This is a genomic window from Polyangium sp. y55x31 (assembly GCF_029946505.1).
Classification (GTDB): domain Bacteria; phylum Myxococcota_A; class Polyangia; order Polyangiales; family Polyangiaceae; genus Polyangium.
Window position 1 is genome coordinate 749729 of record NZ_JARZHG010000002.1, and the last position, 104550, is coordinate 854278.

Annotated in this window: 79 protein-coding genes (1 of these 79 running past the window's edge); 37 read left to right on the forward strand and 42 right to left on the reverse strand. The window is 68.9% G+C overall.

All coding sequences use genetic code 11. The features are described 5' to 3' along the window. The 6 genes from tssM to QHF84_RS06145 form a co-directional block, all read right to left on the reverse strand. A protein-coding gene (gene tssM, locus QHF84_RS06120) for a type VI secretion system membrane subunit TssM (protein WP_281312228.1) crosses the window boundary here: on the reverse strand, window positions 1-3507 show its 5' portion. The gene continues 252 nt to the left of window position 1, outside the view; 3507 of the gene's 3759 nt are visible here — the first part of the coding sequence; it begins with the start codon at window positions 3505-3507; the stop codon falls past the left edge of the window. A gap of 39 nt (window positions 3508-3546) precedes the next feature. Further along, window positions 3547-4224 carry a DotU family type IV/VI secretion system protein gene (locus QHF84_RS06125; protein WP_153818124.1) on the reverse strand — a complete coding sequence of 226 codons (678 nt, stop codon included), beginning with the start codon at window positions 4222-4224 and terminating at the stop codon, window positions 3547-3549. 35 nt (window positions 4225-4259) lie between these two features. Further along, window positions 4260-5618 carry a type VI secretion system baseplate subunit TssK gene (gene tssK, locus QHF84_RS06130; RefSeq protein WP_281312229.1) on the reverse strand — a complete coding sequence of 453 codons (1359 nt, stop codon included), beginning with the start codon at window positions 5616-5618 and terminating at the stop codon, window positions 4260-4262. A gap of 38 nt (window positions 5619-5656) precedes the next feature. Continuing rightward, window positions 5657-6349: a type VI secretion system lipoprotein TssJ gene (gene tssJ / locus QHF84_RS06135; protein WP_281312230.1), complete on the reverse strand. Its 693-nt coding sequence runs from the start codon at window positions 6347-6349 to the stop codon at window positions 5657-5659. Between the two features lie 127 nt (window positions 6350-6476). Then, the gene (gene tssH / locus QHF84_RS06140; RefSeq protein WP_281312231.1) at window positions 6477-9146 is read right to left on the reverse strand and encodes a type VI secretion system ATPase TssH; all 2670 of its coding nucleotides are present in this window, start codon (window positions 9144-9146) and stop codon (window positions 6477-6479) included. 35 nt (window positions 9147-9181) lie between these two features. Continuing rightward, window positions 9182-11023 carry a lytic transglycosylase domain-containing protein gene (locus tag QHF84_RS06145; RefSeq protein WP_281312232.1) on the reverse strand — a complete coding sequence of 614 codons (1842 nt, stop codon included), beginning with the start codon at window positions 11021-11023 and terminating at the stop codon, window positions 9182-9184. A 179-nt stretch (window positions 11024-11202) separates the two neighbouring features. Between QHF84_RS06145 and QHF84_RS06150 the strand changes: the two genes are divergently transcribed. Together QHF84_RS06150 and QHF84_RS06155 are read left to right on the forward strand one after the other, a co-directional pair. Further along, entirely contained in the window at window positions 11203-12513 is a 1311-nt protein-coding gene (locus QHF84_RS06150; protein WP_281312233.1) for a type VI secretion system-associated FHA domain protein, read from the forward strand. Window positions 12514-12557: 44 nt separating this feature from the next. Next, window positions 12558-13283 (forward strand): hypothetical protein, encoded by a 726-nt coding sequence (locus tag QHF84_RS06155; protein ID WP_281312234.1) that lies wholly within the window; start codon window positions 12558-12560, stop codon window positions 13281-13283. A gap of 196 nt (window positions 13284-13479) precedes the next feature. Here the strand turns inward: QHF84_RS06155 and QHF84_RS06160 are convergent, their stop codons facing one another. Continuing rightward, the gene (locus tag QHF84_RS06160) at window positions 13480-14427 is read right to left on the reverse strand and encodes a hypothetical protein (RefSeq protein WP_281312235.1); all 948 of its coding nucleotides are present in this window, start codon (window positions 14425-14427) and stop codon (window positions 13480-13482) included. A gap of 206 nt (window positions 14428-14633) precedes the next feature. Between QHF84_RS06160 and tssE the strand changes: the two genes are divergently transcribed. The 3 genes from tssE (at window position 14634) to tssG (ending at window position 18033) form a co-directional block, all read left to right on the forward strand. Next, complete coding sequence (gene tssE / locus QHF84_RS06165) at window positions 14634-15050, forward strand: type VI secretion system baseplate subunit TssE (protein WP_281312236.1); 417 nt, start codon at window positions 14634-14636, stop codon at window positions 15048-15050. 80 nt (window positions 15051-15130) lie between these two features. Continuing rightward, entirely contained in the window at window positions 15131-16900 is a 1770-nt protein-coding gene (tssF, locus tag QHF84_RS06170) for a type VI secretion system baseplate subunit TssF (RefSeq protein WP_281312237.1), read from the forward strand. Then, complete coding sequence (tssG, locus tag QHF84_RS06175) at window positions 16864-18033, forward strand: type VI secretion system baseplate subunit TssG (protein ID WP_281312238.1); 1170 nt, start codon at window positions 16864-16866, stop codon at window positions 18031-18033. The genes tssF and tssG overlap by 37 nt, the downstream gene beginning before the upstream one ends. Before the next feature lie 212 nt (window positions 18034-18245). Here the strand turns inward: tssG and QHF84_RS06180 are convergent, their stop codons facing one another. Then, window positions 18246-18917: a hypothetical protein gene (locus QHF84_RS06180; RefSeq protein WP_281312239.1), complete on the reverse strand. Its 672-nt coding sequence runs from the start codon at window positions 18915-18917 to the stop codon at window positions 18246-18248. A gap of 150 nt (window positions 18918-19067) precedes the next feature. On the opposite strand from QHF84_RS06180, the gene QHF84_RS06185 reads away from it, so the two are divergent. Both QHF84_RS06185 and QHF84_RS06190 read left to right on the forward strand, forming a co-directional pair. Further along, a complete protein-coding gene (locus tag QHF84_RS06185) occupies window positions 19068-19676 on the forward strand; it encodes a hypothetical protein (RefSeq protein WP_281312240.1) in 609 nt (202 codons plus the stop codon). 92 nt (window positions 19677-19768) lie between these two features. Then, window positions 19769-20800 carry a hypothetical protein gene (locus tag QHF84_RS06190; protein WP_281312241.1) on the forward strand — a complete coding sequence of 344 codons (1032 nt, stop codon included), beginning with the start codon at window positions 19769-19771 and terminating at the stop codon, window positions 20798-20800. A gap of 59 nt (window positions 20801-20859) precedes the next feature. Here QHF84_RS06190 and QHF84_RS06195 read toward each other — a convergent pair whose 3' ends face one another. Together QHF84_RS06195 and lon are read right to left on the reverse strand one after the other, a co-directional pair. Beyond that, entirely contained in the window at window positions 20860-22131 is a 1272-nt protein-coding gene (locus QHF84_RS06195; protein ID WP_281312242.1) for an FHA domain-containing protein, read from the reverse strand. Window positions 22132-22272: 141 nt separating this feature from the next. Beyond that, window positions 22273-24723, reverse strand: a complete 2451-nt coding sequence (gene lon / locus QHF84_RS06200; protein WP_281312243.1) for an endopeptidase La — start codon at window positions 24721-24723, stop codon at window positions 22273-22275. A 313-nt stretch (window positions 24724-25036) separates the two neighbouring features. Between lon and QHF84_RS06205 the strand changes: the two genes are divergently transcribed. Further along, window positions 25037-25924 carry an SUMF1/EgtB/PvdO family nonheme iron enzyme gene (locus QHF84_RS06205; protein WP_281312244.1) on the forward strand — a complete coding sequence of 296 codons (888 nt, stop codon included), beginning with the start codon at window positions 25037-25039 and terminating at the stop codon, window positions 25922-25924. On the opposite strand, the gene fmt is transcribed toward QHF84_RS06205, so the two are convergent. The 4 genes from fmt to deoC are packed head-to-tail and all read right to left on the reverse strand — an operon-like array spanning window position 25921 to window position 30235. Beyond that, window positions 25921-26853, reverse strand: a complete 933-nt coding sequence (fmt, locus tag QHF84_RS06210) for a methionyl-tRNA formyltransferase (protein WP_281312245.1) — start codon at window positions 26851-26853, stop codon at window positions 25921-25923. The genes QHF84_RS06205 and fmt overlap by 4 nt on opposite strands. 41 nt (window positions 26854-26894) lie before the next feature. Further along, on the reverse strand, window positions 26895-27845 hold the full coding sequence (locus QHF84_RS06215; protein ID WP_281312246.1) for an aldehyde dehydrogenase family protein: 951 nt from the start codon (window positions 27843-27845) through the stop codon (window positions 26895-26897). Continuing rightward, window positions 27845-29374, reverse strand: a complete 1530-nt coding sequence (locus tag QHF84_RS06220) for an aldehyde dehydrogenase family protein (RefSeq protein WP_281312247.1) — start codon at window positions 29372-29374, stop codon at window positions 27845-27847. The genes QHF84_RS06215 and QHF84_RS06220 overlap by 1 nt, the downstream gene beginning before the upstream one ends. A 9-nt stretch (window positions 29375-29383) precedes the next feature. Beyond that, entirely contained in the window at window positions 29384-30235 is an 852-nt protein-coding gene (deoC, locus tag QHF84_RS06225) for a deoxyribose-phosphate aldolase (protein ID WP_348652841.1), read from the reverse strand. Between the two features lie 162 nt (window positions 30236-30397). On the opposite strand from deoC, the gene QHF84_RS06230 reads away from it, so the two are divergent. Then, entirely contained in the window at window positions 30398-31291 is an 894-nt protein-coding gene (locus QHF84_RS06230) for an alpha/beta hydrolase (protein WP_281312249.1), read from the forward strand. 59 nt (window positions 31292-31350) lie between these two features. Beyond that, window positions 31351-32013, forward strand: a complete 663-nt coding sequence (locus tag QHF84_RS06235) for a hypothetical protein (protein WP_281312250.1) — start codon at window positions 31351-31353, stop codon at window positions 32011-32013. Window positions 32014-32233: 220 nt separating this feature from the next. On the opposite strand, the gene QHF84_RS06240 is transcribed toward QHF84_RS06235, so the two are convergent. After that, the gene (locus QHF84_RS06240) at window positions 32234-33754 is read right to left on the reverse strand and encodes a serine/threonine-protein kinase (protein WP_281312251.1); all 1521 of its coding nucleotides are present in this window, start codon (window positions 33752-33754) and stop codon (window positions 32234-32236) included. A 194-nt stretch (window positions 33755-33948) separates the two neighbouring features. Between QHF84_RS06240 and QHF84_RS06245 the strand changes: the two genes are divergently transcribed. Beyond that, window positions 33949-34851: a 2-hydroxyacid dehydrogenase gene (locus QHF84_RS06245; protein ID WP_281312252.1), complete on the forward strand. Its 903-nt coding sequence runs from the start codon at window positions 33949-33951 to the stop codon at window positions 34849-34851. A 10-nt stretch (window positions 34852-34861) separates the two neighbouring features. Here the strand turns inward: QHF84_RS06245 and QHF84_RS06250 are convergent, their stop codons facing one another. Further along, window positions 34862-35545: a glutathione S-transferase family protein gene (locus QHF84_RS06250; protein ID WP_281312253.1), complete on the reverse strand. Its 684-nt coding sequence runs from the start codon at window positions 35543-35545 to the stop codon at window positions 34862-34864. 498 nt (window positions 35546-36043) lie between these two features. Here QHF84_RS06250 and QHF84_RS06255 point away from each other — a divergent pair, with 498 nt between their 5' ends. Genes QHF84_RS06255 through QHF84_RS06265 form a run of 3 tightly spaced genes read left to right on the forward strand, consistent with a single transcriptional unit; the run spans window position 36044 to window position 41551 of the window. After that, on the forward strand, window positions 36044-37177 hold the full coding sequence (locus tag QHF84_RS06255; protein WP_281312254.1) for a TolC family protein: 1134 nt from the start codon (window positions 36044-36046) through the stop codon (window positions 37175-37177). Further along, entirely contained in the window at window positions 37174-38424 is a 1251-nt protein-coding gene (locus tag QHF84_RS06260) for an efflux RND transporter periplasmic adaptor subunit (RefSeq protein WP_281312255.1), read from the forward strand. The genes QHF84_RS06255 and QHF84_RS06260 overlap by 4 nt, the downstream gene beginning before the upstream one ends. A 4-nt stretch (window positions 38425-38428) precedes the next feature. Then, on the forward strand, window positions 38429-41551 hold the full coding sequence (locus tag QHF84_RS06265) for a CusA/CzcA family heavy metal efflux RND transporter (protein ID WP_281312256.1): 3123 nt from the start codon (window positions 38429-38431) through the stop codon (window positions 41549-41551). Between the two features lie 65 nt (window positions 41552-41616). Here the strand turns inward: QHF84_RS06265 and QHF84_RS06270 are convergent, their stop codons facing one another. Then, entirely contained in the window at window positions 41617-42270 is a 654-nt protein-coding gene (locus QHF84_RS06270; RefSeq protein ID WP_281312257.1) for a TetR/AcrR family transcriptional regulator, read from the reverse strand. A gap of 124 nt (window positions 42271-42394) precedes the next feature. Here QHF84_RS06270 and QHF84_RS06275 point away from each other — a divergent pair, with 124 nt between their 5' ends. The 5 genes from QHF84_RS06275 (at window position 42395) to QHF84_RS06295 (ending at window position 46499) form a co-directional block, all read left to right on the forward strand. Continuing rightward, window positions 42395-42628 carry a hypothetical protein gene (locus QHF84_RS06275; RefSeq protein ID WP_281312258.1) on the forward strand — a complete coding sequence of 78 codons (234 nt, stop codon included), beginning with the start codon at window positions 42395-42397 and terminating at the stop codon, window positions 42626-42628. A gap of 151 nt (window positions 42629-42779) precedes the next feature. After that, complete coding sequence (locus tag QHF84_RS06280; RefSeq protein ID WP_281312259.1) at window positions 42780-44024, forward strand: FAD-dependent oxidoreductase; 1245 nt, start codon at window positions 42780-42782, stop codon at window positions 44022-44024. 37 nt (window positions 44025-44061) lie between these two features. Next, on the forward strand, window positions 44062-44388 hold the full coding sequence (locus QHF84_RS06285) for a 2Fe-2S iron-sulfur cluster-binding protein (RefSeq protein ID WP_348652842.1): 327 nt from the start codon (window positions 44062-44064) through the stop codon (window positions 44386-44388). Between the two features lie 53 nt (window positions 44389-44441). Further along, window positions 44442-45677, forward strand: coding sequence for a cytochrome P450 (locus tag QHF84_RS06290; RefSeq protein WP_281312261.1), 1236 nt, complete (start codon window positions 44442-44444; stop codon window positions 45675-45677). Between the two features lie 129 nt (window positions 45678-45806). Beyond that, window positions 45807-46499: a DNA-binding protein gene (locus tag QHF84_RS06295; RefSeq protein WP_281312262.1), complete on the forward strand. Its 693-nt coding sequence runs from the start codon at window positions 45807-45809 to the stop codon at window positions 46497-46499. A 3-nt stretch (window positions 46500-46502) separates the two neighbouring features. On the opposite strand, the gene QHF84_RS06300 is transcribed toward QHF84_RS06295, so the two are convergent. Beyond that, a complete protein-coding gene (locus QHF84_RS06300; RefSeq protein WP_281312263.1) occupies window positions 46503-46865 on the reverse strand; it encodes a cupin domain-containing protein in 363 nt (120 codons plus the stop codon). Between the two features lie 238 nt (window positions 46866-47103). Between QHF84_RS06300 and QHF84_RS06305 the strand changes: the two genes are divergently transcribed. Then, a complete protein-coding gene (locus QHF84_RS06305; protein ID WP_281312264.1) occupies window positions 47104-48576 on the forward strand; it encodes an NAD(P)/FAD-dependent oxidoreductase in 1473 nt (490 codons plus the stop codon). A gap of 78 nt (window positions 48577-48654) precedes the next feature. On the opposite strand, the gene QHF84_RS06310 is transcribed toward QHF84_RS06305, so the two are convergent. After that, window positions 48655-48999, reverse strand: a complete 345-nt coding sequence (locus QHF84_RS06310) for a BPSL0067 family protein (protein WP_281312265.1) — start codon at window positions 48997-48999, stop codon at window positions 48655-48657. Window positions 49000-49215: 216 nt separating this feature from the next. On the opposite strand from QHF84_RS06310, the gene QHF84_RS06315 reads away from it, so the two are divergent. Further along, a complete protein-coding gene (locus QHF84_RS06315; RefSeq protein ID WP_281312266.1) occupies window positions 49216-50187 on the forward strand; it encodes a hypothetical protein in 972 nt (323 codons plus the stop codon). After that, entirely contained in the window at window positions 50187-51287 is a 1101-nt protein-coding gene (locus QHF84_RS06320) for an acyltransferase family protein (protein ID WP_281312267.1), read from the forward strand. Before QHF84_RS06315 ends, QHF84_RS06320 begins: the two co-directional genes overlap by 1 nt. Here QHF84_RS06320 and QHF84_RS06325 read toward each other — a convergent pair. From QHF84_RS06325 to QHF84_RS06335, 3 genes are read right to left on the reverse strand one after another with little or no spacing between them, the layout of a single operon-like run. Next, window positions 51220-51873 (reverse strand): ABC transporter ATP-binding protein, encoded by a 654-nt coding sequence (locus QHF84_RS06325; protein ID WP_281312268.1) that lies wholly within the window; start codon window positions 51871-51873, stop codon window positions 51220-51222. The genes QHF84_RS06320 and QHF84_RS06325 overlap by 68 nt on opposite strands. Then, window positions 51873-53093, reverse strand: a complete 1221-nt coding sequence (locus QHF84_RS06330) for an FtsX-like permease family protein (RefSeq protein ID WP_281312269.1) — start codon at window positions 53091-53093, stop codon at window positions 51873-51875. The genes QHF84_RS06325 and QHF84_RS06330 overlap by 1 nt, the downstream gene beginning before the upstream one ends. After that, window positions 53094-54782, reverse strand: a complete 1689-nt coding sequence (locus tag QHF84_RS06335) for an amidase (protein WP_281312270.1) — start codon at window positions 54780-54782, stop codon at window positions 53094-53096. It abuts the gene before it with no gap. Between the two features lie 258 nt (window positions 54783-55040). Here QHF84_RS06335 and QHF84_RS06340 point away from each other — a divergent pair, with 258 nt between their 5' ends. Further along, entirely contained in the window at window positions 55041-55691 is a 651-nt protein-coding gene (locus tag QHF84_RS06340; protein WP_281312271.1) for a hypothetical protein, read from the forward strand. Between the two features lie 5 nt (window positions 55692-55696). Beyond that, window positions 55697-56383: a hypothetical protein gene (locus QHF84_RS06345; protein ID WP_281312272.1), complete on the forward strand. Its 687-nt coding sequence runs from the start codon at window positions 55697-55699 to the stop codon at window positions 56381-56383. 16 nt (window positions 56384-56399) lie between these two features. Here the strand turns inward: QHF84_RS06345 and QHF84_RS06350 are convergent, their stop codons facing one another. The 4 genes from QHF84_RS06350 to QHF84_RS06365 all read right to left on the reverse strand — a co-directional run bounded on the left by QHF84_RS06350 (window position 56400) and on the right by QHF84_RS06365 (window position 64800). Continuing rightward, window positions 56400-57578 carry a hypothetical protein gene (locus QHF84_RS06350; protein WP_281312273.1) on the reverse strand — a complete coding sequence of 393 codons (1179 nt, stop codon included), beginning with the start codon at window positions 57576-57578 and terminating at the stop codon, window positions 56400-56402. A gap of 62 nt (window positions 57579-57640) precedes the next feature. Continuing rightward, window positions 57641-59497, reverse strand: coding sequence for an asparagine synthase (glutamine-hydrolyzing) (asnB, locus tag QHF84_RS06355; RefSeq protein WP_281312274.1), 1857 nt, complete (start codon window positions 59495-59497; stop codon window positions 57641-57643). A gap of 272 nt (window positions 59498-59769) precedes the next feature. Further along, window positions 59770-60558: a hypothetical protein gene (locus tag QHF84_RS06360; protein WP_281312275.1), complete on the reverse strand. Its 789-nt coding sequence runs from the start codon at window positions 60556-60558 to the stop codon at window positions 59770-59772. Between the two features lie 402 nt (window positions 60559-60960). Continuing rightward, window positions 60961-64800 (reverse strand): serine/threonine-protein kinase, encoded by a 3840-nt coding sequence (locus tag QHF84_RS06365; RefSeq protein WP_281312276.1) that lies wholly within the window; start codon window positions 64798-64800, stop codon window positions 60961-60963. A 69-nt stretch (window positions 64801-64869) separates the two neighbouring features. Between QHF84_RS06365 and pip the strand changes: the two genes are divergently transcribed. Further along, window positions 64870-65829, forward strand: coding sequence for a prolyl aminopeptidase (gene pip, locus QHF84_RS06370; RefSeq protein WP_281312277.1), 960 nt, complete (start codon window positions 64870-64872; stop codon window positions 65827-65829). 14 nt (window positions 65830-65843) lie between these two features. On the opposite strand, the gene QHF84_RS06375 is transcribed toward pip, so the two are convergent. Continuing rightward, entirely contained in the window at window positions 65844-66671 is an 828-nt protein-coding gene (locus QHF84_RS06375; RefSeq protein WP_281312278.1) for a GDSL-type esterase/lipase family protein, read from the reverse strand. A gap of 194 nt (window positions 66672-66865) precedes the next feature. Between QHF84_RS06375 and QHF84_RS06380 the strand changes: the two genes are divergently transcribed. Together QHF84_RS06380 and QHF84_RS06385 are read left to right on the forward strand one after the other, a co-directional pair. Next, window positions 66866-67411 (forward strand): hypothetical protein, encoded by a 546-nt coding sequence (locus tag QHF84_RS06380; protein ID WP_281312279.1) that lies wholly within the window; start codon window positions 66866-66868, stop codon window positions 67409-67411. A gap of 128 nt (window positions 67412-67539) precedes the next feature. Then, window positions 67540-68706: an acyl-CoA dehydrogenase gene (locus QHF84_RS06385; protein WP_281312280.1), complete on the forward strand. Its 1167-nt coding sequence runs from the start codon at window positions 67540-67542 to the stop codon at window positions 68704-68706. A 535-nt stretch (window positions 68707-69241) separates the two neighbouring features. On the opposite strand, the gene QHF84_RS06390 is transcribed toward QHF84_RS06385, so the two are convergent. From QHF84_RS06390 to QHF84_RS06405, 4 genes are read right to left on the reverse strand one after another with little or no spacing between them, the layout of a single operon-like run. Continuing rightward, window positions 69242-70009 (reverse strand): SDR family NAD(P)-dependent oxidoreductase, encoded by a 768-nt coding sequence (locus QHF84_RS06390; protein WP_281312281.1) that lies wholly within the window; start codon window positions 70007-70009, stop codon window positions 69242-69244. A 39-nt stretch (window positions 70010-70048) separates the two neighbouring features. Further along, the gene (locus tag QHF84_RS06395; protein ID WP_281312282.1) at window positions 70049-70882 is read right to left on the reverse strand and encodes a maleylpyruvate isomerase N-terminal domain-containing protein; all 834 of its coding nucleotides are present in this window, start codon (window positions 70880-70882) and stop codon (window positions 70049-70051) included. 32 nt (window positions 70883-70914) lie between these two features. Beyond that, window positions 70915-72360 carry a MopE-related protein gene (locus tag QHF84_RS06400; RefSeq protein ID WP_281312283.1) on the reverse strand — a complete coding sequence of 482 codons (1446 nt, stop codon included), beginning with the start codon at window positions 72358-72360 and terminating at the stop codon, window positions 70915-70917. Further along, window positions 72357-75935, reverse strand: coding sequence for a vWA domain-containing protein (locus QHF84_RS06405; RefSeq protein ID WP_281312284.1), 3579 nt, complete (start codon window positions 75933-75935; stop codon window positions 72357-72359). The genes QHF84_RS06400 and QHF84_RS06405 overlap by 4 nt, the downstream gene beginning before the upstream one ends. 131 nt (window positions 75936-76066) lie before the next feature. Between QHF84_RS06405 and QHF84_RS06410 the strand changes: the two genes are divergently transcribed. Next, entirely contained in the window at window positions 76067-76705 is a 639-nt protein-coding gene (locus tag QHF84_RS06410) for a hypothetical protein (RefSeq protein WP_281312285.1), read from the forward strand. Between the two features lie 3 nt (window positions 76706-76708). Here QHF84_RS06410 and QHF84_RS06415 read toward each other — a convergent pair whose 3' ends face one another. Then, window positions 76709-80605: a protein kinase gene (locus tag QHF84_RS06415; RefSeq protein ID WP_281312286.1), complete on the reverse strand. Its 3897-nt coding sequence runs from the start codon at window positions 80603-80605 to the stop codon at window positions 76709-76711. 133 nt (window positions 80606-80738) lie between these two features. Here QHF84_RS06415 and QHF84_RS06420 point away from each other — a divergent pair, with 133 nt between their 5' ends. Then, on the forward strand, window positions 80739-81134 hold the full coding sequence (locus QHF84_RS06420) for a hypothetical protein (protein ID WP_281312287.1): 396 nt from the start codon (window positions 80739-80741) through the stop codon (window positions 81132-81134). A gap of 1 nt (window position 81135) precedes the next feature. Here the strand turns inward: QHF84_RS06420 and QHF84_RS06425 are convergent, their stop codons facing one another. The 7 genes from QHF84_RS06425 to QHF84_RS06455 form a co-directional block, all read right to left on the reverse strand. After that, on the reverse strand, window positions 81136-81780 hold the full coding sequence (locus tag QHF84_RS06425; protein WP_281312288.1) for a hypothetical protein: 645 nt from the start codon (window positions 81778-81780) through the stop codon (window positions 81136-81138). A 134-nt stretch (window positions 81781-81914) separates the two neighbouring features. Next, complete coding sequence (locus QHF84_RS06430) at window positions 81915-83033, reverse strand: arginase family protein (RefSeq protein ID WP_281312289.1); 1119 nt, start codon at window positions 83031-83033, stop codon at window positions 81915-81917. Between the two features lie 426 nt (window positions 83034-83459). Beyond that, entirely contained in the window at window positions 83460-84455 is a 996-nt protein-coding gene (locus QHF84_RS06435; RefSeq protein ID WP_281312290.1) for an NADPH:quinone oxidoreductase family protein, read from the reverse strand. Window positions 84456-84479: 24 nt separating this feature from the next. Continuing rightward, entirely contained in the window at window positions 84480-86093 is a 1614-nt protein-coding gene (locus tag QHF84_RS06440; RefSeq protein WP_281312291.1) for a hypothetical protein, read from the reverse strand. Between the two features lie 104 nt (window positions 86094-86197). Next, window positions 86198-86722: a single-stranded DNA-binding protein gene (gene ssb, locus QHF84_RS06445; RefSeq protein ID WP_281312292.1), complete on the reverse strand. Its 525-nt coding sequence runs from the start codon at window positions 86720-86722 to the stop codon at window positions 86198-86200. 54 nt (window positions 86723-86776) lie between these two features. Beyond that, window positions 86777-87802 carry a recombinase RecA gene (recA, locus tag QHF84_RS06450; RefSeq protein ID WP_348652843.1) on the reverse strand — a complete coding sequence of 342 codons (1026 nt, stop codon included), beginning with the start codon at window positions 87800-87802 and terminating at the stop codon, window positions 86777-86779. 80 nt (window positions 87803-87882) lie between these two features. After that, a complete protein-coding gene (locus QHF84_RS06455; RefSeq protein ID WP_281312294.1) occupies window positions 87883-89430 on the reverse strand; it encodes a YifB family Mg chelatase-like AAA ATPase in 1548 nt (515 codons plus the stop codon). 147 nt (window positions 89431-89577) lie between these two features. Here QHF84_RS06455 and QHF84_RS06460 point away from each other — a divergent pair, with 147 nt between their 5' ends. The 5 genes from QHF84_RS06460 (at window position 89578) to QHF84_RS06480 (ending at window position 93032) form a co-directional block, all read left to right on the forward strand. Further along, a complete protein-coding gene (locus tag QHF84_RS06460; RefSeq protein ID WP_281312295.1) occupies window positions 89578-90201 on the forward strand; it encodes a hypothetical protein in 624 nt (207 codons plus the stop codon). Between the two features lie 31 nt (window positions 90202-90232). Further along, window positions 90233-91300, forward strand: a complete 1068-nt coding sequence (locus QHF84_RS06465; protein WP_281312296.1) for a hypothetical protein — start codon at window positions 90233-90235, stop codon at window positions 91298-91300. Window positions 91301-91387: 87 nt separating this feature from the next. After that, window positions 91388-92008, forward strand: coding sequence for a sigma-70 family RNA polymerase sigma factor (locus QHF84_RS06470; RefSeq protein ID WP_281312297.1), 621 nt, complete (start codon window positions 91388-91390; stop codon window positions 92006-92008). Continuing rightward, entirely contained in the window at window positions 92005-92556 is a 552-nt protein-coding gene (locus tag QHF84_RS06475; protein ID WP_281312298.1) for a hypothetical protein, read from the forward strand. The genes QHF84_RS06470 and QHF84_RS06475 overlap by 4 nt, the downstream gene beginning before the upstream one ends. Before the next feature lie 26 nt (window positions 92557-92582). Beyond that, window positions 92583-93032, forward strand: coding sequence for a hypothetical protein (locus QHF84_RS06480; RefSeq protein ID WP_281312299.1), 450 nt, complete (start codon window positions 92583-92585; stop codon window positions 93030-93032). Here the strand turns inward: QHF84_RS06480 and QHF84_RS06485 are convergent, their stop codons facing one another. After that, window positions 93033-95195: a hypothetical protein gene (locus QHF84_RS06485; RefSeq protein ID WP_281312300.1), complete on the reverse strand. Its 2163-nt coding sequence runs from the start codon at window positions 95193-95195 to the stop codon at window positions 93033-93035. 140 nt (window positions 95196-95335) lie between these two features. On the opposite strand from QHF84_RS06485, the gene QHF84_RS06490 reads away from it, so the two are divergent. Further along, complete coding sequence (locus QHF84_RS06490; RefSeq protein WP_281312301.1) at window positions 95336-95983, forward strand: HAD-IA family hydrolase; 648 nt, start codon at window positions 95336-95338, stop codon at window positions 95981-95983. 317 nt (window positions 95984-96300) lie between these two features. Continuing rightward, window positions 96301-99630, forward strand: a complete 3330-nt coding sequence (locus tag QHF84_RS06495) for an ATP-binding protein (protein WP_281312302.1) — start codon at window positions 96301-96303, stop codon at window positions 99628-99630. Here the strand turns inward: QHF84_RS06495 and QHF84_RS06500 are convergent. Then, on the reverse strand, window positions 99627-100703 hold the full coding sequence (locus QHF84_RS06500) for a hypothetical protein (RefSeq protein ID WP_281312303.1): 1077 nt from the start codon (window positions 100701-100703) through the stop codon (window positions 99627-99629). The genes QHF84_RS06495 and QHF84_RS06500 overlap by 4 nt on opposite strands. A gap of 111 nt (window positions 100704-100814) precedes the next feature. Further along, window positions 100815-102347 carry a ferritin-like domain-containing protein gene (locus tag QHF84_RS06505; protein ID WP_281312304.1) on the reverse strand — a complete coding sequence of 511 codons (1533 nt, stop codon included), beginning with the start codon at window positions 102345-102347 and terminating at the stop codon, window positions 100815-100817. A 147-nt stretch (window positions 102348-102494) separates the two neighbouring features. Here QHF84_RS06505 and QHF84_RS06510 point away from each other — a divergent pair, with 147 nt between their 5' ends. Then, the gene (locus QHF84_RS06510) at window positions 102495-104048 is read left to right on the forward strand and encodes a protein kinase (RefSeq protein WP_348652836.1); all 1554 of its coding nucleotides are present in this window, start codon (window positions 102495-102497) and stop codon (window positions 104046-104048) included. Window positions 104049-104550 lie beyond the last annotated feature (502 nt).

Sequence of the window (104550 nt, forward strand, 5' to 3'; positions counted from 1 at the left end):
ACCCGCACCACGCACGCGCAGGCGCGCGCCGGTCTGCTTCTCGCCCGGCCAGGTGAACGTGTGCCAGAACTCCTTCTCGTTCCGATACAGGCGCTTCTGGCCGTCGATCTCGAAGAGCACCTCACTGACGATCGGGCTCACCGTCTTCAGGTTGACGTTGAACGTCACCTGCGGTTTTTCCCCGCCGCCGCTCGGCCACAGGGCCTCGGTGATCTCGTGCGCCCGGTGCAGGCACGGATACAGCATCGCGTTGAAGGGCGTGAACGGCTTCGCCGGCTTCGGACGACCTTCGAGGCCGCCTTTCGGGATGAAGTCGTGGCCCACGCGGATGTGGAAATCGTCGAGGTGCTGCTCGTAGAAGCCCCAGAGGATGCCCTCCTTCGGCTTCAAGAAGGCGACCACGTCCTCGAACGAAGCGTCACGCGACGCCGCGAGATCGAAGGGATACCGATCCTTGATGTTCTCGCGGAAGGGCGGCCAGACGACGACCTCCCAGAGCCCGCTCGCAGACCCACCGGCGCTGCGCATGACGGCCTTGTAGGCCTGGCGGAGCGGGTTCATGAGCAGCGGCGTCATGAGCTCCTGGCCCGTCTCGTCCATCTTGAGCAGGAGCTTCTCGGTCTCGCGCACGGCCTCGCCGAATTTTTCGCGCGCGGCCTGCGTGCTGGCGCCGGGCGGGGCGTCCTCGATGCCGCCCATCTCGGCCGCGAGCTGCTCGAGGTGACCGATGTACTTCGAGAGCTCGGCCGGCGTCATGGGCGGCGGGGGCTGGCCCTCGGCCGCGGGCTTCTGCTGCTCGGGCACGCCGAAGCGCACCATCGAGCGGAACTTGTCCGGGATCGGATCGTACGTGCCCGGCGCGCCGCCGCCGCCGAACTTCACGAGGTCCGACAGACGGCCCGTCGTTCCGGTGCGCGTGCTGAACGACGAGTCGATGCGGCGCTTCACGCGCTCCTTGACCTGATCGAGCACGCCGCCGTCGTTCATGACCTGCTGCTCGGCCTGGTTCTCCACCAGATCGAACTGCGTGTTGTCCTCGAGCGCGCGGAGCAGGCGCTGGTAGGGCCAGTCCGGCGTGGAAAGGACGCGGAACTCCTCGATCGCCTCTTTGTTGTTCGGCGGGATCTCGACGGAGATGTCCCGGAAGAACTCGAGCCACTCGCGGATGTACTGCGCGTCGTAGTCCTGGCGTACGCGGGCGAGGGCCTGCGCGATCTTGTCGCCCTGGCGCTCTTCCTCCTGCGTCAGCGGCACGACCCAGCGCTCGCGATCGAGGACCTTGATGCCCTCTTCGAGGCTCGCCACGACCTGCGCGTGGCCCTTCGACGTGTACGGGCCACGCACGACGAACCACTTGCTCGTGCGCTCCTTCTGGGCGCTGCGGACCTTGCTCAGGACCTCGGGGCGATCCGAGAAGAGCTCGTCGAGCGAGATCGGCGGATACTTCAGGTTCTCGCGCGTGTTCGGGCCGTTCTCGTCGTACTTCTCGTACTCGAGCACGGTGACGAAGCGGTCGTAGTACCGCTGCGTGGGGCCGACGCGGGCGAGGATGTCGCGCGTGCGCTCCACGGTGCGCTTGTCGAGCTCCTCGCCACGGATCGCGCCGCGGCGGAGCAGGTCGACGTAGTACTTCACGTGCGGCGCGAGCTTCGCCTTGAGGTCCGCCTCGGGGATGTCCGTCGTCGGGCGGAGGATGTCGGTCCAGAGCTGCAGGAGCTTGCCCGTCTCCCACGCCGTCTCGGACTCGGGGAGCAGGTGGACTTTGTGCTCGTCGGCGAGCAGCAGGTACGTCTTGAGGTCGTTGTACTCCTCGAGGTACTTGCCGCCGGTCGCCGCGTTCAGGCGCTCTTCGAGGCGCGCACGCACGGGCTTGACGAAGCCCTCGCGCAAGGACGCGATGTACTGGTCCTTCGTCGGCTCGAAGAGTTTGTCGCCCTGATACATACCCCAGCGGTAGCTCACGGGCGCGCCCTCCTCGCGGTACTGATCGAGGAGCTGGGCGTGCGCGCGGAGGTTGTCGAGCTTCTCGACCTTCTCCAGCGGAGAGCTGCCGTCGGTCCACTTCACGCCCGCCGCCTCGCCCGAGATCCGGGAGGTCTCGGCGACGAGCGCGCGGTTGTTCACGAACGACATGATCGCCGGGATGAGCAGGACGACCGCGAGCGCCGCCGCCGCGAACGCCGCCGCGAACCGCTGGATCCGCTGCTTCCGGACCTCGGCCGCGGTGCGCGCCGCGATGTCCTTGTCCGGGAAGATGACGTTCATGAAGACGTCGCGGAGGAAGTAGCTCTTCGCCTCCGTGCTGCCCGCCGTCGACGACTCGTCCGCGATCGCGGGGCGCAGGCCGAACGCGCTCATCATCGTGCCGAGGACGCGGTCGAGGGGTTTGCCCTCTTGCACGCCGCTCGTCATGTAGAAGCCACGCATGATCGGCGTCGCCAAACCCGCCGTCTTCGAGGGTTGGAACGCGACGTTCAGGAAGTGCGAGAGGTTCTGCTTGATCGCCGCGAACTCGAGCGGGAACTGGAAGACCTTCTCCTTGGTCCCGCGGCTGCGCTCGGTGACCATGCGGCGGAGCGCGCGGTCGTGCATGCGCTCGACGAGCGTGTCGAATTCGGCGTCGAAGATCTTGCCGGGCTCGCTCTTGTTCGCGTCGAGCTTGACCGTGGCGCCGAAGCCCTGGCCACGCTCGCTCTTCTTGAGATCGCCGAAGAACTCGACGAACCCGGAGACGAGGTCCACCTTCGTGAACATCACGTAGACGGGCAGGACCATCTTCAGCGTCGACTGCATCTCGTCGATGCGCGCGCGGACCTTCTTCGCGATCGACTCGACCTGCTCCTCCGTCGCGTCGACGAGCTCCGAGATGCTCACCGCGCAGACGACGCCGTTCACGGGCTTGTCGGGGCGGTACTTGAGGAGCTGCTCGAGGAAGGCCATCCACTCGTCGTGGTCGTCGGCCTCGGTCGTGTAACGGCCGGCGGTGTCGAGGAGGATCGCCTCGTTCGTGAACCACCAGTCGCAGTTGCGCGTGCCGCCGACGCCGCGGACGCCGCCGCCCGCGGGATCGAGGTACGGGAACACGAGGCCCGAGTGGCGCAGCGCGGTCGTCTTACCCGCGCCGGGCGGGCCGACCATCACGTACCAGGGCAGCGAATACAGCGCGTTCGTGCCGCCCCCGAGCTTCGAGGACTTGAGCGCGTTGATGCCCTCCTGGAGCTGGCGATGCAGCTCCTGGATCTCGGCGCGCCGCTCGGGCTTCGCGTTGAGCGCTTGCTCCTGGGCCTGCTGCGCGATCGCCTTCTCCAGCGCGCGCGCCGCACGCGCCGCGCGGATCCGTCGATACACGACGAGACCAATCAACCCGAGGACCACGACGGCCGTGATGGCGATCGGGATCCACGTCGGGAACACCTCGGCGCTCGGCCCTGGCCCCGTGGGTCTCAGGATGAACCATACGCCCCAGACCAGGGCGAGGAACAAGGCGCTCAGGATCCACAGCCACATGGAACGTCTCCCTCGGTCCGGCGGAACTTCCCCGGGACGCTACTTGCCGCCGCCCAGAAGCTTCTTGATGGCTTCGGCAGTCGAGTCGGCGTTCGAGCCGATGATGAGCCAAAGGATGAAGATCACGATCAGCGCCAGGATGAGGAACCCGATCGCGATGAAGAGATACGGCAGCTCGCGACGAACAGCGCCGCCGCCGCCGTCCTTGCGCTCCGCGTTCGGCGCGAGCTGATCTCCCCCGCCCTCCGCCAGCGCGACGTAGTTGCCGAGCCCTTCCACCACCGCCTGGAGCCCCTCCTGGTGCCTGAGACGATATTTCCCCTGAAAGCCGAGGGCCAAACAGAGGAAGTAAATTTGTGCGACGTGCGCGCGGTTGCGCTGGCCGTGCAGGTTGTCCAGGTTCACGAAGAACTGGTCACCGGCGGTGTTGAGCTGGAAGAACTGAAGCTGCAGCGGGTTACTGAGCCACTGCGTCTTGCCCGGCCAGCTCGAGTGGTAGATGACCTCGTCGGCGAAGGCGGCGAGCGCGAACTTCGCGTCGATCATGTCTTGCTCGGGGATCCGAGCCTCGCGGCCGTTCTGCATCATCGTGTCGAAGAGCTGCAGGACGCGGCGCTGAAGGATGTCCGGCGCAGGCAGATCCCGCGAGTTCCTGAGCTGCAAGATCAGCGACAGGACATCCGAGCAGACCCAATACATCGACTGCGACAGGCTCATGCGCTCCCCATGATCTCAAAAGCCGCGCGCTTCATTCACTTGCCGCCCTGGACCGCGATCAGCCGCAGATCGACCTTCTGCGGGTCGATCGGCTGGTAGATCGCGATCGTGCCAGAGCCGAGGATGTCGTTCCAGTAATCGCCAGCCTGGTCGACGCGGAGGTAGATGACGCCCGGCTTGACCGGGATCGCGCCCGGGGGCCGGTACTCGACCGCGACACGAACGCCAGGCATGGCTGCGTTCAGGATGTAACCGATCTGCGTCCACGACCCCATCTTGAGGAGCCGCGGCAAACGCTCGCGCAACGTCGCCTCGTCGGCGCCCTTCGCTTCGAGGAAGAGCTCGTGCGTGCGCGGGAGCTTCGGATCCTCGAACTTGCCGAGGTACATGCCGTCCTCGCGCTTCTCGAGCGGCACGACGGTGTAGTTCTCCGCGAGCACGCTGGCGACGAGCGTGAGCGCACGATCGAAGAGCGGTTCGAACACGCCCTCGAGATCGAGGTAGTTGAACTTCGGGATCGACGTCGGATCACCGTCCGCCGCGAACGTGCAGAGCTCGCCGATGAGCGACGCGATGAGGACGTAGCAATCCTCGGGGTGCGCGTTGCCGTGATCGACCATGTGCGAGACGGCGGGGATGAACGCGTTCAGCGTGTGGAGCATCCAGAACTTCGCCGTGTCGGAGAACTGGAAGTCGACCGACGCCGCCGTGCGCAACCTGCGCCCCTCGGCGAGGGACTTCTGCTTGCCCACCATCGCCGAGAGAATGCGCCGCATCCCCGACATGATGTGGTCGGAGCTGCCGATGTGCGGGATCGGCGGGATGAAGCTCTTCTTGAGGACGATCGCGCCGGTCCGATCCCGCACGAGCTGTCCGATCCGCACGGTCTGGTACGCGTCGCGCGGCTCGGTGCCGAAGAGGATGCGGAGGTTGTAACGAGCCCAAACGACCGAGGTGTCGTTGCGGCCCGTCGTCATGTCCGGGACCGTCGTGGTGGCCGCGACGAACCGGATCGCCGGGTTCGCCTTCGCCGGATCGAGCGCGACGTTCGGATGCGTCTCGCGCACGTTCGGGATCGCCACGAAGACGTCGAGCGCCTCGAGCGCCGCCGGGAACACGCCCTCGAGCGGCCGCGCCTCGACCACGTCCTCGCCGCGATCACCGACGAAGAACGGCGTGCCATCGGGGAAGAAGCCGTGACACTTGACGAGCTTGAGTTGTCCCGCGGCGAGGGCGCGCTCGTCGAACTGCACGCCCGTCACGCCCCACGGATAACTCAAGAGCGCGTTGGTACGCGCTTGGAGCAGCGACTCGTGGTACTGGTCCCCTTGCTGAAGATGCTGAGGGGTCATGAAGAGCCCCTCGGTCCAGACGGGCTTGCGCGGGTGGATCATATCGCCCGGTCAGTCTTATCAGAACTCGCCGCGCGGCCCTAGGGGGCCGGGGCAGCGGCCTTCGGCGGAGCGTTGCCGCCCGACGCCTTGGGGAGGTTGACCCTGCGGACCGATGTCGCGTTCGGGAACATCGATTCGTCGAATTCGCTGCCGTTGTCGATCTTCGTGGACTCGACGAAGAAGGCAGTCTTGGGGTCGGCCTGCGCACCGGCGTCGCTCTCACGGCCGCCGCACTGGGCCTCGCCCGGCATCAGAGGAAATGCGTAGAACGTCTTCCAGCTCTGCCCCTTCGGGCTGTGGAAGAGCGCGACGCCTCCGAGCGTGCTCGCCTCCTTCGCGCGCTCGAACTTCACCTCCACGAGATCGTTCGGGAAAACGCTGACCTCGTCCATCTTGACGATGTCGTCGGCGAGGACCTCCTTGTCGGAGAGGAGGACCTCGTCGTACGTCGCGTTCTGCATCCGCATCTCGTCCTTGAGCTGATACAGCCGGATGACGACGGGGCGCGGGTTCTGGTTCTCGTTCGGGTTGATGTTGTCCGCGGCGTAGATGCGGAGCGTGACGATCTGAACGTCGCACGGCTTCGCCGCGGCGGGCGGCGGGGCCCCGGAGCCGCAGCCGATCGCAAACGAGGAGAGCGCGCCGAGCCCGAGCCCGAGAAAAGAGAGAGAGGCAAGGGCCAGGGCCGCGCGCTTGCGTTTCCAGGAGGTGGTGGACGCTGAGGCCGCCATGGCCCTCCTTTTTATCGGAAGGCGTGGCGAGTGGCCTAGCTTTTTGCCGAAAGCGTCGGCGCAAAAACCAAAAGGCCCCCCTCGCCAACCGCGAGAGGGGCCTTGACCCCGAGCGGGTATTACGCGGTCACTCCGGGAACGTCGCCGTGAAGTTCTTCTGATCGTCGATGTCGATGAAGAGCTTCTTCGGCATCACGCCCTCGGCCATCTTCGTGAGGATCTCCTGCGACAGCATCGGCAGGAGCGACGCGCGCAGGATGTGGTCGATGTTGCGGGCGCCCGTATCGACCTCGGTGCACCGGCTCGCGATGAGATCGACCATGCGATCCGAGTACGTCGCGTCGATCTTCTGGCTCTTCTTCAGGCGATCGACGAGGCCGTTCAGCTTGAGGCGCGTGATCTCGCCGAGCGCGGCGGGCGAGATCGGGATGTACGGGACCACGGTCATACGCGCGAGGAGCGCGGGCTTGAAGTGCGCGGAGAGCGTCGGCTTGATCTCCTCGTAGATCTCGCGGATGACCGGCTCGCGGTTCTCCTCCCAGGCCGAGACCACGTGGTTCGTGATCTTATCGGTCGCGAGGTTCGAGGTCATGATGATGACCGTGTTCTTGAAGTCGACGAGCAGGCCCGTGCCGTCCGTGAGCATGCCCTTGTCGAACACCTGGTAGAACAGGTTCATCACGTCCGGATCCGCCTTCTCGCACTCGTCGAGGAGGACGACCGTGTAGGGCCGCTGGCGCACGCCTTCGGTCAGCATGCCGCCCTCGCCATACCCGACGTAGCCGGGCGGCGAGCCGATGAGCCGGGAGGTCGTGTGCTTCTCCTGGAACTCGGACATGTTGATCGTGACCATCATGCGCTCGCCGCCGAAGAGCATGTCCGCGAGCGCGAGCGCCGTCTCCGTCTTGCCGACGCCGGACGGGCCGACGAAGAGGAAAACGCCCATCGGCGTGTTCTGCGGTTTCAGGCCCGCGCGCGCTGCACGGAGCTCCTTGGCGACCGTCTCGAGGGCGTACTTCTGGCCCTTGATGCGGGTGTTCAGGCGCGACTCCATCTCGACGAGCGCCTTGACGCTGTCGGCCACCATCTTGCCGACGGGGATGCCCGTCCAGGCGCTGACGACGGCCGCGACCATGGCCTCGTCGACGTCGGGCCGGAGCAGCGGCACCTCGCCCTGGCTCTTGTGGAGCTCGCTGATCGCCGCCACGACCTCACGGCGGATCGCGTCCTTCTCCTCGGTCGACTTCGCCTCGTCCATGCGCTTGCGCGCCTCGAGCACCTTCTTCGCGCCCTCGGACTCGCGGTCGTAGGCGACGCGCGTGTTCTCGAGCTCGACCTTCGACTTCGCGATGCGGTCCTCGAGCGTCTGAACGCGCTCCTCCTCGATCGTGAGGCCGGCGTCGCGGTCGCGCTTCAGGGCTTCGAGCTCACGCGTGAGCGTGTCGATGCGGACCTCGATGTCCTCGACCTGCGCGGGCTTCTGCTGGAGCGCGATCTTCACGCGCGCCGAACAGGTGTCGAGGAGATCGACCGCCTTGTCCGGCAGGAGGCGGCCCGAGATGTAGCGGGCCGAGAGCTTGACGGCCGCGACGACGGCCTCGTCCGAGACGATGACGTTGTGGGCCTCCTCGAACTTCGGGCGGAGGCCGCGGATCATGGTGATCGCGACCGCCTCGCTCGGCTCGTCGACCTTCACGGGCTGGAAGCGCCGCGCGAGCGCCGCGTCCTTCTCGAAGTACTTCTTGTATTCGGCCCAGGTCGTGGCCGCGATCGTGCGCAGCTCGCCGCGCGCGAGGGCGGGCTTGAGCAGGTTCGCCGCGTCGCCCGCGCCCTGCTGATTGCCGGCGCCGATGATCGTGTGCGCCTCGTCGATGAACAGGATGATCGGCTTCGGCGAGCCTTTGATCTCCGAGATGACCTGCTTCATGCGGTTCTCGAACTCGCCCTTCACGCCCGCGCCGGCCTGGAGGAGGCCGAGATCGAGGCCCAGGATCTCCACGCCCTGCATGATCGGCGGGACCTGGTTGTTCACGATCATGAGCGCCATGCCCTCGACGAGGGCCGTCTTGCCGACGCCGCTGTCGCCGACGATGATCGGGTTGTTCTTCCGGCGACGGCCGAGGATGTCGATCATCTGCCGGATCTCGCCCTCACGGCCGAAGATCGGGTCGATCTGGCCGGCCCGCGCGCGGCCCGTGTAGTCCACGCAGTACTTCGCCAAAGCCGAATCCGCCGACGCGCTCGCCGCGCCCTGCGGCAGCCCGCCCGGGCCCGCCGCGCCGCCCGCCGCCGCGCCCGGCGCGACCGGGGCCGTCTCCGCGTCCTCCTTCGATCCCGAAATGATCTTGGGGAGGTTGTTCTTGACGTCCTCGCGCGAGATGCCCTCGAGCAGCGCGCCGATGCCGCTCATCGAGTACCGCGTCGGCTGGTTGACGAGCCGCGCGAAGAGGGCGCCGCTGCGCACCTTCGTGTAGCCGTACTCCATCGACCCGACGACGAACGCGTCCTGCATCCACTCGAGCATCGTCGGGGAGAAGACGGGCTTGCCGGCGTTGCCCGTGCGCAAATCCGAGAGGCTCCTCTGCAGGGCCTGCCGCAGGCGCGCGGGATCCAGGTCGTAGTGCATCACGATGAACGCGATGTCGGAGTTCGCGTCGTCGAGGAGCGCGAGCAGCAAGTGCTCGACCGTCACCTCGTAATGCCGAGCATTGACGCATTGGACGACCGCCGCCTCGAGCGCAGCAGTGCAGACTTTGGTGAGCCGCTTGATGATGGATTTGGCTTCGACGAGCATCATGGCCCGGGCATCCTACAAGGACCCGGGGCCCGACGTCACCCGCGGGATCGGCCCCGCGAGCCTTTCCTTCCTTCGCCGCGACCCTTTTGCGTTTCCGTCTTCTCGGTACCGCGCGCTGCGTCGGAAGGACCCTTGTCCTTATCTTTGCTCGCGCTCGCGTTCGCGCTCGTACCTGGATCGATGATGCGACGCTGCGCTTCCTCGGCTTTGGCGCCCGCCTCACCTCCCTCGGCCGCGCCGAGATCGAGCGCACCGAGCACGCCGGGCTTGACGCGGAGCCTCAAAATGGATCCTGCGCGGAGTTTGTCCTCTTCGCCGAGCCGGTTTTCCCGCGCCACGTCTTCCACATCCATCGCGAATTGACGCGCGATTCCGATGAGCGTGTCGCCCGGACCAACCTTGTAAAGAAGCGTCTTGCGCCCCGCGCGCTTCTTGCTCGGCCGGAACGGCTCCTCGTCGCCCTCGTCGTCGTCCGGGCTCACGCCCGCCTGCGCCGCGAGCTCCTCGACCGGATCCCGGAGCGCGCGCCGCTTCTTGTACGAAGGCAGGAGCGAGAGCAGGCTGTCATTGTCCCGCGTCGCCGCGCGACGCCGCACGAAATCGCGCCCGCCGATGAGATCGACCGGATCGAGCACGGTCGCGTCCTCGGTCACGATCGGCTCGGTCTGGAGCAGCACGGGCAGCATCGTATGCGCCCGCGAGAGCGACTCGGCCGGCACGTTCACGAGGAAGTCGCCCCGCCCCGGCGGCAGCCTATCGCCGAGCAGATCCGGGTTGAGCTGCTTCACGGTCTTCAGCGGCACGCCGGCCGCCTTGGCCAGCGTTTTGAGCGACAAACCGGGCGGCGCCGCGATCTCGGCGGCGTCGACGGGACGCACGAGCTCGACCTGATCGAACCCGAAACGCTCCAGGTTGTTCGCGATGAGCGCCGCCGCCGCGATCTTCGGGACGTACGTCGCCGTCTCCGTGGGCAGCGCCTCCTGCCGCGCGAGCTCGTTGAAGTCGGCCGTGCCGTATCGATCGATCCGATCGAGGAGCTGCTCGTAGCCCATGTTGTAGGCCGCGAGCGCGAGATCCCAGTTGCCGAAGCGCATGTAGAGATCACGCAGGTGGTGCGCGGCCGCGCGCGAGGCGAGCTTCGGGTTTTTCCTCTGGTCGACGTGCTTGTTCTGCACGAGCCCGTACACCGCGCCCGTCGCCGGCATGAACTGCCAGAGCCCGACGGCCCCCGCCGGCGACTTCGCCCGCGCGTCGAACCCGCTCTCGATCATCGAGACCCAGATCAGATCCTCGGGCAAACGCCATTCGCGAAGCTCGCCCTGGATGAGGTCCTGATACCGGCCGCTGCGCTTGAGCCAGGTCTCGAACATCCCGCGGCCCCGATCGGTCCGCGTGAAGAAGCGGACGTACTTCAACGTGCGCCGCGTGATCGACACCTTCAGATCCGGGAGCTGCAGCCGCGAGAGCGCCTCCGCGCCGGCCACGTCGAGATCGTCGACCTCGGCCCCCTCCCCTTCCGCCGTGTCGGAGTTGAGCCGCGGCGGACGCGAGTACATCGGCCGATCGAGCGAAGACTGCTCGCCGCGCATCGCCTCGCGCATCTCGACCTCGCGCAGCCTGCCGAGCTGCTGCGACTCCGGCCCGCCCATCCGCGCCGCCGTGACCCCGCCCCGCGCAGGCTCGGTCCGGAGCGGCGCCCGCGAAGGATCCACGACGAGCGGCACCTGCCCGGCCTCGGGACGCGCCCCCGGCGTCGGCGCGACCGCCACCACGGCGGCCTGGACCGGCGCTAGAGCCGCGTCCGGCGCGCTCATCCCCACGCCGTACCCAAACGCGAGGGCCGAAACGAGGGGCGGAATCCTGTGCAGGAGGCTCATGTCGGTCAGGGTCGCATGATGTAGGTAAAGGTGTCAAAAAACAGGGGCGGCCCACCCCGAGGCCCGTCAACGGGGCGACGCACCGCGCTGCGGCGACGCTGGCGGGATCGTCACGAGGCTTCGCGCGATCGTCGCCCGCTACTTCTGGTCCCGGGACACTGTCTGCTAGTCTCGCCCGCATGCCGCTGGCGCTCGTGGCCCGGGTCATCGATACCCAGGCCAATCAAAGCTTCGACGTCACATTCGAGCGCTTCCCCATCCGCATCGGCAGAAACCAGCTCAACGACCTGCACATCGATCGGCCGTACGTCTCGCAGTTCCACCTGGCCATCGACGTCCGCGACCGGCAGATCATCGTCAAGGATCTCGGCTCGACGAACGGCACCGTGTTCGCGGGCCGGCGCCTCACGCGCGACACGCCGACGGACGTCACGAGCACGCCGGAGCTGACCATCGGCCCGATCGTGATGCGGATGCAGCTCATCGACGCGGCGCCGAAGAAACGCGAGGCCCCGAAAGACGGGACGGTCCTCGACTTCGCGCAGGAGCAATCGGGCAACGCCGCCGCCTCGTGGAGGCAGCAGCAGAAGCCGATCACGCCCGGCGCCGAGGACGCCTACGTGCGGCAGCTCCACCCCTACGTCGAGGCCTACCGCGCGGCCTGGGGCGGCGTCTACCGCGTGATCTACGATCACCTGCCGCGTCTTTCGCCCGAGGTGCGGCAGAACTACCTGAAGCGCGTCGCGATGGAGCAGCCGACCATCGCGGCCGAGCAGGACTTCCAGAAGCTCTCGCAGTACTACGGCGTCGATCCGCGCATGCTCGGCGAGCCGAGCCCCGCGCAGGCCGCGCACGCGGCGATGATCGAGCTCGCGCGCACGCTCGCGCCGGGCTCGAAGCCGATCGAAGACGTCGAGAGCGTCCTGACGTTCGGCCGCAAGCTGCGCGACGCGATGGAGGTCTTCCTCAAGTGCTTCGTGAGCCTGCGGAACGGCTACCAGGAGTTCGAGGCCGAGATGCTGGCGCGCGAGGTGACGCCGGACGAAAACGATCGCGTCGCCTCGGCGAAGGACGAGAAGGAGCTCGGCAACGTGCTGCTCGGCCCGCAAGGCGGACCGGACGCGCCGCGGCAGCTCCAGGACATCTTCGTCGACGTGATGAGCCACCAGGTCGCGCTCATCAACGGCGTGATGGAAGGCGTGCGCTCGCTGCTCACGAAGCTCTCGCCGAAGACGATCGAGGAGGAGCTCGAGCGTCGCGGCAAGAGGGGCGGCCTATTCTCGAACAAATTCGAGGCTCTCTGGAAGCTCTACGAGGTCGTCCACGGCGACTACGCGGGAGAACAGAAAGAGACCTTCCTGATTATTTTTGGCCCGCAGTTCTCGCGCGCGTACGCTGCGACTGCCGGGGATGACGAGAAATCCACCGGCGATGCGGGTGCGAAGAACCGCGGCCGCTTCACCCTCTCGCCGAACCAGCTCAAACGATGAGCCGCGCCCGCATCGCGGGGCGCGGATACGGAAGGCTCATCCGAATGCGTATCAGGGAGATCGTTCTGGCCACGTTGGGCCTCGTCTCAGCCTCCTTCGCCTACTCCACGGAGGCATCTGCCCAGACCACCGGCGTCCCGGCCATCGCACCGCGCGACGAGACGTGGGGCACGGTGAGCCACGTCATGCTCGGCGTCGGCGCCGGCACGGTCTTTCTCATGCCGCGCGTGTACTACAGCGACCCCGAGTCGACGGTCGGCTGGAAGGGCCGCTGGCACTTCTCGATGTTCGCCCCGGCGATGACGATGGCCGCCGCGACGTTCCTCGTCGACGGCCCCATCCGCAACGCGCTCCAGTATCCGCGCCCCGGCTGCACCGTGGATCAGACGCTCGTCGCGAACACGGACTCGGGCTGCGAGACGTTCGGCGGGCCCTCGACGCACGCCTTCGCGTCGTGGGGCGCGACGGGCGTCGGCACGGGCATCTTCCTCGTCGACACGATCAAGTACTCGAAGGGCCGCTTCAACGCGGGCTCGTTCATCGGCAACATCGGCGTGCCGCTCGTGGCCTCGATCCTGACGTCGGTCGGCCGCGGCGTGGAGTCGCCCGCGGTGGACGAGTTCGGCACGGCGACCCTGCCCTACGAGACCTCGAACCAGATCATCGCCGGCACGTTCGCGGGCTTCTTCAGCGGCCTGCTCGTCGGCGGCGCCTACGCGCTCCTCCAACGCCCCTCCTGCGGCTACGGCAACGCGATCTTCTGCTGGTAAAACAGGAAGACGTTGGTGCTCCAATCTTCGGAGCACCAACGTTCTCCCAGCTTACCGCGGCCCGACCAGCGAACCAGCGGCACCTACGCCGGGTAGTCCCGAACGAAGTGAAACGGAGTGAGGGACGTAGGGTGCGGCCCATCGAGGCCGCACCCTCTTGATCAATGTGCGGCCCATCGAGGCCGCACCCTCTTGATCAATCCTGGCCGACGACGCGCTCCCAGAGCGGGTCGTTCGACGAGAACAACGCGTCGCGCTCCACCTTGAGGAAACGCGAGAACTCGACCTTGCGCAGCGCGCGGTCGCTGTCCCGGTTCGGATCCTCGTAGTGGATGATGCTCACCTTCACCTGCTCGAGGAGCTGGATCCCGTTCGGCTTGTAGCTGACGTCCGTTCGAAGCTGATACCGCGCGTAGAGCCCACGCTCGGTGACCGACGGCAGCACCTGCACGCGCTCGATGTCGACCTTCGCCGCCTCGATCAAGCGCCCGCGACGCGCGAGGAACATGTGCGCCTGTTTGCGACAGTCATCGGGATCGGGGCAGCGCTTCGCCTCCGCCACGACGAGGTTGTCGTCGCCGAGACGAACCGGCGTGATCTGCGACTTCGCGGGCCCGCGGAAGCTTCCGATCGCGTAGATCTCGGCGCGATCGTCGACCGCGCGCGCGAGGATGATCGGGCCGCCCTCGTCGCCGTTCTCAAACTTGAGCACGCGGTACCAGAGCGTGCGCAGGCCGTTCGGGCCCGAGCGGACGTCGACCTCTTCGACGTCGAGCTTGCGCGGCCAGCCCTTCTCCGAGATGCCGCCGCGGAGCGACTCGTTCGCGAACGCGTAGTGCCCCGTGCAGTCGACGTCGGTCGGGTTCAACCCCTTGTCCGCGTTGAACCCGGGGAACGCGACCTCGGCCCACTGATCCGGCTCGAGCGTGCGCACCACGGCCTTGCCGCGGCCCCCGCCGAGCGGCGAGAGCTTCTGCGTGCACACCGCGATCGGCGTCTGCTCGCGCGTCTTGGCTTCGAGGTGCGGCTGCTCGGGCGCGGCGCCGCAGCCCATCGTGGAGGCGATCCCCAGCGCCAGCGCGGCGAGGCTCCCGCGGCGCGCCGTTTTCGCTTGGTTCGGGCGGTCTTGAAGAGACGGCTTCACGCCTCATTTCGTATCACGCAAGGCGCCTGCCACGAAAATTCCCTGTGGCCCCCCCGCGCACGACGTGCGGCGCGAACCCCGACAACGCACCCCGGCGCGAAGGCAGGTGACCTTTGATACAATGCCGGCGAGCCCTTTCGAGGGAGGAGACGCGGCGCGGGCATTGGGGGCTTCTGGTCGAGCGGGGCGGGGGGTAGAATGGTCCCATGGCAGCCTCGCTGCTCACGCGCATCGCCCACGCGGCCAACCCGCACTCGCTGGAGAGGCACACGTGGAAGGATCAGGACCTCGAGCAGGCGGTGATCACGCACCTCGCGCGGATGCTGAACACGCGGCAGGGCAGCTCGCTCACCTGCCCGGATTATGGGCTGATCGAGGTGTCGGAGATGCTGCACGACTTTCCCGACGCGGTCGGCATCGTGCAGCGCGCCATCAAGAACAGCATTCAGCAATACGAGCCGCGGCTGAAGAACGTGCAGGTGCGGCACATCAAGAACGAGGTCATGGGGACCATGTACCTCGAGTTCGAGATCACGGGGCAGCTTCACTACCCGGACGGACGGCGTACGGGGCTCCGGTTCAGCACCTCGGTGGATCAGAGCGGCAACGTCAAGGTCGGCTGATCGGTTCGCGGAGGCGCGAACCTCTTCACGATCGTTGACACTGCCTCTCCGGAACGGTCGACTGTTCGGCGTCGGGCCCCATGTTCAACAAGTACTACCAGGACGAGCTATCCTACCTGCGCGAGCTCGGGCGCGAGTTCGCGCAGGCGTACCCCGCGATCGCGCCGATGCTCGCGGAGCGCGGGGCAGATCCGGACGTCGAGCGATTGCTCGAGGGCGTCGCGTTCCTCACGGGGAAGATCCGGCAGAAGCTCGATGACGAGCTGCCCGAGGTCATCCACTCGGTCGCGTCGCTGCTCTTCCCGCACTACCTGCGGCAGATCCCGGCGACGTCGATCGTGGAGTTCACGCCGCTGCCGAACGTGGTCCGCGAAAAACTCATCGTCGCGCGGCACGCCGAGGTCGGCTCGGTGCCCGTCGACGGTGTTTCGTGTCGATTCCGCACGACGCAGGACGTGGAGCTCTTGCCGCTCACCGTGGAGGACGTCCGCGTCGAGACGGGCGCGCAGCTCGCGCAGTCGCTGCGCATCGAGGTGAAGGTGACGGGCGGCGCGGCGCTCGCGGCGCTCGCGCTCTCGCGGATCCGCTTCTACATCCACGGCGAGCGCAGGCTCCAGGACGACGTCCGCGTCTGGCTCGGCGCGCACGTCGACTCCGTCGCGCTCTGCGCGGTCGACGCCGCGGGCCGCGACACCACGCTCGCGACCTTGCCTGCGCGCAACGTAAAACTCGTCGGGTTCGACGAGGACGAGGCGCTGATCCCCTACCCGCCCACGGTCTACGCGGGCTTCCGGCTGCTCCAGGAGTACTTCACGCTCCCGCAGAAGTTCGCGTTCTTCGAGATCCAGGGCCTCGAAGCGATGCCCGCGGACAAACTCAGCGACCGGTTCGCGATCCTGATCCAGTTCAAGGACGGGCTGCCCGCGGGGACGCGTCTGTCGAAGGAGAACTTCCGGCTCTTCTGCTCGCCGGTCGTGAACCTGTTCGAGCACTCGAGTGATCCGATCAAGCCCGATCCGAGCAAGTACGAGTACCTCGCGCGGCCCGCGGGCTCGACGCCGGTCGCGTACGAGCTCTACAGCATCGAGAACGTGATCGGCATCGCGCGGCGCACGAGCCAGCGCGTGAAGATCCCGCCGTTCTTCTCGTTCGAGCACGAGCTCGATCCCGAGGCCTCGTCACGCGGCGTCTTTTACCAGACGCACATCAAGCCCGCGGCGATCGGCGACGGCGTGGACATCTACGTCTCGTTCGGCTCGGCGCAGGACGGCGCGGCGATCCCGGAGTTCGACGTCATCAGCATCGAGGCGACGTGCACGAACCGGCGCCTCCCGGCGCAGCTCAAGGTCGGCGATCTGCGCGTGCCGACGGCGACGTCGCCCGCGGTCGCGAGCTTCACGAACGTCACGGGCGTGACCGCGCCTTTGCCTCCGCCGATGGGCCGCGAGCTTCAGTGGCGCGTGCTCTCGCACATGGCGATGAGTTATCGCTCGATCACGGAGCTCGACGTGCTCCGGTCCGTCCTCGAGATCTACAACTTCCCCGCGCTCATCGATCGTCAGGCGGCGCGGGCGAACCAGCTCCGCATGCAGGCGATCAAGTCGATCCGCGTCCGCCCCACGGATCGGCTCTACCGCGGCGCGCCCGTGCGCGGCGTGGCGACGGAGGTCGAGCTCGACGAAGGGGGCTTCGCGGGTGAAGGCGAGATGTATCTCTTCGCGAGCATTCTCAACGAGATGCTCGCGGCGTACGTCTCGCTCAACTCCTTCACGCAGCTCAGCGTCACCGGCACCAATACGCGCGTGGTTTATCGATGGGAGCCGAAGAGCGGCAGCCTGAACCTGATCTGAGCGGCGGGGGCAAACCCGACGCGGCGTTCGCGCCGTCGCCCGATCCGGAGCGGCAGGCGAAGGCCATGATCGCGGCCAAGATGGCCGAGCTCGAGCACAGCGCGCGTCGCTACTCGTTCTTCCGGCTCGTCTACATCCTCGAGCGCCTCTTCCCGGGCAGCGCGCCCGTGGGCCAGCTCGGGCCCGTCGCGACCGAGCGCATCCGCCTGCGCGCGGACACGAGCTTGATCTTCGCGTCGACGGACGTGAGCGAGCTCAAGTCGACGAAGTACCCCGACGAGGTCGAGCGCGCGCGCATCACGGCGGGCTTCCTCGGGCTCTACGGCTCGGTCTCGCCGCTGCCGACGTACTACGTCGAGGATCTCGCGCAGGAGGACTACCAGGGTGGTCCGCAGCCGAAGCGCGAGTTCCTCGACGTCTTCAACCATCGCCTGCTGTCGCTGTTTTACCGGGCGTTCACGAAGTACCGGCACTCGGTCGGCTACCGGAAGAAGGGCGACGACCCGTTCACGCGGCGCCTGCTCTGCGCGGCGGGCGTCGATGGATTCCGCGAGCACAAGAGCCCGCTGCACCGGTTCCTCTACCTTCGTTACGCGCCGCTGCTCGCGACGAAGTCCCGGAGCGCGCGTGGTCTCGAGGTGGTGCTGAAGGACATCTTCGGCAGCATGGGCGTGGACATCGAGCAGTTCGTCGGGCACTGGACGCTGCTGGAGAAACCGCTGCGCAACAAGATGGGCGTGGCGAACCATCAGCTCGGCGAGAGCCTGACGATCGGCCGATGGGTCTACGACGGGACGGGCCGGTTCAAGATCAAGCTCGGGCCGCTGAAGTACGACGAATACATCTCGTTTTTGCCGGGCGGCTCGAACCGATCGGTCCTCAAGGCCGCGGTCGACACGCTGACGCGCGGCGCATGCGACGCGATGCTGGAGCTGCACGTGGCGACCGAAGACGCGCCGCGCTTCCAGCTCGCATCCCCGCGCGCGTCCACGCTCGCGCGAACCACGTGGCTCGGCGGGCCCGTCGGGCAAAACTTCGTGATCGAAGTACCGCTGAACGACAAACCTCAGAAAACCGGCCAGGGAGACGACGAAGAAGAAGAGCGTCTCGACCCGCCGCCGCTGCCCTACTAGGGGGGCTCCGGTCGGCCCTGAAGCGATTCTCGCTGCGCGAAAATCGCCGGGCCTTCCTCTGCCCCCCTAACCCCCCGCGCGCTCGTTTCAGCTTCACTTCGCTCCGCTGCCCCGAGCGCTTCGTTCCGAGGCCTCTTTCAGAGGTTTCTCAGGAACGACGCTTCTTACCCCCTCTCCCGCGAGGGAGAGGGGGTTGGGGGTGAGGGCGTCCGTCAGTAGACGAGCATGCTTCGCAGCGCCGTCGCCATCTCGTCGGCGACCGACTCGATGTTCTCGCCGTGAACGACCTGCACGAGCAGGAGGCGATTGTCGCTGCGGATCAAAATTTCGTGCGCGTACGAATGGTACGCCGGCTTCGCCGGGACACGCGTCTTCACGATGTAGCTTCGTGCTTGCGCGTTCGCCGTCGCCACGGGCATCCGGCCCGCGAGGATCTGCGCGCCTTGCTCCTCGCAGTCGCGCTCGTAGCGCTTCATCACGTCGGGCCACGTGTCCTCGGGGTGATCGATCCGCTCGTAGATCGAGAAGAGGAACTGGCGCGGCGACTGGTACGAGATGAAGCGCTGACCGGGGGAGTAGTCCGCGTCGCGCACGTACCAGTCGATCGGGCGTGCGAGGCGCACGTCACCCTCGAGCACGCCGACGCCGACGCGGCGCGGGAGGCGCTCGTTTTCGTCGGCGTTGAGCTTCGGGAAATAGACTTCGTAGCTCTGGTTCTTGTCGATGACCCCGCTGCCGTGCAGGTAGAACACGTCGTCGCGCTGGGGCGCAGTGGGCGAACCACCGCAGCCGAGCGAGACGAGGGGCAAGGTCAGCGCGCCCAGCACGACGGCCAGGCGGCGAAGAGAGTTACGCTTGGGGGCAGCGAGGTCGACGGGCCTCATCACGGTTAACTTAGGATACCCTGGTCGCGGGGCCAAATGATCGCTCATGAGTTTGGCCATCTCGCCGAGACCGTTGAATGATCGGGGCGGCTGTGGACAATGCTGATGCCAGGATCCGGCGTCGCTCGCGCGGCGCGTGGGGAGTGCACCGTGACGTATCTCGCAGAACGTAGCGTCCTTCTATCCCTCGCCCTCGCGCTCGGCGGCTTCGGCTGCGTCGGGCTCGAGGCTGGCATCGACTATCCGAGCGATTTGCCCTCGCCGGACGAGCACCTGACGACGCCGGAGGGCGAGGCGGACCCCAGCGTTTCGCTGAACGGCTTCGTCATCAAGGACGACGTCTGCAAGGGGATGGACATCCACCCGGTCACGCAGCGGCTCGGGCCGGAGGATCTCGCGCGTTTCCTGGAGACCCAGGGGCTCAAGATCGAGCCCAAGAAGGCGCGCGACAACCTCTACTGGTTCGACTTCCCCACGGGCGAAAAGAAGGAGGGGGAGCCGCAGCAGTTCGTGCGCCTCCGCCTCGCGGTCCTCGACGACCACTTCGCGGCCACGCGTGATCTGCAGGAGTCGCTGCTCGATCACGGCCCGGGCTGGTGGGGCGTACGCCGGTCGAACCTCGCGGTCCTGGCGCCGAAGACGAGCCTCTCCGAGTCGGTCGCCTTCGCGCTCAAGCACAAGCTCGTTTGCTGGGGCATGTTCGCGTACACGGGCACCGACGACGTGTACGGCGTCCCGGGCCCGTACACCGAGCTCTGAGCGCCTCCGCCCTCCCCGCGTAAGGAAACGCGAGACGGGAAGAGCGCGCGCGGATGTAGTCCGGATGTGCGTCGTTCACGTAGACTCGATGCATGCGCTTCCGGCTCGCCTTTGCCCTCACCGCCATCACGACCGCCATCGGCACGTACCTCGCCGCCTGCAGCTCCGAAGACAAGATCGAGGATCTCTGCGGGTGGCTGGGAGACGAGGAAAACTGCTACCGCCAGTTCTACGCCGACATCACGACCACCTGCGGCACCAAGGGTCTCGGCAGCGCGCGGGATGGCTCGTTCCTCAAGCGAGACAAACTCGACACGTGTGTGCTCGACGGCCCCGAGGGCGGGCAGGTCATCTTTGATCCGCCGCTCGACATCGCCGACTTCCCCATCACGACCGCGTCCTTCGGGATGATCCGCGGCGACGGCACCGTGTGCGGCGCGGGCGCGTTCGGCGCGGACGGCGCCATGGCTGTCTCGGTCGAGCCCGTGAGCATCGCGGAGAACGGCGTCGTCACACCCCTCGGTGACGGCGGTCTGCCGGATAGCGGCACGAGCTGCATCGACAGCACCGATCCCATCTGCGGCGGCAGCTTCGCGGTCAAACCCGTCACCGAGCGCGAGCTCGTCGACGTCACGTGCTCGACGGCCACGCGGAAAGAGAGCCATCGCTTCAACCGGCTTCAGCTCGCCAAATGCGACGGCACGAAGGACAACGCGCCGGACGAGGCGAATGTGGCGGGGCTCTTTCCGCGCGCGGAGTTCGAGTCGAAGCCGGGCGGCGTGGGCATCGAAGGGTACGTGCTCTTCCGCGTCTTCTTCCCGCCGGCCACGGGCGAGCTCGAAGGCGCGGCGCCCGACGTCGTCGAGTACTTCAAGTGCCGCATCCCGAGCGCGCCGAACACCTGCGCCAACGGCGTCCAGGACGAGGGCGAGCCCGCGATCGACTGCGGCGTGCTCTGCGGCAAGGGCTGCTGCAACGGCGACCCCTGCTACATCAACTCCGACTGCGAATCGAACAACTGCGCCGCGCTCGACGGCGGCATGGGGATCCGCCGGTGCGTCGGCGATGGCCCGATCTGCACGCCTCCCGATGCGGGTGCCGGCGGCGCGGGCGGCATGCCCTGAAACGCAAAACCGCGCGCGTGGTGCACGTTCGCCCCACGCGCGCGGTTCGTTCGATTCCTTCAGGACACGAGCAGTTTGACCACGAACGTCGTGCTGCCGAGGCGCAGCCGATCGTTGTCGCGGAGCTGGCGGCGATCGCCGGGCACGAGCTTCTGCTCGTTCAGGAAGGTACCGTTGCGCGAGTTGTCGTCCTCGACGAACGCCTGACCCGTCGCGGGATCGGCGTGGATCGTGGCGTGGCGCGACGACGTGCTGCCGTCCGAAACCGCGATGTCCACGCCGCTGTCCCCGCCGCTCCGGCCGAGCTGCGTGCGGCCGCTGTGGATCGGCCAGAAGCTGCCGCCCGGATCGTTCTGGAACGTCACGAGGAAGCCGACGAGCACGCGTTGCCCCGACGGCGTCACCACGGGCGGCGGCGCGGCCGCAGGACCCGACAATGAGCCCGGCGAGACCATCGGCGGCGCGACCATCGGCGGCTGCCCCATCCCGCCTCCCCCGAGCCCGCCCGGCGACACCATCGGCGGCGGCGCGACCATCGGCGGCGGCGCAGGCCCGCCGAGCTGACCTGGGCCCGTCAGGCGCGGCGGCGCCGCGGGCATCGCGCCCACGCCGCCCGGCGGCACCATCTGCGGCACGCCCATCTGCGGCACGCCCATCGGAGGCGCCATCGGAGGCGCGGCCATCTGCGGCACCGCCATCTGCGGCGCCATCTGCGGCGCCATCTGCGGCACTGCCATCGGAGGCGCGCCGCCGAGGCCCGGGTTGCCGAACGTCGGCGCGGGCTGCCCCATCGGCGGAGGTTGTCCGAACGAAGGCGCGCCGGGCACCTGCGGCGGTGGACCCATCGGCGGCGCGCCGAGCGGCGCTCCTCCGAACGGCATCCCGCCGGGCTGCATCCCGCCGGGCTGCATCCCGCCGGGCGCGGGCGGCGCTCCGAACTGCGGAGCCGCGGGCATCCCGGGCGGCGCGCCCATCGGCTGCTGCGGCGCGGGCTTCGGCGCCTCGCGCGCCCAGGGCGAGCGCATGGGGCTGTCGTCCGCGTCGGCCGACGAGAACGCGCTCGCGGCTGGCATGCCGCCTCCGGCCATCGGCGGCGGCGGATAGGCCCCGGGCGTGACGGGCGGCGGAGGCGCCATCCCGCCGGGGTTGATCTTCGGCGGAGGCGCGGGGTAGCCGCCCATGCCCGGGGGCCCCGGAGGCGCATAGGCCCCCGCTCCACCCATCGGGGGCGGCGCCGGCGCGCCTGCTCCACCTCCCACGGACGCTCCGCACATGTTGCAGACCGAGTCCGTGTCCTTGAGCATCCACTGACAGCTAGGACAGGGCTTCATCCGCCCGCCACATTAACATTTTTGTCCGCCGCGGGTCTCCCGCTCCGCGAACGTCGGGCGAGCCTGGGATCGACGCCACAAAAGACATCGGGGGCGATGCGCGGAGCACCGCCCCCGATGTTCATTCCGGACAAACCCGCGTCAGTTGCTGCTGGCCGTGGGTTGCTTCTCGGCGTCCTTCTTTTCGCCGTCGCGCGCCTCTTCGGTCCCCTCGGGCGCCGGCTGCGGCATCGACTCGAGCGCCGCTTCGAGCACCTGCTCCATGCGGCTCACGAAGAAGAACTGCAGCTCGTCGACGACCTCCTTCGGCACCTCCTCGAGGTCCGCGCGGTTCCGCTCGGGGACGATGATGCGCTTGATCCCCGCGCGGTGCGCCGCGAGCACCTTCTCCTTGAGGCCGCCGATCGGCAGCACGCGACCACGCAGCGTGATCTCGCCCGTCATCGCGACGTCGTGCCGGACCTTGAGGCCCGTCAGGAGCGAGACGAGAGCGGTGAACATCGTCACGCCCGCGCTCGGACCGTCCTTCGGCATCGCGCCCGCGGGGATGTGGATGTGCAGATCGCTCTTGTCGAGGAAGTCCTTCGGGATGCCGTACTTCAAGGCATTCGTCCGGACGAACGACAGCGCCGCCTGCGCGCTCTCCTTCATGACGTCGCCGAGCTGCCCCGTGAGCTGCAGCTTGCCGGTGCCGTACATGCGCGTCGCCTCGATGAAGAGGATCTCGCCGCCCACGCTCGTCCACGCGAGGCCCGTGGCCACGCCCGTGTCCGCCGTGCGCTCGGCGACCTCGCTCGTGTACTTCGGCGCGCCGAGGAACTCGTGCAGGTCGTCCTCGTTGTCGACGCGACGCTTCTGCGTCTCGCCCTCGGCCACCTTCACCGCCACGCCGCGGATGACGCTCGCGATCTGCCGCTCGAGCGAGCGGACGCCCGCCTCGCGCGTGTACCGATCGATGATCTCTTCGAGCGCACGATCGGTGATCTCGAGCTGCTCCTGCGTGAGGCCGTGATCCGAGAGCTGCTTCGGCAGGAGGTGCTGCCGCGCGATCGCGAGTTTCTCGCGACGCGTGTAGCCGGGGATCTCGAGGATCTCCATACGATCACGCAGCGGAGGCGGGATCGGGTCGGCCGTGTTCGCCGTGGCCACGAACATCACGTGCGACAGGTCGTACGGGATCTCGAGGTAGTGATCGGCGAACGTGTTGTTCTGCTCCGGGTCGAGCACCTCGAGCAGCGCCGCGGACGGGTCGCCGCGGAAGTCGTGCCCGATCTTGTCGACCTCATCCATCATGAAGACCGGGTTCACGGTCCCCGCCTTCTTCATGCCCTGGATGATCTGGCCGGGCAGCGCGCCGACGTAGGTGCGCCGGTGGCCGCGGATCGCCGCCTCGTCGTGCACGCCGCCGAGCGAGACGCGGTGGAACTTCCGACCGAGCGCGCGCGCGATGGAGCGCCCGAGCGAGGTCTTGCCGACGCCGGGAGGCCCCAGCAGGCAGAGGATCGGTCCCTTCTTGTCCTGCTTCAGCTTGCGCACCGCGAGGTACTCGAGGATGCGCTTCTTCACCTTCTCGAGGCCGTAGTGATCCTCGTCGAGGACCTTGCGCACCGCCGAGATGTCGAGGTTGTCCGTCGTCGACTGCGTCCACGGGATGTCGAGGATCCAGTCGAGGTACGTCCGGACCACGGTGTACTCGGCCGAGCCCACCTGCATCGTGCGCAGGCGCTTGAGCTGCTTCTTCGCGACGGTCTCCGCCTCCGTCGGCAGGTTCGCCTTCGCGATGCGATCCTCGAGGCCGTCGAGATCGCCCTGATCGCCGTCGTCCTCGCCGAGCTCCTCCTTGATCGCCTTGAGCTGCTGGCGGAGCACGTACTCGCGCTGGTTCTTGCCCATCTCCTCCTTGATCTGGGAGTTGATGCGCTCGCGCATCTTGAGGATCTCGAGCTGGCGCGTGAGCAGGCGCAGGACCTTCCGGATGCGCTCCTTCACGTCCACGGTCTCGATGAGCTGCGCCTTCTCCTCGACGGGCGCGTCGAGGTTCGCCGCCACGAGATCCGCGAGCGCGCCCGGCGCCTGGATCGAGTCGATCAGCGAGCCCGCCTCGCGCGGAAGCTCGGGCATCAGCTGGATGACCTGCTTGGCGATGTCACGCAGGCTCATCGCGAGCGCTTCGGCCTCGACGTCCTCCGTCGCGGGCTCGTCGATGCGACGGATCTTCGCCTTCATGTACGGCGACATCGTGACCACGCCTTCGAGACGGATCCGCGTCAGGCCCTGGAGGATGAGCGAGTAGTTGCCGGAGCTGTGCTTGAGCGCCTTGAGGACGCGGGCCGCACAACCGACCGGGTAAAGATCCTCGGCCGCGGGATCGTCCGTCGACGGATCCCTCTGCGCGAAGATCGCGATCACCGGCCCGGGAAGGTTGTCGACGTCTTCGACGAGGGCGACGCTCTTCTCACGGCCCACGTCGAACGGCGCGACCGCTCCCGGAAACAGCACGGCGTTGCGGATGGGGAGGACCGGGAGCTCGTCGCCGAAGACCACCTCCTCCTCGGAACGCGGCTGACTCGGCGGGTTTTTCTTTTCCGACATGAGACGATCTCCTCTGCGAAGCTACCCGGGACGGGAGCAGCTCCGACCGGCATCGGCGGCAATTGCTGGACCCTACAGAGGCCAGCTCACGAATAGCGTCAATCGGTTTGATGTGTCCTCCCGAGGCCCGCGGAGCAAGCAGCGCCCGAGCGGGGTCTCGGAGGCGGCGGTCAACGTAGACACGACGCACGCCCCATGCCAGGCCTCTGCGGGAGATTTCATCCGCCCTCGGGGGCCACGGGGGTCCCGTAGGGCGTTCTCCGAGCTTTTGAAGAGCCCGCCACGGCTAGCGCCCCCGTCCGGGGCGGGTACCATGCGCCCGGGAGTCCGCCGCTTGCTCGATCCGGTCGTCGCGACGTTGTCCTTCGCTGCCTTCCTGCTCTACGTCCCCGCAGCGCCTTCGCTCGATCCAGGCCCGACGCCCGAGTGCCCGAGCGACATGCGCCTCGTCACGGGCACGCACGCGGACGAGATCCAGCACCTCTGCGTGGATCCTCGCAAGGACGCGAAAACTACGCATTGCTTCGCTTATTTCGAGGGCCTGACGGGGGAGGAAGGGCCCCGGACGGACGTCCGCGTCTGCATGGACCAGTTCGAGGCGCCGAACCGGCGCGGCGCACGTCCGCTCGTGATGCAGTCGTTCCGGATGGCCGAGCGCTGGTGCGGCGAGCGCGGAAAACGCGTCTGCACCGAGCAGGAGTGGGAGCTCGCCTGTGAGGGCGGCGAGCGCAGGCCGCTCGCGTACGGCTGGCAGGTGAACCGGACGCAATGCAACAGCGACAAGGCGTGGCGCCCCTTCGACGCGCGGGCGCTCGCGGCCGGAGGCGAGGACGAAAAGAAGGAGCTCGAAAAGCTCTGGCAAGGGTCGACGAGCGGCTCGTACCTCAGCTGCGTCTCGCCGTTCGGCATCTACGACATGATGGGCAACGTCGAGGAGTGGGTGGCGACGCGGCCCGGGCGCAAGTTCCCGGGCGCGCTGATGGGCGGGTTCTGGGCGAAGCCGTGGACGGGCTGTCGCGGGACGAATGACGCGCACGAGCCGTCATTCACGTTTTACGAGACCGGCTTCCGCTGCTGCGCCGATCCCGGGAAGCTCTCGGATGCGACGAAGGCGCCGAGCGGCGCCGACGGAACGAAGGACGAAGCCGGCGAGCCCAAGCCGAAGCCGGCGAAGAAGAAGCGGAAGAAGCGCGCTGGCTAAGCCCCGAGGATCATGCCCTTCGCGAGGGCGCGACCCGCGACGAGCTCCTGCGCGGACAGAGGCTTCCGTCCTTCGAGTTGCCCGCGCACGAGCGTGATCGTGCCCGCGCCGCAAGCAATCTCAGCGCCCCATTTGTCCGCGGCGATGATCTCGCCGGGCGCGCCGCGCACACCTTGCTCGGTGGCCACCTTCGTGGCGAGCACCTTCAGCCCTTTGCCCGCGCACGTCGTGAACGCGCCGGGCCACGAGGTCATGCCGCGGACGTGATCGTGCACCACGCGGGCAGGCTTCGACCAATCGATGCGGCCGTGCTCCTTCTCGAGCATCGGCGCCATCGTCGCCGCCGCGTGATCCTGCGGCGCCGCGACGAGGTCCCCGGATACCGCGCGCAAAAGATCTTCACGCACGACACGCGCCGCGAGCTCGCCGAGCTGCACGTAAAGCTCGTCGGCGGTCATGTCCTCGCCAATCGGGATCCGGTGCGTGGAGAAAACCGGGCCCGTATCCATGCCCTCGTCCATCTGCATGAGACAGACGCCCGTCTCGCGCTCGCCGTTCACGATCGCCCACGTGATCGGAGCAGCGCCGCGGTACTTGGGCAGGATCGAGGCGTGGAGGTTCATGCAGCCGCGGCGCGGCGCTTCGAGCACGGCCTTCGGCAAGATGCGGCCATAGGCGATGACGAGCGCGACGTCGGCGTTCGTCTCCGCGATGAGGCGGGCGAAGTCCGGTGTTTTGACCTTCAACGGTTGCTCGACGCGAAGACCCAGCTCGAGGGCGCGTTGCTTCACGGGCGGCGCGCGGAGTTCGAGGCCACGACCGGCAGGTCGATCCGGCTGGCAAACGACGAGCGGGATCTCGGCGATCGCGTGGAGCGCGTCGAGCGCGGGGACGGAGATGGCGGGGGTGCCGAAGAAGAGAGCTCGCACGGGCGGGGTCTACCGCCGCGCGAGCCCGTTGTCATGCGCGCTCACGCGCCCGAGGGGTGCCAGATCGTCTTCATCTCGACGAACCGCTCGATCCAGCGCGGGCTCGTCGCGCCGTCCGCGTCGAACCAGGCCGCCTCGTCGATCGATCGCGTCCGCACGCGCTTCACGTTGACGATGGCCGCCTCCTCCGCCTTGCGCGCGAGCTCCGGCGTCACGCCGTGCAGATCGAGCGCGGCCACCTCCATGTGCTTCGCGAGGTGCGGGAGCAGCTCGGCCGCGCGGCCCGTGAGCACGTTGATCACGCCGCCCGGCAGATCACTCGTCGCGAGCGCCTCGCCGAGCACGAGCGCCGTGCGCGGATCCTCCTCGCTCGCGAGCACGATGACCGTGTTGCCCGCCGTGATGATCGGCAGGACCGCGCCGAGGAGCCCGAGCAGCGCCGGACGCGCCGGCGCCACGACGCCGACCACGCCCATCGACTCGGGCACCGTGAAATTGAAGTGCGGCCCGGCGACCGGATTCAGGCTCGAAAACAAGCTCTGGTACTTGTCTGCCCAGCCCGCGTACGACACCACGCGATCGATCGCGGCCGCCGTCTCGGTCGCCGCGCGTGATGCATCGAGCCCGCCGCGCTCGAGCGCGCGCGAAAGCTCGCCTTGCCGCGCTTCGAGCATCTCCGCGAGCCGATAGAGGATCTGCCCGCGGTTGTACGCGGTTCGGCCGGACCAACCCTCCCACGCGCCGCGCGCCACGACGACCGCGTCGCGCACGTCCTTGCGGGACGCCCACGGCACGTTCTCTTTCGTCCCACCGAGGCTCATCGGATCCGCCACCTGGATGTACCTGCCCGACTCCGATCGAACGAACTGCCCGCCGACCAGCATTTTGTAGGCTTTGCGTACCGACAAACGTGCGGGCGGGACGAACCCATTCTCGCGCTCGTCCGCGCGGGCGGACGCCCCTGCCGTCTCCTTGTCCTTCGCGCGTGCCATCAGTCCACCTCGAGATACGGCAAGAGCCCTTGCCGGCCGCCCTCGCGGCCGAACCCGCTCTCCTTGTAACCGCCGAACGGAGAGCTCGGATCGAACTTGTTGTACGTGTTCGCCCAGACGACCCCGGCGCGCAGGCGCTGCGAGACCCAGAAGCTCTTCGAGCCCTTGTCCGTCCAGACGCCCGCGCTGAGGCCGTACATCGTGTTGTTCGCCTTCTCGATCGCCTCGTCGGGCGTGCGGAAGGTCATCACGGCGAGCACCGGCCCGAAGATCTCCTCGCGCGCGATGCGGTGCGACTGCGACACGCCCGTGAAGAGCGTCGGCGCGAACCAGTAGCCGCGCGTCGGCAACTCGCACGGCGCCGAGAACCGCTCGGCGCCCTCGCGTTCACCCGCGTCGACGAGCTCGCGGATCTTGTCGAGCTGCATCTTCGAGTTGATCGCGCCGACGTCGGTGTTCTTGTCGAGCGGATCCCCCACGCGCAGCGTCTGCATGCGATCGCGGAGCTTCTGCAAGAGCGGCTCGAACGCGCCCTCCTCCACGAGCAGGCGTGATCCCGCGCAGCAGACGTGCCCCTGGTTGAAGTAGATGCCCGAGATGATCCCCTCGACCGCCTGATCGAGCGGCGCGTCCGCGAACACGATGTTCGCCGCTTTGCCGCCGAGCTCGAGCGTGAGCTTCTTCTTCGTGCCGGACAGGGCCTTCTGGATCCGCTTGCCCACGTCCGTCGATCCCGTGAACGCGACCTTGTCCACGTCGGGATGCGCGACGACCGCCGCGCCCGTCGCGCCCGCGCCCGTCACGATGTTCACCACGCCCGGCGGCAGATCACACTCCTCGATGATCTTCGCGAGCAAGAGCGCCGTGAGCGGCGTCGTCTCCGCGGGCTTGAGCACGCACGTGTTGCCCGCCGCGAGCGCGGGCGCGAGCTTCCAAGCGGCCATGAGGAGCGGGAAGTTCCAGGGGATCACCTGCCCCGCCACCCCGAGCGGCCGCGGCGAGCGACCCGGGAACGCATACGCGAGCTTGTCGGCCCAGCCCGCGTAGTAGAAGAAGTGCGCCGCCACGAGCGGCAGATCGACGTCGCGCGACTCCTTGATGGGCTTGCCGCCGTCCATCGTCTCCACGATGGCGAGCTCGCGCGCCTTCTCCTGGATGACGCGCGCGATGCGGTAGACGTACTTGCCGCGCTCGATCCCGGAGAGCTTCGACCAGTATTTTTCGTACGCATTCCGCGCAGCCTTCACCGCGAGATCGACGTCGCGCTCATTGGCCTCGGCGACCTCGGAGAGCTTCTGCTCCGTCGAAGGGCTCACCGTGTCGAAGTACTTGCCCGACGACGGCGCGACCCACTTGCCGCCGATGAAGAGCTCGTAACGCGGATCGATCCGCACGTGATCGGCGGCCTCGGGCGCGGGCGCGTAGGTCCACGCCTTGCCGAACTCGAGCGCCGCACGCTGAGCAGGCGACGACGGGGCCGCGTGGGTCTCGCCGTTCGTCGCAGAGACGATCGTTTCCTTGGCGGTCATCGTGTCTCCTCAGTCCTTGCTGAAGTAATCGCCTGATTGGTACGCGCCCGTGCGCTCCTTCTCGAGCTGCATGAGCACGTCGTTGAGCAACGTGGACGCGCCGAGGCGGAAGAGATCCGGCGTGAGCCAGGCATCCCCGAGCGTCTCCTTCACGAGCACCAGGTAATGGAGCGCCTGCTTCGCCGTGCGGATCCCGCCGGCCGGCTTCATGCCGATGCGCTTGCCCGTCGCATAGAAGAAGTCGCGGATCGCCTCCAGCATCACGAGCGTCACCGCAGGCGTCGCGGCCGGCGTGACCTTGCCCGTCGACGTCTTGATGAAGTCCGCGCCCGCGAGCATCGCGATCTGGCTCGCCTCGCGCACGAGGTCGTACGTGCCGAGCTCCCCGGTCTCCAGAATCACCTTGAGGTGCGCCTGTCCGCACGCCTCTTTCGTCGCCGCGATCTCGTCGAAGATGCGCGTCTTCTCGCCCGCGAGCAGCGCGCCGCGATCGATCACCATGTCGATCTCGTCCGCGCCCCAAGCGACCGCGCGCCGCACGTCGTCGAGCTTCACGTCGAGCGCCGAGAGGCCGCTCGGGAACGCCGTCGCCACGCTCGCGACCTTCACGCTCGATCCGGCGAGCGCGCGCTTCGCCACGGGCACGAGCTTCGGGTACACGCAGATCGCGGCGCACGGCGGCACCTCGGGCGAGGCGTGGGGACGCATCGCCTTCTGGCAGAGCTGCGTCACCTTGCCCGGCGAGTCCTTCCCTTCGAGGGTCGTGAGATCCATCATCGCGATGGAAAGCAAGAGCCCCGCGACCTTCGCCTCCTTCTTGATGCTGCGCTTGCCGAGGGACGCCGCGCGCTCCTCGACCATCACCTTGTCCACGGTGGGCGCCGAGAAATCGGGGTACGTCCGCACCCCGCTCGGCCCTACCGCGCCCTTGCCATTGCCGCCTTCTGCAGCCATCGACCGGCCTCCGGGCCCGGACGCTAGCAGAACTATCCGCGCCGCGGCATCCCTGCTAAGGGTGGCAAGGTGCAGAGCGGGTCGGGCCTCGTCTTCGTCAATGGAATCCGCCTCTACATCCACCGTTTTCAGCCCGCCAGCGCTCGTCCGAGCGGACTGACGGTCCTGCTTCTCCACGGATACCTGGACTCGGGCGCCACCTGGGATCTCGTGGCCGAGCCCCTCGCGCGCGCCGGTCACGACGTCCTCGCCCCCGATCTGCGCGGGTTTGGCGAGAGCGACTCCGTCGGCGCAGGCGGCTACTACCACTTCCCCGACTACGTCAGTGACCTCTCGTCGCTGCTCGACATCCTCGCCCCGAAGCGCCTCGCGCTCGTCGGCCACTCGATGGGCGGCACGATCGCCGCGCTCTTCGCCGGCGCGCGCCCCCAGCGCGTCGATCAGCTCGTCCTGCTCGAAGGCCTCGGCGCCCCCGCCTCCGAGCCGAGCGTAGCCGTCGATCGCATGCGCACATGGCTCGACGACATGCGCTCGCTCGATCGCACCCCGCGCCCCGTCGGCTCCTTCGACGAGGCCCTCGATCGCCTCGCCCGCAGGCACCCGCAGGTACCTCGCGCGATCCTCGAGAGCCGCGCGCGCCTGCTCACGCGCACCCACTCGGGCCGTTTGTCGTGGGCCTACGATTCCATGCACCGCACGACGGCGCCGGTCCCGTTCCACCTCGAGTCCTTCAAGTGCTTCCTCCGCCGCATCACGGCGCCCACGCTCTACGTGAGCGGCGGCATGACCGGCCTGCGTTTGCCCGACGAAGCCGAGCGCCTCGCGTGCATCCCGAGCACACTGCACGTCGATCTCCCGGACGCCGGTCACATGATGCACTGGACCGCCCCCGAGGCGCTCGCCGAGCGTCTGCTGCGCTTCTTCGCCTCGCTGCCCGAAAGCCGGCCCGCCCCGCCGCGCTGACCTCCCACGAGCGAGCGCCTCCGATTGAATTTTCGAGCGCGAAGCGCCACGCTGAAGACATGCGACACCCGCGCTTCTTTTCTTTCTCTTCGCTACCGCTTCCCGTCCTCTCGCTCGCACTCGCGACCGGCTTGCTCCTCACCGTGTCGAGCTCCGGATGCGGGACCGATCGCGCCTGCTTCTACTGGACCGAGCTCGAAGGCGCCTGCCCCTCGCAAGGCGAAGCCCTCGACTTCTTCCAGGGCGATTTCTGCTCGAGCACCATCACCTCGGTCGACAGCGAGGCCTCGTTCGAAGGCGACACCTGCTGTTACGACGTGACCGAGGACAGCTCAGCCTTCTCGACCTGCGTCCCCAGCCCCGGGCCCCTCCCGCCCGGCACCTCGGTCGCCGTAGGCGTCGGCGGCTTCGGCGGCGTCGGCGGCGGCAGCGCCGGCGGCGCAGCCGGCGCCGGCGGCGGCATGGGAGGATCCGGCGGCGGATCGACGTGCTCCTCGTGCAAGCAGTTCCTGCTCGAAGACAACCCGCCCGAGCTCTGCCCCGACTCCGTCCCGCTCTACGAAGCCTTCACCGACTGCAAGTGCTTCGGCGCCTGCGCATCCGTGTGCGGCGAGGCCTGCATGTCGAGCCAGGTCCCCGCATCCGACTGCGAGAACTGCCTGCTCGACAACTCGTCGAACGGCTGCGGCATGCAGTTCTTGGCGTGCTCGAACGACCAGTAGCTGAGGACAAACCGAGGGCGTAGCGCCGGGGTTTCACCCCAGGCCCGACCAGGGGCTGTCCGCCCCTGGACCCGGACCAGGGCAAGCCCTGGACGGGTGGGCGACGACTGCGCTTCGCGCAGTCGTCGCGGGGAAACTTTTTGTAGCTATCCGCCCCCCCTTTGCAGGGCAAACCCTGGGCGTTTGGTGCATCAACCGCGGTGCGGTCGATGCACAGGCGTCAGAAGTTGATTTTGCCGACGTTCGGCGCAGGGCCCGTCGCCGCAGGTTTCGTGGTGCCTGTGCCCAGCGTGCCGAACGGCTTCGCGGAGGACGCGCCGCTCCCGAGCGCCGCAGGTTTCTGGCTCGGCGCCGGTTGCGGCGCAGTCGCAGCAGGCTCGACGTCGAGGCCGTCGCCTTCCGCAGGATTCGGCGCGGCCGCAGACGGCGCAGGCGCAGGTGCCGGCGTCGGCGTGGGCGCCGCGCTCGGCACGGGCGCTTGCGGCGTCGAAGCCGCGGTGGTGGCAGGAAGCTCGGGCGGCCGCGCGTTCAGGAAAAACGCAGCCGCTCCGCCCACGCCCGCCGCGAGCGCAAGGAACACGAGTCCCACGACAGCCGCCGGTGACATGCCGCGTCGCTGCCCGGCCACAGGAACGGAGATCGGCGCAGCCGCGCTCGCGCTCGGCCGCGAGGTCGGCCCGCCCGGCAGCGACGGCCGATCCTGCGCCGGCATCATCGCTTGTTGCGCCTGCACCGGCTGTTGCTGCTGCGCATACGGGAGCGGCGTCTGCGTCGCGGGATACCCCGGATACGACGCCTGCGACTGCCGCGGGTTCACCGCGCTCGCAGGCCCGAGCAGATGCCGCGCCGCGCTGCTCTCGAAGGCCGCCGCGCGCACCGCGTCTTGCAGCGCGCGCAGCTCGTTCAGCATGTCCTCGGCCTTCTGGTAACGCATCTGCGGCCGACGCTGCACCGCGCGCATCACGACGTTGACGAACCCTTGCGAGATCCGATCGTTTCGCCCCGTCTGCAGCGGCGACGCATCCGTCATCAGCTTGGCGCGCGCGAGCTCCGCGTCCTGCGCGTCGCCGAAGATGTGACGCCCCGCGATCGCGCGGTAGAGCATCGCTCCGACCGCGTAGAGATCCGACGCCGCCGTCACGTCACGCGAGTTCAGGATCTGCTCGGGCGCCATGTACTCGAGGGTCCCGAGCGCCATGTCCGCGCGCGTCAGGTTCGTCTGCTCGAGATCCTCACCTGCGCCGGACTCGATGCGGCCCATGCCGAAGTCGACGATGATCGCGCGCGTCCTGCCGTTCGGCTGCGGCTCCATCATGATGTTGCCGGGCTTCATGTCGCGGTGGATGACGTGCGCGCGGTGCAGATCGCCGAGCGCGTCGACCACGTCGCAGCCCACGTCGATCGCCTCCTCGACGGAGAGCCTTCGCTGGTGCAGCACTTTCGAGAGCGGCTGGCCCTCGATGTACTCCATGACGAGCACGAGTCCGACGCTCGGATCCTCGACGAAGTCGACCACGCGCGCGACGTGATCGCTCCGGATGCGGCCGAGCAGGTTCGCCTCGCGCCGGAAACGCGCGACCACCTCGCGATCGTAGGCAGCGGCGGCGAGCAGCGTCTTGATCGCCACTTTCATGCCGATCGCGAGGTGCTCACCGGCCCACACCTCGCCCATGCCGCCCGCGCCGACACGCGCGTCGACCCGGTACCGTCCCGCGATGATTGAGCCCGGAGCCAGATCCATACGATCGACCATGCTAACGGAAACAGTCGGCGAAACGGCAAAAGGTTGCGCAAGAAGCCCACGAACCCGGTCAGCCGACGTACGGAAAAGCCTGTATCTTTTTCCACACACGGCAGGAGCACGACACCCGCCCCCCGCGACAGGGCCGACCTGGACACGTGCGCCCGCGCCTCGACGGCGGTAACGGTCCGTCCGTGCAAATCGTCTTCTGCGGCACGGGCTGGTTCCCCATCGTCGACGCCATCCGCGCGCGGCTGCCCCGCGGCGTCGCGCTGCGCGTGTGGGACCCGGCCCTGCCCCTCGTGAGCCAGGTCGAGGACGCCGACGTCCTCTTGCCCTCGAACGCCCGCCTCGACGCCGAGGTCATCGCCAAGCCGCAGAACCTCCGCCTCATCCAGCAGCCGGCTGTCGGCACCGAGGGCATCGACCTCACGGCCGCGCGCGCCCGGGGCGTCCCCGTGTGCAACGCGCCCGGCACGAACGGACAATCCGTCGCCGAGGCCGCGCTCTTCCTGATCCTCGCCCTCGCGCGCCGCTTCCCCCGCGCGAGCCGCGCCTTCGCCGAGCGCTCCATCGGCGCGCCGCTCGGCATCGAGCTCGCGGGCCGCACGCTCGGCATCCTCGGCCTCGGCCGCTCCGGCACGGCCCTCGCCCGCATCGCCGAGGCCCTCGGCATGCGTATCCTCGCCGCCCGCAGCACGACGTCGCCCGAGGACCTCCTCGATCTCGCGTCCCGCGCCGACGTGATCAGCATCCATTGCCCCCTCACGCCGAAGACGCGGGGCCTCGTGGGAGAAGCGTTTTTCGCGCGCATGAAGCCCGGGGCCTTGCTGGTCAACGTCGGGCGGGGCCCGATCGTCGATCGAGAGGCCCTGCTGCACGCGCTTCAGACGGGTAGGCTCGGCGGCGTCGGGCTGGATGTGTTCTGGGAGGAGCCGTGGGATCCGGCCGATCCGCTTTACCGCCGGGACGACGTCGTCGTCCTACCGCACGTCGCGGGTTCGACGGAGGAGTCGTTCGCGCGGATCGCGGACATCGTCGCGGGCAACGTCCACCGCCTCCTTCGCGACGAGCCGCTGCTGCATCGGATCGCGTGACGTGCCCCGCTCAGCTCGCTCGGAAATCCGCGGTCCACGCGCCGGCGGCGCGGCACTCCTCGTCGTGCGACGGATCGCGAAACGTCTCGGCGATCCCTTCTTCGTACCACCTTCGCATCGACGGGCGCCCGAGCATCCGCGTCGCGTAGGCCGCGGCCGCCTCGCCGAGGCGCAATCCATACGTCTGCCACCGGAAAACCACCGGCGCGAAGAAGGCGTCGACCGCCGTGAACGTGTCCCCGGCGAGGAACGGCCCGCCGAAGCGCCCGAGCCCCTCGGTCCATAACGCCGAGATCCGCGCCACGTCGCGCTCCAGCGCGGGCGGCGTCTCGTGCAAGCGCACGCGAATGCCAATGTTCATGCTGCATTTCTCGCGCAGCACCCCGAACCCCGCGTGCATCTCGGCGGCCGCGGAGCGGGCCCACGCGCGGGCGTCCTCGTCGCGCGGCCACACGCCGGGGTGCCTTTCGGCGAGGTATTCCGCGATGGCGAGCGAATCCCATACCACGCGACCGCCGTCGAGCAGCGTCGGCACTTTCCCGGCCGGCGAAACCGCGCGGAACGGCGCCCACGCGGCCTCGTCGCCGAACCGGAGCAACCGCTCCTCGAAGGGAATGCCTGCTTCGACCATGAGGATCCACGGCCGAAGCGACCAGGACGAGTAGTTCTTGTTGGCGATGTAAAGGGTGTACACGGGCGGCAGTTTACCCGGAGCCCCCCGCCGAGGTCACCCCCGCGACGCGGCCATGACCTTTTCCCATTTCACACGTGGCAGCTCGGGGCCGGTCTGGTTTGTCCCACGCGGGGCACGGGGCAAGCGGGAATAAATCGAGAAGGCCAGGACTCGACAACACGGGACGGAACCGGACGGAACGGGTCATGCGTCGTACCGCGCAAACATCGTTTGCAGTCAAACATGTTTGGCCCCGATAAAAAAATGCCTTGACCCTGCCTGCGCCGGACCTACATCACGTGGGTGAACTCGTTTGTCCTCAAACGTGTTTGGGACACCACGATGCCTGTCCTTCGCGCGTGTCGTCGACGTATGCCCGGCCATTTCGTGGCGCTTTTGGTGACGCTCGTCGCCAGCGCCGCAATCGCGGAAGAACGCCGAGTCGAAGCTTCATCCCAAGCGGACCAAGCCGAGGCCGATCTGCCCGCCGCCGACCCCTTCCCTTCCCTCGAACGCGCCATGCAGCTCGCGCGCGAGCGCGCCCCGGGCGTGGTGAGCGCGCGGGGCGCCGTGGGCGTCGCGAAATCCTCGTACGCAGGCGCGCGGCTCGCCCCACTCGATAATCCTTATTTGGAGGTTTTCGTCGACCGAGGCCTCCAGGGCGTGACGAAGGACGCGACGGTCCAGGCGAATTTGTGGCTCCCCCTCGAGGTCTCCGGGCAGCGAGCCCGCAGGATCGACGAGGCGGACGCGCTCGTCGCCTGGCAAAAAACGCTCTTCGAGGCGACGCAGCTCTCGGCCGAGGGGGAAGCCGTGCGCGTTTACGGGGCCGCGCTCGTCGCAGCCGCGCGCGTGCGTACGATCGAAGGGCTCGTCAGTGACGCAGGCGCGGAGGCGGAGGTCTACAGGCAAAGGCTCGCCGCCGGCGACGCGACGCTGCAGGAGGAGAAGCTCGCGAGCATGGAACACGCGCGATACGTGGTGATGCTCGAGGAGAGCCGCGCCGATCTCACACGCGCGCTCGTCGAGCTCGCCCGCGCGACGGGCCGCATGTTCTCGCCGCCCGACGGCACGTCCGCCCTGCCCCCCATGCTCGACGAGACGTACGGCCAAACCGGCGCCGCGCGCGCTGCGGAAACGTCTCCCCACGTGGCCGCCTCGACACGCGAAGCGAGCTTTTACGCGCGGGCACGCGAGCGCGCGGCGATCGAGGCGCATCCGCCGGTGAACCTCATCGTCACCGCCGGCCGCGGCGATCTGGGCGAGCCGCGCTTCGGCGGCGGCCTCTCGTGGACCTTCCCGGTCGCGCGGCGCAAGCAAGCCGAAGTGGCCCGCGCCGACGCCGAACGAACACGCGCGCTCGCCGAGGCCGCGGTGAAGCAGCGCCTCGTCGCGCAGGGCCTCTCGGGCCTCGAAATCGAGCGCGCCAAGGTGCGCCGCGCCCGCGAAATCATCGACGCGACGGCCTTGCCCGCAGCGCAAGCTTCGGCCGACGCGGCGGTCGCCATGAAAACCGCCGGCAAGGGGGACATGCTGCTCGTGCTCACCGCGCGCCGAGATCTCGCGCTCTTGCGTTTGCGGCGCCTCGAGCTGCTCGCGCGCGAGTGGTCGATCGTCGGCGACATCGTTGCATTGACCGGAGATTTGCCGTGACAAACGAGACGAACCCGATCGACGAGGGCTCCGAAGCCCCGCAGACCCCGGACGAGGGCCTTTCCGGAGACGAGGCCGAGCATCGAGCGCCGCCAGAGGAGCGAAAGCCGCGATGGGCGCGCTGGGGCATCGCCGCGGCACTGTCCGCCCTCGCCGTCGCGGGCCTGTTCGTCCTGGTACGCGGGGGTGATGGGGAAACGGACGTGCCCGTGACCAAGGCCGACGTCCCGCACGTCGAGGGCAAGGCCATCGTATTCTCGAAGTCCTTTCGTGATCGCGCAGGCATCACGACCGAGCCCGTGCGCCTCGCGCCGCTCGTGCCGCGCCTCAAGGTCGTCGGCACCGTCGATTTCGATCCGGCGCACGTCGCCGCGGTGGGGACGCGAATCCCCGGGCTCGTCCGTTCCCTCGCGAAGGTCGAGGGCGACAGCGTGAAAAAGGGCGACGTGCTCGCCGAGATCGAAAGCGCCGAGCTCGGGGAAGCGCAGGCCAGCGTGGCCGTCGCCGGCGCGCACCGCAAGGCGGCCTCGATCAACGAAAAACGCGAGCGCGATCTCGCCGAGCGAGGTTTGACGACGGCGCGCGAGCACGAGGTCGCGACCGCGACGCACGAGGAGCAACGCGCCCTCCTCGAAGCCGCGCGGCAACGCGTGGTGGCGATGAGCGGCTCGCCCGGCAGCCCTTTCGGCGTGTACATGCTACGCGCGCCGCTCGAAGGGACCGTGGTGGAGCGGCACATCTTCGCAGGGCAATCCGTCGACGCCCACCTCGTCGCCTTCCGCGTCGCCAACCTCGATCACCTCTGGGTGGATCTCTCGGTCTTCGAAAGCAACGTCGACGCGATCCACAAGGACGATCCGGTCGAAATCACGCGCGTCGGAGGTGAGCCGATCCCCGGCCGCGTCGCCCACGTCGGCGAGGTCGTCGATCCCGTGACCCGCACGGCGGAGGTGCGTGTCGCGGTTTCGAACAAAGAACGCAAGCTCCGGCCGGGGCAATCCGTGACCGCGATCATCCAGGCCTCCGGTCCTTCGCGCACCATGCTCACCGTGCCCATGACGGCCGTCACGTACATCGACGGACGGCCCACGGTGTTCCTCGCCGAGAGCCCCGAGCGTGTCGTGCCCACGACGATCGAGATCGGCCCGAACGACGGCACGAACCAGGGCGTCGTCGCGGGTTTGTCCGAGGGGCAGCTCGTGGTGAGCCGCGGCGTGTTTGCCCTGAAGAGCGAGCTTTACCGGTAAAACCATGCTGTCACGTATCGTCCTTGCCTCGATTCGCCTTCGAGCGCTGATGCTCGTCCTCTTCGCGCTGCTCCTCGGCGCCGGCGCCGTGGCCGTGCGCGCGCTCCCCATCGACGCGATGCCGGACGTCTCGACGATCCAGGTCTCCGTCTTGACGAGCGCCTCCGGCCTCTCCGCCGTCGAAGTCGAGCGGACCGTGACCGTTCCGATCGAGAATGCGCTCAACGGCGTCCCGGGCGGCGCCGAGCTGCGCAGCGTCTCGCGGAATGGTTTGTCGGCCGTGACCGTGGTCTTCGCGGACGGCACGGACGTGTGGTTCGCGCGCCAGCTCGTGCTGGAGCGCCTGCGCGCCGTGGAGCGCGAGCTCCCGGCCTCGGCGGGCACGCCCGAGCTCGCGCCGGTCTCCTCGGGCCTCGGCGAAATCTTTCAATTCGTGGTCCGGAGCTCGCAGCATTCACCGATGCAGCTCCGGACGCTGCTCGACTGGGAGATCGTGCCGAAGCTCCGCAGCGTGCCCGGCGTGATCGAGGTCAACACGATGGGCGGGGAGCTCAAACAGTTCCAGGTCGTCGTGGATCGCGCGCGCCTCCAGGCCCAGCACATGACGGTGGAGGACGTGATCGACGCCCTCCGCACCGCGAACGTGAACGTGGGCGGCGGCTACGTCGAGCGGCGCGAGGAATCGTTCACCGTGCGTGGGCAGGGCATGCTGCGCGACGAGCAGGACATCGCCCATGTGGTCCTGCGGGCGGACGCCGACGGCGCGCCGGTGCTCGTCAAACACGTGGCCGACGTGCAGATCGGCGCGGCGCTGCGTTATGGCGTGATCACGCACGGCGGCGAACGCGAGGCGGTCACCGGCATCGTGATGATGCTCTTCGGCGGGAACAGCCGCGAGGTCGTGGCTGCCGTCGGCGAGCGGGTGAAGGAAATCGAGGCGGAGCTGCCGCCCGGCGCCACCATTGAAGTGGTCTACGATCGCGCCGATTTCGTGGGCCGCACCATCGGCACCGTGCTGAAGAACCTGGCCGAGGGCGTGATTGTCGTGACGATCGTGCTCGCGCTCTTCCTCGGCACGCTCCGCGGCGCGCTGGCGGTCGTCCTCGGAATCCCTGCGGCGATGACGGTGGCGGTTCTCGGCATGCACCTCTTCGGGGTGACGGGTGATCTCATGTCGCTCGGCGCCATCGATTTCGGTTTTTTGGTGGACGGGCCGATCGTGATGCTCGAAGCGGTCATCGCGGCCGTGGCGGGCCGAAAGCTCGCAGGTGATGCGAAGGCGCGGGCCTATGCAGAGGCCGCGCAAGGCGTGGCGCGCCCGGTCGCCTTCGCCGTGGCGATCATCATGCTCGTCTACGTGCCGCTTTTGTTCCTCGAAGGCATCGAGGGCAAAATGTTCCGGCCGATGGCGCTGACCATGGCGTGTGCCCTCTTCGGCGCCCTTTTGTATTCGGTCCTCTTTTTTCCCGCGTTGCTCGTCACGCTCGTGCCGCCCGCCGAGGGCCACGGGCCGCGGTGGATGGAGTGGATCACCTCGCGGTACGAACGAATCGTGGGCCGGGCCGTCGCGCTCCGGTGGCCGCTCCTCGGCGCCTCGGCGGTTGCGTTCGTCGTGACGACCTTCCTGTTTTCCCGCGCCGGCGCGGAGTTCGTCCCCCGCATCTTCGAGGGGGACGCGGTCGTGACCATTCGCCGCGCGCCGAGCATCTCCCTCGAAGAGGCGCGGCGGCTCGATTTCGAGACCGAGAAGGTGCTGCACGGCTTCCCCGAGGTGGTGAGCACGCTCGGAATGACCGGGCGCGCCGAGGTCGCCATCGATCCCGTCGGCAACGACAACACGGACCTCCTCGTGCGCCTGCGCTCGCCCGAGGAATGGAAGATGGCGCGTGATTTCGACGGCCTCTCCGAGGCCTTCAAGAATGCGATCGAGGCGCGCGTGCCGGGGACGTTCGTCTCGGTCTCGCAGCCCATCGAGGACCGCACCAACGAGCTCATCAGCGGCTCGCGCGCCGACGTCTCGATCAAGGTGGTCGGCAACGACATCCACGAGCTCGCCGCGCTCGCCGACCGGATCGGCGAACGCGTGAAGGCAATCCGAGGCGCCGGTGACGTGCGCGTCGAGCGGCTCCTCGGCCAGCCCGTCATCAGCGCCGTCGCGGATCGCGCGAAAATGGCGCGGCACGGGGTGAAGGTCGAGGACGCATTCACCGTGATCGCCGCGGCACGCGAAGGCGTGCGCGTCGGCGACATCTACGAGGATCAGCGCAAGTTCGATCTTCGCGTGCTGAATCCTCCGGCCGAGCCTTCGGCGGCGGCGCTCGGTGAGCTTTTCGTCGAGACCTCGAGCGGCCGCAGTGTCCCGCTGCGCGAAGTGGTCACGCTCGCCGAGGGTGATGGACCGAGCTCGATTCGAAGGCAGGATCGGGAACGCACGGTACGCGTCGACGTGAATTTGCGGGGGCGCGACCTCGTCTCCTGGGTCGCCGAGGCCAAGGCGGTCGTCGAGCGCGACGTCCCGCTCGCGAGCGGCTACCAGATCGCGTGGGGCGGGCAATTCGAGAACTTCGAGCGGGCGCAGAAGCGGCTCGCGCTGCTCGTGCCGGCCGTCGTGGTGATCATCTTCGGCATGTTGCTCTGGATGTTCCAGAACGTGCGGCTCGCCCTGGCCGTCTTCATGATGGTGCCGCTCTCGCTCGTGGGCGGCATGTTGGGCCTGCTCGCGCGAGGCCTGCCGTTCAGCTTGTCGGCGGCGGTCGGGTTCATTGCGCTCGGCGGCGTGGCGGTGCTGAACGGGGTGGTGATCGCCAGCGAGGTGCGGAGGCGCCTCACCGCGCGCGAGCCGCTCGACGAGGCGATCACGCGTGGGGCGGCGGCCGTCGTGCGCGCGGTGCTCACGACCGCGGCCGTCGCGGCGCTCGGCTTCTTGCCGATGGCGCTCGCGGACAGCGCCGGCGCCGAGGTGCAGCGCCCTCTCGCGACGGTCGTCATCTTCGGAATGTTTTTCGGGACGATCACCACGCTCGCAGTCCTGCCCGGCGCGCTGCGGGCGACGCTCGCGGGAAAGCGATTCGAGCCGCCCGCCGTGGAGGAGGCGTCGATCGATGCGTGCTCGCCGGCCATCACTTGAAAGGAGCGGCCTGCTCTACCTGCATCCCCCATGGACGGGCGACCGGCGACGCCCCTCCTCGTGGGTCATTTCTCCTGCTGTGACCCGTTCGGCAATCGCGCCGCACCTGCGCATGCGCCCGCGAGCACAGTGTCGATGGCCGCGGCGGCGTAGTCCTCGCTGACGGCCTCGCCGCGGTGGATGAGGCGTGCGTAGAGTCCCCCGAAGATCAGGTCGAGGATGATCTCCCCATTCACGTCCGCGGGCAATTCGCCACGCGCGATACCGCGCTCGAGCAAGGCCGTCATGCGCTGCCAGCGTCGATCTCTCAGGACCCTCGAAAGGGCCTCGACCTCCGGATCCGCGCGCTCCGTCTGAAGCATCCGCACGATGCCCCGGCCCGTGGGCGTTTGGGACGTCCGCACGGTCCTCATGACCACGGCCAGGAGATCCCCGCGCAGCGTGCCCGTATCGATCGCCTCCTCCTCGTCGGCGGCCACGCGCATCGACGCCGTGACGAGCTCCGCCTTCGTCGGCCAGCGCCGGTAGATCGTCGTCTTGTTCACCCCCGAGCGCGCCGCAACGTCCTCGATGCGTAACGCGCCGTAGCCCACGCGCCCGAGCTCCTCGTGCGTCGCGGTGAGCACGGCCGACACCACGCGCTCGGCGCGCCCACGGACGCGCGTGCCCTCGGTGCGGCGGGTTCGATGAGCGGGCGGGGGGGTGCTGTCGTGACGCATGGGCCGAGTCTACCGAACGGATCCTCCTGAGTTTTCGCGCAGATCCTCCACAAAGGCAACTTGTTGTTGCCAATGTCCCAGCGGCCTGTACTATGGCAACAACGAGTTGCCTTGAGGGTCACGCATGAGCACTGCGACATCACCTTCCGACGTCGTTCCCCAAGCCCCCGCCGTGGGGAGCGCCGCCGCGGGCGCCTCCGCGAAGCCGAAAAACAAGGGGCGCGCGCTCCTGTTCGTCCTGGCGCTCGCCGCCGTCGGCGGCGGCGGGGGGTACTGGTGGACGCACCGCACCCTGGAGAGCACGGACAACGCGCAAGTGGACGGCGAGGTGATCGTGGTCCCGGCGCGGTGCGCGTGAAGCTGCGCGACGTGCCGCAAGGACTCGTGCTCAGGCCCGGCATGAGCTTCGAGCTGTCCATCGATACCCGCGGATGACGTTCGAAGGTTATCGAAGCATTCGAGCTGAATCCCCGGGATCCCGGGCGCACGGAGAGAGGAGCGTCACCGCAATGGAAGAGCGCATCGTGATCGTGGGAGCCGGCCAGGCCGGTGGCGAGCTAGCGGCCGGATTACGAAAACAGGGCTATCAGGGGCGTATCCTTTTGCTGGGCGACGAGCCGCATCCGCCTTACCAGCGGCCTCCGCTCTCGAAAGGATTTTTGCTTGGAAAGGTGGCCCTGACCGACCTCTACCTGAAACCACGCTCGACCTATGAGCGCTTCGACATCGAGCTCAGGCTCGGCACGCGCGTCGAGAGCATCGACCGCTCCACGCGGGAGATCTCCCTGCAGGATGGGAGCCGGCTGCCGTATGACAAACTCGTTCTGGCCACGGGAGGCCGAGCGCGTCGCTTGAGCCTACCCGGATTGGACAGTGCGACGCTCGAGAACCTGTTCTCGGTGCGATCGATCTCCGATATCGAGGCGATGCGCGCGAAGTTCGTCTCGGGCAACCGGCTCATCATCATCGGCGGCGGCTACGTCGGGCTCGAGGTCGCGGCCGTGGCCGTGCAGCTCGGGCTACGCGTCATGGTGCTGGAGGCGGCGCCTCGCCTGCTCTCCCGCGTGACGGGTCCGGAGGTGTCGTCGTTCATCGAGCAACTTCACCGCGGCCGGGGCGTGGAATTCCGCCTCTCCTGCGAGGTGCAGGGTCTTGCGCTCGACGAGGCGCGGCAAAAGGTGCGCGGCGTGAACGTCGTTTGTCATGGCGTGCCCGAGCGACTCGATGCGGATCTCGTGCTCGTCGGAATCGGCCTCGTCCCGAACACGGAGCTGGCCTCCGGGGTGGGCCTCGCCGTCGACGACGGCATTGTCGTCGACGAATACGCCTGTACGGCGGATCCGGCCATCCTCGCCATCGGAGATTGCGCGAATCAGCCGAGCGCCTACACGGGCGGACGCATCCGGCTCGAATCCGTGCCCAATGCGATCGAGCATGCGCGCGTCGCCGCCGCCACCCTGATGGGCAAGCGCGAGCCTTATGCCGCCATTCCCTGGTTCTGGTCGGACCAGTACGGATTGAAGCTGCAGATGGTCGGGCTCTCCAGCGGCTACGAGCAATGCATCACGCGAGGATCCGCCGGGGGCAAGGAATTCTCGGCCTTCTATCTCGACGACAAACGGGTCATCGCCGCGGATGTCATCGGCCGCCCCGCGGATTTCATGGCCGCGAAACGGCTGGTTTCGAGCCGGGTCGAGGTGGACGTCGCCCGCCTGGGCGACGCGGCCGTCCCGCTCGCCAGTTTTACCGCTTGAAGACAATCGATACCTGCAAGGAATTCAGGAGGACATGATGCCGAAGATCAAATTCATCGAGGCGGATGGGAAGGAGCACGAGGTCGAGGCACAGGAGGGGCAGTCCGTCATGCAGGCGGCGATGGACAACCTCGTGCCAGGAATCGTCGCCGAGTGCGGAGGTTTCGCCAGTTGCGCGACCTGCCACGGCTACGTCGACGAGGCTTGGCTGACGAAGGTCCCCCCGCCCGACGCAGCGGAAGAGGGAATGATCGCGTGCGCCTATCACGTGCGGCCGAACAGCCGTTTGACCTGTCAGCTCCAGGTGACGCCCGCGCTGGAAGGCCTCGTGATTCGCCTTCCCCTCTCGCAGACGAGCGAGTGAGGACCGGACAGCCTGCCGCGCTTTTTCTCCCAGTACCCGAGAGAGGTTCGAACATGAGTGCATTCAGCGGACAGAAATTGAACGAGATCCCCGCGCACGTCCCGCCGGAGCTGGTTTACGAATACGACAGCAGCAGAGATCCACGGATGCTCGAGGATCCGCACGTCCGGATGCGCTCCCTCATCCTCGAGGCCCCGCCCATCTTCTTCTCCCCGTACAATGGGGGGCATTGGTTCGTGACCCGGAAGAAGGCCATCATGGACATCACGATGAACCCGGAGGTCTACAGCAACAGCCTCTTCGGCGCGCCGGGGGCACACGCAGGGGAACACGAGGCCCCGCAGCCGGGCTTCATGATGCTGCCCATTTCAGTGGATCCGCCGCAGCACACGGCGTACCGGACGCCGCTGAACCAACCGCTGGCGGCCAAAACCGTCGCCGCGCTCGAGGCGTCGATCCGGACCATGACGAACGAGCTCATCGATTCCGTGCTCGGCGCGGGACGCTGCGATTTCCTCTCGAGCATCGCCGAGCCGCTGCCCGTCACGCTGTTCATGAAGCTTGCGGGCATGCCGACCAACCGCCTGGCCGAGTTCCGCGAGCTCGCCACGCAAGCCACGTCCGCCACGGTGGATCACGCGACCCGCGAGCAGATCTTCAAACGAATCGCGGGGATCCTGGCGGAATCCATCAAATCCCGGCAGGAGAAGCGCGAGGACGATCTGATCAGCCGGCTGCTCGACGCGAACATCCAGGGCCGCAATCCCACGTTCCATGAAATGCTGGGCTATAGCATCACCCTGTTCCTCGGGGGGCTGGAGACCGTGGTGAATGCCCTGAGCTTCGGCATTCGGCACCTGGCACGTGATCAGGAATTGCAGGCGAAGCTCCGGGCCGACCCGAGCCTGCTCCCCGGAGCCATCGAGGAGCTCTTGCGGCTTTATGGCATCGCGTGCCCGCCCCGGCGCGTGACGCGCGACGTGGTTTGCCACGGCGTCGAGCTCAAGCAGGGCGACGTATTGTTGTTGCTCCTGCCAGCGGCCAATTACGACGACGCGGCGTTCCCGAACCCCGAGCAGTTCATCATGGGCCGGACGGAGCAGCACATGACGTTCAATGCCGGCCCGCACCGGTGCGTCGGTCTGCATCTCGCCCGCCTGGAGATGAAGGTATTCTACCAGGAGTGGTTGAAACGCGTGCCGCCATTTCGGCTGGATTCCCAGGCGCCGCCGCGTTTCACGGGTGGCTTCAACCTGGCGGTCACGACCCTCCCGCTCGTCTGGGATTGACGCGCTCCGCCTGCGCGCTCCCGGGCCCGCGGAGGGAGCCTGGCGCCGTGCGCCGGATTCCGCGATGACCGGATATCCCGCCCTGCCTCCGCCTTGCGCGGCACGACCCCGGCGCGGTAGAGGAAGCGGATGCATCACCGCGCACTCCTCCTCGTGGTTCCCTTCGCCGCGCTCCTCACCGGCTGCTCCGACGAGCTCCCGCAACCCGAGGTTCTCCCGCCTCCGGACGTCGTCAGCATTGCCGAAGCGCGCGCCTTGCCCGCCAACGAATACACGCAGGTCGAGGGCTTCGTCTCCGTCCCGCCGGGCACCTTCGTGACCGCTACCGGCGATTTTGGATTCGCGATCCAGGACGACACCGGCGGCATTTATGTCAGCCTCTACGACGAGCTCAAGATCCTCATCGGGGCCAAGGTCCGCGTCATCGGGCAGATCCAGCAGGTCTCCAAGCAGACCGTGCTCGTCACGAACGCGACCGGCCCCGACATCCTGCAAGGCGTCGAGGCGGTCATGCCGAAGGACGTCGCGACCGGGGACGTCGGCGAGTCGACCGAGGGCCAGCTCGTCCGCGTCAAGGGCACCGTTTCGAAAGCCATCGTCGAGGACAAACCTTATGGCATCAAAGCGTATGTCGACGACGGCTCCGGCGAGGTGGAGGTTTACGTGTGCTTTGCAGGCGACAAGCCCCTCATCGACACCACGAAGCTCACGAAGGGCACCGCCGTCGAGATCACGGGGTTTTCGCAGCAATACCTCGATCGATACGAGATTGCCCCGCGCGGGGCGGCGGATCTCGTGCTTCCTTCGCCGCCCTCCCCTTGAGCGTCAGGCGTCGCGGTTCACCGTCGCGGGCGAGAACGCCGGCAGGCAGACCGCGATGTACTCCGCGCCGTCCTCGCCGGGCGTGCTGTAGCGGACCCATTCTCCCTTGTGCGCGATGATCGCCTGACCTGCGCGCACGTCGACCGCTCCGCCCTCGTATTCGACGCGCAGCGTCCCGCGCAGCACGACCGTGTACTCGTCGAACGCCGGGCGCTGCCCCGGCTCGATCCAGCCCCCGGGGCTCCGCATGTGCGCCACGCTCGGGCTCTCGGTGCCCGTGTTGACGCGACCCACGTACTCGTCGATGAGCTTCGGCTTGTTCCCGGCCGCCTCGATGCGGGTCGGCTTCTCGATGAACGTCGGCATACGAGGGGCGTAAGCCGAGACGCACGTCCGCGTCAATCTTTTCGCAACGACGTGAGTGGGGGAACCATTCTCACGTCATTCGTTTGGCGTAGTACAATAATCTAGTAAAATTGAACACATAGGGTCGGAAGGGGACGCGCTGATACCGTGCATGCCCGATTGCCGCAGGGACGGGATTGGGGCATGGGGGGGGAGCGCTGCTCCCGGCGCGGATGAGGCGCAGCGCAAAGAGGTCCTCATGAAAAGCAAGACCAGGTTCGATCGCCGTCGCTTCCTCGAGCTCCTATCTGCCGCCGGCGTCGCCGTGTACCTGCCGGGCTGCGGGCCGGACGAGGGGAACACGCAGACGAATCCGCCTGCATCGACGAAAAAGGCGCTCGTTCTCGGCGGAGGTCTCGCCGGGCTCACGGCGGCTTACGAGCTCATGAAGAAGGGGTGGGACGTCACCGTGCTCGAGGCGCAGACGCGCGCCGGCGGCCGGGTCCACACCCAGCGCGAGGGCTTCGAGAGCGGCCAGTATGCCGAGCTCGGGGCGACGCGTATTCCCGACGTGCACGACCAGACGATCGGCTACGTCGAGGAGCTCGGCCTGAAGCTCGAGGAGTTCCCGAGCGGGACGCCGCTGTATTACCTGGGGGGCAATCGCTTCGTCCACACGGAGGGTACGCCCTGGCCGATCGCCGGCCTCTCGCCCGAGGAGGCCATGGAAGGCCTCGGCATGTGGTCGACGTACATCGCGGCCAATTTCGCCGAATTCGGCAGTCCTCGGGAGGGGACCTTCCCGCTCGCGGGCATCGTCGAGAAATACGACGGAATGGTCTGGACCGATTACCTGAAGAGCAAGGGCGCGACCGACGCGTGGCTGCCGCTTTATGCGTCGGACAACGGCACGGAGGTCTACAAGATCGGCGTGCTCGCGTGGATGGCGCTCGAGGTCGCGGACCAGGACTGGGACCTCACCTACCACGTCCAGGGCGGTAACGATCTCATCGCGCAAAAGCTCGCGGAGAAGCTCGACGGCAAGATCCTGTTCGAGCGGGTCGTGAAATCGATCACGCAGGACGACACGAAGGTCACGGTCACCGTCGATAAGACGGGCACGTCGGAGACCTACGAGGCCGATTACCTCGTCTGCACGATCCCGCTCAGGCCGCTGCGCGACGTCGCGTTCTCGCCCGCGCTGCCGGACGACAAGCAGAAGGCGATGGACGAGGTCCACATGATGACCTCGTCGCGCGCCATGTTCCAGACGAAGACGCGATTCTGGAAGAACGATCCGCTCGGCGAGCTCGGCGGGCTCAAGCTCGCGAAGACGGACACGAAGGCCGAGCGCGTCTGGGATCTGACGGCGACGCAGACCGGCGACACGGGCATCCTGCTCGCGTACCTGCAAGACAAGAATGCCGACGACTTCGCGGCCATCGCCGGGCCCGAGCGCGAGGCCTACATCCAGGCCGAGCTGGCGAAGTTCTTCCCGGACATCGAGGCCGAGAAGCTCTCGTTCCAGACGAAGGTCTGGGCCGAGGATCCGTGGGTGCAGGGCGCGTGGACGGAGATCCTGCCGAATCAGTGGTGGATGATGGCCGTCCTGCCGCGCCCCGAGGGCCGGATCCATTTCGCCGGCGAGCACACCTCGATCTGGGCCGGCTGGATGCAGGGCGCGATCGAGAGCGGCAAGCGCGTCGTGGACGAGATCGTGCAGAAGGGCTGATCGTTCGTCCCTGAAAACGCGAAGCCCGCTCGTGCCGGGGGGCACGGGCGGGCTTCCGCGTCCGAGAGCACTCGGGGATCAGCCTTCGATGACGTGGTACGGCTTCTCGGGCTTGTGCGTCTTGTAGCGACGGCCGGCCGGCGTACCCGACCACTGATCCACCACCTCGATCTGATTGCCGAACTGGCCGAGGTAGATCGCCGCGTGGTTGCCGCGCGCGCGGCTCATGTACCGGTCGCCCTCCCAGCCGCACGCGATGGCCGTGCCTGCGGTGATCGCCGCGTTGCCGATCACTTGGGCGCCCTTCTTCCACGCCGACGTATGCGGCGCGCCGCAGGCGTACTTGACGAGCGCGACGCACTGCTCGCTCTCGCCGTAATGCCTGCCTTCGTAAAGCTCCGGGGTGTTCGTGCGATACGCCATGAAGGGCTCCTCTCTCGAGTTTGTGGTGGCGCTACGTGGCGCCACGGAACCGGAAAAGGGTACAAGCGATCAGAGCCGGCCCACAAGCCGCTCACGCACGTCTTCACCGATTTCTTCGTTGGTTTACTTACACGACGCAGCTTCGACGAGGTGCGTTATGCTTTTCGGACCGCTCCCGAACCACGCTCGCGACATGATTCCAGCCGGAGCATCGTGATGTTTCCTGACATCGAGACCCATCGGAAACGCGGCGTACGATATTTTCCAGGCCGCATCGTTTGCCCGCTCGCCGGCGTCGGCCGCCGCGGCGCGAACGAGAGCAACCGGCTCGCGCTGGAGAACGACGACACCGAGGTGACGATCGATCGGCGCGCGCAGCGGATCACCGTGACGAACACGCAAAGGTACGCGGAAAAGACGCTGATCGCCGATCTCGAGTTCCTCGCCGACGGGACGACCACGACGGGCGCGAAGACGCCGCTCGCGATCCATCTCGAGATCTTCAAGAAAGGCGATGCGTTGTCGCTCGACCTGCACCGGCATCTGCGCACGCAGGAGCCGCTCGCCGACGCCGATTTCGAGCCGTTCGACGTGGTCGTCGAGGGTTGTCCGCGGCCCGAGACGGTCTACACGAAAGAACGCGCGCTCGCGCTCGTGCGAGAGCCGTCGTTCATGCACCGCGTGGTGAAGGCGCTCATGGCCATGCGCGACAACACGCGCGGCTCGTTTCAGGATCCGGCGCGGAAAGGATATCGCGTGGCGGATCTCTCGCTCGGCTTCGGCGCGCTCGGGCTCGCGTGGATGCTCGTGCGCGCGGAGCTGCGATCCCTCGACGTGGCGAACGCCGAGCTCATCCGTCAAGGTTCCGTCGCTGCGATGCTGCGCGAGGGCGCGTGGGAGCTCTCGCTCACGGCGCTCTCGGACAAACTGTCGTCGATCGTGCAGCGGGATCTGTTCCTGTTCGGGCTCGATCGGGAGCCTTTGCTCGAACCCGTGATGACGCGCGGGCTCGGCGCGGGCGAGACACTCGCGTTCCGGTTCCAGAAGGGCGAGGGCGAGATCGGGCTCGGCGGCAAGAGCGCGCGGATGGATGGCGCGATCGACGTCGCGCGCGCCTACCTCGAGTTTCACCTGCTCGGAGGGCTGCTCTGCGAGCACGCCGAGCGGCCCGCGGGGACACGCGGCTGATGGAGCGCGAAGAGGCGCGCATCCACGCGCTCGACGGCGCGCGGGCCTTCGCCACGGCGCTCGTCCTCCTCGTGCACGGCTTGCTTTCGTTCCTGGAGACGCCGATCGGCTGGGCCATCAAGGATCGCTCGACGCACCTCGCCGCGGACTTCGTGGTGTGGGTGAGCCGCGCGTTCCTGATGCCGGTGTTTTTCCTGCTGTCGGGGATGGTCTCGCGCGGCATCGTCCTGCGCCGCGGCCTCGGGGGGTTTGCGCGCGAGCGGGCCACGCGTGTGCTCGCGCCGCTGCTCGTCGCGCTCGTGCCGGTCTCCGCGGCGATGAACGCGCTCTGGGACCACGGGCGAACGCTCGAAGGTCGCGCCGCCGTGGGCAGCCAGGTGCCGGCGCTGCGTGCATCGGAGCTGCCCGTCACGCTCGCGCATCTCTGGTTCCTTTACTACCTGCTCGTGCTCTCGACGCTCGCCGCCGTCCTGCCAGGGCGACCTTCTCGTTCGCCCCTCGCCTTGCCCGCGATCGCGATCGCCCCCGTGTCCGCCGTGCTCCTCGTCGCGGGAAAACTCCAGCTCGACACGCCGCTCTCGTTCCTCGTCGAACCCCTGATCGCAGCCTATTTCGCGGTGTTTTTCGCGTGGGGGTGGCTGCTCGATCCCGCGGGGCTCGCGGCGTATGCGCGGAGGCTCCCGTGGCTCGCGGCCCTCGCGGGCGTGCTGCTCGCCGCGCTCGTCCCGGCCCTGCTCGCGAGCACGGCAACGGGCGCACCGGCGCGCGCGCCCGCGTGGGCGCTCGTGACGAGCGCGGCGTTCTCGTGCCTCGCCGTCGCGGTTTTTCTGGGCACGTGCGGGCGGCTCGTGACCCGCGCGCGGCCGCTCGTCCGCTTGCTCGCCGACGCTTCGTACTTCGTGTACGTCACGCACCTGCCGATCGTGGTCTTCCTCCAGATCGCGGCGTCACGCCTCGCATGGCCGGGGCCCTTGAAGTACGCGGGCGTCGTCTCGATCGCGGGGAGCGTTTGTCTCGGCGCGTTCCTGCTCCTCAGAGCCGCCCGTCGCGCATCTCCACGATCCTCCCCGCTCGCGCCGCGATCCGCAGATCGTGCGTGACCACGAGCAGCGCCGCGCCGAGCGCCGAAGCCGCCGTCAGCGCCTCCATCACGACGTCCGCCGACGTGCTGTCGAGGCTGCCCGTCGGCTCGTCCGCGAGCACGAGGCGCGGGCGGTTCACGAGCGCGCGGGCGATGGCCACGCGTTGCGCCTCGCCCACGGACAGCTCGGAAGCCCGTGCGTCGCGGCGCGCGGCGAGGCCGAACCGGTCGAGCAGCGCATCGGCCGCGCGCTCGGCCTCCCCGCGTGAGGCCCCGAGCCGCCACGCGGGCAGCGCCACGTTCTCCCGCGCGCTCAGCGTCTCGACGAGGTTGTTCTGCTGAAACACGAAGCCAATCCAGGCGAGGCGCAGCTCGGCGCGCACGCTGTCCGCGAGGGACCAGGCGTCGTGGCCGGCGAGGACGACGCGGCCCGCGGTGGGTCGGTCGAGCAGGCCGATCATCTGGAGCAGCGTGGTCTTGCCGCAGCCGCTCGGGCCCACGAGCGCGACGGACTCGGTTTCGTCGAGGTCGAGCGAGGCGCCGCGGACGACGTCACGCTCGCCGAGGCGACGCACGAGGCTCTCGCAGCGGAGGACCTTCGGCATCAATCGATCCTGCGAAGGACCCGCGAAGGGTCGGTGCGGGCCGCGCGCCAGGCAGGGACGCTGCCGGCGAGCAGGGTGGTGGCGAGGACCGCGAGGCAAGGCCCGGCGAGGACCGCGGCCGTGATGACGGGACGAACCACGAGCGCCTCCCACGAAAAGATGGGGTGTGCCTGGAAGTAGAGCAGCATCCCGTAACCGAGCGCCGCGCCGAGGGCGAGCCCGATGAACGCGACGACGAGGGCCTGGAGCAAGAAGAGGCCGAAGATCTCGCGGCGCGAGAAGCCGAGCGCGGCGAGGATGCCGATCTCGCGGCGGCGGCCGAGGACGTGGATGTGGAAGAGGGCCCAGACCGGGATGCTGATCGCCGCCACGACCATGGCGTAGGAGACGGCGTTCACGGTGCGATTCGCGGCGAGGTAGTTCGTGACGTACGGGTCGTCCTCGCGCCAGCCGACGGCGCGGGCGTCGGGGAGGCCGGCTTCGAGGCGCGTGGCGAGGTCCGAGGCGGCGAAGTGGTCGTCGAGGTGGACGTTGACGGCGGAGGCGGCGGCCGGGGCGCCGGTCTTCTCGGCGAGGGCGGCGCGGTCGAGGAAGACGCTGCGGTAGGCGCCGGCGCTGCCTGCGACGAGGCCACGTACGGTCATGACGGACGCGCCCACGGGCTCGCCGGCGGCCCCGGGCGGCCCGCCGAGGATGACACGAAGGTCGACGGCGTCGCCGACCTTCACGCCGATTCGATTCGCGAGCGAGGTGCCGATGAGGACGCCGTTCGAATCGCCGCGGCCGGGGAGCGCGCCGTCCGTGAGGTGAAAGGGGCGGAGCGCGGGATCGCCGGGGAAATCGTAGCCGTAGGCGAGCGCATTCTGGAATCGCCCGCCTTTGCCGACGGCGCCGGGCAGGACGAGGACGGGGACGGCGGCGCGGACGGGCGCGCCCGCGGCGTCGATGATACGCGCGGCGGCGGCGGCGCCGTCGTCGAAGTGGCGTTTGTCGCGCGGCTCGACGCGCACGTCGCCGGCCCCGTGGCGGAGCTCCTCTTCGAGCAGGGCCTCGGAGAAGCCGGCGAGGTTCGACGTATTGGGGATCTGGAACCCCGCGCCCGCGGCGACCGAAAGGACGAGCAAGGCGAACGTGAAGCGGCTCCCGAGCAGGCTCTTTCGGGCGAGCAAGAGGAGCGGCGCGAGGCGGGGGCGCGAGCGCGGGAGCGGGGCTGGCTCCATTCAGACTCCGTCGAGCAGGCGCACGTGAATCGCCGGCGCCTTCCGCGGGACGTTTTGCTCCAGCACCGCGCCCATGCGCAAAAGGAGGTGCTCTTCCCAGGGACGCCCGAGGATCTGAATGCCGATCGGATGCCCGCTCGCGCCATATCCGCCGGGCACGGAGAGCGCGGGGTTGCCCGTGAAGTTCGCCGGATAAACGAACCGCATGAGCCCGCTCGTGACCTCCAGGTTGCTCTCGCCGCGCGGAAAAACGTCCTCCGCGATGCGCGGCGCCGTGAGCGCGGTCGTCGGCGTGACGATGACGTCGACCGACTGGAAGACCCGGGCGAGGTGCTCGGAAAAACGCGTGCGCACCTTCTGGGCCTGCACGTAATCGATGCCGGCGAGCGCCCGCCCCATCGCCAGGTTGATCCGCACGCCGAGCCCGAACGATCGGCGGTGCTCGGCGTCATACCGCGCCATGCACGAGGCCATTTCGCAGAGAATGGTGACGCCCTGCGCGACGCGCGCGCGCTCGAGCTCGGGAATCTCGATCTCGACGATCCGCGCGCCCTGGGCGCGGAAGATGTCGAGCGCCCCCTCCGCGGCGCGGACGATCTCGGGCGTGGCGTGCATGAACCAGGGCCGATACACGCCGATCCGCACGCCTTCGAGGTCCTCCCGGCCGAGGCCGTCGAGGTGGTGCGGCGGCTGGGAGAGCGAATTCGGGTCTTTCGCATCGGGGCCGGCCATGAGGGCATACGCGAGGGCGACGTCCCGGACCGTGGCGCCGAGCGGGCCGACGTGGCCGACGCTCGCGCAAAGCGGAAACGCGCCGTGCTCGCTGATGCGGCTCCACGTGGCCTTGAGCCCGACGATGCCGCAAAGCGCGGCGGGAATGCGGATCGAGCCGCCGCCGTCGGCGCCGATCGAGATCGGGCAGAACCCGGCCGCGACGCTGGCGGCCGATCCGCTCGACGATCCGCCCGTGTAATGCCCCGGCGCATACGGGTTCGTCGGCGTGCCGTGGTGGGCATTGAACCCCGAGGTATCGATGCCGATTTCGTGCATGTTGACCTTGCCGAGGAGGAGCGCGCCGGCCTCGCGCAGGCGGCGGACCGTGGTGGCATCCTCGGAGGGCCGGAGCTTCAAAAAACGCGTGCCGACGGTCGTGTGATACCCTTCCACGTCGAGCTCGTCCTTGACCGACACGGGCACGCCGTCGAGCGGGCCGAGGGGCGCGCCTTTGCGATATCGCTCGCGGCTCTCGCGGGCCGCAGCGAGCAGGCGGTCGGAGTTTCGCTCGATGAACACCCGGAGCGCGCGCTCGCCCGTATCGAGGCGCTGCGCGGCTTCGAGGAATCGCTCGGCGACCGTCACCGGATCGGAGCGTCCGTCGCGATACGCAGCGACGAAGTCCGCGGCCGACTCGAACGCGAACCCCGGGTTTTTTCGCACCGAACGCGCGAGCTCGCCGAGATCAAAAGGCGGCGCGTCCGAGGCCGTGAAGCTCGCGGGGCGCGGCAGGCTCGGGGCCACGGAGGGCGCGTCGCGGAGGTCCGCGTACCGGAGATCCAGGATCCCGAGATCCTTCAGCAACTTCTGCCCGATGATCTGCCCCGTGGCCGGATTTTCGAGGGCGAGCGCAGCGGCCTCGAGCGCGAGGCCAGTCATGCGGGGGGCATGGGCGGTCTTGAGATCGTACGTCATGGGAAACGCTCCGGGGCGAGGAGGGCGAATCCTAGGCCATGGGGCCCGGGTTTGCAGCAAGGAACCCGTCCGCCGTGCCGGGGCGCTGCCCCGGACCCCGGAAGGGGGCTGTCCGCCCCCTTCACCCCGGACCAGGGCAAGCCCTGGACTCGGGGGGGAAAAACTGCGCTGCGCGCAGTTTATCCCACAGGTCGTATCTCCGGATCGTCGGCGCAGTCGAAAGGATCCGCGCTAATTTATCCCCCGGAGGAGGCTTCCATGACGAGAAGACACGCGGGATCCACCGGGGCGATGTGGTTGCTTTTGTTCGTGGGCAGCGCCGCGAACCTCATGGCATGTGGGTCAGGCGAACCGCCCGCGGCTGCGACTTCCGGGACGACCGGGTCCACGGGCGGCACGGGCGGCGCGGGCGGCGCCGGAGGCCTGGGGGGCGGCGGGTTCGACCCCGGCAATCCCGGCGGACAGCAATGCGGGCCGAATGCGCCTTGCGCGGAGGGATATTATTGCGCGTACGACAGCTCCGGAGCCTGCGGCACCGAGGGCGAGAAGAGTGAATGCAAGGTCGTGCCCGCATGCACGCCGGACGGCAAGGCTGTGTGCGGGTGCGACGGGAAGGTGTATCCCGACGCGTGCGCTGCGCTGGCTGCCGGCGTGGATCTCGGTGCGATGGGCGTATGCACGCCGCCCGCGGGGACATTCACGTGCGGGCCGTTCTTCTGCGCCGTCGGGCAACAGGCCTGCGCGCACGATCCGATCTATGGGGCCTACGAGTGCGTGTCCTTGCCAGCCGAATGCCTGCCGCAAGGAATGCCCAAGGACTGCACCTGCTGGAAGGACCTGGCGACGTGCTCCGGCTGCATGCAGGACGCAGACGGGAACTTCTACTTCTCGTGCCCCAGCCCGGATTGATGCGTATGCCGAGCCGATACTTCGCTTCTTTCATCTTGCCGGCGATGCTCACGGGTTGCACCGCGAACCAGTACGCAACGCCGCGCACGATCCCGCGAGGGCAGGTCTCGCACACGGTCGCCCTCGAAGGGCTCCTCGATTTTCGCTTCAATGGCGAGCCGGGCGATCTGCACCCGCGTTATCAGCTCCGCGTCGGGCTCGCGGATCGGGTGGACCTCGGCGTCATGGCCGGGCCGTATTTCGGGGCGGACGTGAAGTGGAACTTCGTGCGCACGAAGTACGTGGACGTGGCCGTTACGCCGGGCGTCTACTACAGCCTGTTCCCATCGTTCTCCGACGGCTTCGACGCCCCGACCCACGCCGTCCGCTTCGCCGCGCCCATCTCCTTGGGCCTCAACCCGACGAAGGCCGTGACCCTGTTCCTGCACGGCAACGCAGCCGTCAACTGGAACCTCAAGAGCTACGACGAACATTGTTATCCGCCCGATTGCGAACGGTCGTCCTGGTTCGTGGCGCCCGAGGTCGGTCTCGGTGTGCAGATCCGCGTGACGCCGAACATCGCCCTCACGCCCGAGGTGACCATCGTCGGCAAGACCCCGCACACCGCCATGGCCGGCCTCCACGGCGGCCTCGCCCTCACCTTCGGCGCCCAGCCGAGCTACGACGAATTCAACGAGAAGCCGCCGGACTGAGGGTCGACCCGCCCGCTCAGAAAATCTGCCACCATTTCTTCACCCCGAGCCGTCGGAACGATTTCACCACGGCCTCCGCGTCGTCCGCGAGCTCGTCCACGGGCACGCACATCGCCGCGCCGAGCGCGACCATCACGACCTCGCCGTCCGGCTCGGTGAACCAGCGAAACAGCGATTGCTGCCGCGACGCGCCCTTCACATAGGCGTGATACGTCTCCGCATGCGAGCGCCCGCGTTCGTCCGGGAGCGCGACGGCGCTCACGCGCACGCCCTCGGCGCCCGCAGGCACGGACGCGCGGGTGAGGTCCTCCGCGATCCGCGCGAGCTTTCGACCCTTGCGATCGGCGAGGCGTGTCCCCGTCCGCGAGACCGTGAGGAGCTGGATTCCATCGGTCCCCGAAAACGAAACCCGGCTCCACGACGCGAGCTTCGGCGAAGGCGGATCCTTTTCCACGAGCCGATACCGAGGCGGCGCCGTGACGGCAAACCCCGCGGCCGTGATCTCGACCTCGCCGGGGCGCGTTTCGGCGTCGGGATCGAGGATCTCGATTGCAGCTTCTTCGAGCAGGAATTGAAGCCCCTTCCGCGCCACGCTGAGCGGATGCCGCGGGAACGAGGCGTCGAGCGCGGGATCGTCGGAAGCGCGTTGATCGATGCCCCGCAAAAAGGCCGCGGGATCCGTGCCCGCGAGCGCCGCGGTCGCCCGATCGGCCACGGCCGCCTCGCGCACGCCGGTGAGCCGCGACGTGGGCGGAACGATGCGCACTTCGAAGAGGCCATGCGCGAGCGGCACGAGGAGATGGCCCATCAGCGTCTCGCGGCCAGGCTCGTACCACAGGCGATGCACCACGCGGAGCACACGCGCCGCGCCCAGTTTGACCGGCGTGACCTCCACGACCGGCGACCAAGCCTTGTCGTCCGTGCGCGGGCGCGCCTTCGAATCCGCGGGCGCGGTCGACCGGAAACACGTCTCGAAGAGGTCACGCGCGTGCCGCTCGACGTCGCGCCGGAGGAGCGCGTCGTGCGCGGGCAGGAGGTCGAGCCGATGCGTGAAAGCCCCGAGCGAGAGGGAAAAACCGCGGGCCTTGTCGACGAGCGTGGCCGAACGATCGGTCTCCTCCGAAACCTCGAACCCTCGCGGGACGGCGAACCGAACGCCGCGCCGCCCCTGCCCGAGCTCCTCGACGAACCCCATGCCGTCAGTGTACGGGATCCGGCGCGCGTGCGCCTCACGCGGCGGCGCTCGCCTGGCTCCTTTCAGAGCACGACGCGTACCTCGTACCGCGCGAGCCACGCATCCATCATGAGCGCCTGCTCCATTTGAGCGCGATCGACTTCGACACTCCCCGTGCCTTCGCCCGCCGCGAAGGCGCGGGCGCGCTCGACGTCGAGCAGCGGCAGGATCGGCGCGTCCTTTCCTTCGAGCAGGCGGCCGATCTGGCCGCGCAGCGCCTGATTGTAGGCGGGATCCTGCGTCGAGGGATACGGGCTCTTGCGCCGCTCCAGCACCGATCGCGGCACGAGATCCGCGCTCGCCGCCCGCAGCAGGCTCTTCTCGTGCCCGTCGAAGGTCTTCATCGACCAGGGCGTGTTGAAGACGTACTCGACGAGCCGGTGATCACAGAACGGGACGCGGACCTCGAGGCCGGAGGCCATGCTCATGCGATCCTTGCGATCGAGCAGCGTGGGCAAAAAGCGCGTCAGGTGCAGGTGACAGAACTCCCGCATGCGCCGCTCGTGGCCGGTCTCCCCCGGCAGGCGCGGCACCTCGGAGATCGCCTCCCGGTAATGCTGGCGGACGTGGTCGCCGAGCTCGAGCTTCTGGAGCATCCCGGAATCGAGCAACGTCGGCAAGGAACGAGATGACGCGCCAGACCGCTTCCGGCGAAACGCGATCCAGGGGAACGTCTCGGCGGCCACCGCCTCCGCATCGTGGAACCACAAATAACCGCCGAAGACCTCGTCCGCGGACTCGCCCGAGAGCGCCACCGTGGAGTGATTTCGGATCGCCCGGAAGAGGAGATACAGCGAAGCGTCCAGGTCCCCGAAGGAGAGCGGCAAATCACGGGCGGCGAGCACGGCTTCGCGCACGGCGGGATCGGCGAGCTCGTCCGCGGAGAGCACGATGTCCGAATGGGCCGAGGCCACGTGCCGCGCGACGTCGGCGACGAACGGCGCATCCGGTGAGGCGCGGAAGTCGTCGGGCTGGAAGTTCTGGGTCTGGCCGACGAAATCGACGGAAAACGAGCGAACCGGCCCTGCACCCTCGGCGACGAGCGCCCTCTGCGCGAGCGCTGTCACGACACTGGAGTCGAGCCCGCCGGAGAGCAGCGTGCAGAGGGGCACGTCGGAGATGAGCTGGCGAGCGACGATGTCCTCGAGCAGCTCACGGACCGTGCGGATCGTCGTGGCGAGGTCATCGGTATGGGGCCGGGCTTCGAGGGCCCAGTAACGGCGCTCGGTGATCCCCTCCTTGCGCACGTGCAGGACATGGCCGGGCCTGACCTCGCGCATGTCACGAAATACCGCGCGCCCGGGTGTCTTGGCGACGACGAGCAGGTCGCGCAGGCCGTCGGCGTCGACCACGGGCGGCGCCAGCGGATTCGCGAGGATGGCCTTGGGCTCGGAGCCGAAGAGCACGCCCGTGGCCGTCGGCCGATAATAGAGGGGCTTGATGCCCAGCCGATCACGGACGAGCAAAAGCTCCTGCGCGCGCTCGTCCCAGAGGGCAAACGCGAACATGCCATTGAGGCGCTCCGGGAAAGACGCGCCCCACTGGAGATAGGCGTGCAGGACGACCTCGGTGTCGCTCCGTGTCTCGAAGCGGTGGCCGAGCGCCTCGAGCTCGGCGCGCAGCTCGCGGAAATTGTACACCTCGCCCGTATAAATGAGGACCGCCACCGGCGCGCCGTTCTCTGCGGCGATCATCGGCTGCCGTCCGCCCTCGAGATCGATGATGGAAAGCCTTCGGTGCCCGAGCGCTGCGCGCGGCGACAGCCAGAGCCCCTCGGCGTCCGGCCCACGCTTGGCCATCGTCGCCGTCATCCGTTGCGCGACGTCACGCTCCTGCGTCAAATCGCGCTCATAATCTACCCAACCAGCAATACCACACATGGCGCAGTCGTCTCCCCTCGAGTTTGTCGGAGGCGCTGCGGCGGAACGGGCCCCCCCCGCGGCGAACCGCGCGCATTGCCGAGGCCATCCGATCGTCCCCGTCGTGGAGCGTCTCTCGACGAGCATCCTAATGCGATGGTTGCCGTGTCGGCGAGGTCGCGCGGTGCGTCTTCGCGACCTGGTCGGCGGAGGCCGACGAGCCCGACGCCGCGCCCGCTCGCGCGGACGACACGGGCCATCCGTGAACCGTTTGCGCAGGAGCGCGTCGCCCTTCAGCCCTGCGAGGGTCCGCCGCCCGACGGGTCCTCGCTGGTCGTCGTCTCGGCGGGCGGCGTGATCTCCTCGCCGGCGAGCGCGCGGGTCGTCGGGCGCACCCGCTCGGAGAGGTCCTTGCGACCGGCCACGCGGAAGAGACCGACGAGGGTATCGGTGATGCCCTGGTGGTCCTCGATCCATGCGAGAACCTGGCTGTCGCGACGGCCGAGCTGATCGGCGAGCTCCTGCTCCTCGCGCTGCATGGTCGCAAGGGCTTGATCGAGGACGTGGGCCTTGGTGTCCAGCGTCGCGGCCATGGCGGCGCTGTCGAAGGTGACGCCCTCGACGGTGACCAGGAAGGGCTTGTTCGTCATCAGGTCCATCACGCTCCGCGCGTGGCTCGCGAGCTCGCGGGGCACGCGGGGCGTCTCTCCCGCGAGACCATAGGTCTGGAGCCCGCCGGGGCCGAGCGCGTCCGATACCATCGATTTGACGCGCACGGCGGCGCGGAGGAGGTCGGCGGCGGCCGCATCGCGCGCCTCGCGCACGCCGACGTCGTCGGCGCGCTCCGCGAGGACACGAAGCTCGGCCTCATCGAGCGATCGGGCCGAGGCGCCGAGGGTGTCCGTCAAGAACGCGAGGAGGACCTGAAACACCTCCTTCGTCGCTTTCGTGTTCGCCCCTTGCACGGAGATCGCGCGCGCCGCGAGCTTCTCGGCGACCTGCTCGGCGTGCGTCTTCGCCGCGTTGATGACGTGCCCGCTCGATTGAATGCGGTTATCGACCTGCCTCGACTTCTTCGCCACGAACGACCTCCCTCACGGAATGCGCCCGAGCGTCCTGAGCCGGGCGTCGAGGGGGGCAGCTTACGAGTCCAGGTCCCAAACTGTCCAGCTCGGACGCCTCGCGAAGGTGTTCCGCGGGACAGGAGGCACGATCCCGACGCTCGCGGAGGCGTTCCGTCAACGGGGAGTCGGCTCCGCGGGGGTCGATCCGGCGTTCCGTTGGCGGAACGGCGGCTCCGCGGGGGTCGATTTGTGGTTCCGTAAACGAAACGGCGGGGGCGCGGGGGTCGATCGGGCGTTCCGTTCCGGCGAAGGCGGCGGCGCGGGGGTCGGGAGGCGGACTTTTTGGCGCGGGACGGCTTCGCGGGGGTCGCGGAGGGGAGATTTGGTGATGCGGATCGCCGGATGTCTTCCGCGGACGAGCTAGGCGGCGTCTTGCTCCCAGGCGGCAGCGAGGGCGAGGATGCGCGCGTTCTCGGGGACGTTTTCGAGGAAGCTCCGGCAGAGCTCCGGGTCCTGGATCTTCGCCGCGCGTGAGAGCAAAAGGTCGCGGGTCTCGAACAGCACGGTCCGCGCGCGGGCGTGGTTGCCCGTCGCGTGCAGCGCCTCGACGTGGACGAGGCGCAGGTACATGTCATGAGGTCCGATCCCGCCGCTCGCGTCGCGCCGCGCGGCTGCGTCCTCGGTGAGACGGAGCGCCTCGTCCGCGCGCTGCTGCCGAAGGAGGATGGCCGCGAGCCTCGCCTCCGCCGCCGCGCGCCAGGGCGTCGTGCCCGAGAGGGCCTTGGCCGCGTGCGCCTCGCGCTCCGCCGCGTCGAGGTCATCGGCGCGCAGGAGGATGGAAGCAAGGTTCTCTCGGACGATGCTTTCGTAATAGGGGCTGCCCAGCGTGACCGTGAAGTCTCGGACGCTTTCCGCCAACACGCGCGCCTCCTCCAGGGCCCCGCGTTCCGCGAGCGCAGACGCGAGAAGGCTCCTCCACCCGACGGAATACAACCCAGACGCCTCGTCGCCTCGAGGTAAAGCGCGCACGTCCTCCTCCACGCGCGCGTACGCCCCGAGGAACATGTAGAGCGCATCGATGGTCAAGCGGCTCGAGGCCGCATGCAACCGATCGCCGGCTTGCTCATAACTCGCCAGGGATGCCTTGGCGGCCGTGAGGCTTGCCCAGAAATTCCCATCGTAAAGGAGCGCCAAGCTCCGCTGTTCCTGCAGCTTGCCCCGGACCCAGGGATCGTCCTCCGCGATCCGGCTGCCCACCTGCTCCATCCGCGTCATGTAGGGCCAGGCGAGGTCATGCCTGCCGAGCAATATCAGGGCTTTGAAGAGGAGCCCGAGACCATAAACGAAGTGTCTTGCGCATGCGGGGCTCGGCTCCGCATCGAACGGGGCCAGAACGTCGCTCGAGAACACGCTGGGCTCATCGGACAGCGCGGCGCTCAGGACCCTGTATGCCATTGCGGTGTACCAGAGCGGCTGGCGCGGCGTCAGCCCCTGCAGGGCCTCGACCATGTCCGGTCCGACCAGCGCCCAGTCCCCGTGCCACGCGTGGGCTTCGCCGCGGACGAACAAGAGCTCCGCGCGCAGCTCCCCCGCCGCGCCACAGCCGAGGCCGCGCTCGGCGCAGGCGATGGCCCCTCGTACATCATCGGCCCGGAGCATCTGCCGGGCCGCCGCGAGATACCACTCCGCCGCGCGCTCCGGGCTCTTTCCCCGCTCGAAATGCTCGGCCAGGCGCAATGCGTCGCCCTCGCCCCATTGCAAGAGCCACTCTCCCGCGAGCCGATGCCCGAGCGTGCGGTCGGGCTCCGTCAGCATCGCATACGCGCCCTCCCGTAGAAGCGAATGCCGGAACGAATACTGCTCCTCGCCTGGAAACCGGCTCGTCTCGCTCCGCTGCAGGACCTCGCGCGTGGTCATCATTTCGAGCCACTCTTGCGCACGCAGCGCGTCGTCCCCCCCGCCGAGCAGGTGCTCCACGCCGCCGCACCAGAAGACATCCCCGAACACGCTGGCCGCGCGCAGCACGCGCCGCGCGTCGGCAGGGAGAGCGGCGAGGCGCGCCTCGACCATCGCCAGCACGGTCTCCGGCAATTGCTCCCCACGCCCCTCGGCCACCGCCCGGATGAGCTCCTCCAGGAAAAACGGATGGCCCGCGGCGCGCTGCACGATTTGCGCAATCGTCCGAGGCTCCGTCGTCTCTCCGAGCGCGCTCCGAGCGAGCTCCTCGGCGGCGCGTGGGGTCAGCTCGCCCAGGCGAATCTCGGACAACCCCCGCTCGGCCCATACCTTCGGGAAAACGTCGTGCACCTCGGGACGGCCGAAGGCTGCCACGAGCAGCGGCTTGCCCGCGAGATCCCGCAGCGCCGCGTCGACGAGCTTCACGGAGGGAAGATCGCCCCAATGCAAATCCTCGAGGACGAGCAAGACCGGATGCGCGCCACACGCGGCGGCCATGAACTGCCGAAAGGAGGTTTGAAGCTGATCGGCCATGAGCCGTGCATCGAGGCGCGCGGCGCGAAGCTTCGCGCTCTCCTCGTCGGGGAACGGCGTGCCGATCATTTCGCCGAGAAACCCGGCCACGTGGCGCACCTCTGGCTCGGCCACGTGGCGCGCGACCCGCTCGGTGAGCTTGCGCCTTCGCTCCTCGATCGGCTCGTGGCCCACGACCGCGAATGCATGACGCAGCGCCGAGCCAGCGAGGGAAAACGCGGATCCTTTGCTCATCGCATCGCCGCGCCCGATCCACACGTCGACCTCTGGATGGCGCGGGAGGGCCGCGCGGACGAACTCCTGGCGAAGGCGGGATTTTCCGATTCCGGGCGGCCCGGTCACGAGCACGGCACGCGCGATGCCCTCGCCGACGGACTCGTCGAGCAGATCGAGCAGAATGCGCTCTTCCCGTCCGCGCCCCACGAAGGGGCTCCATTTTCCGAGCAGCGTGCGCGCCGTCGCGCTGAGTTCCTCCTCGCGGTGAAGCTCGAGCCCGCCCGGCCCACGCACCACCACGAGGCGCGCTTCGAAGAGCCCCGCGGTCACCTCGTCCACGAGCACCCAGCGCCCCGCCGCGCGCAGGAGCGCGGCGGCCCGATCGAGGACCTGCCCGACCGGCAAAACCTCCGCGACCTCGCCGAGGCCGGTGGCAATGGCGATGGGCGCGTCCGGGGCGCGCACGCGCAGCCGGAGGGCGCATCGCGCGGCTCGCGCCGCAGCATCCGACGCACTCGCCGCATTCATGAAAACCGCCAGCATCGAGCCGTCCGCCAGCCATTCGACACGCGCGCCGAACGTCTCCGCAACCGATTCCAGCGCCTCTCGGCTGGTGCGCGTGGATGCGACGTCCTCCTCGGCCAGCGCGCCGACGGCGACGATGCTCAGCAATCGCTGCTCGCTTCGCGTCAGCGCCTCCGCGGGCGGCACCTCGGAGAGCCACGACCAAGCGTCCCGTGCATCGAGACAGGCAAGCGCCTCCGCGACCTCGCCCGCGTCGGCGAGCCGATCCGCCGGATCTTTCGCGAGCATACACGCGACCAGCGCTTCCAGCCGCACCGACACCTCGGGCCGGATCTTTCGCAAGGGCGGTGGATCTTCGAGCAAGACCTTCGCCAAGATGGCCATCACGTGCTCGCCCTGGAATGCAGGCTGCCCGGTCAAGCACTCGAAGAGCACGCAGCCGAGCGCAAAGACATCCGCGCGCGCGTCGAGCGACGGCGAGCCACGCGCCTGCTCGGGCGCCATGTAACTCGGCGTCCCCAGCACCACGCCCGTCCGCGTGAACCGTGGCGAAAGCGGCATACGCGCGAGACCAAAATCGAGCAATTTCACCCGATCGAGCGCGCCATCCACGAGAAAGAGGTTGCTCGGCTTGATATCGCGGTGGACCACGCCGCGCGCATGCGCCGTCGCGAGGGCCGAGGCTGCTGCGCGGATGACGGCGACACTCTCCTCGATCGTGAGCCTCCCGCGCGCGAGCCGCGCGCCGAGCTCCTCTCCCGCGAGCCATTCCATGGCGAGGAAGGGCTCGCCAGCGCGGGTGGTGCCGTGCATGATGTACCGGACGATGCCCGGATGATCGAGCCCAGCGAGCACACGCGCCTCCATATCGAACCGCGCGATGTCGCGGGGCTCCCGGTCATGGAGCACCTTGACGGCCACAGGCTCGCCGGAAAGGCGGTCGTGCGCCCGAAACACCGAGCCCATTCCCCCCGAGCCGGCGACCCGCTCGATCACGAATCGATCGTCGATGACGTCCCCCGCCTGCATGCGCCTCCTTCGGCGCGCAACAACCTAAGGTCACACGAACCACGATCCGAACCCCGAGGGAGGCGCAACATGCGCGAACCGTACCCGCCTCGCGAGCCCTACGAATCCGGCATGCTCGACGTCGGCGATGGCCAGTCGATCTACTGGGAAGTCTCTGGCAACCCGAACGGGAAGGCCGCGGTCGCCCTCCATGGCGGGCCGGGCGGAGGCAGCAGTCCGGGCCGGCGTCGCTTCTTCGATCCGGATCGCTACCGGTTCGTCCAGTTCGACCAGCGCGGCTGCGGCCGGAGCACGCCCCACGCCGGGGACTTCTCGACGGACCTATCGGCGAACACGACCCACCACCTGATCGCGGACATCGAGCGGCTCCGCGAGCACCTCGGGATCGAGCGCTGGCTCGTCTGGGGCGCATCGTGGGGCGTCACGCTCGGGCTCGCCTATGCCGAGCGTCATCCCGAGCGGGTCTCCGAGATGATTCTCCTCTCGATCGCATTGACCCGAAGGGCCGACGTCCGGTGGTTCAGCCACGACGTCGGGCGGTACTTCCCGGAGGAATGGGCCCGCTTCCGGGCCGGCGTTCCGGCGGGCGACCGCGACGGCGATCTGGTCCGAGCCTACGACCGGCTCCTGAACCAGCACCCGGACCCGGGCGTCCGGCTCCAGGCAGCGCGCGATTGGGTCGCCTGGGAGGATGCGTTGCTGTCGCTCGAGGAGGGGTACGTCTCGCCCCATCCACGCTGGGCCGACGAACGATACATGATTGCCTTCGCCCGCCTGGTGACGCACTACTTTTCGCATGCCGCGTGGCTCGAGGAGGACGAGCTCCTCCGAAATGCATCCCGGCTGGCAGGGATTCCGGGCGTCCTCCTCCACGGCCGGCTCGACCTTGCCGGGCCGGCGGACGTCGCCTGGCAGCTCGCCCAAGCATGGCCGGGCGCAGAGCTGCACTTCGTGCCCGGTGGGCATACCGGCGACGCGGAGATGAGTCGTCTTTACCTCGAGGCGACCGATCGCTTTGCAAGATACTGATTGCAAGGGTGGCGCTAACGGCAATCCGAAAAGACCTCGCGCAGGAGCACCTCGCCGAGTTTTTCGTGACCCTTCGGCCCGAAATGCAGGCCGTCCTTGAAAGGAACGGCGTACTCGGGGCAGAGCCGGTTCGGATTGCCGCAGGAGAGCAGCGCGAACGCGTCGACCACGTGATCGACCTCGCCCGCGGCCTTGCGCGCCCGGATCCACTCGTTCACCTGCGCCGTGGCCGCCGCTCGTTTGTCGTTCCAGTATTTGGAGAAACCCCCCCAGGGCGCGACGGTCAACGCGACGACCTGCATCTTGCGCCCCTTCGCGAGGGCATACATGCCGGCGAGGTCGGCCTCGATGAGCTTGGGCGTGCGGAAAGCGGTCTCGTCGCTGTAGAGGTCGTTCACGCCGCCGAAGACGATGACGTGGGTGTAGGCCGGTTTGTCCGAGGGCGGAGGCTCGCCGAGCACGTCCCGCGCGAAGCGGCGGTGCATCTGGTTCACCATCTGTCCGCCGACGCCGTAATTGTCGAATCGACTCTCGGGGCAATGCGTGCGCAGGTAATCGAGGAACTTGCCGCCGTGGGAACGGGCATCCGTGAGGGAATCGCCGATGGCCGCGACGATGTAGGCGCGGCGGGAATCGAGGGGCGGAGCGGGAGCGGCTGCGAAGGCGGGAGCGGATGCTGGAGCGGATGCGGATGCCGGAGCGGCTGCGGGAGCGGAAACGGCTGCGGCCACGGGCGCGCTTTCCGCGCTGGGCGAAGTCTTCGGATTCGAGGCGCTCTCCGCGCAGCCCGAGCAGGCAAGCGCGGCGAAAAACGGCAGCAAGACGGGACGGAGGCGGCGCATGGAATCGCGTTCTTATCACGGCCCCAGCGCCGTCACGCCGCGGCACTTCGACCGTCAACCGATCGACTCTGATCAAACCACCTACCACCCGCCGTTACGTCACCCGGACAAGGTCAAAATCCTGCTAGCCGGGCCCGCCCGACTTGCGCTACCAAGGACGCTGGCACGAGGCCGGGAAGAGACGAGGGACGAAGATGCGACCTATCAAGTGGACGTTGTCGATGATGATCTCCCTCGAGCTCGCGCTCGGTGTCGCCGCCTGCGGAGGCGGGCAGCCGCCCCCTCCCCCGCCCCCGCCGCAGCCGCAAGCCAAGGCCACGCCACCCGCGGCGACCACCCCCGCACAGCCCCCGCCCACGCCCACAGCCGCGCCGTCCGCCACGGCGGCGAACCCCGAGCCGCCGCCCGGCAAGTACACGACCGAGATCGTCGTCCACCAGGCGGAAATTCACGGCAAAGTCAAGCTGAAGGCAGGCAAGAAGCTGCTCATCGAGCCCCTCGTGGCGACGAGCCAAACCGTCCCGCAGAAGGGCAACAAGGCCGAGATTTTCCGCGTCATCGGCAAAAACGGCGCCGAGAGCGACTGGCTGCTCGTCGCCGAAGGCGAAGTCGGCGAGACCTGGGTCCAAGGCAAGAACGTCGAGGTCACCGTGCACGACGAGAAGGACGCACCCATCGACGGCAAAAAAGCCTTCCATTTCGCCCCAGGGACGATGGTGCGATTGCGCTGGCAATGGTAGACGCGCCGCCCCGTCGGCTCGGTTGACGTCCCCGCGAGCGCTCCCCCATAATCCGCCGCCCCCGAACCTCCGTCGACGCTCGGGGCCGAACCCCCTACGACGCCAGGGGCTACCCCAAGGAGATCAACGTGTCCCATCCCCCGCTCACGCACCTGTCCGAGGAAGAGACGCTCTTCCGCGACTCGGTGCTCGACTTCGCGAAGAAGCGCGTCGCGCCGCTCGTCAGCGAGATGGACGAGAAAGGCGCGCTCGACCACGCGCTCTTGCCGCCCCTCTTCGAGCTCGGCCTCATGGGCGTCGAGATCCCCGAGACCTACGGCGGAGCCGCCTCGAGCTTCTTCAACGCGATCCTCGCCGTCGAGGCGCTCGCCGTCGTCGACCCGAGCGTGAGCGTGCTCGTGGACGTGCAAAACACGCTCGTCGCGAACGCACTGCTCCGCTGGGCAAACGACGCCCAGAAGGAGAAGTACCTGCCCCGTCTCTGCAAGGACTGGGTGGGCTCGTACGCGCTGAGCGAAGCCGCAAGCGGCTCCGACGCCTTCGCCCTGCAAGCCCGCGCGACGCAGAAAGACGGTCGCTGGGTGCTGAACGGTCGCAAGCTCTGGATCACGAACGCAAACGAGAGCTCGCTCTTCCTGGTGCTCGCAAACGTGGATCCGAGCAAGGGCTACCGCGGCATCACGGCATTCCTCGTGGAGCGCAGCTTCCCGGGCTTCTCCGTGGGCAAGAAGGAAAACAAGCTCGGCATCCGCGCCTCGAGCACGTGCGAGCTCGTGCTCGAGGACTGCGAGGTGCCCGCAGAGAACGTGCTCGGCGAGGTCGGCAAGGGCTACAAGATCGCGATCGAGACGCTGAACGAGGGCCGCATCGGCATCGGCGCGCAGATGATCGGTCTAGCCCAAGGCGCATTCGACCAAGCGATGCGCTACATGAGCGAGCGCAAGCAGTTCGGCCAGTCGATCGCAAGCTTCCAGGGGATGCAGTTCCAGTACGCCCGCGTCGCGACGGAGATCGAGGCCGCACGGCTGATGGTCTACAACGCCGCACGGCGCAAGGACGCAGGTCTGCCGTTCGTGAAGGAAGCAGCGATGGCAAAGCTGTTCGCCTCGGAAGTCGCCGAGCGAACGGCGTCCCTCTGCGTGGAGTTCTTCGGCGGCGTAGGCTTCACGAAGGAGTACCCCGCGGAGAAGTTCTACCGCGACGCAAAGATCGGGAAGATCTACGAGGGCACGTCGAACATGCAGCTCGCCACGATCGCAAAGCTCCTGCAAAGCGAGTACGAGGTGAAGGGATGACCGTCTGCCCCCGCTGCGGCGCGCGAGCGACCTACGTGGGGGTCCTGACGGTGGAGTGCGCGACACGAGGCTGCCCAAACTTCCGAGAGCCCCCGCCCACTCCCCCCCCGGCCACGCCCCCGTCAAAAGACACCCCCACAGCCGAAGCCCGCACAGAAAAATCCCCCGAAGACGAGGAACTACTCGCCTCGATGCTCGAAGGCGGGTTTTTCTGAAAGGGTAGCGCCTCGCCGGGGCGCTGCCCCGGACCCCGCGGGGGCTGTTCGCCCCTCGACCCGAACCAGGGCAAGCCCTGGACCTTTGGTGGAAGAACTGCGCGGTGCGCAGTTCTTCCAAGGGGCCGGTGGGATCGCCCCGCCCGTCGAGACGCCGGCGCTGCTGTCTTGGTTGGCAACTTGCTCGCTGGTCTTGAGCGGGCCTGTGCGATGAACTGCGCATCGCGCAGTTCATCGTCCTGGGTCCAGCCCCTGGCTGGTCCGGGTCCAGGGGCGGACAGCCCCTGGTGGGGCCTGGGGCAACGCCCCAGCGCAGCGATTCAGCCTGGCAACCGCCTGATCGGCGGCGAGAACCGCGACGTTACCCATCGCGCGAGCCGTGGGAACCAGAGGGCCACGCCGTAGGAGCGCGGGTACACGATGCGTGCCTTTTTCCGCTCGACGGCGCGGACCACGAGGCGTGCGAGTTCGTCTGCGGTGCCGACGGGGGAGAGACGCGACGTGAACGTGGGCTCGTACTTCTCGTAGCCTTTGCGCCCCATGTCTGTGTCGACGGGCCCTGGATATACCGTGACCACGTGCACGCCCGTGCCGCGCAGCTCGCCTCGTAGGCCTTCCGAGGCGTTTGCCAGCGCGCCTTTCGAGGCATTGTAATAGTACATGCCTGGCATGGGCGTGATTGCCGCCATCGAGGCGATGTCGACGATGGCGCCGCTTCGGCGCGCGATCATTCCTGGCAGGACGGCGCGCGTGAGGCGCATCGGCGTGAGGACGTTCAGGCGCAGCAGCATCTCGCCTGCGTCGACGGCGGCGAGCTCCGTTGGCTCGATGTTCTGCACGCCCGCGTTGTTCACGAGCACGTCGATGGGACCGAGCTCCTTCTCGGCGGGCGTGATCCAGTCTGTCGCGCGCTCTGGCAGGGAGAGATCGGCCTGGTGGAGGAAGGCGCGGCCCGAGAGCTCGCGTGCGATGGCGTCGAGCCGATCTTTGCGACGTGCGACGAGCGAGAGGACCGCGCCTTTCGCGGCGAACGCGCGCGCCAAGGCCTCCCCGATGCCGACGGACGCACCCGTGATGGCGACGTGCATGCGGAGGCCTTACTACGAAGGCGCCGCCGATGCACCTCGCTAGGCCATGATCGTGACCATGCGGAAGATTGGCGCTGCGAGCGCCTCGTCGCCGCGGATTGTGGCCTCGGCTCGTGCCTTCGTGGGGTCTTTCCCCTTCGTCCAGAGCCGCCATGCGCTGTCTGCGTCGAGCTCCACCGTCGTCTGCGCTGTCGTCTCCCGCGAGGCGACGAGCTCCCAGCGATCTGCGGCGCGTACGAGCTGCCACGTGCCGCCTGCTTCGCCCGTGATCACGATGTCGACCCCGGCGCCGTCCGCGGCGGGGACATCACGGTAGGCGTGCGGGGCGCCTCGCAGGAAGGCGTCGATCACCGGGTGCATGTAGCGACGCTCCTTCAGGCCCGGCCGGCCCACGGCGTCGCGGATCTGCTGCTGGTGATGCCATTTTTCCGTGTACTCGCGGGCCACGTCGAACCAGTTCTGCGACCACTCCTCGCCTGCCCAGGCCACGCTGAAGATCGCCGGGCCCTCGGGCGCGAGGCCCTCGAAGAGCACGGCCACCTCCTCGTCGGCTTGGCGGAGCATGTCCACGAGCATGCGCGGCGAGAGCCTGCGCGCCGCCACCATCCACTCGGAGTTGAGCCGCTGGATGAACTCCACCATCGCCTCGAACGAGCGCATCTCGGGCGCCGGGATCACGTGCCCGTCCCGCTGGAACGACAGGCGCCGGAGCGAGCCGTCGAGCAGGTGCGCCGCGAGGTCCTTCACGTCCCGCGTCGCGTGCACCGTCGGCTTGCTCCAGTCGTCCGGACCGAGCGAGCCGAGCAGGTCGTGGAGGGCTGCGGAGACGTCGCGGAAGAGGTGCGCGGTGGGGATGGGGGGCAGAGGCGTCACGCGGCGACTCTACCCCGCTTCCCGTGGGAAAACTATTGCCGGCAGCAGCGGAAGCCGATGTTCGGCAGGAGCGTGCCCTCGGCCGCGCGGGCCGGTAGCTCCATCGTGCAGGCGAGGCCGAGCGCAGGCGAGAGGTACGAACCGCCGTGAAGCTGGAAGATGCGGTTCGGCGCGGCCGCGGCGTTCGTCTGGGTGCGCGTCCACTCGGTCACGTTGCCCGAGAGATCACGCGGCCCTGCGCCCGAGACGCACGCCGCGAGGCTTCCCGTCGCGACGGCCGCGCCCATGGCTGCGGGGTTGTCCACGCCGAGGCAGGCCATCGCGTCGTACGTCGCGCCATACGGATACAGCATGCTCGCGGGCCCGCGGCAGGCCGCTTCGAGCTCGGCGGCGGAGCACAGGCGGAAGCCCGGCCCGCGCGCCGCGCAGGCGGCCTCGGCCTCGGCGAACGAGCCGCCCGTCCAGGGCAACACCTGCGGCTTGCTGCAGGCCACCGATTCGAGGATGCCGGCCGCCTGCATGCTCGCGTCGGGCCGTGAGGCCTCGTAACGATCCACGAAGGCGGGCGGGTTCGATCCGGGAATCGCATCCATGTCGAACGCGGAGGGGTCGAGCTCCTCGTCGACGAACCCGTCGCAATCGTCGTCGACGCCGTTGCAGAGCTCGGCCGTCGGCGGCGCCGCGTCGGGCAGGATCGAGAGATCGCAGGTCGTCGTGGCCGGGTTCTGCGGATCGCAGACGACCACGCCGACGTCGACGCATTTGCCGAGGCCGCCGTCGTCGCAGGCCGAGCCGAGGTCCTGGAACCACTCGTCGACGCTGCCGTCGCAGTTGCCGTCGACGCCGTCGCAGCGCGTCTCGGTGACCCGCACGAAGCCGGCGACGACCTCGACCTCGGGCGGATACACGCACGACCAGCCCGAAGCGCCGTTGCAGACGACCATCGTCCCCTCGCAGGGCGTCCCGGCCGTCACGGTGCAGAGGTTCGAGGGCGCGACGAGATCCGGATCGGCCGAATCGACCTTGCCGTCGCAATCGTCGTCGATCCCGTTGCATTGCTCGGGGCCGAGCACCGGCACCGGGCAGGCGTACTCGCAGCCGTTTTTCGGGTCCCCGTCGACGTCGTACGAGCCGGCGACGCAGGTGTCGACCACGCACACGCCCTGCTCGCAGCGCGGGAACGCGCTCGGCAGGAGGCATTTGTTGTCGCACGCGCCGCAGTTGTCGACGTCGTTCAGGAGGTCGGCGTCGCAGGGCGGGCCGCCGCCCACCTGCGAAAAACCGCCGAAGCCGATTCCACCTTCGCCGCCCTCGCCGCCCACGCCACCCATGCCGCCGGAGGCGCCGCTGCCCGAGGGATCGGCGCCGCAGGAGAAGCAAAACGCGTCGTCCACGCAGCCGCTCCCGAGCAGGACGGCGAACATCCCCGGCAGCAGGGCCGCGAAGACCCCGAGCCGCATCGTTCGTCCCGTTTTCATGCCGCCTCCTTGCGCGACGCGCGCGCGCCGCGGCGACGACCGAGGCCGAGCGCTGCGAGGGCCACGAGGCCCGCGATCACGCCCGCGTTCTGCCGCTCGTCGGCCACGATGCCGCAGGTGCAACCGCCGCCGCCCGTGGCCAATCCGTACGCGTCGTCGTTCGACGCGCCGGCGCTGCCCGTGCTGGTCGCGGGAGCGCCGCCGATCCCGCCATTGCCGCCGTCGCCGCCATTGCCGCCGCTGCCGCCCTCGCCGCCGGCGCCGCCCATCCCGGCGTCGGGCGCCTCCACGCAGACGCCGTCCACGCAGACCTGGCCCGGGTTGCAGCTCACCTGATCACACGTCGCCTTGAGGCAATACCCGTCGTCGTTGCACGACAGGCCCGGCGGGCACGGGAATTCACCACCCGTGCAGGGAATCGCGCATTGCGCCTCGATGCATTTGCTGTCGCCGGGGCACGGCGCCATGTTGTCGCCCACGCCGTCGCAGTCCTCGTCGAGCCCGTTGCAGAGCTCTTCTTTCGGACCGACGAAGCCCACGCAGACGGGCATCGCGTTGATGCAGAGCACGGTGCCGAGCTGGCACGGGCTCTGATCGTTCGGCGCCATGAGCTCGCCGCAGGGAACGCCGAAGATCGTCGGCTGGTTCGTCGAGACGTCCGGCTCCTCGTCGATGTTGAAATCGCAGTCGTTGTCGACGCCGTCGCAGACCTCCGGCGACGGGATGCAGCTCGGGCAATCGAGCGGCAGGCCCGCGGCGTCCTCGTCGACGAGGCCGTCGCAATCGTCGTCCATGCTGTTGCAGACCTCGGCCATGGGCGCCGCGCCCGGATCCGTGATGCCGCACTCGGTGCCCGAGCCGTCGGCCTTGCAGACGTAGGTGCCGACGCCGAGGCAGGCGCCGATCTCGCCGTCCGTGCAGGGCTGACCCTTCTCGGGGAAATCCTCGTCGATGAGGTTGTCGCAATCGTCGTCGAGGCCGTTGCAGAGCTCGAACTTCTGGTTCTGCCCGATGATCTGCGCGAGCGCGTTCGCGAGCTCGCTCTTCGACGACACGAAAAACGCCTGGCCCGTGCCGCCGGCGGCCGCGATCTGGTTGAGCTGCGTCTGCTCGCTCGGGAGCACGGAGAAGCCGATCACGTAGGTCGGGACGGGCTTTCCGTTGATGCCCGCGAGCAGCGCCGCCGCCGCCGCCTGGGGGTTGCCCTGGCAGCTCTCGGCGCCGTCCGTGAGCAGAATCGCGGCGTACGAACGGCACGCCGCGGCGCTGTCGCAGGTGACGACGGGCGTGAGGTAATCGTAGGTCGCCTGGAGCGCGCCCGCGAGCGGCGTCGGACCCGAGCCGCGCACCTCGCAGTTGCCCATGGAGCAGTGGTTGCCTTCCATGGTGGTCGCGTCGAACATCGCGTCGGCGTCCTCGACGCCGTCGAGCCATTTCAAATACCGGTTCACGGACTGGTTGAACCCGACGAGGAACTGCGCGCCGCGCCGCGGAGGACCGCAGGATCCCGCGTAGTTGATGCAGTCCGAGGTCGGGGTCATCTCCATCGCCTCGGCCGGCCAGCCGATCGGGATGTTGCCCGTGAACGTCGCATTGTTCGGATACCCCGCGCCCGGATAGAGCTGCGAGAGGACGCACTGGTTGTCCGGGTACACCGAGGGGTACGGCGGCGGGAGGTTGTCCGAGGGATCGTCGTACGAGCAGCAGCTCTGCGCGCACTCGAAGTTCGCCGCGGACTGGCAGCTCCGGTTGACGCCGACGTCCTGGTAATACCGGGCGAGCGCATAATCGCTCTCCGGGAAGGCGCTGAGCACCTGCGAGAGCGCCTGCTTCGCGATGAACAGGCGCGAATTGTTGCCCGCCGTCGCGTCCGGATCGCTGCCCGTATCGACGCCCGGAAAATCGACCGATCCGTCGCCGAAGGTGGGGTTACCCGCGAGGTCGTTCAGCATCGAGCCCGACGTGTCGAGCACGAGCGCGAAGCGCGGGCGCGCGTCCGACGCCGGCACGAGGCACTGCGCCGGATCGTAGTCGCAGATCTGCGGGACGCCGTTCATGCACGCCTGGATCATCGAGCCGTCCGGGCAAGGGATCACGCCGAGGTCCTCGTCGACCATGCCGTCGAAATCGTTGTCCCAGCCGTCGCAGATCTCGCCGACGTAGGCGCTGTCGATCTGGAGCTCGCCCGCGCCGCCGCCCGCCTCGCCGGCGCAGATCGGGCAGATGCCGCCGTTCGCGCCGCGCACGTCGAAGATCGCCTGCGGGTGGATCGTGCCGACGCGCGACTGCACGTTAATGATGCCGCCGCCGCCGCCGCCCGCGCAATCGTCGCAGGTGCCGTTGTTCTGCGTGGCGCGGCACTCGACCTCGTTGTCCATCGGGTCGAGCGGCGTGCACTGGTTCGACGCGTTGGCGCAGACCGAGCCGAGATCACCGCCGAGGTTCTTGCACGTCTGCCCGAGCAGCGTGTTGCATTGCGCGTTCGAGGTGCACGGCGTGCAGTTGCAGGGGCTGCAGCGGCCCGCCGTACAGGTCTGTCCGGCCCCGCAGTCGGCGTTCACCGTGCAAGGCAGGCACTTCGGCTGCGAGTCGCCGCCGCGGCCGCCGTGGGCGCTGATGCGCGCGGTGCTGGCCACGTTCACATGATCGCCGATGATCAGGATCGACCCGCCCGCGCCGCCGCCCGCCGAGTCGTTGCCCGCAGCGCAGCCGCGGTGCCCGTCGGCGCTGATCCCGCCGGCGATGTCGATCTTGCCGTCCTGCACAGCCGTCGCCGCAAAGAGCACGATCCGCCCGCCGCCGCGCCCCGCGCGGAGCCCCGCTTCGTAGCCGTCGCGACACCCCTTGTCGCCGCCGGCCGCGCCGAACTCGACTTCGTAGATGCTGTGCCGGTATGGCAAGCCCGCGACCGTGGGGAACCCGTCGCCCGCGCCGTTCGCGCTGTTCGTCGTGCCGTAACAGACGGCCTTGTTCGGATCGTTCGCCGCGACGCACGCGTTGCCGGCGGCGTTGAGGTTCCCGCAGTCCTCCTCCCACTCCTGCGGGAACTCGCACGCGGTCGTCGAACCGACGATGAAGCAGTCCTTCGTGCCGCGCCCGCCCTGCCCGAAATGCGCGCCGCCGCCGCCGGAGTCGAGCACCGAGCAGCCGCCGCGCCCGCCGGCGAGCGGCGACATCGCTGGCCCCTCGCCGTCGTTGCACAAAAGGCCTCGGTAGCCCGAACCCTTCGCGATGATCCGCGAGGTCGCGTCGATCGTGATCTGGTTGGCTTTGAGAACGAGGTTGCCGGTGGTCGTTTTGTTCGTCCCGTCGTAGGGCGCGACGCAAACGAGGGCGCCCTTGGTCAAGGACACGACGCCGAATGTCTTTTCGCCGCCGTAACGACAGGCGACGTTCTGCGCGGGGGTCGGGTTGACCTGGCAGAGTCGATCCACGGGCGTGCCGCCGTCGGGGCACACCGCGGGCCCGGCGACGCTGCCGTCGAGGATCAGGTCCGCGGCGTAGGCACGCGGGCCGAGGAGGAGGAGCACGGCGAGCGCAGCGAAGGCGCACGCGAAGGCGCGAAAGCGTAACATGCCAGTTTCGCAATCTAGAGAAGCGGTGTCCGCTTGTCCATCGTCGCGGCGGGCGCTCTGCAATCGCGATAGCGATGACGCCCTCCGCCGCGCGGCGTACCATCAGCGAAGCACAGCCGGAGGTCCTTTCCATGCGCCTTTCTTCCTTTCGAACCGCGCAGTTCATCGCGGCAAACGCCGTCCTCGCCCTCGCCCTGCTCGCATGCGAGAGCAAGATCACCGATACGAACCACGGAAGTGGTGGGGGAGCCGCAAGCGGCACCGGAAGCGGCGGCGCAGGCGGCAGCGGAGGCATGGGCGGCAGCGGCGGCGAAGCCGGGAGCGGCGGCGCGGGCGGCGCCGGAGGCGACGGCGGGAGCGGCGGCGCGGGCGGAGGCGGCGGCGTCGAATACTCCGCGTCGAACCTGTTCACGCACGTCCCGCGGTTCATCGTCTTCAAGGCCGATCCCGCGCGGAACGTCTGCTTCCGCCTCTTCGTCGAGATGGGCTCGACCTCGACGATCGCAATCGAGGCCACGGCCCCGTGGATCGTCTCGCATGCGGACGTGACGAACCAGGCGAGCGACTGCGCCACGCCGGGAGGTTTTCCCCCGCAACCGATGAGCTCCGCGCCCGCCGTCTCCGGCGGCGGAACGTTGGTGGTCGAAGGAACGTTCCCCTGCTCGATCTCGCTGCACGGCGCGCTCACGTTCGACGCCCAGGCCCCGTGGGTCCCGATGACGGAGCCCTTCGACGTCGACGCGCTGCCCGTCGAAGGCGGCTGCGGCTGAACGTCAGCCGCCCGTGATCCCCTCCTCGGCCGCGACCTCGAGCACGCGGCGGTTCTCCGCGACGCGCGACAGAAACCTCTGACGCGCCTCTTCGGTATCGAGGCGCGAAGCCATCCACAGGACCCGCTCACGCGCGGCGGAGAGCTCCACGCGCATCCGCTCGGAATCGCCCGCCGCGCGAAGCGCGAGAACACGCGCGAGCCGCACGCCGATTTCGTCGGTCCCCATACGACCGATCGACGCGAGGATCTCCATCGCCGCTTCGGAATGCTCGAGCGCCGCGGCCACGTCGCCCTGCGCGAGCCGGATGCCGGCGAGCACGGCGAGCGCCATCGTATCGTACCGGCGCATGCCCGCGAGGAGCCGGCGCGCCTCGATCGCCTTCGCCGCCGCGGCGTCGAGATCGCCCTGCGCGAGCAAGCAGCGCGCGAGCTTGATCCGCGTGAGGCCCCCGAGGCGCATGTCTCCCTGCGTTTCGAGCTCACGCTCCGCCTCCGAGAGCGTGGCGAGCGCCTCGTCGTACCGACCGAGGAAGTAAAGCGCGCTGCCGAGGCTGCCCCGCGCGGCCGAGAGGATCCGCGACAAACCGAGCCGATTCGCCGAGGCGAGGAGCTCGTGGCAAAGCTCTCGCGCGCGCTCCGCTTCGCCGATGTCGATGAAAAAGAAGCAGGCGTCGAGGCGCTGCGAGCAGGCGCTGCGCAGATCCCCCGCGCGCTCGAAGATCGCCGCAGCTTCGAGGAAATGCGCCGCCGTCGCGTCGTACCGCCACGCGCGGCTCGCGCGGCTCGCCGCGAGCACCTGGAGCAAGGCCTGCGTCCCGAGCTCGCGGTCCGAAGGATCGTCGAGGAAGGGCAGGATCAAGCGCAAAAGCTCCTGCGAGACCTCGTATTGCCCGGTGATGAAGGCCTGGAGGCCCGCGCGGATGGCCACCTGGATGTAGGCATCGCTCTGCTCGCCGCGCGCGCCGAGCTCCGAGAGTGTTCCGCAAAGCGAGGCGAGCTTGTCCTGCGCGAGGCGCCTTCCCGCCGCGATCGCGAGCGCCGAGGCCGCCTCGAACCAGCGCGGCGTGCCCGGTTCGAGCACACGCATCGCCTCCTCGGCGAGCCGCTCGGCCTCCTCGAACGCGCCTTGCCAGTGCGCGGCCTCGGCCTTGAGCGCGAGGCACTCCCCGAGGACACGCCCCGCGGCGCCCCGCGCGACCACCCGATCCACGTGCCGGTTCACGGCCAGGAAATCGCCGGCTTCGAGCGCCTCCCGCGCCGCTCGGTGGTGGTGGACGACGGCGCGCTCGAGGTCGCTGCCTTGATCGAAATGTTCTGCCAGCACGGCCGCGCGGGTCTCGCCCGCGGCTTCGAGCCAGGCACCCGCGAGCGCGTGCCCGACGGCGCGATCCGCGGGCGTGAGCATCGCATACGCCGCCTCCCGGAAGAGCGCGTGGCGGAAGCCGTATTCGCGTTCCTCCGGGAAACGCGCCTCGCGCCGCGTCTGCACGACCTCCCGATCGCAGAGCAGCGTGATCCACTGCTCGACCTCCGAAGGGCCGAGCGCGTCGCCGACGAGCGCCGTGACCCCGCCGCGCCAGAACGTCTCGCCGAAGATCGAGGCCGCGCGCAGGATCCGCCGCGCCTCGAATGGCAGCCGCTCGATACGCGATTGCACCATCGCGAGCACCGTCTCCGGCAGCGTCGACGAGCCCGACGATTCGACCGCCGCGCGCGCGAGCTCTTCGAGGAACAGCGGATGCCCCGCGCCTCGATCCACGATGGCCTGCACGTCCTCTTCCCGTGCCTCGTCGCCGAGGCTCCGCCGCACGAGCGTCGCCGCCGCCCGCCGCGACAGTCCCGAGAGGCGCAGGTGGTGCACCTCGCGCTCGGCGAAGATCCCGGGAAACAGCTCCAGCGTCTCCGGCCGCCCGAGCGCGAGCACGAAGAGCGGCCGCGCATGAAGGTTGCGGAGCAAACGATCGAGGAGTTTTACGGTGGGAGCGTCGCCCCAGTGCAGGTCTTCGAGCACGAGGACGAGCGGGCGCGTGGTCGTGACGCCCTCCACGAGATCCTCGAACGCGAGCCGGAGCTGATCGCCCATCAGCATAGGATCCCGGCGCGCCGCGCGGAGAAGCTCGCCCTCGTCCGATCCGGGCCGAGGCGCCTCCACGAGCTCGCCGAGGAACGTGGTGATGCGCTCTTCGTTCGCCGGCGTGACGCGTGAATCGAGGAAGGCGCGCAGCGCGTCGTGACGAACCTCGGCCGGTGTTCCGTCGCGGATCTTCGCCGCGTCACGGAGCGCCGATGCGATGAGCCCAAACGATGCGCCCGCGCAGAGCGGCTCCCCACGCCCCACCCAGATCTCGACGGAGGGCTCGATGCGCCGGAACGACGCGAGGACCTCACGCCCGAGCCGCGATTTGCCCGCCCCGGCCTCGCCCACGATGACCGCGGCCGCCGCGCGCGACTCGCCCACGACGTCCTCGAAGAGCCGCTCGATGTACCCGACCTCCCGCTCACGCCCGACGAACGGCGCGGCCCGGCCCGCGAGCTGCCGCGAAGGTTCGCCCGACGGATCCTCGGCGACGAGCACGTGCAGATCGCCGAGGCGCTCCAGCGTGAAACGCGCATCGAGCAGCCCACGCGTCGTCTCGTCGATCACGATCCCGGCCATGTCCTCGGGCGCGGAACGCAGCAGCGCCCCGGCACGCGCGGCCGCATCGGAGAACAGGGATCCTGCGCCCGCGCTCCCGCGCCCCGTCGTGAGCGCGAGCGGCCGCCCTGCCCCGAGCGCCCGCATTTCGAGCGCGCATCGCGCCGCCGCCGTGGCTTGATCCGTCGCGGCCCCGCGCCCCGCGAGCGCCACGAGGACCGTCCCGTCCCCGAGCGCCTCGATCCGCCCGCCGAGCGGCGCCGCCACGCGCGTGACCGCTTGCACGAGCGCGGGATCACGCCGTTCGAGCACGGTGTCGTCGAGCGGCGAGGTGCTCGGCAAAGGCGCCGCCGCGAGCAGCACGACCGACACGAGCCGGAGCTCCTCGCCGGTGAGCGAAGGCGGCCGCTCGGTCAGGATCGGCCGCGGACCGAACCGGCTCGGCTCGATCGCGGCGAGCGCCGTCGCGACCTCACTCGCGGGGCAAAGCCTCCGCTCGGGATCCTTCTCCAGGAGGGCCGCCACGAGCGCATCGAGCTCGGGGGGCATGGAGGGCATGATCGAGCGGAGGCGCGGCGCGGGCTCGAAGAGGATCTGCGAGATCACGCCGAGGATGTGGTCTGTCGCGACGAACGGCTTTTGCCCCGTGAGGCATTCGAAGAGCAAGGCGCCGAGCGCGTAGAGATCGGCCCGGCCATCCACGTCACGCGCGCCGCGGATCTGCTCGGGCGCCATGTACGCGGGCGTGCCGACGAGCGCCCCCGTGAGCGTGGCCGTCTGCGTGCCCGTGACACGCGCGAGGCCAAAATCGATGACCTTCACCCGCGCCGGATCCCGCTCGACCAGAAAGACGTTGTGGGGTTTCACGTCGCGATGAACGATCCCGAGCGCGTGCGCGGCCCCGAGCGCCTCCGCGACCGCGCGCCCGATCGTGAGCGCATCCTCCGGCGCGAGCGGGCCACGCGAGATACGCCGCGCGAGATCCTCACCTTCGAGCCACTCCATCGCGAGCCATGGCCGCTCGCCGGCGAGCACGCCGTGCCCGAGGCAAGCGACGATCGCGGGGTGCGAGAGGCGCTCGAGCGCGGCGACCTCCCGCTGGAATCGCTCCTCCGTCTGCGCGCCCGCCGAGCGGAGGACCTTGAGCGCCACGGGCGTCCCCGAGCCGATGTCCGTGGCTCGGTACACCTCCCCCATGCCGCCTTCGCCCGCGAGATGCTCGATCACGAATCGCTGCGCGACGACCGTGCCGGCTTGCATCATCGCACACTTTTACCTGCCTTCGGGCGCTCGGGCCATGACGAGCACGCCCCCGACCCGCCCCACGTCCCCGCGCCATGCGCTTTGCAACGAGGGCCGCGCGAGTACACTCCCGGCCCCGAGGCGGTGAGCGATCGTGACGAACCCGGAAGAACCCAACGAAGCCCGCGTGGTGGGCCTGAACCCCGTGGACTTCGTGCTCGCGCTGGTCGTCGCCTCGCTCGCGACGGCCCTCGTGCTCCTCGACCGGCTCGTGCTCCCGGCCTTCGCCAAGATGTACGACGACTTCGCCAGCGGCCTCGTCTTGCCGCTCGTGACGCGCGCCGTGCTCGGCCACGTGACCCCGCTCGGCGGAGCCGCGGGCGCGATCGCGCTCGCTGCCCTTGGAATGTTCGCGCGGAAGCGTGGCGAGGGCAGGCTCGCGGTGGGGCTTTTCCTCGGAGGGATCGCGCTCGCCATCGGCGCGGTCGGCCTCTCGATGTACGGGCTCTACGCGCCGATGTTCGATCTGGCGGGGAAGGTCAAACCCTAGATCAGCGGCGCCGCTTGCGACGCGGGCGCTCTTCCTCTTCGTCGTCGTTCTCGGGCATCTCGCCGATCTGCTTGTTGTATTTGCGCGCGGTGTTCGCCGCCCTCTGCGGGTCGTCGATCGGGTGCTCGCGCTTCGTCCGCGCGTAGCCGGCCCAGGCCACGCCGCCGCCCACGAGGCCCAGGATCAAGCCGCCCGTCCCCGCGTAGATGGTCCACGCGGGCCGGTCGACGTTGCCGTACTGATCCTTCTCCCCCATGAGGGGAAAGATGAACATGCCGGCGATGGCCAGCGCGCCGCCCGCGATCGCGAGCCCGAGCCCGACGCGGTTCATGGTCACGCCGGTGGAGCGATAGTCGGCGATCTGGTTCGCCGTCTCGGTGTCACCCGCGATCTTGTAGAAGTCCTGATCGTCGATGGGCGTATCGCCCTGAAAAACCTGCCAGCGCGTGACGTCGTACGAGCCGACCTGATTCTCGTAGAGCGACGACGTGCCCACGAGCCGGCCCGACGAGTCGCGGTGCTGGACCTCGCCGACCTTCGCCTGCGTGACATACGTGTGCGTCTCGGTCCGAACCTCGACGTTGAGCGGCTCACCCGTGGACTCGGTGCCCGTCTTGGGCAGGTGGGCGCAACCCCAAGATCCCACGGCAAGGACCGCGACGACGGGAACCGCACTCCACCCAATTTTGCGACGAGGCTCGATCTGACTCATGGACCCTCCGACGAATCGGGAGGAGACAGCACCGACGGAAGGCTGTCAACGGTCCGTGAGCAGCAGCGTCAGCGCCCCAGCATCGCGCGGAGCGTCTCGTCGAGGTATCGCACCGCGAGGCCCACCGTCCGCCGCTGGCTTTCGAGGCTCGGGCCGAGCACGGGCGCGACTTCCATCACGTCGCCCGCCACGATCCCCACCTCGCGGCCGAGCCGCCGGATGAGCTCCACCACGAAATCCGGCTCGAGCCCGCCAGGCTCCGGCGTGCCCGTCGCGTCGGCGAATCGCTCGTCGGTCCCGTCGATGTCATTGGAGAAATAAACGCCCGTCACGCCCCGTTCTTTCAGGTGCGAAAGGAGCGCGTCGAGCGTCGCCTCGGGTTTGGCGAGGCACTCCTCCGCCCAGAATTGCCGCACGCCGAGGCTCTGCTCCCAATGTCCACGCTCGTGCCGCGAGGCCCGCGTGCCGACCTGCACGAGCCGCCCGTCACGGCCGAAAAGCTCGTTCGCATGGTAAGACCACGTCGCGAAGCACATGCGAATCCCGAGGCGCTCGGGCAAAAGATCGGTGTGCGCGTCGGGCTGCACGATGCCCCAGCGCTCCTTCGACGGCGGGCGGACCCGCGCAAGCGCGGCAGCGACGGGCCAGGCCGTCGAATGATCACCGCCAATGACGAAGGGTTTCACGGTGGGGTTGATCTGAAACACGAGATCGAGCGCACGCTCGGCAATCGAGAGCGGCGAGACGGGCAGGCGCTCGGCAACGCCTTCAGGGACATTCGGGTAAAGCGCCTTCCGGGAGGCAGCCTTTTGCGCCTCGCTCAGCATGTCGTCCGAGAGGAGCTGGGGGACGACAAAGACGTCGCCGATGTCGACGACGCCGAGCTCAGCCGCGCGCGCCGGAAAATCCGGCTGCTCTTCGAGCAGGCGCGAGCGGATCGCCTGCGGACCGAGGTTCGCCCCACGCCGGAAGCCCGCGCCGACGTCCGAGGGCACGCCGAGGATCACGACACGCGCCGCGCGGATGCGCGAAAGCGCTTCGAGGTGCTTTTGCTGCACAGCCTCGTCGCTCGCGACCTGGTAGAGCGCGCGTTGCAGAGCAAGCTGCTCGGCACGCCCCGTCGAGACCAGGTGCAACCCGCCTCCCGCGGGCCGGAGGAGAACGGCGAGCTCTTCGATCGGCGTCATGGCCGGCTAGCGTAGGCCAGAAGGCACCGGCGCGCACTCGGCTGGCTCAGCGCAGCGTAGCGCCGGGGTTTCACCCCGGACCCCGACCAGGGGTTGTCCACCCCTGGACCCGGACCAGCGCAAGCGCTGGACTCGGGGTCGATGAACTGCGCGATGCGCAGTTCATCGAACAGGCCGAGTCAAGACTGGCGGCGGGATTGCCCGTCAAAACCGCAGCACGGACGTCTGCTCGAAGGAGGCGCAGCGCTGCCGTCCTGGCTGGCCAGATGGCCCTTGGTCTTGCCACCGGCCCGTTGGAAGAACTGCGCATCGCGCAGTTCTTCCACCAAAGGTCCAGCGCTTGCGCTGGTTCGGGTCGAGGGGCGAACAGCCCCCGCGGGGCCCGGGGCAGCGCCCCGGCGCAACGGCTGCCCACCGAACCCTTGCTCAGCCCGGAGCCGCGGCCCCGCGCTCCGTGACGAGTACGACTTTGCCCTTCACGCGCCGCTCGGCCATCGCGGTGAGCGCTGCGCTCGCCTGGTCGAGCGGGTAGGTCTGCTCGACGTGCGGGCGGATCTGGCCGTCACGCACCCACCCGAAGAGCTCGGTAAGGCCCTCGCGGTATCGCTCGGGCTCGCGCATCGTGAACGAGCCCCAGAACACGCCGAGGATCGAGCAGCCCTTCAAGAGTGTGAGGTTTAGCGGGATCTTCGGGATGTCACCTGCGGCGAACCCGACCACGAGGTAGCGACCGCGCCAGGCCATGGCGCGCAGCGCTGGCTCGGCGAATGGGCCTCCGACCGGGTCGTACACGACGTCGACGCCGTTCGGCGCGAGCGCCTTGAGACGCGCCTTGAGGTCTTCCCGGCTGTAGTTCACGACCTCGTCGGCACCGCGTGATCGACAAACCTCCAGTTTGTCGTCGCTCGAAGCGCAGGCGATGACGCGCGCGCCGAGCAGCTTTCCGATCTCGATCGCGGCGACACCCACGCCGCCCGCTGCGCCGAGCACGACGAGCGTCTCGCCGGCCTTCAGCGCGGCCCGATCGACGAGCGCGTGATGCGTGGTTCCATAGGCCACGAGCAGCGTCGAGGCGGTGACGAGATCGATCCCGTCTGGCACCTTGACGACTTGCCCTTCGCCCAGCGCGACCTCCTCGGCGAAGCAGCCGTACGGGGCCCAGGCGACCACCCGATCGCCGACCGCGAGCGACGTCACGCCGCTGCCCACGGACGTCACGATCCCGGAGACCTCGCCGCCTGGCGAGAAGGGCAGGCTCGGCTTGAACTGGTATTTGTCCTGGATGACGAGGAGGTCCGGGAAATTGACCGAGGCTGCGTGGACCGAGACGATCACCTGGCCCGCGTCGGGCGTGGGGCTCGGCAGGTCCTCGACGACGAGCGATTCGGGGGGCCCGAAGGCCTTGCAAAGGACGGCTTTCATCGTGTGTTCGTGGATCCTTCTACCTCAAGGCGCGAACTTGCGGATCCAGGCGTTGTAGCCCTGGTCCGTCGTGAGCTCGGTGCCCACGACGAAGATTTCGGAAGCGGCATTCGTGGTGATCCCCTCGCCGTAATCGGCGCCGTCCGCCGTGCCGTTGTGCACGTCGGTCCAGAGCTCATTGCCGGCGGAATCGTACTTCCGGGTCCAGATGTCCGTCGAGAGGGCGGGGGTCATCTCGTAGCCCGTCACGACCACATTGCCGCTCGGGTCGCTGGCCACGGCGTAGATCACGTCCTGGCCCGCGGGGACGTTGCTCGAATGGGTCTGGGTCCAGAGCTCCTCTCCATTCGCGTCGTACTTGCGCAGCCAGGCGTCGAGGCCGAAGTTCGTGGTCTCGGCGCCGCCGACGAAGACGTTCCCCTCCGGAGCGACCGCGACCGCCAGCGCGAAATCGTCATTGTGGATCGCGCCGTCGTAGATGCGCGTCCATGCCTCGATCGGGCTGGCGCCGTCGTCCACCAGCTTGGTCAATGCGATGTCCGTGAAGCCCGCCTCGTTCGTGAAGTAGCCGGCCACGTAGATGGAATTGCCGTCGAGCGCGATCCCCTGCGCCGAGTCGGTCCCGTTGCCCGGCCCGTCCGTGTGCCGCTGCCACATGATCAGGCCGGTTTGGCTGGACAACTTCAGCACGGAGAACTCGCTCCCCCCGGCGTTCGTCATCATGCCCCCGGCGACGTAGAGGTGCCCTGCGCCTTGTAGGGCGACGCCCCACGCGTAATCGTAGCCGCCGGCCTGGCCGTCGAAGCTCCGCGACCACATCGGCTCGCCGTTCGGGTCGTATTTGCGAGCGATGAGGTTCGTCGTCCCATCGGCCATGGTCTCGTACCCGACGGCGTACACGTTGCGCGTCTGATCGACCGCGACGCCGTAAATGCCGTCGTCGAGCCCCGCCGCGCCGGCGATTTGCCGATACCACAGCGGGTTGCCCTGCGGATCGAGCATCGCGACGAACCCGTCGTAATGGCCGGGGTTCCCCGCGACCCCGACGAGCCCGCCGACGACGATGTTGCCGTTGTTGTCCAGCCGGACGCTCGTCAGTTCCTCGCCCGTCGACCCCGGGACGCCCTGGCTCTTCGTGTAGAGCACCGTGCCCGAGACGATGCAGTCGTGGTTGCAGCCGTCGCCGTCGATCCCGTTGGCATCGTCGCATGCCTCGACGGCCGCGTAGACGAATCCGTCGCCGCAGAACGCCGCCTCGCAACTGGTCTTGCACGCGCCGGTGTCGCTGTTCAGCGCGCCGTCGTCGCATTGCTCGCCCACGTCGACCACGCCATCGCCGCAGAAGCCCATGGTGCCGCCGGACCCGCCGACGCCGCCGACGCCGCCCGTACCGCCGACGCCGCCAACGCCGCCCGTACCGCCGACACCTCCAACGCCGCCCGTACCGCCGACGCCCCCGATGCCACCCGTGCCTCCGACGCCGCCGAAACCGCCCGCGCCGCCGTTCCCGGCAAACCCTCCGTCACCATCCGAGCCGCCGTCGCCGGTGGCCGGGCTCGATCGACCGCAACCGCTGGCAGCAGCAAACCCGGCGAGGAGAAGGGCAAGGATCGGCGTCGTGGTAAGTCGAGGTGCCATGGTATGTGCGACATTTGCCACGGGGACCGTGATGCCACAAGGCCGAGCCGTGGGCCCGGGACGCGTTTTCCCGCGTCCCGGGCCGTGTCGCCCCCCATCCTGCTTCAGAACGGCATCTCTTCGAGCATCTCCGTTTTCCGCGGCGGCGCGCCGTTGCGCTTCCGCGGGGGCCGGGCCGGCGGCGCGGGCTCCGGCACGGCCTCCGGCTCCTCCTGCGGGAGCGGCATCTCCATCGGCGCGACGTCGTCGTCCGCGTCGCGCCGCAGCGCCCCCGCATGCTCGCGGTGCGCCGCCGGCGCGGGGCCGCCCGCGAGGCAGATGTCACGCGCGTGCACCTCGGTCTTGTACCGCTTCTGCCCGTCCTTCTCGTAACTCGACGTGCGCAGCGTCCCCTCCACGAGCACGCACGACCCCTTGCCCAGGACCCGCGACAAGCCCTCGGCGCGCGGGCCGAACACGACCACGCTGTGCCACTCGGTCCGCTCCGTGAGCTCGCGGTTCCGGTCGAGGAACGATTCGTTCGTCGCCATGCGGAATTGCAACACCGCCGTCCCGCTGCCCGCATACCGAAGCTCCGGATCCGCGCCGAGGTTGCCGAGAAGCACCACCCTGTTCATGCCGTCGCTCATGTCGTCCTCCATGCCTTCTTCATCAATTCGAATGGTTTTTCCTGAAATGCCCCGTCAGGCCGCCTTCTCCGCCGGCCGCGCGCCCACGCGCGCCTCCGAGCCCGCGATCACCGCGGCGCGCAGGGTCGAAAAGAGCCGCTCGTTCGCGAGCAGCGTCTCCCGCGCGCGCTCGCGTCCTTGCCCGAGGTGCTCGCCGCCGAAGGAGAGGTGCGCTCCGCTCTTCTCGACGATGCCGATCTGGCAGCCGTAATCGATGAGGTCCGAGGCCGCGTCGACGCCGGTCCCCCAGCGGATGTCGAACTCGGCCTCGCGGAACGGCGGCGCGAGCTTGTTCTTGACCACCTTCACCCGCGTCCGCGAGCCCACCGCCTCGTCGCCGACCTTCACCGGCCCGATACGGCGCACGTCGAGCCGTACGCTCGCGTAAAACTTCAGCGCATTGCCGCCCGTCGTGGTCTCGGGGTTGCCGAACGTGACCCCGATCTTCTGCCGGAGCTGGTTGATGAACACGAGCGTCGTGCCCGTGCGGTGCGCGATCGCCGTGAGCTTGCGGAGCGCCTGGCTCATGAGCCGCGCCTGCAGCCCCATGTGCGCGTCGCCCATGTCGCCCTCGATCTCCGCCTTGGGCACGAGCGCCGCCACGGAATCGACCACCACGATGTCGACCGCGCCGCTCCGCGTGAGCGTCTCGGCGATCTCGAGCGCCTGCTCGCCGCAATCCGGCTGCGAGACGAGCAGCCGCTCCGTGTCGACCCCGACGGCGCGCGCATAACTCACGTCGAATGCATGCTCGGCGTCGATGAACGCCGCGACGCCGCCCGCGGCCTGCGCCTCGCGCATCGCGTGCAGGGTGAGCGTCGTCTTGCCGCCGCTCTCCGGCCCGTAAATCTCGACGATCCGGCCGCGCGGATAACCGCCGATGCCGAGCGCCGCGTCGAGGGCCATCGCGCCCGTGCCGATCACCCGTACATCCGTCTCCGCCTCGTCCCCGAGCGACATGATCGCCCCTTTGCCGAATTGCTTCTCGATCGAGCCCACGACCGTCTTCACCGTCCGCATCTTCTCCAAGAGCTCCGTCATCATGGGAAAACCGCCTTTCTTGCCCGTTACTTCGACCGCCGCAGAATCCAGTTGCTAAAAAAATCGTTTTTCTTGGCCGGCTAGCGCCGCGCCGCCGCCCGGCCGTCTCGATCGAGCAGCCGCGCCTGGATCGCCTCGGCCACGTGGCTCGCCCGCACGGGCCCGCCGTCGTCGAGATCCGCGATCGTCCGCGCCACGCGCAGCACCTTGCCGTAGGCCCGCGCCGAGAGGCCGAGCCGCTCCACCGCCTGCCCGAGGATCGCCCGGCCCGCCGCGTCCGGCGCCGCCACCCGCTCGACGTCGCGCGGGCCGAGCTCCGCGTTCGTCGGGGCGCTCGTCTCGCCCGCCTCCCGCCGCGCCGATTGGATCGCCCGCGCCGCGATCACGCGCCGCCGCACCTCCGCGCTCGCCTCCCCGCGCTCCTTGCCCGCGAGGTGCGAAACGTCCACGGGCGGCAGCGGCACCTGCAAATCGAGCCGATCGAGGAGTGGCCCGGACAAACGCGCTCGATACCCCCGCACACGCTCGGGGCTGCAGGCGCAGCGGCGCTTCTCGTCCCCGAACAAACCGCAGGGACACGGGTTCACCGCGGCGACCACGAGCGGCCGCGCCGGGAACGCCACGCGGCTCTGCGCGCGGCAGATCGTGACGAGGCCATCTTCGAGCGGCTGCCGCAAGACCTCGAGCGCGCTCCGCTTGAATTCGAGCAATTCGTCGAGGAACAGGCAGCCGTGGTGCGCGAGCGAGACCTCGCCGGGCCGGATCGGCTCCCCTCCGCCCACGAGGCCCGCGGGGCTCACGGTGTGGTGCGGCGCGCGAAACGGCCTCGCCTGCGCGAGGCCCCGATCCGAGGGCAAGAGCCCCGCGACCGAATGGATCGCCGTCACTTCGAGGGCCTCGTCGTACGAGAGAGGCGGCAGAATCGTCGGAAGCCGCCGCGCCAGCATGGTTTTTCCCGCGCCCGGCGGGCCCATCATCAAGAGGTTGTGCCCACCCGCCGCCGCGATCTCGAGCGCGCGCCGCGCCACGTGCTGGCCTCGCACCTCCGCGAGATCCACGGCCGCCTCCGCGAGGTTTTCCGCGAGCGACGGCCGCGGCCCGGCCGATGGGAGGTCCCCTTCCCCCGCCAGCGCCGACACGACGTCGCCGAGGTGATCGGCAACGAGGACCTCGAGCCCCGGCACGCTCGCCGCCTCGGCCCCGTTGTACCGCGGAACCACGGCGCGCCCGAGCCCACGCGCCGCCGCGCCTCGCAGCGCCGGCAAGACGCCACGCACGGGCCGGATCGCGCCCGTCAGCGACAGCTCGCCGAGGAACGCGAGCCCGCGGAGCGCCTCGCCCGGCACCTTGCCGAGCGCGCCGAGCACCGCCATGGCGATCGCGAGATCGAAGGCGCCGCCGCTCTTGCGCAGATCGGCGGGCGCGAGGTTCACCGTGATCACGTGCTCGTCGAGGGCCACGCCGATCTGCGAGAGCGCCGAGCGCACGCGCACCCGGCTCTCGCGCACGCTCGCCTCGGCGAGCCCCACGAGCTGGAACGACGCCGGCCCGCGGCCGGAATCCACCTCGACGCGCACGGGAGACGCGTCGAGGCCCACGAGAATGAAGGTCAGGGCCGTCGCCTGCATGGAAGCCCCTTTTTGCGAGCGCCGTGCCGGCCCGAGAAATGCGGAAAACCCTGGGTTTTTCGGGTGGCCGGGGGTGGCGGCGCGGATTTCCGCCTGGCGGCCGCCAGGGGTCCCGCCTTTCCGGCGCGCGTGGTAGGGTCGTCGCCGATGGGGCGTCGCCTCGATCCAGCCATGGCCGCGCTCGGGCTCGCAGCGCTCGTGATCGCGGGATGCGACCGGACCTCCCGCGTCGACGTCGAGGGCCGGATCCGGCTCCCCGAGCGCACCGACGCCGCGCTCGTCGTCCCGCTCGAAGGCGCGAAAAACCCATTCCCCGTGGACACGTCGGGACGGTTCGTCGGGACATACGGCGCCCTCGGCGTGACGCCGGACCACATCCCGCTCTTCGTCCACGTCCCCGGCCGTCGCCCCGTCGTGCTCGTGCCCGGCCGTGATTTCCGCATCGAGGAGCAAGACGGCTCGTTCCACGCCGAGATCGATCTCGACCCGTCCCGCGCGCGCGCGGCGCGTCCCCTCGCGCTCGCGTGCACGGCCGAGTCCTGCACCGCGGATTTGCCTGCGGAAGCGAAAAGCTGCGTCTCCACGGTCGTCGTGCTCGACGGCCCGAAGACCACGCTCGTCGCGCCCGGCATCGAGCGCCGGGACGACGGCGGCACGCGCCTCGTCGCGTTTTTCCCGCTGCCGCGGCAACGCTCACGTTCCCTCGTCGTCGTGAGCACCTGCGGCGACGAGGCCTACGTCTCGGAGATCGCGACCTTCGACGGCCCTTGAGGCGGCTCGTCCGGGCGGTACACTCCGCGCGATGATTCGAAGGCGTTCGTCACGTACGCTCCTCGTCGCCGCCGCGCTCGTGGTTTTCCCCGCATGCCGCCGCGACGAGAGCGCCGCGCCGGGCGACGCGGGAACCGACGCCTCTCCTTCGGGGACCGCTTCCGCCGCCGCAAATCCCGCGCCTCCGCCGCCCGACCTCGCGCCCGCGCCCGACGTCCCCTCGGATCACTCGCTCCCGGCGACCGAACCCCGGCGCTTTTTGGTCAAACGATTCGAGGACGACCCGCAGCTCTCCCTCCATCGCGACGCCGTCCTCGCGCATTTCGGGACGAACGTGGCGTTTCCGCTCTCCTTGCAGGTCGAGGCGCTCCCGGGGGATCGACAGGCCCTCCTCCTCGAGGATTCGTCCCAGCCCGACAAACCGCTCGTGCTGGTCGTCGCCGCGGACGGCACGCGGGCGTGGACGAAGGAAATGCCGCTCGCGGGAATCGTGCCGGGCGTGCGGGAAATGACCATGGTGCGTGGCCCGGATTCGTCGGTCGGCGTGGCCTTTTGTGATGCGAAAGGAGAGCTCGCGGCGCTCCGCGCTTGGACCTCGGAGGGCGGGATCTTCGCCGATTACGAGGTGCTCGAGATCCCCCATTGCGAGGCCATTTCCGCGCTGTACTGGCCGGGGCACGGGCACGTCGTCGTGGCCGCGGGCGAGGGCGAGGCGCGCGCCTCGCGTATCGACGAGCGGGGCATGCGCGCGTGGGGTCGATCGGGGCTCACGCTCCCCTGGAAGCCGGATCTGGGCGCGGCCGTCGTGATCCTGGTCGATACCGAGGATACGTTCGTCCTCGTCGGCGCGGGCTCGGCCGAGGGGCCCCTCTCGCGGCGGGAAGAGGCCGTGTTCGCCATGCGGTACGACGAGCGCGGCAAAGAGCTCTGGCCCGCGCCGATCGCCGTGGGGCGCCCCTCCGGAAAGGCGCCGAAACGCCCCACGGCGCGCGTGGTCGCGACGGGCAAGATGGAAATCGAATTGATGGAGGGCGCGGCGCGGCGGAGGCTCGAGCTTTCGTCGGAAGGAAACGTGGTCGTCCTGCCCGAGCGGCGCTGAGGCGCTCGTCCGCTCGACAAAGACGTCGCGGCGCGCGAAACGAGGGAACCATCCGCCGCCCTCGTTCGTGGTACGCCGAGACGTTTCATGATGAAGCGACAAACAACGCACCGCATCACCGTCGAGCTGCTGGAGGCGGCGGCTCGGGGCGAGAGGGTGGCGGCGGGTACGCTCGCGGATTTCATCTACGGGAGGGTGCAGAGCGTCCTCCACGCAGGTCCCGACGTCGAAGACGCGACCCAGGAGGCGTTCGTGGCCGTCATCGTGGCCCTGCGCACCCGCCGATACGACGCGTCCGTCGAGGACAAGCACGCCTGGGTCGTCAAGATCGCGGTGCGCAAGGCGATCGACGTACGGCGCAGGCGCGAGCGCGAACGCCAGGTGTTCGACGGGCCGACCTCGGACGAGGCCACGGACCCGGCGAGCGCGGACCCGATCTCGCGCATCGAGCAAAAGCAACAAGCCGCGCGCGTGAACGGCGTGGTCAAGGACCTCAACGAGACCGATCGCGCGCTCCTCTTGCTTCGATACCACGAGGATCTCAGCTACGAGGACATCGCGCAGGCGCTCTCGATCCCGCTCGGAACCGTGAAATCGCGGCTCTCGCGGCTGATCGAGAAGCTCAAGCTCGAGCTCGGCCTCGCGTTCCCTGCCCTCGCGCCGCGGCACGAGCAGGGCGAAGGCGACCTGTCCGGGAGCGAGGTATGAAGCGCTCGCAGGCGAGGAAACAAAAAGCCGCGGCGCCCGCCCCGAAAAAGGGGTTCGCCAAGCTCATCACGCTCTTCGTCCGCCCGCGCAACGACGTCCGCGCGGCGGAGAAGAAACGCGCGGCGTCACATCCGCCGCGCCCGATGCCCGTGCCGTTCGTCCTGCCCGCGCGCCCGAAGGCCGCCGCGCCGGAGCCGGAGCCCGCTTCCGATCCGATCCTGCGCTCGGTGCTCGCGGCGCTCGCGCCCGAGCCCGATACACACGCGCCGGAAGCGCTGCGCGAGCGGCTCGCGCTCTGGGCCGAGCAGACGTCGGATCCGTTCCCCGAGGAGCTCGATCCCGTCCTCGAAGCGCTCGCGCCGCGCGCCTCGGCGCCCGCGGCGCTCCGGGAAAACCTCGTCGCCTGGGCCGAGGAGACGGCCGAGCCCAAAGCGCCCGCGCCGCTCGACGCCGCCGCGGCGGACGCCCCGTCTCTCTGGAAGAAGCTCCGCCGCTTCGCCCGCGTCCTCCTGGAGCGGCTCCGCAATGCTTCCCGCGGCGCGCGTTAACGTTCTCCGCTAAGCTCCTGCCGACCATGCACCCCGACGGGTATTTCGCGCTCGTCCTCGATCCGCCCTCCGCCGAGATCCTCCGGCAGCGCTTTTGCACCTTGCCGCGCCCGATCGCCCATCATTGCACCGTGCGGTACGGCACGAAAAACCCGGCCGATCTGCCGCCTCCTTTCACGGCGAACGACCTCGGCCGCACCTTCACCCTCGCCGTGACGGGATATGCGCGGCGGGAAGACGGTGGGGTCGAGGCCGTGGTCGTGGGGCTCCTCCTGGCCGACGGGAAGCTCCTCGAAAGTGGTTTTACCGAGAATGCCATTCCGCACGTGACCGTCGCGACGGACGGCGTCACGGAACCGGCGACCGCGAACGACCTGCTCCGGGCCGGCTTCGAGCGAATCACAGGGCCCCTGCTCCTCGCACGGCTCGAACACACGTGGGCGTCGTCGAGCCAGGAGGAGCCGCAGGGCGCCTGATTACTTCCGCAGCTTTTGCAGCGCCGTCCGTGCCCGCGATCGATACCCCTCGACCTCGGTCCCGAGACCAGCGATCCGCGTGCGGAGCTCCTTCACCCGCGCTTCCTTCTCCAAGATCTGCTTCGTGAATTTTTCCCCGTCTTCCTTCGATCGCGTCGCGGCGAGGTAACCCCGCAGCCGGCCGAGATCCTGCACGAGCTCATCGAGATCCGCCCTTCGTTTCGGCAAGAGGCTCTCGCGCGCTTGGGCGTCCGTCAGGTGGTTTGCCGCCTCTTCGAGGGCGGCTCGTTGCGCCGCGGGCAATTTCGGCGCGTCCACCATGGCCCGCAGCGACTGCGGGGTCAGCGTCGTGATGTCCGTCCGCCGAGACAGACCCTCGTCGGCCTCGACCCGCCGCACCTTCTTCGATCGCGGCTCGCTCGCGAACACCGCGAACGGCTTGTTCGATACGACATCGAAATCGAGCTCGTCCGCGCCGTTCACGGTCGCGTTGCGCACGAGGTCGAGGTTCAAGAACACCGTCCGCGCCCCGCCGCTCCGGTTCTCGATGGTGTAATCGACGCGCGTGTGCCGGATGAAATGCTCGACGAGCTGATCCCCCTGGTACTCGACGAGCTGCACCTCGTCCGTGACCAGCATGTTGTCTTGCGTGAGCTCGACGTCGATGTCCGAGCCGAACGCGATGAAGCGGGTCTCGCTGGGCTTCAGGCGGTCGATCTGCGCCTCACCCGCGAAACCTCCGTCGGCGAAGAACGAAATGGGGCCCGCGGGCAAGGTCTGCTTCGTGTCGTTCTTGATGCGCGCCGCGCTCCGGCCGACGTAGCCCGCGCCTTCGAACCACACGATCCGCCGCGCGGAGATCGATTGTTGCAAAAATGGCAGGAGCGCCGAGCCATGCGCCCGGAGGTCGATCGGAGCGGGCATCGAATACCGGAAGAGCGCGCCCGCTTCCATGCCCTCGGCCTCGGCGATCTTCGCGAGATCCCCCACGGAGAGCACCGTGCTCGATCCCTGATCGCTGCCCGATCCCGTTCCGCTCCCGTGCCCGATCGTCCCGACCCTTCCGATCCCGATCCCCTCGCCGTGCCCGCCCCCGCCCGCGCCGAGGCCCGAGAATCCGAGGCCGCCCGGGCCGAACGTATCGCCGATCATCTCGCTCCACATCGCATCCGCGGTTTGCAGGACGAGCTGCGGGATCGTGGAGAGCGGCTCGCTCGGCGTGAGGAGCTCGCGGCGCGTGTAGCGCGGGGCCGCGAGCGGATACAGGAACGAATCGGGGCGGCCGTTGACGAGCTCGATCTTGACCCTGTTCCACTCCTCGTCCGTGTCGTTGTGGACGAGCGCCCAGCCTTGCAGAATGCCGCGTTGCTCCTTGTTGCTGAGCACCATCCGGTACGTCGAGCGCCACACTGGCGCCTCCGCGACATACCCGAGCGTCACGTCGGACGTGCTCTCGGCGAGGACGCGCAAATCACGCCGCGCCGACGCGCCTTGCGGCGAGGCCACGGACGCGCTCGCGCCGAGGCGCGCGGCTTGCGAAGGATCCGTGGGTTTGACGCCGACCACGTCGGACAGGAAAAACTTCCGGATCTCGGCCTCCGTCGTGAGGACGAGCAGCGTCGTCTCTTTTCGCGGCACGCACCGGGCGGACGCGCCCTCGCCTTGCTTTTTCGCCCCCTCGCCCTCGGCGACCGGTACACACGGGCCCGGCTCGTCGTCGCTCGGGTCGAGCACGTCGACGAGTTTTCCTTTCACGGTCTCGCGCGCCGTGCGGAGCTCGATGCCGCTGCCCTTCAAGCTGCGGAGCAGGCTCGCGTGCGTCACGGGGCCCGATCCCTCGGGCAAACCCGCGAGCGCCCGGCCGTTCTCCACGCTGATGCTACTCGCGAACTCGATGCCCGCGACGCTGGTTTTCCCGTCGGTCCCGAGCACGACGAGCGTCTTCAGCGCGTCGTCGAGGTGCGAGACCGGCACAGGCAACGCAAGCCCGGCGTCCCGGCTGACCCTACCCGATCGCTCGAAGTACCCGACCCCCGACTCATAGAGGCGCACGGTCTTCAAAGGGAGCGGCGGCTTCGGCGCGGTCTGCGCCACGGCATGCCCGCTCGTCGCAAGGAGCGCTGTCGCAAGAATGGCGGAAAAGTAGCGGGGAGTCGAAAGCATCGAATGGGCCTCGGGGGTTTCTGGGCGGCAGGGGCAGGGACACGCCACACCCAGCCGAGTTCCCCGAAATCTCCGATGCTCCTTCCATGGCGATCACGCCGCGTGCGCCCGCACGGGAATGTGGTAATGACGCGGCAATCATGCGGCGATACCAGACGGTCCTCTTTGATCTCGACGGCACGCTGATCGACTCGATCCGCCTCATCCTCGACAGCTACCACCACACGTTCGCCGTCCACGGCCTGCCTCCATGCGAGGACGACGTGCTCCTCCGCGGCGTCGGCACGCCCCTCAAGGCGCAACTCGCCGGCTACAGCGACGATCCCGAGGCCGTGCTCGCGATGATCGAGACATACCGAGCCTACAACCTCGCGCACCACGACGCCTGCGTGCGAGCCTACCCCGGCGCGGTCACCTGTGTCCGCACGCTCGCCGAGGCAGGCATCAAGGTTGCGATCGTGACCAGCAAGAACCGGCACAGCACCGAGCGCGGGCTCGACGTCGCGGGGCTATCGGACGCATTTTCGGTGCTCGTCTGCGCCGACGACGTGACGAACCCCAAGCCCCACAAGGAGCCGGTCGATCTCGCCCTCGCGCGGCTCGGCTCGCAGCCCAACGAGGCGATCTTCGTAGGCGACAGCCTGCACGACATGCACGCCGGGCGCAGCGCCGGGGTCGCGACAGGCGCCGCGCTCTGGGGCCCGATGACGCGCGCCTACCTCGCCCCGTCCGAGCCCTCGCACTGGCTGGAAAAACCCGAGGACCTCGTCTCGCTCGTCCTGGGCTGAGCATTGGTCTCATCGGAAGCCGCCGCGCCGGGGCGCCGCCCCGGGCCCCGCGGGGGCTGTTCGCCCCTGCTGGGGCCTGGGGCAACACCCCAGCGAATCGGCTTCAGGGTTCCCCCGACGGAGGATTCCTCCGTTGCACGCGGTGTCTTTCGAGAAAAAGACGGAGCGACGTGGGATGTGGATATCCTTTAGCGTCGCCGTGTCCGCACCGGTCTCCGGGTGTCCTCCATCGAGCGATCATGCAACCACCGCCCCCTGACGGAGCGCGTTCGAATATGGCTGATTGTCTCCGCGGGGGTGGCGAGATGGGCGCCCTCATGCGGGCGCACGATTGGCAAGGCACGGGCGTGGGTATGCCCGCGGCTTGGGATCGCAGCCTGAAGACGGCGATCCAGATGATCCTGGGGGCCCGACACCCCATGTTCGTCTGGTGGGGCCCGGAGCTCCTCAGCTTTCACAACGACGCGTATGTGCCCATTCTCGGCCAGCGGCACCCGACCGCCCTCGCGCGGCCGGCGTCCGAGGTATGGTCGGAGATCTGGCATATCATCGGCCCCTGGACGGAGGCGGTTTTACGCGAGGGACGCTCGCTCTCCGGCGACGAGGTCCTCCTGCCCGTCGATCGGAATGGGTACACCGAAGAGGCGTATTTCACGTATTCGTACAGCCCCATCAACGACGACAGCGGCGCCATCGCGGGCGTGTTTTGCGCGTGCTCCGAGGAGACGGGCGAGGTGCTCGGGCGCAGGCGACTGCAAAACCTCGGCGCGCTCGGCGCCGCCATGCTCGGCGCGCGCGGCGCCGTGGAGGTCTGCGTGGCGGCGGCGGAGCATCTCGCCGAGAATCGAAACGACGTACCCTTCGTTTTGCTTTATCTGCTCGACGAGAACGGCGACGCCGCGCGCCTCGCGGCAATGTCCGGGCTGCCTCCGGATCACCGGGCGTGCTGGGCGCCATCGCCCGAGGACGCGGAGGGGCCCTGGCCGATCCGAGAGGTGAAGGCGCGGCGCAGTGGGATCGTCCTCGACGACGTGCGAATGCGCATCGGAGAGCTTTCGTGTGCGCCGTGGGCCGAGCCCATCGAGCAAGCGATCGTGCTGCCCATCGAGGATCATGGACGCGGCCGGATCGCCGGCGCGCTCGTTTTTGGCCTCAGCCCGCGGCTGCGGCTCGACGCTGGATACCGCAATTACCTGGAGCTCGCCGCGGCCCAGGTCGGGAGCGCATTGACGAACGCCGGCGCCCTCGAATCCGAGCGGCGGCGCGCCGAGGCCCTGGCCGAGCTCGATCGGGCCAAGACGACGTTCTTCAGCAACGTGAGCCACGAGCTCCGGACGCCGCTGACCATGATGCTCGGTCCGCTCGAAGAGCTCGCCATGGGCGATCCGCCGCTCACGGAAGCACAACGCACGCACGTCGAGCTCGCGCAGCGGAGCGCCGAGCGGCTGCTCAAGCTCGTCAAGAGCCTGCTCGATTTCGCGCGTATCGAAGCGGGGCGTATCGACGCCTCGTACGTCGCGACGGACCTCGCCCGGATGACCGCGGAGCTCGCCGCCACGTTCCGCTCGGCGATCGAGCGCGCCGGGCTGCGCCTCGACATCGATTGCCCGCCTTTGCCCGAGCCGATCTTCGTCGACCACGACATGTGGGAGAAAATCGTCCTCAACCTGCTCTCGAACGCGCTCAAATTCACGTTCGACGGCGAGATCAGGGTATCGCTGCGCCACGCCGGGAATCGGGTGATGCTCGAGGTGGAGGACACGGGCACTGGAATCCCCGCAGGCGAGCTGCCGAAGATCTTCGAGCGATTCCACCGCGTGCACGGCGCGCGGGCCCGGACGCACGAGGGCGCCGGGATCGGGCTCGCGCTCGTGCAGGATCTCGTGCGCTTGCACGGCGGCCATATCGAGGTCGAGAGCGAGGTGGGTCGAGGCAGCACGTTCCAGATCACCGTGCCCACGGGCACCGCGCACTTGCCGGCGGATCGGCTCGGCGCTCCGCTCTCGCTCGCCTCCACGGCGATCGGCCCGGCGCCGTACCTCGAAGAAGCCTTCCGCTGGCTCCCCGCGCCCGACGATCACGTCGTGCATTTCTCCGCGAAAAGCGAGCCGGATCCGCGCGAGGCAACGCCACGGGCGCGCGTCCTCGTGGTGGACGACAACACCGACATGCGCGGGTATTTGCGCCGATTGCTGGCCCCGCGCTGGGACGTGACGGCGGTGCCCACCGGAATGGCGGCGCTCACGGAGGCGCGGCGCTCGCCCCCGGACCTCGTGCTCGCCGACGTGATGATGCCGGGCATGGACGGATTCGCGCTCCTGCGCGAGCTGCGGCAGGATCCGCGGACGTCTTCCATTCCGATCGTGATGCTGTCCGCGCGCGCGGGGGAAGCAGCGCGGGTCGAGGGCCTCGACGCCGGCGCCGACGACTACCTCATCAAGCCCTTCTCGGCCCGCGAGCTCATCGCGCGTGTCGCGTCCCAGATCTCGCTCTCGCAGGCCCGATCGCAGGCCAAATACCGCGCCGAGGCGGCGAGCCGCGCGAAGGACGAGTTCCTCGCGATACTCGGCCACGAGCTCAGAAACCCGCTCTCCCCCATTCTCACGGCGCTCGAGCTCATGCGATTGCGCCATGGCTCCGTGCTCGAACGAGAGCGGGCGGTCATCGAGCGGCAGGTGCAGCACCTCGTGCGGCTCGTGGACGATCTGCTCGATGTATCGCGGATCGCGCGCGGGAAAATCGAGCTCCGGCGGCGCCCCATCCAGCTCGCCCAGGTGGTCGCGAAGGCCATCGAGCAATCGAGCCCGCTCATCGAGCAGCGCGGCCACACCTTGAGCGTCGCCGTGCCGGCGGAGGGGCTCGTCGTCGACGGGGACGAGATTCGTCTCGCGCAGGTCGTCGGGAATCTGCTGACGAACGCCGCGAAATACACCGAAAAGGGAGGCCACGTGGAGGTCTCGGCCGGCCGCGAGGGCGAATGGGCCACGCTGCGCGTGAGGGATTCGGGGGTCGGCATTTCGCACGATCTCCTGCCGCGCATTTTCGACCTGTTCGTGCAAGGCGGCCGGGAGCTCGATCGGAGCGAGGGAGGCCTCGGGCTCGGCCTCGCCATCGTGAAAAACCTGACCGAGTCGCACGGCGGGCGCATCGAGGCGCGGAGCGCGGGCCCGGGCCTCGGCAGCGAATTCATCCTCCGCTTGCCGCTCGCCGCGTCGAGGACGGCCCCGCCGCCGCGCCCCGGGGAGCGACCCGTGGCCGAGGCGTCCGCGTCACGCTGTCGCGTGCTCGTCGTGGACGATAACCAGGACGCCGCGGTGCTGCTCGCGGAGGCGCTGCGCGCGGCCGGCTACGAGACACGCGTGGCGTTCGACGGTCCGAGTGGCCTCGAAATCGGACGAACCTTTCGCCCCGAGATCGCCGTGCTCGACATTGGGCTGCCCGTGATGGATGGCTACGAGCTCGCCGAGCGCCTCCGCGAGCTCTCGCCGCCGCCCCTGCGCCTGCTCGCGCTGAGCGGATATGCGCAGCCGGGGGATCGCGACCGCGCGCGTGCGGCGGGGTTCCACGAGCACCTGGTCAAGCCCGTCGATATGAAGACGCTCCATGCGGCGCTTTCGGGCGTCGGGCCGCGGAACGGGGGCTGCTAACGCCGCCCCCAGAATGCCACGAGATCCGGCAAGGCAGTCGTCGAGAATTGAATGAGGTGCAGCATGTGCGTGTACGGCCCGGTGCCGCCGTACCCGCGCACGTGCAGCTCCCCTTTGTGCGCCTCGGTGAGCGGCTCGAGCGGCTTCATGTACGCGTTCGGCACGACGTGTTTCATCGCCGGCACGTTCGGCAAAGGCTGCCAGACGCTCGTCGGCGTCCGCGAGACGCCGACCGATGCGAGCACGAAGTCCGTGGTGCGATGCGCGTTGTGATAGCCGTACGTCTCGATTTCCGAGTGCACGATCGAGAGCAGGACCTTGCTCTCCACGGCCTTCTTCGCGAAACGCCTCGTCGGCTCGATCTGGTCTTGCTTGAGGGCCTTCGAGTGCGGGTCGTAGCCGCAATGAATGGAGTCGACGAGGACGATCGCGCTGATTCGATCGAAAAACTCCTCATGCTGGAGGATCTTGATGATGCCGCCGTAGCCCGAGCTCCAGGCCGAAAGGCCGATGCGCCGGAGGCGGGCGTTCTTCAATCCACGCGCGACCATGACGTCCTGCGCGCGTGAGAGGATGAGCCGGAGGCCCGCGGGATCGGCGAACCTGTCCTCGTAGACGCCCGAGCCGACGCCGAGGTTCAGGATGGCGACGACGGCGTTGACGCCCGCGAATCCGTAGTTTTCCTCGACGAGGTCGGTGTTGCCGTTGAGGTGCAGGACGAGGTCGTACTGGCCGTCCTCCGACGACCACGACGGCGGGAACATCAAGAGCCCACCGGCGAGCGGCGCGCGCCAGGAACGATCGAAATGGGCGTCGGCGCGTTCGCCCGGCTTCGCAGCCGCGACCGGCGGCGCAGGTGCAGGCGGCGTTTCGGACGCCAGCACGGCGGGCACCGTCGCGGGAGATGCGCTCGCCGGCGGGGGCGCAGGCGCGGGCGGGGGACGCGGTGCGTCGATATGCACGGCGGCCGAGGCCATGGGCGCCGATCGTGAGCCCAGCGACACGGACGCGAGCCCCATCCCGAGGAGCGCGAGGCCGCCGAGGGCCACTGGGGCGCGGGCACGGCGAAGCATGCAGGCAAAGACCAGCAGACCGGATTTTTCGCGCCTGTGTCAAGGGAGAAACGCGCGGCTATGGGGCGACCGCCCACAGCCGCGCAGGGTCACGAGCGCGCGCAGAGCCGCTCAGGCATTGAGGTCGGCCGAGGCTGCCTTCGCCGCGGCGGGCGCGAGGAGCGCATCGGCGCAAGGACGCACGACGTCACGCAGAGCCTGGCGGCGGAGGGCGCCGAGCTCTTTGGAGGACAAAAGACCGACGTCCTCGGCCACGACGGCGCGACGGATCGACGGGTCCGCGGACGCGGCCTCGATCGCCCGCTCGAACGTGGCGCGGGCGAAGCGGCGCGTGTCCTCGTCGGCCCCGGCGAGCAGGAATCGCAAGGTGCGCCAGGCGAGCTCGGCGTGGCGCTGCTCGTCCTCGGCGATCCGCGCGTGGACCTCGCGCAGCACGGGATCTCGCACCATCCCCGCGAGCGCGAGCGCCTCGGCCGCGCCGATCGTCTCGCCCACGCACGCCTCCTCGATGAGGGAGCCGAGCACGACGCGCAGATCCGTGTCGAGCGGGACACCCGCGAGATCGAGCTTCGAGGGGCCGATCGGGCGATCGGCATACCGGCTCGCGAGGGCATACCCGACGCGGGCATGTTCGACCTCGTCGGCGGCCGCCTGTTGCGCGGCGAAGAGCAGCTCGGGCGGCGCGCCGAGGGCCATGAGCTGGAGCGTGAAGCGCGCGAAGCTCGCGACGGACGCATGTTCGAGCGCGGCGATCTCGGTCCACGATTCGGCGAGCGCGGTCCGGACTGCCGGATCGAGCGACGCCGTGTCGGGCGTGATCTCCGCGAGGATCCAGTCGACGCGGGCCGAGGCGGGCGCGGTGCGGGCCGCGCCGGCGACGAGCAAGGGGCGGCCGATCGCGCAGTTTTGCGTCTCGCAGTTGAACGTGCCGGGCTCCCCGGCGATGCTGTACGGGAGCGTCGCGCAGGAGAAGCCGGCCATGCAATCGGCGTCGACGCGACACGTGTCCGCGTCCGTGCGGCACGCGAGGCCGATCTGCTGGAAGCAGCCGTCGTGGAACGAGGTGATGCCACACTCGCCGCTCGCGCAATCGGCATCGGTCGCACATTTCGCGACGGCCGAGCAGCGCGACCAGGCGACGTCATTCTGGACGACGCCTTGACAGACGCAGACCGAATCGGCGCCGCACTCGGCGTCGTTCGCGCACGAGTACACGCAGCCGCAGGAGGGCTCGGGGATATCGAAGCTCGCGTCGCGGTGGATGCACTTGCCATGGGGTTTGGCCGTGCAATCGGCGTCCGACGTGCAGTCCTTGTACATCTCGGTGCCGTCGCAGGCGGCCGCTTCGATCGTGGGATCACACGCGACGGCCGCGGCGCGGTGGATCGTGCCGTCGTCGCAGCGCACGTAGCCGCTGTCGGATCCGTCGGCGAGGAGAATGGGCGTCCCGCCCGCGCAGCCGGCGAAGCCGCCGGCGCCGCCCTGGTTCGAGCCCGTGCTGGAGCTCGAGCTCGTGCTCGCGCCCGCGCCTCCGGAGCCACCGGAGCCGCCGCCCTCCACGGTCGATCCGCAGGCGATGGCGGAGAGACCGAGGGCAGCGAAGATCGAGAGGCGCAACGAAAGAAAAGCAAGCCGATCGTGCATGGAAGTTCCTCCTCCGTGGAGTGAGGGCCCGATCGTACGGCCGACGAGGCCGCAAAGGAAGAAAGGATCATGTCGAGATCCGGCGCACGCTCATGTCGCATCGAAGACTCGCGCGCCGGCGCGGCGGGCGCTACCCTCGCGCGCCGTATGCTGAAAGCATCCGACGTGGTGGCGGGTCGCTTCGAGATCGAGGCCGTGCTCGGCGAGGGCGGCATGGGCGTCGTGTATCGGGCCCACGATCTGAAGCTCGATCGCAAGGTCGCCCTGAAGACGCTCGCGGCGGGTGACGAGGAGGCCTCGGCGCGGGCGCTCCGCGAGGCGCGGGCCGTCGCGGCGCTCGATCACCCGAACGCGATCGCCATCTACGACGCAGGCGAGTGGGAAGGGCAGCCCTTCATCGCGATGGAGCTCGTCGAAGGCGAGACGCTGCGCGCGTACGTCGGTGATTCGAGCGTGCCCGTGCGCCGCAAGATCCGCTGGCTCGTCGACGTGGCCCGCGCGCTCGCGGCCGCGCACCGGGCCGGGATCGTGCACCGCGACATCAAGCCGGAGAACGTGATGGTCCGGCGCGACGGGCGGGTGAAGGTGCTCGACTTCGGCATTGCGCGGCGCAGCCAGGCGCCCGTGGATCCCGCGGGCCCGACGGCGAAGCCGAGCGCGGCGTCGATCACCACGAAGGGCGGCGTGCTCGGGACGCCGATGTACATGGCGCCCGAGCAGGTGCGCGGGAAGGCCGCGGACGGGCGGACGGATCAGTTTTCGTGGGCCGTGCTCGGCTACGAGCTCTGCGAGGGGACGAGGCCGTGGGACGCGCACGACGCGCTCTCGATCGTGGCTGCGATGATGTCCGAGCCGCCGCGGCCCATGCAGGCCGAAGGCGTGCCCGCGGCGCTGCGCGAGGTCGTCGGTCGCGCGCTGTCGCGTTTGCCCGCGGAGCGATACGGATCGATGGACGACATCGTGGAGCTGCTCGAGCCGCTCGCGGAGGAGGTGGATTCGAAGGGGCCGAAGGGCGAGCCGCGCGTGGCCCCGCGGCCTTCGCCGGGCTCGATCACGGCGGGGCGTTACTCGACGCAGGAGCTCGGGCAGGCGATCGCGCTCGCGCTCGAGCGAAAAGCGAAGATGGAGGCGGAGGGCCGCAAGTACGCGTATGCGGATCTCGCGGCGGCGGCGCGGGAGGTCGGGGTCGAGGAGGAGGAGCTGCGCGCGGCGCTCGTGGCGCTGCGGCCGGCGCTCGATCCGGCCCCGGCGGCGCCTCCGGCCCCGGCGGAGGGGCCGGCCCTGCGGCGGGCCCGTCAAAAGCAGAAGCTCGTCCGGCACGCGGCGATGTGGGGCGTCTTCAGCGTGTTCTTTTTCCTGCTCGACATGGTGACGGCGGGCGGGATGTGGTGGTTTTTCCCGGTCCTCGGCTGGGGCGTCGGGCTCGCCACGCACGCGGTGAAGTATCTGTTCCCCGTGGATCCCACGCCCGAGGAGGAAGCGGAGCTGCGCCTGCGGCAGGAGATCCGGCGGGAGAAGCTCGAGCGAAAGCGCGGGGGAGAGCGCATGCGGATCGCGGCCGGGGGCAAACGGATCGAGGAGCAGCCGCGGGCCGAGAAGGACGCGCGGGAGACGGAGGCGAGCGCGGAGCTCGCGGCGCTCGCCGAGGAAGAGGCCGGCCTCCGGGCGGCACGCGGCGAGCGGCGGCGAAGGGCCCGTTGAAATACGAGAACGATAAAGGGAGACAAACCAGCGCCGAAATATTCTTCTGTCATGGAAAGCGGCTGGATTGACTGGAAGGTTGGGCTACCGGGGGCCGGCGCGGACGGAAGTGCAGGGCACGGAAAAGGCGTACCTTTTCTCTTGTGAACGGCGCGGGGGTGCGTTCCAATGCCGGCGCATGGAACGACGATGGTTGGCTCGGCCGGACGGTGAGGTCCGGCGCACTCCTCAACAGGGTCGCGCGGCATGGGCCGCGCTCGGGCTCGCGGCTGTACTGGCGAGCGTGGCATCTCCCGCCGCAGCGGACGCACCGAAGTCGGGCGGGGCATTACCTGCGAAGCCTACGGCGCCGGCCACGCCGGCCGCGGCACCCCCGCCCGCAAAAGCGCAGGCCGCACCGGCGGCTGCACCGGCGGCGCCTCCCGCCGCTGCGCCGGCTGCGCCTCCGGCAGGCGCAAAAGCCCCGGCTGCGCCCCCTGCCGCGCCGCCCGCCGCGCCGCCG

Bases quoted from the DNA above. Each gene is read 5' to 3' on its own strand.
- QHF84_RS06125 (WP_153818124.1), bottom strand. From the start codon at position 4,224: ATGAGCCTGTCGCAGTCGATGTATTGGGTCTGCTCGGATGTCCTGTCG.
- tssK (WP_281312229.1), bottom strand. From the start codon at position 5,618: ATGATCCACCCGCGCAAGCCCGTCTGGACCGAGGGGCTCTTCATGACC.
- tssJ (WP_281312230.1), bottom strand. From the start codon at position 6,349: ATGGCGGCCTCAGCGTCCACCACCTCCTGGAAACGCAAGCGCGCGGCC.
- tssH (WP_281312231.1), bottom strand. From the start codon at position 9,146: ATGATGCTCGTCGAAGCCAAATCCATCATCAAGCGGCTCACCAAAGTC.
- QHF84_RS06145 (WP_281312232.1), bottom strand. From the start codon at position 11,023: ATGAGCCTCCTGCACAGGATTCCGCCCCTCGTTTCGGCCCTCGCGTTT.
- QHF84_RS06150 (WP_281312233.1), top strand. From the start codon at position 11,203: ATGCCGCTGGCGCTCGTGGCCCGGGTCATCGATACCCAGGCCAATCAA.
- QHF84_RS06155 (WP_281312234.1), top strand. From the start codon at position 12,558: ATGCGTATCAGGGAGATCGTTCTGGCCACGTTGGGCCTCGTCTCAGCC.
- tssE (WP_281312236.1), top strand. From the start codon at position 14,634: ATGGCAGCCTCGCTGCTCACGCGCATCGCCCACGCGGCCAACCCGCAC.
- tssF (WP_281312237.1), top strand. From the start codon at position 15,131: ATGTTCAACAAGTACTACCAGGACGAGCTATCCTACCTGCGCGAGCTC.
- tssG (WP_281312238.1), top strand. From the start codon at position 16,864: ATGGGAGCCGAAGAGCGGCAGCCTGAACCTGATCTGAGCGGCGGGGGC.
- QHF84_RS06180 (WP_281312239.1), bottom strand. From the start codon at position 18,917: ATGAGGCCCGTCGACCTCGCTGCCCCCAAGCGTAACTCTCTTCGCCGC.
- QHF84_RS06190 (WP_281312241.1), top strand. From the start codon at position 19,769: ATGCGCTTCCGGCTCGCCTTTGCCCTCACCGCCATCACGACCGCCATC.
- QHF84_RS06195 (WP_281312242.1), bottom strand. From the start codon at position 22,131: ATGAAGCCCTGTCCTAGCTGTCAGTGGATGCTCAAGGACACGGACTCG.
- lon (WP_281312243.1), bottom strand. From the start codon at position 24,723: ATGTCGGAAAAGAAAAACCCGCCGAGTCAGCCGCGTTCCGAGGAGGAG.
- QHF84_RS06205 (WP_281312244.1), top strand. From the start codon at position 25,037: ATGCGCCCGGGAGTCCGCCGCTTGCTCGATCCGGTCGTCGCGACGTTG.
- QHF84_RS06215 (WP_281312246.1), bottom strand. From the start codon at position 27,845: ATGGCACGCGCGAAGGACAAGGAGACGGCAGGGGCGTCCGCCCGCGCG.
- QHF84_RS06220 (WP_281312247.1), bottom strand. From the start codon at position 29,374: ATGACCGCCAAGGAAACGATCGTCTCTGCGACGAACGGCGAGACCCAC.
- deoC (WP_348652841.1), bottom strand. From the start codon at position 30,235: ATGGTCGAGGAGCGCGCGGCGTCCCTCGGCAAGCGCAGCATCAAGAAG.
- QHF84_RS06235 (WP_281312250.1), top strand. From the start codon at position 31,351: ATGCGACACCCGCGCTTCTTTTCTTTCTCTTCGCTACCGCTTCCCGTC.
- QHF84_RS06240 (WP_281312251.1), bottom strand. From the start codon at position 33,754: ATGGATCTGGCTCCGGGCTCAATCATCGCGGGACGGTACCGGGTCGAC.
- QHF84_RS06255 (WP_281312254.1), top strand. From the start codon at position 36,044: ATGCAGCTCGCGCGCGAGCGCGCCCCGGGCGTGGTGAGCGCGCGGGGC.
- QHF84_RS06265 (WP_281312256.1), top strand. From the start codon at position 38,429: ATGCTGTCACGTATCGTCCTTGCCTCGATTCGCCTTCGAGCGCTGATG.
- QHF84_RS06270 (WP_281312257.1), bottom strand. From the start codon at position 42,270: ATGCGTCACGACAGCACCCCCCCGCCCGCTCATCGAACCCGCCGCACC.
- QHF84_RS06275 (WP_281312258.1), top strand. From the start codon at position 42,395: ATGAGCACTGCGACATCACCTTCCGACGTCGTTCCCCAAGCCCCCGCC.
- QHF84_RS06280 (WP_281312259.1), top strand. From the start codon at position 42,780: ATGGAAGAGCGCATCGTGATCGTGGGAGCCGGCCAGGCCGGTGGCGAG.
- QHF84_RS06285 (WP_348652842.1), top strand. From the start codon at position 44,062: ATGCCGAAGATCAAATTCATCGAGGCGGATGGGAAGGAGCACGAGGTC.
- QHF84_RS06290 (WP_281312261.1), top strand. From the start codon at position 44,442: ATGAGTGCATTCAGCGGACAGAAATTGAACGAGATCCCCGCGCACGTC.
- QHF84_RS06295 (WP_281312262.1), top strand. From the start codon at position 45,807: ATGCATCACCGCGCACTCCTCCTCGTGGTTCCCTTCGCCGCGCTCCTC.
- QHF84_RS06300 (WP_281312263.1), bottom strand. From the start codon at position 46,865: ATGCCGACGTTCATCGAGAAGCCGACCCGCATCGAGGCGGCCGGGAAC.
- QHF84_RS06305 (WP_281312264.1), top strand. From the start codon at position 47,104: ATGAAAAGCAAGACCAGGTTCGATCGCCGTCGCTTCCTCGAGCTCCTA.
- QHF84_RS06310 (WP_281312265.1), bottom strand. From the start codon at position 48,999: ATGGCGTATCGCACGAACACCCCGGAGCTTTACGAAGGCAGGCATTAC.
- QHF84_RS06315 (WP_281312266.1), top strand. From the start codon at position 49,216: ATGTTTCCTGACATCGAGACCCATCGGAAACGCGGCGTACGATATTTT.
- QHF84_RS06320 (WP_281312267.1), top strand. From the start codon at position 50,187: ATGGAGCGCGAAGAGGCGCGCATCCACGCGCTCGACGGCGCGCGGGCC.
- QHF84_RS06325 (WP_281312268.1), bottom strand. From the start codon at position 51,873: ATGCCGAAGGTCCTCCGCTGCGAGAGCCTCGTGCGTCGCCTCGGCGAG.
- QHF84_RS06330 (WP_281312269.1), bottom strand. From the start codon at position 53,093: ATGGAGCCAGCCCCGCTCCCGCGCTCGCGCCCCCGCCTCGCGCCGCTC.
- QHF84_RS06335 (WP_281312270.1), bottom strand. From the start codon at position 54,782: ATGACGTACGATCTCAAGACCGCCCATGCCCCCCGCATGACTGGCCTC.
- QHF84_RS06340 (WP_281312271.1), top strand. From the start codon at position 55,041: ATGACGAGAAGACACGCGGGATCCACCGGGGCGATGTGGTTGCTTTTG.
- QHF84_RS06345 (WP_281312272.1), top strand. From the start codon at position 55,697: ATGCCGAGCCGATACTTCGCTTCTTTCATCTTGCCGGCGATGCTCACG.
- QHF84_RS06350 (WP_281312273.1), bottom strand. From the start codon at position 57,578: ATGGGGTTCGTCGAGGAGCTCGGGCAGGGGCGGCGCGGCGTTCGGTTC.
- asnB (WP_281312274.1), bottom strand. From the start codon at position 59,497: ATGTGTGGTATTGCTGGTTGGGTAGATTATGAGCGCGATTTGACGCAG.
- QHF84_RS06365 (WP_281312276.1), bottom strand. From the start codon at position 64,800: ATGCAGGCGGGGGACGTCATCGACGATCGATTCGTGATCGAGCGGGTC.
- pip (WP_281312277.1), top strand. From the start codon at position 64,870: ATGCGCGAACCGTACCCGCCTCGCGAGCCCTACGAATCCGGCATGCTC.
- QHF84_RS06375 (WP_281312278.1), bottom strand. From the start codon at position 66,671: ATGCGCCGCCTCCGTCCCGTCTTGCTGCCGTTTTTCGCCGCGCTTGCC.
- QHF84_RS06380 (WP_281312279.1), top strand. From the start codon at position 66,866: ATGCGACCTATCAAGTGGACGTTGTCGATGATGATCTCCCTCGAGCTC.
- QHF84_RS06390 (WP_281312281.1), bottom strand. From the start codon at position 70,009: ATGCACGTCGCCATCACGGGTGCGTCCGTCGGCATCGGGGAGGCCTTG.
- QHF84_RS06400 (WP_281312283.1), bottom strand. From the start codon at position 72,360: ATGAAAACGGGACGAACGATGCGGCTCGGGGTCTTCGCGGCCCTGCTG.
- QHF84_RS06405 (WP_281312284.1), bottom strand. From the start codon at position 75,935: ATGTTACGCTTTCGCGCCTTCGCGTGCGCCTTCGCTGCGCTCGCCGTG.
- QHF84_RS06410 (WP_281312285.1), top strand. From the start codon at position 76,067: ATGCGCCTTTCTTCCTTTCGAACCGCGCAGTTCATCGCGGCAAACGCC.
- QHF84_RS06415 (WP_281312286.1), bottom strand. From the start codon at position 80,605: ATGATGCAAGCCGGCACGGTCGTCGCGCAGCGATTCGTGATCGAGCAT.
- QHF84_RS06430 (WP_281312289.1), bottom strand. From the start codon at position 83,033: ATGACGCCGATCGAAGAGCTCGCCGTTCTCCTCCGGCCCGCGGGAGGC.
- QHF84_RS06435 (WP_281312290.1), bottom strand. From the start codon at position 84,455: ATGAAAGCCGTCCTTTGCAAGGCCTTCGGGCCCCCCGAATCGCTCGTC.
- QHF84_RS06440 (WP_281312291.1), bottom strand. From the start codon at position 86,093: ATGGCACCTCGACTTACCACGACGCCGATCCTTGCCCTTCTCCTCGCC.
- ssb (WP_281312292.1), bottom strand. From the start codon at position 86,722: ATGAGCGACGGCATGAACAGGGTGGTGCTTCTCGGCAACCTCGGCGCG.
- recA (WP_348652843.1), bottom strand. From the start codon at position 87,802: ATGACGGAGCTCTTGGAGAAGATGCGGACGGTGAAGACGGTCGTGGGC.
- QHF84_RS06455 (WP_281312294.1), bottom strand. From the start codon at position 89,430: ATGCAGGCGACGGCCCTGACCTTCATTCTCGTGGGCCTCGACGCGTCT.
- QHF84_RS06460 (WP_281312295.1), top strand. From the start codon at position 89,578: ATGGGGCGTCGCCTCGATCCAGCCATGGCCGCGCTCGGGCTCGCAGCG.
- QHF84_RS06465 (WP_281312296.1), top strand. From the start codon at position 90,233: ATGATTCGAAGGCGTTCGTCACGTACGCTCCTCGTCGCCGCCGCGCTC.
- QHF84_RS06470 (WP_281312297.1), top strand. From the start codon at position 91,388: ATGATGAAGCGACAAACAACGCACCGCATCACCGTCGAGCTGCTGGAG.
- QHF84_RS06475 (WP_281312298.1), top strand. From the start codon at position 92,005: ATGAAGCGCTCGCAGGCGAGGAAACAAAAAGCCGCGGCGCCCGCCCCG.
- QHF84_RS06480 (WP_281312299.1), top strand. From the start codon at position 92,583: ATGCACCCCGACGGGTATTTCGCGCTCGTCCTCGATCCGCCCTCCGCC.
- QHF84_RS06485 (WP_281312300.1), bottom strand. From the start codon at position 95,195: ATGCTTTCGACTCCCCGCTACTTTTCCGCCATTCTTGCGACAGCGCTC.
- QHF84_RS06490 (WP_281312301.1), top strand. From the start codon at position 95,336: ATGCGGCGATACCAGACGGTCCTCTTTGATCTCGACGGCACGCTGATC.
- QHF84_RS06495 (WP_281312302.1), top strand. From the start codon at position 96,301: ATGCGGGCGCACGATTGGCAAGGCACGGGCGTGGGTATGCCCGCGGCT.
- QHF84_RS06500 (WP_281312303.1), bottom strand. From the start codon at position 100,703: ATGCTTCGCCGTGCCCGCGCCCCAGTGGCCCTCGGCGGCCTCGCGCTC.
- QHF84_RS06505 (WP_281312304.1), bottom strand. From the start codon at position 102,347: ATGCACGATCGGCTTGCTTTTCTTTCGTTGCGCCTCTCGATCTTCGCT.
- QHF84_RS06510 (WP_348652836.1), top strand. From the start codon at position 102,495: ATGCTGAAAGCATCCGACGTGGTGGCGGGTCGCTTCGAGATCGAGGCC.